We start from the raw sequence: 113,752 nt of genomic DNA on the forward strand, positions 1-113,752 counted from the left end.
TGGATCCGACGGCAGACCAGCAGCGCTGGCGAGCTTCGACGGATCGAGTTCGGAGTTGCCCGACAGGAATTGGCGCAGCATGTCGGTGAACTCGTCTTCGGGGTTCTTGTCTGGCTCGTCAGTCACGGTCTTACCCTTCTTCTGCGTCGAGCCGGCTCTGTGCGGCCTTTCAGCGTTGGCTTCTACGCTAGCCGGTGGCCTCTTCGCCAAGCTGGGATTTCTCATAAGCTGGGACGCTGGCCGTGCGCCTGTGGCGAACACCCCCCCTCGAAAGGAATCCGTGAGCATCTTCGACGACCAGGAGGCTGCCGCGCCCGCAAAGCCCCGCTCCCGTCGCCGCACGATCGGCTGGGTCAGCCTGATCGTCGCTCTCGTCCTGGCGCTCGGGATGAGCTTCATCCCGGTGCCGTATGTGATCGAGCAGCCCGGGCCGGTGTTCAACACCCTCGGCACGAGCGACCACGACGGATCGGCCGTGCCGCTCATCTCGATCTCAGGAGTCACCACGTACCCCACAGCGGGTTCACTCGACATGCTCACCGTCTCGGTCGCCGGCACGCCGACGTCGAGGCCGAGCTGGGCCGAGATCGTCGGGGCCTGGTTCGACAGCAGCCGCGCGGTCGTGCCGATCGACGCGATCTATCCGCCGTCGGTCACCGTCGACCAGCAGAACGCCGAGAACGCGGCCCAGATGGTCGACTCCCAGCAGGAGGCCATCGCGGCCGCGCTGACCGACCTCGCCATCCCGTTCACGTCGAGCCAGAAGGTCGGCGTCGCACAGGTCACGGCGGATTCGGCGGCCACGGGCATCCTCGAAGCCGGAGACCTCATCGACTCAGTGAACGGAACCGCCGTGAGCACGATCGACCAGTTGAAGGCCGCTATCACGGCGAACGGGGATGCCGCACCGGCCTCGCTCGTCATCACGCGCTCGGGCGCCGAACAGACCGTCGAGGTCACGCCGAAGAAGGCGGCGGACGGCAGCATCCTCCTCGGTATCGCTGCCGCGTCGGCCGACTCGTTCGAGTTCCCATTCACCGTCGACATCCAGCTCGACAATGTCGGCGGGCCGAGCGCCGGCATGATGTTCGCCCTCGGCATCATCGACCAGCTGACGCCGGGTGAACTGAACGGCGGCGCCCAGGTCGCCGGCACCGGCACCATCACCGCAGACGGAACGGTGGGCCCGATCGGTGGGATCCGCCAGAAGCTCTACGGGGCCGCAGAGAGCGGGGCCACGGTCTTCCTCGCGCCCGCCTCCAACTGCGACGAAGTCGTCGGCCACGTGCCCGACGGCCTGAAAGTCTTCGCGGTGCAGAAGCTCAGCGACTCGCTCACGGTGCTGAATGATCTCGCCTCGGGCGCGAGCACGGACTCGTTGCCCACCTGTGACACGGTTCAGGCCGCCGGCTGATTCGGAGGGGCCGCTTCCCAGCAATGGTTGTCTAGGATGGGCGGACACCCCACAGCAACCACAAGAGGCTATTCGTGACTTCCTCCACAGCCCAGAAGCCCGCCCGACGATCGCGCACCGTGATCGCGGTGGCCATCGCGGTGATCGCCGTTGTCGCGATCCTGTTCTTCGTCTTCACCAACCTCTACACCGAAGTCCTCTGGTACAACCAGCTCGGTTTCCTGAGCGTGCTGACCACGCAGTGGTTCGCCGGCGCGGCCATGTTCGGCATCGGTTTCTTCGCGATGGCGATCCCCGTCTTCATCAGCATCGAGATCGCTTTCCGCTTCCGGCCGGTCTACGCGAAGCTGAATTCGCAGCTCGACCGGTACCAGCAGGTCGTCGAGCCGCTCCGTCGCGTCGCAGCCTTCGGAATCCCCGCGGTGCTCGGCCTCTTCGCCGGGGTCTCGTCCGCTTCGCGCTGGCAGGTCACGCTGCAGTACCTGAACCGCACGCCGTTCGGCACGACCGATCCGCAGTTCAACATGGACATCTCGTTCTATGTCTACGACCTGCCGTTCTGGCAGGGCGTGGTCGGCTTCGCCTCGGCCGTGGTTCTGATCGCCGGCATCGCCGCCATCGCGACGAGCTACCTCTACGGCGCCATCCGGTTCGGCCAGCGCGAAGTGCGCATCTCGAAGACCGCCCGCATCCAGGTCGCGATCACCGCCGGCGTGTACCTGCTCCTGCAGGCCGTCAGCATCTGGCTCGACCAGTTCGCCACGCTCTCGAACACGGGCGGGCTGATCACCGGTGCCTCGTACTCCGACGTGAACGCAACGATCCCCGGCCTCCAGATCCTCGCCGGCATCGCCGTCATCGTCGCCGTGCTGTTCCTCCTCGCCGCCTTCATCGGGCGCTGGCGGCTGCCGGTCATCGGTACCGTTCTGCTCATCGTGAGCGGCCTCATCCTCGGCTCGCTCTACCCGTGGGTCGTGCAGCGCTTCCAGGTCCTGCCCTCCGAGCGGAGCCTCGAACAGCCGTACCTGCAGGACAACATCGATCTCACCCGCGACGCCTACGACGTGAGCGATGTCGACACGATTCCCTACGACGCGACGACGACCGCGGCGCCGGGACAGCTCCGGGCTGACGCGGCCACCACCTCGAGCATCCGGATCCTCGACCCGGCCCTGGTGAGCAGCACCTTCGCCGCGCTGCAGCAGTTCCGCCAGTACTACCAGTTCCCGACCGACCTGAACGTCGACCGGTACACGATCGACGGCAAGACGCAGGACGTCGTGTCGTCAGTCCGCGACCTCAACCTGGCTCAGCTTGGCACGTCTGCCAGCTGGTACAACCAGACGGTGGTCTACACGCACGGCTACGGGATCGTCGCGGCGTATGGCAACCAGCGCGCGGTCGATGGCCAGCCGGTCTTCGCCGAGCAGGGCATCCCGAGCACCGGTGCCCTCGGTGACTACGAACAGCGCATCTACTTCGGCGAGAACTCGCCCGACTACTCCATCGTCGGAGCACCCGAGGGATCGCCGCAGATCGAACTCGACTATCCGTCGGGTACGAACGGCGCCTCGCAGACCTACACGACGTTCACCGGAGACGGTGGACCGAAGCTCGACAATGTCTTCAACAAGCTGGCGTACGCGCTGAAGTTCTCTTCGCAGGAGATCTTCCTCTCGGAGGCCGTCAACAACGATTCGCAGATCCTCTACGACCGCGACCCTGCCACGCGGGTGTCGAAAGTCGCGCCCTACCTGACGATCGACTCGGCGCCGTACGCCTCAGTTGTCGACGGGAAGGTCGTCTGGATCGTCGACGGGTACACGACGACATCCGAGTACCCGTACTCCCGCACCGAGGGGCTGAGCGCGGCGATCGCCGACACCTACACCCCGAAGCCCGGGTACGCCCCCGACAACAACATCAACTACATCCGCAACTCGGTGAAGGCGACAGTCGACGCGTATGACGGCAAGGTCACGCTCTACGCGTGGGACGAGACGGATCCGCTGCTGCAGACCTGGCAGAAGATCTTCCCGTCGACGCTCAAGCCGATGAGCGACATGAGCGCGCAGCTGATGAGCCACGTGCGGTACCCCGCCGACCTCTTCAAGGTGCAGCGGGCCATTCTCGGGCAGTACCACGTCACCGACGCCGGATCGTTCTACTCCCGTGAAGACGCGTGGACGACTCCGAACGACCCGACCTCGCCCGCCTCCAACCCGACGACGCAGCCGCCCTACTATCTGACGCTGCAGGTGCCGACTCAGGACGCCCCCTCGTACTCGATCTACTCCACGTTCATACCGCTCACCGGGCAGGACACGTCGAAGAGCCTCAACGGGTACCTCGCCGTCGACTCGAATGCCGGATCGACAGCCGGGGAGAAGTCCGCCGACTACGGCAAGATGCGCCTGCTGACGCTACCGAAGGACGCGACCGTCCCGGGCCCCGGCCAGGTGCAGAACAAGTTCAACTCGGATCCGACGGTCTCGCAGGCCCTCAACCTGCTGAAACAGGGCTCGACCGAGGTGCTGAGCGGTAACCTGCTCACCCTGCCGGTCGGTGGCGGACTGCTCTACGTGCAACCGGTCTACGTGCGGTCACGCGGTGAGACGAGCTACCCACTGCTGCAGAAGATCCTGGTCGGTTTCGGCGACAAGATCGCCTTCGAAGACACTCTGGATGCTGCACTCGACGACCTCTTCGGGGGCAACTCGGGGGCAACCGCCGGCGATGGAGGCATCACGACGCCCGCCACGGGCTCGGGATCGGGTACGGGCACACCGGCGGGCACGGGAGACAATGCTGCCCTCACAAAGGCCCTGAGCGACGCGGAGGCCGCCCTGACGGCGCGCACGGCCGCGCTCCAGGCAGCGGACTGGACGGCGTACGGCGTCGCCGACCAGCAGCTGAAGGACGCGGTGGCTGCGGCCATCGCCGCCTCCGGCGCCCAGTAGTCGCCTGCGCCGCCGCGGTCTTCGGGCCGCGGCGGCTGGCCGCTGGCCGCTTCCGGCTGGCCGCCCCGTGGTCGTCCCACGGTCACGAGCTGCCGAACGCTGTGGTAGTGTTACATCTTGTGCCGCGGGGTGGAGCAGTTCGGTAGCTCGCTGGGCTCATAACCCAGAGGTCGCAGGTTCAAATCCTGTCCCCGCAACAGAAGTCCTGATCAGTCGCTAGTTTTCCTTCCTTGTTCGAAGGTCTGCGATAGTTGAGGGAACGATCCGGTACAGCCCCTACAGGCTGTACCGGATTTTTTTGTCTCCTGCCATCGTCACCAGAACCACCAATGTCGGTGGCTGGAACGCAGCATCTCCGTCGCCCCGGAACGCCACACTTGTGGCGAGGCCCGACCACGTCGGCCGCCGTGGTCGAAGGGAAGACGGACATGGGTTCCACCGAGGAGACGGTGACCCGTCGCAGACGGCGTGACAATGCCCGCACAGCTCTGCCTGCGCCACGGCGCCAACGGGGCACGAACCGGGACACGACCCCGCAGCCGGCCCTGCACTCAGTGCCGTCGTCGTTCCGGATCGCGCGCGCCAGGCTCGCGCCGGCGCTTTCTCTGGTGCTGTGGCTCCTCTATGTCGTCACTGTGGTCGTGACCGTTGTGAGGGGCGATGCTTTCGGCGACGCGGTGCAGCTGCTCACCACGATGATCTTCCTGCTGTCGGTGACGCTTCTGACCCTGTCGGCCTGCCTGTACCTGGTCGCTCGTGCAGGGGCTCTGCCCCGTTTCGCCGAGCATCGGCGCGCGCGGCGAATCGTGATCGACGAACAGTTCGCGAGCCAGAAACCGGGTCTCGTGGCTCTGCTGCCCTCGCACGCCGAAGACCCGGCACTCGTCAGGATGTCGCTGTGGTCGGTCGCCCTGCAGGAGTATCCGGGACTGCGCGTCGTACTTCTCCTCGACGATGACCCACATACCGTGGACCCCGTGAAACGGGCCTCTCTCAACGAGTGCCGCGCGCTTGCCGACGAGGTGATGGAGCAGCTGCGACCGTTACGCACGCGCGTCGAGGCCGCGTCTGCCGCCGTGGACAGTGGGGAACTCAGTGCCACCGCGAGCGCCGGAATCGTGATGCGGGAGCATGCGGCCGCAGCGCAGTGGCTGCGCGCGCAGGCCGACGCGGCTCCCAGAAGCACCCACATCGAGGTCTTCTTCCGGGACCAGGTGCTGCGGCGGCTGGCAGCCGACCTCGACGGCACGGCCCTCGCTCTGCACGACGCGCTCGAGAACGGTGAGGAGCCGCTGACGGATCTGAGAGCACGGCAGATCATGGCCCGCCTGGTGAACATCGTGAGTGTCGACGCGAGCGTCTTCGAGCGGAAGCGTTACGAGACGCTCTCGCACGCACCCAACAAGGCGATGAACCTCAACAGCTACCTCGGCCTCCTGGGGGGTCGCTTCAGAGAGCAGGGGGCTGGTGACCGCCTCAGCCTGGTGCACATCGGGGAGGCCTCCGAGGCTGCTCCCGCAGGCGAATCCGCGGGGGCTGGAGAGAACGGCGCCAGGGCATCGTCGCCGGGCATCCTCGAGGTACCGGACACTGACTATGTGCTCACTCTCGACGCAGACTCGATGCTGCTGCCGGAATACTGCCTGCGACTCGTGCATGTGCTGGAACAACCGGAGAACAGCCGGATCGCGGTCGCGCAGACCCCGTACTCGTCATATCGAGGCGCTCCCACGCGACTCGAGCGTCTGGCAGGTGCCACCACGGACCTGCAGCACATCGTGCACCAGGGTCTGACCGCCTACGACGCGACGTTCTGGGTGGGAGCGAACGCGATCCTCCGCCGTTCCGCGCTCGAGGACATCCGCACTGAGACGATCGAAGACGGCCACCGCATCGTGCGCTTCATCTCCGACCGTACGGTCATCGAGGACACCGAGTCGAGCATCGACATCGCCCTGCACGGATGGTCGTTGCTGAACTACCCCGAACGCCTCAGTTACAGCGCGACGCCGTCCGACTTCGGTTCGCTGGTCATCCAACGTCGCCGGTGGGCCGATGGCGGCCTTCTGATCCTGCCTCGCCTGCACGAGCTGATCGGCCTCCGCCGTCTGCAGGGAACGCCCATGCGATGGGGGCAGCGCCTTCTCCGACTGAACTATCTGGGCTCGATCACCTGGGTCACTCTGGGTCTCATCGCGGTGCTGACCCTCTACCCGCTGAACGGACAGCTCGTCACAGTGCTTCTCCTCTTGATCGTGGTGCCCTACTTCGTCGAGATGGCCTCCGATCTGCGGTACCTCGGCTACCGCCGCCTTGACATGGTGGGCATCTACGGGCTGAATCTCCTGCTGCTGTCCGTCAACCTCGTCGGCTCGATCGCCTCTGTCGCCCAAGCGCTCACCGGCAGGAAGGCCCGCTTCGTGACCACGCCCAAGGTGAGCACCCGCGTACCGGCGCCGGCACTCTACATCGTCGCCCCACTCGTGGTCATGGGGGGTGCAACGGCGGTTGCGGTGCGGGCAGGCTTCGACGGGGCGTGGGGGACAACGGGGTTCGCCTCGTTCACCGCTCTCGCCACGGCCTGGGGGATCATCCGGCTCGTCGGTGTTCGTCATGCGATCACCGACCTGGTACTCGGCTGGCTGAACTGGATCTGGGTGGAGGTGCCGACCGTGGCTGAGACAGCTCCGTCGACTTCGCCGCGGTGGGCACGTGTGCTTGACGACGGTCACCTCGACAGGGTGGGTGTGGCGCTGTGAGTCCCGTCATGGCGCGCCCCGGTTCCCGGTTCGCCGGCCGCAGACTGTCGCCGGCGCGACTCGCGCTGAGCGTCGTCGGGGTGCTGGCGGTCGGCGGTGCGCTCGTGGGGGCATCCATGCTGCCCGCGATGCAGGCGGGCGTCCCGGGTGATGCCTCTGCAGGCCAATGGTTCGCCAGCTACTACGACGTGACCCTCGAGACGGGTGGGCAACTGGCTCGCAGTCCGCTCGGCACCTCGACCGGCGGGGCGGTCCTGGCCTTCGTGGTCGCCCAGGCCGACGATGTCTGCACCCCCACGTGGGGCAAGGCCTACAGCCTCGACGACGCGGCAAAGACGTTCGAGCTCGACAGGAGGGTCGAACGGATGCGGCGCGAGGGAGAGCCCTTGGCCGCTTCGTTCGGCGGCTCAGCCAACACGGAGCTGGCCGGAGCGTGCACGACCGTTCCGGAGCTGACCGCCGCCTACCGCACGGTCATGGACCGGTACACCCTCGACGTGATGGATGTCGACATCGAGGGTGACATGCTGGCGAATGTCGCCGCCACGGAGCGCCGCGCGCAGGCCGTCGCCTCGTTGCAGAACGAGCGTCGGATGAACGGCGGGTCCCTCGACGTCTGGCTGACCCTTCCCGTCGCACCCTCCGGCCTCACTCCGGCGGGGCTCGCACAGGTCGAGAGCATGCTCTCAGCGGGAGTCACCCTCGCGGGAGTGAACCTCATGACGATGGACTACGGCACCGACGGGACCATCGCGATGTCGTCTCTCAGCATCGATGCCCTCCAGTCGACGGCCGTCCAGATCCAGGATCTCTGGCGCGCACACGGGCTCGCCCTGCCCGACGGCGGGGTCTGGTCGCTGATCGGCGCCACTCCGATGATCGGCGTCAACGATGTCAAGGGCGAAGTCTTCACGCTGGACGACGCTGCAGCCCTGAACGCCTTCGCGGTCGAGAAGGGCGTCGCCCGCCTGTCGATGTGGTCACTTACCCGCGACCAGACCTGTGGCAGCAACTATCCGACCCTGCACATCGTCTCCACCGCGTGCAGTGGAATCGAGCAGGCCGGAGTGAGCTTCGCGACGGTGCTCGCCGAGGGCTTCACCGGCACACCCTCAGCGAGGCCGGTGACGGTCAGTGATGGAGACGTCATCGAGGATGACCCGGCGACGAGCCCGTATCCTGTCTGGTCGTCGCAGACCTACTACTCGGAAGGGGTCACCGTCGTCTGGCACGGATCGGTGTACGTCTCCAAGTGGTGGAACGAAGACGGTTCGGTGCCGGATGACCCCCGGATCGACACGGCCGGGTCGGCCTGGACCTACATCGGGCCGGTGCTCCCCGGTGACGTGCCGTTCGCCCTGCCCCAGCTGGCGCCGGGCACGTACCCGGAGTGGTCGTCGACGGCCCTGTACGACCAGGGGGACCGGGTGATGCTCGACGGAAGTGGTTACGAGGCGCGGTGGTGGTCCCAGGGCAAGAGTCCCGCACGCTCCGTGCTCGACCACGACTACTCGCCGTGGAAGTTGATCACCGGCCCCTGACCGGGAGCGACCTGCTCACCACGGTTATCCGACTGCACAGCGGCTGCAGCGGCTCCGTATTCGGAGTGGTTGCTGTCGACGGTGACGGTGGCGCTGCCGCCGCGCTGCGGAGGCAGCAGCCGGCCGACCGCCCGTGTGCGCGCGGCGCTGATGGCCGAGGCCATCCACACCAGCACCGGGTCGACGAGTTCGTCGGGGATGCTCCCGCCGCTGTCGTCGAGGAGCACGACGTCGACTCCTCGATCCCGGGCGGCGGCCACGACAGAGACGAGTGGCTCGCGGGCGAGCGACCCGGCGCGGAGACTGTCGCGGAGTTCCCCTTCGAGCGTTGCGTACTCGCGTCGTTCGGCCGCCGTGGCCGTACCGCTCCGGGCGATCCGTTCGAGGAGGGGAATCACGGTCCGGCCGAGCTCGGCAACCCGTGTGGTGAGCTCGGACCGTGCTGCCACCGTCCAGCTCTCCCGTTCTGCCGAGGCCACCGTGTCGTGGTGGAGCGCCGCGATCCGTCTCTGCATGCGGGCCACGACCAGCAGGATCGCCGCCGTGAGGATGATGAGCACGACCAGGCGCACCGTGACCGGAACGATCTGGCTGGCGGGCGAGTGCGTCACGACACCCGTGGCCACGAGGAGGGCGACGGTGAAGACGCCACCGTAGAGCGCAACCCTCAGCCTGCCGCGGAGTGCCAGCGCCACGAACACGAAGACGTACGCGACAGCGAACCACGAGGTGCCGTAGCTGAACGGGAGCGTCGTTGTGCCGGCGACCAGTCCGCCGCAGGCGATCGCCACGACGAGAGCCATCCGACGCCGGGAAGGAACCAGCGTCGGAGTGCGTCGCAGAATCTCGGACGCGAGCAACGCCGCCAGGAGAAGTCCGAGATTGATCGGCCAGGTTCCCGGAAATGCTGCCGAAGCGACGATCGCGCAGACCGTCTGGGTGAGGAGGTAGATGACAGCGACGGCGGCCAGTCCCGCCCGGAGCGCTCCCCGGTCGCCGGAGGCATCCAGCCTCCGGGACGGGGTTGTGGAGCAGGTGAGGCGAACGACCGTACCCGTGCCGGGGAGTGAGATGACGTGGGCAGTGCCCCCGGCGACCCGATCCATCCGTCCGATGATGCTCTGCCTGATGCCGAGACGGTCGTCGGCGACCTCCGATGTGGCAAAGCCCGGGCCGTCGTCCGTGATCGTCACCGTGACGGTGCCTCCGTCGATGCTCAGCTCGACGCGACAGGAACTGCCGGGTGCGTGCTCGAGCGAATTCCGGAGGGCCTGTCGGGTGGCACCCACCAACGCTTCCTGGGTCGCGGCGGGCACCGTCGCCGTGGACTCACCGCGCGCCGAGAAGCCGACTCTGTGCCGGCGAGCCTCATCGGCAAGCGCCATCCGCAGCACGAGGGGCTCCTCGGCCTGCTCGTCGACGAGCCGGGAGACCATCGATGCGGCCTGCGCTGCCTGTGCGGCCAGCAGAGCAGGCGGAATGGGCAGATCCGACGCGGCGAGATTCAGCGTGGCGAGCACCTCGTCGTGCACGAGAGTGGATGCGCGGGTGCGAGCCGCGAGTCGCCCGTGTTCTGCCGATTCGCGTGCCACCGCTGCGGTGCTGGTCGCGGCCGCCGCATCCAGACCCCGGCCCACAGAGAGGATGTGGCCACCGATGACACAGATCACAGCCCCTGTGAGCAGCGCCTGCATGTCGTTGACGATCCCCGCGACGTCCAGACCCCCGTAGAGCGTTCGGTACGCGATGCCTGCCGTCGTGCCGGCCAGCACCGTGATCCACGCCAGGCTCCGCCCGCCCGCCACCAGGGCTGTGGCGGCCGCAGCGCCCGACGCCGAGAGGGTCCACGGGATACGGTCGATACCCTCGGCAGGCACCGCGGCGGGAAACGTGACGAGTGTGACTCCATAGGCGATGACCGCAACCAGTGCGACGACCCGAAGGGTCGCATCCGGCAGCCACCGTGCGCTCGCCCCCGCGACCAGGGTGAAGACGGCGGCGAACCAGCTGAGCGCCACCGCCCACAGGGGGTACGCCGGCGACCCGTCCTGGAAGACCAGGGCCAGATGCACTGCGAGGACGATCACCATCAACAGGGCCGAGTCGATCACCAGCAGCCGTCGCGCCGACCGCTCGCCTGCCCCGATCTGCTCGCCTGCTCCGGTCCGCCCAGCTGCCCCGATCTGCTCGCCTGCTCCGGGCCGCCCAGCTGCCCCGATCTCAGGCACGACGGGGGGCGGGTACGTAGCCGTCTTCCACGCCGCGCTGGTACAGCTCCACCTTCGTCGCGGCGGGCCGGCCGAGGCTCTGATAGAGCGAACGGATGCGACGCAAGTGGTCGTTGACCGTATTCTCCGAGATGAACAGGCGGGTCGCCACCTCCCGGGCTCCCAGCCCGGACGCATAGAGCCCTAAAACCTCGCGTTCGCGTCTGCTGAGCGGTGCTCCGTCGAGAAGAGGGTCGGTGTCGAGGGCTGACGCCCACTCCGTGGTTGGCACGTGCTGGCCTCGGGCAGCCGCTTGGATCGCGGCGACGAGACTGTCACGAGGGGCCGACTTGCGCATGATGCCCAGAACCTCGGCCCGTGATGCAGAGCGCACCAGAAACGGATCCTCACCCGAGGTGAGAACGAGTACGTCGGCACCCCAGTCCCGGATCCGCCGCACGTTCGTGCCCGGATCGGTGAAGTCGCGGAGGCTCAGATCCAGGAGGACGAGATCCGCATCGAGCATAGGTCTCACGAGGTCGTCCACAGTGGGGGCGTGACGCGCGAAGACCAGATCGTCGGCCGAATCCACCAGACTCTGCACCGCAATCGCGACCAGCTGGTGGTCGTCCACCACGGCGACCCTCGTGCTCATCAGCGTCCACCCTCCCACGACGACCGTGACCGACCCATTCCCGACCCTCACGCTAGCGGAATGCGGCGTCCGGTACATGCGCTCAGGATCTCGGTGGGGCGGACGGAACTCCAGGTGTGAGGTAGACTGGGGGAACCAACTCAGGTAGCGGCGCGGGGTGGAGCAGTTCGGTAGCTCGCTGGGCTCATAACCCAGAGGTCGCAGGTTCAAATCCTGTCCCCGCAACAGAACGTATCAACACAGAAGGTCCGGAACCGTCAAGGTTCCGGACCTTCTGTGTTGTGTGTGCGCTGATTCGTGCGAGTATTCCGGACCCCGTCCATCCCGATTCCACACGCTGTTCACAAGGGCCCTCTAGGTTTCGTCCACCGGTGAAAAGGGGGAGCCATGTTCAGCGTTCGTCGACAGTACCTTCGTCGCCTCTCGGGCGTCATGGCGGGTGCGCTCGTCGCCGTTTCGGCCGCTGGCTTTGTCGCGGCCCCCGCCCACGCAGAGATGCTGCTGCCGATATCAGGGAGCGGTTCCACCTGGGCACAGAACGCTCTCGACGGGTGGAGAAAAGACCTCGCGATGGACACGGGGCAGACCGTCAACTATTTCGGAAATGGTTCTGCGGCGGGTCGGCAGGACTTCCTCAACGAGAGCGTCGACTTCGCGATCAGTGAGATGCCATTCCAGGCCCATCCGGAGGACGGTTCCGCACCCGAACTGCCGAGAACTCCGTACACGACCGTCCCTATCGCGGCCGGTGCGACCACTTTCATGTACAACCTGAAGATCAACGGGACCAGGGTCACCAGCCTGCGGCTGAGCGGAGAGACGGTCACCCGCATCTTCACGGGGACAATCACCAACTGGAACGACCCCCGCATAGCATCCGACAACCCGACGCTGCCGCTGCCGGACAAAGCCATTGTACCGGTGCTCCGTTCCGACGCCTCCGGTTCCACAGCGCAGTTCACCGGCTGGATGTCCGGTCAATACCCGCGACTGTGGAACGCTTTCTGCGCCGGCGTCGGGCGATCCAGCCCCTGTGGTTCAACGGCCCAGTTCCCCGCTTTCGGCAATGCCAAGTCGCAGTCGGGCTCTCTGGGTGTCGCCGGCTTTGTCAGCCAGGACTATGGCGAAGGTGCCATCACGTACGTGGAGAACAGCTACGCGGTGAAGAGCGGCTTCCCCACAGCAGAGGTGCGGAACGTGGCAGGTGCATACGCTGCTCCAACGGCGACAGCGGTGGCCGTCGCTCTCATGAGTTCGCGGACGACCGCCGCAGACCCGAACTCGGCCAGCGACCTCGCTGGCGCCTACAACAGCACCGACGTGCGGGCGTACCCGCTCTCGTATTACACCAACATGATCATCCCTGCGGCAGAGAACAAAATGTTCACCACCGCAAAGGGCGCCTCCCTGACGGCCTTTGCGCGTTACGCGCTCTGTGCGGGCCAGCAGAGGGCGGAAAGTCTCGGCTACGCGCCCCTGCCGAAGAACCTGGTGCGAGCGGCGTTCAGTCGGCTTCTCTACGTTCCTGGATCCGAGTCTTTGAACAAGGATCTCAGCACGTGTGCCAACCCGGCCTTCTCCATCCCGTCGACACCCACCGGCCCCCTCGCGCCCACATTCACGTCCCAGACCCCACCGGCAGGCACGGTTGGCGGCGCGTACGGTTACAGGTTCACTGCAAGCGGCAACCCTGCGCCGACTTTCTCACTCGCCACGGGCAAGCTGCCAACCGGCCTCACCCTCTCCTCAACAGGCACACTCTTGGGCACACCCACCAGCGTCGGAAGTTCGACCTTCACCGTCACCGCGAGCAGCGGGATCGGTCCTGACGCGACCACCGGCCCGATCACCCTGACAATTGGTCCCGCTTGGTCAGCACCGAAGATCACCATCGGCGCCGTACCCCAGGGCACGGTCCAGACCGCCTACACCTATACCGTGTCTGCGACAGGGAACCCCCGGCCCACTTTCGCGGTGACATCCGGCACGCTTCCCCCCGGGCTGGCCCTCAGCAGCAGTGGAAAGCTGTCGGGTGTACCCACCCGTGCGGGCACAACGACATTCCGTGTCACAGCCAGCAACGGAATCCTTCCCGACGCCACCACAGCGTCGCTCACCCTCACCGTGAATCCGCAGACCGTCGCACCGATCCTCACAGCGAAGTCCCCACCGCCCGGGGTCCTCCGATCGACGTACTCATACACCTTCATCGCGAGCGGCTATCCCAAGCCCACCTTTACCGTCACGTCGGGCGCACTTCCCGCCGGACTCACCCTCACCAGCTCGGGAACACTCAGCGGCACACCCACCAAGGCGGGGACCTCCACCTTCACCGTCGAAGCGCGAAACGGCACCAAGCCCGATTCGAACAGTGGCGTTCTCGTTCTCACAGTGAAGCTGAAGTAGCGAGCCCACTCGAAACCGGCCAAAGAGGCATTGTTGAGGCAATGTCAGTGGTTGGTGTTTGACTGTGGGTATGAACCAGCCAGCCGCTCCCGTCCCCGACATCGCTTCGGTGATGCAGTGGGTTCTGGATGCCCGGCGGCAGTTTGACGCATTGTTGGCCGGTGCCGGTGGGGCTGCCGCGCCCTGCGGGCTTGCCGACGACGCCCTGGTGGCGGGGGTGGTGCAGGTGGAGTCGTTGGGCCGGATCATCGACGGGTTACGTATCAGGGTGGTTGGGGAGGTGGCGGCTCGTTCTGCTGCCGAGTACGGCGCGGACGGGCTTGCCCGGTCGCATAACTTCCGTACCGTGCCGAAGTTCGTGGCTGCGGTGACGGGGGTGCGGGAGCAGACGGTCAAGGAAAGGGTAAGGCTGGCCTCGCAGGTGCATACGACTATGTCGCTGGCGGGGTTGCCGAACCTGCCGCGGTTCCCGCTCGTCGCGGGGGCGCTCGCGCGGGGTGATCTGGGGGTGGATGCGGCGACCGCGATCACGCGCCGTCTCTCCGAGGCCGCGGCGAAGGTGGGTTTCACTGAGGAGATCTCGGAGGCGGAAGCTGATCTGGTGGGGTTGGCGCAGCAGACGTCGGGCGGTTTCGGGTATTCGGCGAATGAGGTGGATGCCCTGGCGATCCGGTGCCGGGAGCACCTCGACCCCGACGGTGCTGAGCCTCGTGGGGCTGACTTGCACGAGAAGCGGTATCTGGAGTTGAAGGCGCACCGTTCGGGGATGACGTCGATCCGGGGTCTGTTGTCCCCGTCGATGGCCGCGATCGTCGCGTCAGCGTTGGAACCAAGCACGTCCCCGCGGATCGTCGCGTTCGAACCCGACCCGGCCGACCCGCCGGCACCCGACGATGTGCCGGTCGATGGTCTGATCGCGGATACCCGCACCGTGGGTCAGAAACGTGCAGATGCGCTTGTGAATTTGGTGCAGGTCGCGGCGGGCAGGCCGGAGATGCCGCGCCTGAATGGTGCCGCACCCACCGTGAACCTGCACGCCACCCTCGAAGACGTGGTGTCCGGGCGCGGTGTGGGTTGGATCGACGGCCTGACCGCCCCTGTTCCGTACTCGACGGTCGAGGCGCTTCTGTGTCATGGGGATGTGATCACGACCCTGTTCGGGGAGCACGGGCAGGTGCTCCAGCACGGGAAGACTCGGCGCCTGTTCACGGCCGCGCAGAACCGTGCCCTCGCGGCGCGGGATGGTGGGTGTGTGTGGCCGGGCTGCGACGCACCCCCGTCCTGGTGCGAGTCGCATCACGTCGACGGGTGGCAATCCGACACCCACCCTGGCGGGTTCACGGATATCGACAACGGGGCGCTGCTATGCCACTTTCACCACACGAACGTGCACAAAACACACTGGACACTCACCATCCGGAACGGCACCCCGCACCTCATCCCACCGGAATGGCTCGACTGGACCCAAACCCCCAGACCCTGCCAACAAAACCGGGCCAGACAACGAATCGGCTCCCACCCGCCGGGCCCGCACAACCCCGCCCGGCACCGCCCACCCCCAACCCCACAGCCCAACCGAGATTCGAGCGACCCCCCAGCCTGCGCCCCTCCCCACCACGACCCCCGACCCGGCGAGTCTCAATCGAGCATTCCGCCACCGACCGATTGGTGGCTCGAACACCGTCAGAGCGACACCGGGTAGAACGACGCCCTGATCCCGGCCACCCAGCCGACCATCCCAGGGTCGTGCGCCGCATGCCCGGCTACTCCACCGCTCCAGCCACGCGCATCCAGAACCACACCCACCGAAGGCAAGCCCGCAGGGCGCGGCAGCAGACGGCGTGCGACAGCGCACGTCGGGCAGCGCGCGGTCAGCGAAGAGCCGCAGGAACACGCCGGCATCGCCGCGCACCCACCGCGGGGCGGGAGGGGAGCCTAGGCGCAGGAGCCTAGGAGCGGGCGGCGAGCAGCTCGGTCATGTAGCCGATCTCGCTGGACTGCGCCTTGATGATCGAGTTGGCGAGGGCGAGCACGTCCGCGTTGGTCGACCGCTCGACAAGCGCCTGCGCCATCTCCACGCCGCCCCTGTGGTGCGCGATCATCAGGGTGAGGAAGAGTTTCTCTGCATCGACGCCGGTGAGCGTCCGGAGGTTCGCAAGGTCCGCGGCGGAGGCCATCCCGGGCATGAGTGTGCCGGGCACGAAGGCGTCCCCGGCGCCGGGAGTCGACTCCGTGGAGCTCATGTTCATGCCGTGGTCGGAGGCGCTCTGGTCGAGCGTCGGCAGCGTCATCCACGTCATCTGCGGCGACGGGGAGACCTGGGGGAGGCCCCAGAGGTTCAGCCACGCGAACATCTGGCCGGCCTGCTGCCCCTGGGAGGTCGCGATGTCGTAGGCGAGCTGACTGACCTCGGGGTCGGTGGTCTGCTCCCGTACCGTCATCGCCATGTCGATGGCCTGTTGGTGGTGAACCTGCATGTCGCGGGCGAAACCGGCTTCGGCACTGAGTGTCGACGGGTAGGTGATCGTGGGTGTGGTCACCCGTCCGACAACCAGGCCGATCGCGACGAGGAGCACCGCGCCGATGGCGATCGCGATGCGCATCCGAACCGTGCGACTCGACCGCGAAGCAGCTGTGGATCCGGCGCCGTCGTCACTATCGGCCATCAGGTCGGCATCATCGTCCAATCCGGTCACGACACCAGGCCGGGAGCGGTCACACCACCGGTGCAGGCGGCGCCCGGCTCGGGCGCGTCCGGCGACTGCCAGTACGTCTTCAGGAAGTCGGCGAGCCGCGTGTCGTCGACTCCGGTCAGCTGGATCTGGGCGCCCCACGCCGAGGCGACCACGGGGGAGGGCAGGCCCACGTAGGGGGAGAGCACGATGTAGGTGGTGGGGAGCGCCGCGCGCAGTGCGGTGAGCTGGTCTCCGCTGACCTGGGAGGCGTCGTAGGTGACCCAGACGGCGCCGTGCTCGAGGTCGTGCACCGCGTTCTCGTTGGGGACCGGCTGGTCGTAGACGCCGCAGTTCAGCCAGACGGCCGCGTGGTTGCCGCCGACCGGGGGAACCTGCGGGTAGTCCACGGTGCCGGTGACGTGGTTCTGGGTGAGTCCGGTGAAGGTCTGCACGCCCTCGGCCTTCGTCGCGACGGGGGCGGGGGTGGAACCCGATCCGGTGACCACGAAGACGATGACCAGCACGATGATCAGGGCGGCCGCGCCGATACCGCCACCGATGCCGATCCGGCGGTTGCGCGTCTGCCTCGCCTGTTCGCGCTTCATGGCCGCGACCTTCTCGGCCCGGCGAGCGTCGCGCTCCTGCTTGACGGTCAGGGCGTTGTTGTTGTTACCGGATGCCACGGGGGGAGCCTCTTCTTCTCAGGGGGGTGTTCTCGCAGGTGTGCCTGAGTCAGAATAGCGATCCCGATTGGGAGGAATCTGTTAAAGGGACAACTAACTCGCGCTCTTCTTCGAACGGGCCGGAGTCTTGGCCGCTGTCTCGCGCGATCCGCGGCTCTTCTCGACGCTCTGGCGGAGCGCCTCCATCAGGTCGAGCACCTCGCCGCCCGAACTGTCCTCGTCCTCGTCGTCGGATGTCTCGCCGAACGTCTCCTCGGTGTCCACCGAGTCGCCCTTGGCCAGCTTGGCGTCGATGAGTTCGCGCAACTGCAGCTGGTAGTCGTCGCTGAACTTGCCGGGTTCGAAGTCGGTCGAGTACGAGTCGACGAGCTTGGCCGACATGTCGAGTTCCTTGCGGGTGACGGTGGGATGGTCATCCAGACTCGGGAACTTCGCCTCCCGTACCTCGTCGTCCCAGAGGAGGGTCTGCAGCAACAGAACGTCGCCGGTCACCCGGAGGGCGGCGAGACGGCTCTTCTGGCGGAGGGCGAAGTGGACGATGGCGACGCGCTCCGTCTCTTCGAGCGTACGGCGGAGCAGGGCGTAGGCCTTCGACGACTTCGAATCGGGTTCGAGGTAGTAGCTCTTGTCGAACCGGATCGGATCGATCTGGTCGCTCGGCACGAACTCGACGACGTCGATCTCGCGGCTCTTCTCGGCGGGCAGGGAGGCGAGATCGTCCGCGGTGATGATCACCGTGCGTTCCCCGTCGTCGTAGGCCTTGTCGATGTGCGCGTATTCGACCACTTTTCCGTCGATCTCGCAGACACGCTGGTACCGGATGCGCCCGCCGTCCTTGTCGTGCACCTGGTGCAGCGAGATGTCATGATCTTCGGTCGCGCTGTAGACCTTCACGGGCACGTTCACCAGCCCGAACGTGATGGCACCCTTCCAAATGGATCTCATGCCCTCCAGTGTGGCGCGGCGACCCGTCAAGAGCTAGTGCCTTGACGCCGGCGCGGGCAGGATGGGGCCATGAGCGCCGCACAGCGAAGGTCAGGCTCCCGGGCATCCCGTTCCCGGGCATCCGCCAACACGTCCGATGTGATCGTCGACATCGACGGGCACCGGCTGAAGCTCACCAATCTCGAGAAGGTGCTCTACCCGGAGACCGGCACCACGAAGGCGGATGTGCTGCAGTACTACTCCGAGATCGCCGACCACCTGATACCGCACACCCGCGACCGGGCCGCCACGCGAAAGCGCTGGGTGCACGGTGTGGGCACGGCGGAGCATCCGGGTGAGATGTTCTTTCAGAAGAACCTCGACGATTCGACGCCGTCGTGGGTGCGCAGGCATGCGATCGAGCACTCCGACCATGCAAACGAATATCCGCTGGTCAACGACCGCGCGACTCTCACCTGGTTGGCGCAGATCGCCGCCCTCGAACTGCACGTCCCGCAGTGGCGGTTCGGGCCGCGGGGCGCCAGGCGGAACCCCGATCGGCTCGTGCTCGACCTCGACCCGGGCGACGGGGTCGGCCTCGCCGAGTGCGTCGAGGTCGCCAAGCTCGCCCGCACGATCCTGCAGGGCATGGGGCTCGAACCGGTGCCGGTCACGAGCGGGAGCAAGGGCATCCACCTCTACGCCGCGCTCGACGGCAGCCAGAGCTCCGACCAGGTCTCCGCAGTCGCGCACGAGCTCGCGCGGATCCTCGAGGTCGACAACCCCGACCTCATTGTGAGCGACATGAAGAAGACGCTGCGGGTCGGCCGCGTGCTCGTGGACTGGAGCCAGAACAACGGGTCCAAGACCACGGTGGCGCCCTATTCGCTCCGGGGGCGTTCGCAGCCGACGGTCGCGGCACCGCGCACGTGGCGTGAGCTCGCGTCTCCCACGCTGGCGCAGCTCGACTACACCGAGGTGCTTGCTCGGGTGAAGCGGCGCGGAGACCCTCTCGCCGTGCTGCTGGGCGGCGGGGAGGACGGCGGCAGCGGGGGTGAGCTGACGGTGCCGGAAGCCGCTCAGGAAGGCGCCGACCGCGACCGGCTGCACACCTACCGCAGCATGCGTGATGGGGCGAAGACTCCCGAGCCGGTTCCGGATGCGGAGCCCTCGCCGGGCGCCGGCAACACGTTCGTCATCCAGAAGCACGACGCGACGCGGCTGCACTACGACTTCCGGCTGGAGCACGACGGGGTGCTCGTCTCGTGGGCGATCCCCAAGGGACCGCCGACCGATGTGAAGGTCAACCACCTCGCCGTGCAGACCGAGGCCCACCCTCTGGAGTACGCGACGTTCGCGGGCACGATTCCGAAGGGCGAGTACGGCGGAGGAACGGTCGAGATCTGGGACGAGGGCACGTACGACCTCGAGAAGTGGCGGGACGGCAAGGAGGTCATCGCGACGCTCCACGGTACCAAGGCAGGGGGCCTCGGCGGCGACCGGAAGTTCGCGCTGATCCACACCGGGTCGCGCGGTGGCGGTAGCGGTGGCGGTCGTGGGAGCAGCGCCGACGACGAAAAGGGTGCCAGGAACTGGCTGATCCACCGCATGGAGCTGGAGTACACGAAGGCCCAGGAGGAGAAGCACCGCGGGCTGCCGCCTCAGCCCGACGATGAGGCACCGGCGATCAACGCGGCCCGATCGGCGGGGCGCGCCATTCCTGGAAAGCTGGTCGCGCCGATGCTCGCGACGCTCGGCGCCGAACGCGACCTCGGCGAGCAGGGCGACTGGGCGTTCGAGATGAAGTGGGACGGGATCCGGGCTGTCGCCTACGTCGATCCGCCGTCGGCCACGGCTCCGGCCACTGCTCCGGCCACCGTGCGGCTCCTGACGCGGAACGGCAACGACGTCACGAGCCAGTATCCCGACCTGCTCGACCCGATCCGGGCATCCGTCGGAGCGCACTCCGCCGTGCTCGACGGCGAGATCGTGGCGCTCGACGAGAAGGGTCGACCGAACTTCAGCCGGCTGCAACAGCGGATGAACCTGCAGGGCGAGGCAGAGGTGGCCCGGGCCGCCCGGAGCGTTGCCGTGCACTACCTCGTCTTCGACCTGCTGCACCTCGATGGCCGCTCGATGCAGCGCGAGTCGTACGACGACCGACGCGAGCTGCTCGAGAGCGCAGTGGTTCCGGATGCCCGTTCCCGTGTGCAGGTGCCGCAGGCCTTCGACGGGGACTTCGCCGCGGCGTTCGCGAGCAGTAGAGCGCTCGGTCTCGAAGGGATCATGGCGAAGAAGCACGAGAGCACGTACGGGGCGGGTAGGCGTTCGCGGGCCTGGATCAAGATCAAGCACCACTTCTCGCAGGAGGTGGTGGTGGGAGGCTGGCGTCCCGGCAAGGGGCGCCGCGCCGACACGATCGGTTCGCTGCTGCTCGGCATCCCCGACGGTGACACGCTCCGCTACGTGGGGCGGGTCGGCACCGGCTTCAGTGACACGGATCTGGCGAGGCTCGCCGGGCAGGTCGCAGACCTCACCCGCGACACGACTCCCTTCGCGGATGCCCCGCGGGACGTCGCCGCGGACGCGCACTGGATCGAGCCGACCCTGGTCGGCGAGGTGGAGTTCGCGGAGTGGACGGCATCCGGGCACCTTCGGCAGCCGAGCTGGCGGGGCTGGCGCACAGACAAGGCCCCGTCCGACGTGGTGCGGGAAGGATGATCTCCCGAGGCACCACGTTCGGTGGCCCCCCGTCAAGGCTTCTGCGAGCCCTGCGCGGCGAGGGGCCGGTCTGATCTAGGATGGGCTCATGACTGAGATCGGTAAAGGCCCCGTTGAAACCCGGCAGACCTCGGGTGGAGTGACCACCGTCGTCGCCCTCGTGCTGTCGCTGGCACTGTTCATCGGCGGTATGTTCCTGTTCGGCATCGCCTTCGAGTTCCCCGACTTCGGTGCGCTGATCTTCTCCTCCGGACTGGTTGCTGTCTGCCTCGGCGTGTTCATTCCGCTGCAGGTGCTGCGTCACGTCGACGGTGCGTAGGCGAGAACACCAGCTTTCGAAGAAGCCCCGGGCCCATGCGGCCCGGGGCTTCTTCGTTGCAGCGGAGGGGGGGGCGTCGCTACTTGTAGTCGCGGATGAAGGCGATCATCCCGTTCTCGGCGTCGCCCGGCGTAGCGACATCGCTCAGTCGCAGCACCGTGAGCCCGTAGAAGCGCCTCACCGGGTCGCGGTCGAAGGCCTGGCGGATGTGCGACCAGCCAGCGTGGGAGGCGTCGCCGTCGCTGTAGAGCCCGCCGTTCAGGGCATTCTCGCCCTTCAGCAGCACGCCGGCGTTCCACGCCGCGTCGGCGATCCAGCCGACCTGGTCCGCTGCTGCCGAGTAGGCGCCCCTGTACTTGTCGTCGTCGACGAGGTTCGGTTTCTCGAGCTCGGTGTAGTGCAGCACGATCCGGTGGGTCACCGGGAGGGTGCCGTCGCCGTGCACGTTCACGTCGCCGATCATCGACAGGATCGTGTTGTAGCCGTGCCCGGTCGCGGCGCTGTTCATGTCGGTGTCGGTCGAGATGAGCCCTGCAGTGACTTCGGGGACACGCTGGATGCTCGACGCCGTCATCGTCTGCCAGTGCACCCCGGGGATCTTCTCACTCAGGTCGACGTTCTTGAACGCCCCGTCGAACGCCTGGATCGCCGCATTCAGGATCTTCCGGCCGTGGCCGACGAGACTCTGGGTGTTCCACGATGTGAAGTCCTTGCCGTACTGCAGGTTCTTGAACGAACCGGAGGTGAAGAAGTTCTCATGGTCGTTCGGAGCCGAGATGGTGTCGAGCGTGAGCCCGGGGATGCTCCAGGCCGTGGCCGCTCCGGCGACGGATCCGTATTTCGCGAGCACCCACTCCGCGAACGACTGCTTCGCGGCCGGGCTGTAGGTCTGCAGCACACCGCGGTTCGGGTAGTTCGCCGGCGAACCGGCGACGCTCGCGTCGTGGGCGTTGTAGGACGGTTCCCGGAGCTCGCCCGAGGCGCCCGCGCTCAGGGCGATCTCGCTGATCGAGCCCCGGAGGTCGGCCCCGCTGCCCGCGCCCGTGCCGCTGAAGTGGTCTTCGAACGCGTTCATGAAGTTCTTCATCTGCTGGTACGTGCGCCCGGCGGCGGTGCCCCACGGCGAGACCGTCTCGCGGGAGATGTTGCCGTACTCGCTCTGGTAGTAGTTGTCGGCCGGCCGGGTGCCGACGATTCCGCCGACGGCGAGGGGGGCCCAGACGAAGGACGGGATCGTGATCGGCGTCTTGCAGTCGCCGTCGTCGCCGACGTTGCCACCGCACTGGTGGAACGACATGACGGGCACGATGCCGAGACCTGCGGCCTTGATCGCCCCGAAGGTCTTGTCGTAGTAGGCCCAGTTGTAGCTGGTCGGGCTGGTGGCCGCCTTGCCCCACCACACGTCGACGGAGATGCCGGTGCCGCCGATGCGCTTGAATTCGGTGAGCTGCCGGGTGAAGGCCTGCCACTGGGGGCCGTCGCTCGACCAGTCGGCCATCCAGAGCGGGGCCATGGCGTTGACGGTGGGGGAGTCGCCCGCATCGGCGAGGGCGGCGGTCGGCATCGCCACGACGCCGCCCGCCAGGGCTGTGGTGACGGCTGCCACGGCGAGCAGGTTGCGGAGGGGGCTTCGGCTCAGGGGGCGTCGGCGCAGGGGATTGTGTCTGATCTTCATCGATCTCTCTCGGTACGGAAATGGTGAGCTCACGGTCCCCTCGGGCGTGAGCTCACCATCGTAGCTGAGAAAGATTCAGTTATGCCTCAGGCGTCGCCGAACTCTCAGCTTCGCGCTTGGCGAGGGCCTCGTCGTATTCCTTCCGCACCTCGGTCATGTCGAGGGCGCGCACCTGGTCGATGAGCCCTTCGAGCGCCGGCTGCGGCAGGGCACCGGGCTGGCCGAAGATCGGGATGCCGTCACGGTAGACGACCAGGGTCGGGATCGACGTGATTCCGTAGCTCGCCGCCAGCGCCTGCTGGTCTTCGGTGTCGACCTTCGCGAAGGTGATGTCGCTGTTCTTCTCGCTGGTCGCCTCGAAGACCGGGGCGAACTGCCGGCACGGGCCACACCAGGCTGCCCAGAAGTCGATCAGTACGATGCCGTCTGCGACCGTCTGGTCGTGGTTCTCTTGTGTCAGTGTCTGCGTGCTCATACAGGAGCAAACGTTCAGGAGGGCGGGGTATTCCCTGCGGTATCCAGCCCGGCGCGCGCGGACGGTTTCACGAAGGCCTGGCGCATGTGGTCGGTGGAGAGGTATTCGCTGATGCCGAACAGCACCAGGCTGAAGAGGATCTGTTCGACGATCATCCAGAGCGGGTAGAGCCCCGGGATCGCTGCGATCACCAGCGTGACGATCGGGAAGATCCTGCTGAACAGGCGGAGCCTCGAGTAGGCCCAGTAGTAGCCGGCGCGGGCACGCCAGGCGAAGTAGAACAGGGTCGTCGTGATGCCGAGCACGACCAGCCCGCGGAACCAGACCGGCCACGGCACCTGCTGTCCGTCGAGGGTGAGGACCAGGGCGATCGCCAGCGCGGTGATGCCGAGCAGGAACTCCACTGCGAGCAGCCAGGTGATCACGGTGAACGAGCGTTCGGTGCGCGGGTGGCTGCGCTGCTCCTCGGGAATGCGGATGCTCGCGTTGCGCCCGGCTGCGAGGCGATCCAGCGACTCCACGATCATGACGGGAAGTCTACGCGGTGGGCCCCGCGTGCGAGCCACCGACAGCAGCAGCACGCTTAGGCTTGCACCATGAGAGCAGCCGTGTACAACGCCCCGTTCGACATCTCGGTCGAGTCGAGGCCCGATCCGGTCATCCAGAACCCGCGTGAAGCGATCGTGCGGGTGACGTCGACCTGCGTCTGCGGTTCGGACCTCTGGTACTACCGCGGCGAGAGCAAGCGGAAGGGTGGCGGTCCGATCGGGCACGAGTTCCTCGGTGTCGTCGAAGAACTCGGCAGCGAGGTCACGGGGCTGAAGGTCGGCGACTTCGTCATCGCACCGTTCATGTGGAGCGACGGCACCTGCCCGCACTGCCTGCACGGCGTGACCTCCTCGTGTGTGCACGGCGGATTCTGGGCGATCGGCACCGACGGCGGCCAGGGCGAGTACGTGCGGGTGCCCGAGGCCGACGGAACGCTGGTCGTGGTTCCCGGTGGGGTTCCGGATGCCGCACTGCTGCCCTCGCTCCTGACGCTGTCCGACGTGATGGGCACGGGCCACCACGCGGCCGTCAGTGCCGGCGTCGTGGCGGGATCGACGGTCGCGGTCGTCGGCGACGGTGCTGTCGGGCTCTGCGGGGTGCTCGCCGCCCGCCGCCTCGGTGCGGGACGGATCATCGCGCTCAGCCGCAACCCCCAGCGACAGGCCATCGCCACGGCGTTCGGTGCGACCGACATCGTCTCGTCGCGGGGCGACGACGCTCTGGCCGAGGTGCGCGACCTCACCGACGGGATCGGGGTCGATGCCACCCTCGAGTGCGTCGGGACCGCCCAGGCGTTCACCACGGCGTTCGCGATCGCCCGCCCGGGTTCGCGCGTCGGCTTCGTCGGCGTGCCGCACGGGGTCGAATTCCCGCTGCAGGCGGCCTTCAGCAACAACGTCGGGCTCGGTGGCGGGCTCGCCCCGGTGCGGACCTACCTGCCGGCGCTCCTCGACGATGTGCTGAACGGGTCGATCAACCCGGGGTTGGTCTTCGACTACGAATTCGACTTCGAGAACATTGCGGACGCCTACGCCGCGATGGACAGCCGCCGCGCCATCAAGGCGATCGCGCACCTCGCATGAGCGCGCCGGCAGACGAAACCGCCGGTCCTCTCGGCGTGGCCGTCGCGCAGTTCGCGCCGCGCGGCGACAAGGCGGCGAATCTCGAGACGATCCGCGGCCTGGTCGAAACAGCCGTGGGCAGGGGCGCGACGCTCGTCGTGCTCCCGGAATACTCCATGCACTTCGTGACACCCCTCGGCAGCGAGACCATCGGTGCCGCGGAAGAGGTCGACGGGGAGTTCGTCACGGCACTCGGCGCGCTCGCGGTGCAGTACGGCATCCACCTCGTCGCCGGCATCATCGAGAAGGCCGACGGTCCGCGCGTGCACAACACGCTGGTCGCGCTGTCGCCCGCGGGCGAGGTCGTCGCCCGGTACCGGAAGCTCCACCTGTACGACGCCTACGGCGTGCAGGAGAGCCAGTGGATGCAGCACGGCACCATCGCGCACCCCCAGACCTTCACCGTGGCAGGCTTCACGGTCGGGCTGCAGACCTGCTACGACATCCGCTTCCCGGAGGTCACGCGGTGGCTGGTGGACGCCGGGGTCGACCTGGTGCTGGTTCCGGCCGAATGGGTGCCGGGGCCGACCAAGGAGCGGCACTGGAGCGCGCTGCTGGAGGTTCGCGCGATCGAGAACACGGTGTTCGTGGCGGCTGCCGACCACACCGCTCCCGGCGGGGTGGGGCTGAGCAGGATCCTCGACCCGACGGGCGTCACGGTGGCCGGCCTCGGCGCCGAGGCCGGCGTGGCGGTCGCGTTCCTCACGCCGTCGCGGCTCGCCGACGTGCGGCGGGTGAACCCCGCGCTCGCGCTCCGGCGCTTCGGCGTCGTCCCGCGCTGACGCCCCCCCGCCCTCTCCTGCCCCCGAGCGCTCCCGCCCCCGGCTACTTCATCGAGTGGGCGGTTTGGGCCCCAAAACCCTTGCTTTGGGGCCCAAATCGCCCACTCGATTGTGGGTGGGTGGGTGGCGGGGCGGTGGCGGGGCGGGGACGGTCAGCGGCCGAGGCGGGAGAGCTGCTTGGCGGCGAGTTCGAGTACGTCGGTGCGCTTGCAGAACGCGAAACGGACGAGGGACGAGTACTCGGCCCCGAGGTCGTCGTGGCAGAAGGCCGAGATCGGCACCGCGACCACCCCGGCGAGTTCGGGGAGTTGGCGGCAGAGCTCGGTGCCGTCCGTGAATCCGAGGGGTGCCGCGTCGGCGACGACGAAATAGCTCGCCTGCGACTCGAAGACCCCGAACCCGGCCTTCGACAGCCCCGCCGACAGCACGTCGCGCTTCCGGCGGAGGTCGTCCGCGATCCCGGTGAAGTAGCCGTCGGGCAGGCCGAGACCGACCGCGATCGCGGGCTGGAACGGCGCGGCGTTCACGTAGGTGAGGAACTGCTTCACGGCAACGATGGCGGTGATCAACCGGTGGCGCGCGGTGATCCAACCGACCTTCCAGCCGGTCGTGTTGAACGTCTTGCCGCCCGAGGAGATGGTGATCGTGCGCTGCCAGGCCCCGGGGAGCGTGGCGACCGGGATGTGCTGCTGCCCGAACGTGAGGTGCTCGTACACCTCGTCGGTCACGATGAGGGCGTCGTGCTCGTGGGCCAGCTCGACGATGAGCTCGAGGGTGTCGCGGGGCAGCACGGTGCCGGTCGGGTTGTGCGGGTTGTTGATGAGGATCAGTTTGGTGCGATCCGTGACGGCGGCCCGCAGGTCGTCGTGGTCGGGGAGGAAGTCGGGGAGGCGAAGCGGCACGGTGCGGTGCTCACCCCGGCTGAGCGCGATCAGCCCGCCGTAGGCGTCGTAGAACGGCTCGAGGGTCACGACCTCGTCGCCGTCGTCGACGAAGGCGAGGATGACCGCGGCGAGCGCCTCCGTCGCGCCGGCGGTGACGAGCACCTGCCGGTCGGGGTCGATCTCGAGGCCGTAGAACCGTTGCTGGTGTTCGGCGATCGCCTCGCGGAGAACGGGCATCCCGAGGCCCGGCGGGTACTGGTTCTGTCCCTCGGTGATCGCGTGGCGGGCGGCATCCAGAACCTCGGCGGGACCGTCTTCGTCGGGGAAGCCCTGGCCGAGGTTGATGGCTCCCGTCGCCTGGGCCAGAGCACTCATCTCGGCGAAGATCGTGGGCCGGATGACCCCATCCGCCTTGAGGAGGCCGGCTCCCACTGCGGTTCGCTGCCAGGGTCCACTGATCGACATTCCCCCAACCTACCGTCAAGCCCTGTGCCGTCGACACCGGGGATGCCGTTCGCGCGGTGCACAATTGAAACAACAGTCTGCTCGCAGCCCACGCATAGAAAATGCACAGGTGGCACGGGAAAACTGGGAACGCTTGGAAGGAGCACCAATTGACCGACAGCACCGAAAACCCCGCAGACATTCCGGATCGTCGACCGAACGAGCACGCACACCAGCCGAGCGCACACCAGCCGAGCGCGGACCAGCCCAGCAGCGAGAACCCGACCGAGAACCTCAGCACCGCCGCTGGGACGCCCGTCGCGCCGACCGCCCCGACTGAAGCGGTCGCCCCCGTCGCGCCGACCGCCCCGACCGCTCCGACAGAAGCCGTCGCGCCCGTCGCCCCGGTCGCGCCCGTGTATCCCGCTGTTCCGAGCTACAACCAGCCCGCCACATCCGCTGCGCAGCCGCAGCAGCAGCCCCAGCAGGCAGCAGCCCCCGCACAGCCCCAGCACCCGGGCTACGCCCAGCCCGCCGGCTACGCCCAGCCCGGATACGCGCAGGCCACCCAGCCGACCACACCCCTTCCCAACGCTGTGCCACTCCCCAACTACGGTAACGGCGCCTTCGGCCAGCCACAGGTCCAGCCCGATGTGGCCGGTGCCGAGGCGCGTTCCGACGCGCCGGCGAAGCGCCGCGGAGGTGTTGCGTTGGTCGCTGCACTGGCTATCGGCGCCCTGATCGGTGGAGCATCCGGAGCCGGCATCAGCGTCTGGGCGATGTCGAACAACAGCTCGAATTCGACCAGCCAGGCTTCCAGCCCGCAGACGATCACGGTGAACAACCCCGACTCGGCGAACCTGATCACGGCCGTTGCGGCCAAGGCGTCCCCCTCCGTCGTCACCCTGTCGGTCTCCGACGGAACGACGAGTTCCGGCACCGGATCGGGCGTCATCCTGAGCGCCGACGGCTACGTGCTGACCAACACCCACGTCGTGACCCTCGACGGTGCGACCGCGAGCCCGACGATCTCGGTCACCGCCGCCGACGGCAAGATCTACGTGGGCAAGGTCGTCGGAACCGACCCCGTCGCCGACCTCGCCGTCGTCAAGCTGCAGGATGCCTCGGGCCTCACCGCGATCGAGTTCGGCGACTCCCTTAAGCTGAACGTCGGCGACACCGCCATCGCGATCGGTGCGCCCCTCGGCCTCTCCGGCACCGTCACCAACGGAATCGTCAGCTCGCTGAACCGCAGCATCACGGTCGCGTCGTCGGCTGCACCCGACACCAGCGGGGAGCAGGCGACGCCCGACCCGAACAGCACCGACAGCCCCTACGACTTCTGGAACTTCGACATCCCCGGCCAGGGCCAGTCGCAGACTCCGTCGACGGCGTCGAGCACGATCTCGCTGGCTGTCATCCAGACCGACGCCGCCATCAACCCGGGCAACTCGGGCGGCGCGCTGCTCGACTCGGAGGGCAAGCTGATCGGCATCAACGTGGCGATCGCGAGTGCGAGCAGCAGCAGCTCGTCGGGCGGTCAGTCGGGCAGCATCGGTGTCGGTTTCTCGATTCCGGCCAACTTCGCCAAGCGCATCTCAGACGAGATCATCAAGAACGGGTCGGCCACGCACGGCCTGCTCGGTGCCTCGATCGGGGCGGCCAGCTCCAGCACGCAGACCGTCGTCGGGGCGAACGTCGTCGCCGTCACCGACGGGGGCGCGGCCGCCGCTGCCGGCATTCAGAAGGGTGACATCATCACGGCCTTCAACGGCATCGCGGTCACCGACGCCACCGACCTCACCGCCCAGGTGCGGGTGCTTCCGGCCGGCGGAACCGCAACGGTGACCTACCTCCGCGGCAGCACATCGAAGTCCGTCGACGTCACGCTCGGGCAGCTGGCGAACTAGCCGCAGTTCGAGGCGTCGGGGCGCCTGCCCTTCCCCAGGACACCCGCGCCGGGCATCCGGACCCCACCTGATAGGCTCATCGCTTGCTGTGACTGCAAGCGGCGGGCCTATCGGCGTGTGAGGCGGCCTGCGCAGATGCGCTCGGTTGGGCGCCTCCCTCTGCCAGACGTCCCCCCTGCTGATGTCGCCCTGCTGATGCCCCCTCTGAACGGCCTTCCCAGAAATATCGAGCGGACCGAATGAACGACTCCCTTCCTGCCTCCCCGGCCGCGCCCTCCTCACCGGTGCTGCCTCCTGTGACGGCGATCCTGATCGCGCGGAACGACCGCACCACCATCGAGGCGGCGCTCCAGAGCATTGCGGCGCAGAGCTACCCGCTCGGCCTCGACATCATCGTGTCGGTCGGCCCGAACATCGACGGGACCAGCCAGTTCATCGAGTACGCGGCGAGCCTCAACCCCCGCCTGACGGTCATCGAGACGAGGTCGACCTCCGTGGTGATCGGGCTGAACGAGGCCATTGCCGCGGCGCGGAGTTCCCTGATCATCCGGGTGGATCCCCGCGGCGAACTGCCGGTCGACTACACCCGGCGTGCCGTCGAAGCGATGGTGCGAACGGATGCCGCGGCTCTCGTCGGGCGCACGACGCCTGTCGGCGAGACCGCGTTCGAACGGGCGGTCGCGCGGGTGTTCACCCACCGCTACGGGCTCGCGGCGGATCCGCTGAAGCAGGCTGACGGTGCGGGGCCCACGAACATCCCCGAGGACCAGGTCATCCGGCGGCGGATGTTCATCGAGGCCGGGCTCTTCGACGAGGAGATCCGGCACGGGCAGACCTGGGAGCTGAACGCCCGGTTACGGGAGGCCGGGCACCAGATCGCGTTCGTGCCTGAGCTCGAGGTTACGTACCGCCCGCCGTCGCGCGTGGTGGACCTGACCCGCTCGTCGTTCGCCGAGGGGCTCTGGCGCGGCGAGTTCGCGCGGGCCTTCCCCGAGCAGAAGCAGCTGCGCTTCGTTCTTCCGCCCGCGGTCGTCATCGGCACGATCCTGGGGTTCGTTCTCGGTGCCGGCGGGCTGTTCGGCCTGGTCGCCGGTGCGATCGGCGTGGCGGCCGTGATCTCGTGGATACTCTTCGCGTTGCTGCTGGTGCCGATCGTCTACCTGGTGGGGGTCGTGGTGCTCGGCGTGGTCGCAGCCTCCCGCCTCGACCTCAGAACGGGTGCCTGGTTCGCGCTGGCGCTGCCCCTGCTGCACTACAGCTGGGGTTTCGGCTACCTTGCGGGGTTCTTCAACCTCGAGGGCGCCGCCGACACGGTGATCGTCAACCTCGACCAGGCCTGACGCAACCTCGACCAGGCCTGACGCGCGCGGATGCTGCGTACCGTTCGCTCCTGGCTCAGAAACTGACCCGCCAGAGGTACTCCTCGCCCGTGGGCCTGAACCAGCGCACCACGAGGACGCTCCGACGCGCGAGGTCTTCGCCGCGGATCGTCACCTCGAGGGTGGCGCCCACGTCGAGCCGCCGGGGCGTGCCGGTGTTCATCACCCCGGAGCCGAGGAGCGAGAACGTCAGGCCCTCGAGGGGTTCGTGGCCGACGTTGGCGAGTCGGTACAGCGGGGCTCGAGAGCGGTCGACCCGCAGCGGCACCGCATAGGCCGCCTCGGCCCAGGGGTTCGAGGTGGTGGCGGACGTTCGGCTGGCGAGCATGCAGGAATGATACGTCGACCCTCCGACGCTCCGGCCGCGAGCTGCGACCGGCCCGCGGAGGGTGTGGATATCCCCGTCAGATCGGCGGCTGTGGGGGAGTGGAGTCGGGCTGCTGCCCCTCCGCCCAGCCGGTGGCGGGTGGCCTGGCATCCGGAGCGTTAGTGTACGGGGGAGCTGTGCGCGAGGGTCCCTTCGGGGGCTTCGGCGCCTTGCCGGCCTTCGGCGACTTCGGTGCCCTGCCCTGCTTCGGAGCCTTCTCTGCTTTCGGAGTTTTTTCCGCCTTCACTGCCCTGCCCGGCTTGACGGCGCGCGGCGTCTTCTCGCGCAGCACGACCGTCGGCTCGAGCCCGGCCGGGAAGACCGTCGGCGGCGGACCGAACGCGGTGCGGGCGCTCTTCACGGCCCGACGGCCGAGCACGTGGTTGCCGGCACCGCCGATGACGGCGCCGACACCGAAGGGCAGCAGGCGGCCGACGGCCGTCGAACCGGTCCACGCGAGGAAGTGCTTCAGGAAGGTCTTCTTGACCTGGTCGGCGACCGGTCCCACCGCAGCCTGGGGGAGGCTCTTCGTCACCATGCTGCCCCAGAACTCCGACCGGGGTGCGCCTGCGCCGCCGGCCTGCCTCGCGAGCTGCTGCACGAGATCCGCGCCGCCGCTGCCCATCAGGAGGGCCATCACGAGGGCCCGGGCGCGATCCGGATCCTCGACGGAGATACCGTGGATCTCGGTGATCGACTGGGAGAACAGTGCCGTCGCCTCGAGGAAGCCGAGGGTCTCGACCCCCGTGAGGGCGAGCGACGCGACTGTTCCGACGGCTGGGATCGCGGCCGAGGCGCCCACCGCGGCCCCGCCGGTGGTCACCGCGCCGAGGTAGTGGCGTTCGAGCACAGTTATGAGCTGCGCTGGTGTGAGGCCGGGGTGCCGCTTCCGCAGGCTCCTGATGTGCGCCAGCACAACGGGGCGATGGATGCTCAGCACCCTGTCGATGCCCTGGAGCACTCTCGGGTTCACCCCCGGCGGGAGGGCCTGCTCGCTGGATGCCATGGTGCGTGTGCCTCTCGGATGTCGGAGCGTGACGGGTCTTCGGATCGCGCTGAGCGGCAATTCTATGGGGCTCTGCTCGATGGTTCGAGGCTCAGCATGTGCCGCAGTCTCTGTGATATACATGCTGGGTCGGAGCTTGCGCGAGCGCTGCCGGGGGGACCGGAGCGGCCTGTGAGCAGGCCCGGCCAGACCCTTCGCACGGCACCAACGGGGATTGATAGGTTTAAGCAGTGAGTCCAGAATCAGACCCCGCCGCAGACGGGAGCGAGAAGTCGGTCTCCGGCGCGCCATCCGCCTCCGCTGCAGCATCGTCCTCGGCCGCGGCGTCCGGTGCGCCTGCCCGCACCCCGGTGCGTCGCGCACCCGCTCGACCGAAGTCGCCCGCCGCGCGCACCTCGCCTGCTCCGCGCACCTCGCCCGCTCCGGGTGCGGCGTCGGGCAGGCTCCAGCAGGAACTTTCGGCTGACGGTTCGGGGAGCGCACCCGGTGCAGGCAGCCCTGCAGGTGCAGGCGGCACGACGGCGAAGAAGCCGGCGGCCCCGCGGAAGCCCGCTGCAGCCCGTACGCCGAGGGCGACGACGCCGCGCACGACGACGCCGCGCACCACGACGCCTCGCACGACAACCCCGCGCACCACGACCCCGCGCACCACGTCGCCTCGCACCGCTCAGGCCCGAAGCGCGGCGCCGAGCGCAGAGGCTCCCGTCGATACGACCGCGGCGACCATTCTGCCGAGCGAGCCGATCACTCCGGCGGTGGCTGATGAGGCGATCGTGGCTGAAGAGGCGGTGGTGGCCGATGCGGTGGTGGCCGAGGCGGTGGTGGCCGATCAGGCGCCCGTCGTCGAAGAGACGCCAGCCACAGACCAGACACCGGTTGCCGACGAACCCGTCGTCGCCGATGAACCCGTCGTTCTCGATGAACCCGTGATTGCCGACGAACCTGTGGCAGTCGACGAGCCGGCGGGGGTCGAAGAGACCGGAGTACCGGCGGATGCTGCGGCTCCGGTCGCCGCCCTGTCGCTGGTCGGGCTGGTCAAGCGGTTCGGCTCGACTGTCGCGGTCGACGGCGTCGACCTCCAGGTGCAGCGCGGCGGCTTCTACGGCATCGTGGGTCCGAACGGCGCGGGCAAGACCACCACCCTGTCGATGATCACGGGACTGCTCCGGCCCGACTCGGGCGAGATCCGGGTGAACGGGCTGGATGTCTGGGCCGACCCGGTGGCCGCCAAACGCTCCATCGGTGTGCTGCCCGACAAGCTGCGGCTCTTCGATCGCCTGACCGGCCGCCAGTTGCTGCACTACTCCGGCTCCCTCCGCGGCCTCGACGGTCGTGCCGTGCGCGAGCGCGCCGACGAACTCGCTGAGGCGTTCGGACTGCAGGACGCACTCGGCCGCCTCGTCTCCGACTACTCGGCGGGTATGACCAAGAAGGTGGCGCTCGCCGCCTCGATGATCCACTCGCCCCGGTTGCTGGTGCTCGACGAGCCGTTCGAGGCCGTCGATCCCGTCTCGGCCGACACCGTCACGGGCATCCTGCAGCGGTACGTCGGGGCCGGCGGCACCGTTGTGCTCTCCAGCCACAGCATGGACATGATCGAACGCGTCTGCGACGGCGTGGCGATCATCGTGCACGGCAAGGTTCTGGCGAGCGGCACCGTCGACGAAGTGCGCGAGGGATCCACTCTCGAAGACCGGTTCATCGAGCTCGCCGGTGGGCACAAAGCAGTCAAAGGCATGGAATGGTTGCTCAGCTCGTTGGACTGAGGCTTTCGCTCCTCAGGAACATCTTCACCGGCTCTCGTTCGAGGCGTGTCGTGGTCGGCCTCGGCCTGCTCGCCGGACTCGTCGCCGTGATCGCTGTCTTTCTCCGCATCGCGCGGCTGGCCGGCACCGATGCGGTCCTGGCACGCAATGAGACGGTGATCGGCGGCTCTGCCGTGGTGCTGGCCTTCGTGCTGGTGCCGCTGCTGCTGCAACGGGACGATCCGATGGATCCGCGCCGGTTCGCCTTCTTCGGCATCCCTGCGCCCCGGCTCGCACTGGCCGAGGCTGTGAGCGCCGTCGTCGCGCTCCCCGTCATCGCCGCGATCGTCTTCGCGGTGGCCACGGTCCTCGCCTGGTCGCCGACCCCCCTCGGTGTGCCGCTCGCTCTGGTCGGCGCAGTGCTCGGTGTGGCCACCTGCGTGCTCTGCGGCCGGATCTTCTCGTCGCTCTCAGCCCTATTGCTCGTCACCCGGCGCTCCCGCGAGGTGGCCGGCGTCGTCGGCGTCTTCGTGCTCGTGCTGCTGGCACCCGGGGTTGCGCTGGCTCTGACCGTCAACTGGGGGCTCGCGGTCTCGAGTCTCAGCCTCAGCGTCGCCCTGATGCTGAGCTTCACGCCGCTCGGCGCGGCCTGGGCCATCCCGGCGGCGGCGGCCAACGGCGACAGCGGCGGAGCGCTCCTCTGCTTCCTCATCGCGATTGTCTCCGTGGCTGTGCTCTGGTTCGCCTGGCGTACGCTCGTCGCCCTGATGCTCACCTCTGCCCGCCCCGAGAGCGACGAGCAGGTGCAGCCGCGGGGACTCGGCTGGTTCGGCAGTCTCCCGTCGACACCCGCGGCGGCTGTGGCCGCCCGGAGTCTGACCTACTGGTCTCGCGATCCCCGCTACTACGTGCCGCTCGTCATCATCCCGATCGTTCCGATCCTGCTCGCGGTACCACTGGTGGTCGTGGGTTTCCCGCTCGAGTACTACGCACTCGTGCCGCTGCCGATCATGTGCCTCTTCCTCGGGTTCGCGATCCACGACGACGTCGCGCTCGACAACACCGCCGTCTGGCTGCACATCGTGTCCGGCCGGCGTGGGCTGGCCGACCGGCTGGGACGTCTGGCGCCGGTGCTGCTGATCGGGCTCCCCCTGATCGGGATCGGCTCGGTCATCACCGTCTTCGTCTCCGGCAATGCCGCGGCCCTTCCCGCCCTCCTCGGGGTGAGCTCGTGCCTCCTGTTCGCTTCGGTCGGGTTCGGCAACCTCATTTCGGCGCGCTTCCCGTACGCGGCGACCCGCCCGGGGGAGAGCCCCTTCACGCAGCCCCAGCTCACCGGCTCCACGTCGGTGTTCGTGCAGGTGGCCACGGTCGCCGGAACTCTCGCCGTCGCGTCGCCGGCGATCGTCTTCGGAGTGCAGGCCATCCTGTTCGGCCAGCCCGACCTCTACTGGGCGTCGCTCTGGTGGGGCGTTCTGACCGGGGTGGGGGTGCTCGCCCTCGGCACGATCGTCGGCGGCGCCGTCTTCAATCGGAGAGGCCCGGAGATCCTCGCGGCGTCTGTTCGCGGTTAGACTTTTGCCATGAGTATTTCAGAGCCCGGCGGGCTGCCCGACGGTGGTGGTACCGCGACGCTCGACCGTGAACTGGAGGAGCTGCTCGAAGCGGAGCAGTTCGATCCGGGCGACCATGACCGCTTCTCGCACTATGTGCAGAAGGAGAAGATCCTCGAGTCGGCACTCAGCGGAGCACCGGTGAAGGCGCTCTGCGGCAAGACGTGGGTTCCCGGCCGCGACCCCGACAAGTTCCCGGTCTGCCCGACCTGCAAAGACATCTACGAGGGCCTGATCGCCGACGAGTAGCCAGCAGCTGGAGCAGTCAGTCGCTGGAGTAGCCAGCAGCTGGAGTAGTCAGCGGCCGCGCTCGGCGGCGTACTCGGTCGGGATGATCGCCTCACCGCCGCGCGAGAGACGGAACGCGCTCAGCGGCAGCTCGCGAAGCGCCTCGACGTGGTGCTCCCGTGCTCGTTTCACGCCGGCCGCCCCGAGGTGCTCGTCGAGCGGTACTCCGTCGACCACGAGGTCGACCAGGAGAGGACGCTCGGCCCCAGCGGCAGCAGAGCCACCCGCCTCCTCCAGCCCCTCGACGTAGAGCACCTCGGCGGTGGCCGTGCCCCTGTCGTCGAGCCGCCGCACGGCGTTCTTCCGGCCACCGATCGTGCTCTTCTTCGCGGAGCGCTTGGCCACCGACATCCACTCGCCGTCGTCGCCTCGATGGGCGACGAGCTTGTAGACCATTCCGGCAGCGACCGACCCCGAGCCGGTGACGACCGAGGTTCCGACGCCGTACGAGTCGACCGGTGTGGCCGCGAGGGCGGCGATCGTGTACTCGTCGAGGTCGTTGGTCACCGTGATCTTCGTGTTGTGGTTGCCGAGGGCATCGAGGCGTGCCCGAACGGAGGCCACCAGCGCGGGCAGGTCACCCGAGTCGAGGCGCACGGCCCCGAGGGCGGGCCCCGCGACCTCGACCGCGAGATCTGTAGCCCGTTCGACATCGTAGGTGTCGATGAGCAGTGTCGTCCCGGGCCCCATGGCCTCGATCTGGGACCGGAACGCCTCTTCCTCCGAGTCGTGCAGCAGCGTGAACGCGTGGGCGGCGGTGCCCATGGTCGGCACTCCCCAGGAGCGCCCCGCCTCCAGGTTCGAGGTGGCCGCGAAGCCCGCGATGTAGGCGGCCCGCGCAGCCGCGACGGCGGAGCGCTCACCCGTGCGGCGGGATCCCATCTCGGCGAGCGGGCGCCCTGCTGCCGCAGACACCATCCGGGCGGCCGCGCCGGCGACGGAGGAGTCGTAGTTCAACACGCTGAGCACGAGCGTCTCGAGGATGACACCCTCGGCGAACGACGCTTCGACCGTGAGGATCGGCGAGCCCGGAAAGTACAGCTCGCCTTCGCGGTAGCCGCGGATCGTTCCGCTGAAACGGTAGTCCGCGAGCCAGTCGAGCGTCGCCGGCCGCACCACCTCGTTCTCGCGGAGCCAGTCGAGTTCGGGTTCACCGAACCGGAAATCGCGGATGAGGTCGAGCACCCGACCGGTGCCGGCGACCACCCCGTAGCGCCGGCCGTGCGGAAGGGTTCGCGCGAACACCTCGAACAGGCAGGCGCGGCTTGCCGTGTCATCGGCCAACGCGGCGTCGAGCATGGTCAGCTCGTACCGGTCCGTGAGGAGCGCCGTCGATGTGAGAGGTGCAGTGGCTGGGGGAACCGCGGGGGAGGAGCTCACAGGATCGAGCCTAGCCTGCGGGTAGGCTCGTCAGTTGTGAGCGACGCACCGATTGGCATCTTCGATTCCGGAGTGGGTGGCCTGACCGTCGCCCGGGCCATCCGTGACCAGTTGCCGAACGAATCGCTCCTCTACGTCGGCGACACCGCGCACTCGCCCTACGGCCCGAAACCGCTCGCCGACGTGCGCCGCTTCGCCCTCGCCGTGCTCGACGACCTGGTCGACCAGGGCGTGAAGATGCTGGTCATCGCCTGCAACACAGCGTCGGCGGCGATGCTGCGGGATGCCCGGGAGCGCTATTCGGTTCCTGTCGTCGAGGTGATCCAGCCCGCCGTGCGCGCCGCTGTGACCGCGACGCGCAACCACCGGGTGGGCGTCATCGGCACCACCGCCACCATCACCTCGCGCGCCTACAACGACGCCTTCGCCGCGGCACCGCACCTGGACCTGTCGAGCGTCGCGTGCCCGCGGTTCGTCGACTTCGTCGAGAGCGGCGACACGTCGAGCCCCGAACTGCTCACGGTGGCTGCCGGGTACCTGGCGCCGTTGCAGCAGGCCGGCGTCGACACTCTGGTGCTCGGATGCACGCACTATCCGTTCCTGAAGGGGGCGATCAGCGTGGTGATGGGCGAGAGTGTCACGCTGGTGTCGAGCGACACCGAGACCGCGAATGATGTCTATCGCGAACTGGTCGGTCTCGGCATCCAGCGCACCTCGCGCGACGCGCCGAGCTACCGGTACGAGGCGACGGGCGAGAGTGCCGAAGAGTTCCTGAGGCTCGCGAACCGCTTCCTCGGCCCCGCCGTCTCGTCGGTCGACCTCGTCGAGACCGGCGCTATTGCGCTTCCCGACATCGCCCGCGTGCGCGCCGCCCTCGCTGGGCAGAGCACCGAGCGCCCCGGCATCAAACCTCACCCCCGTTTCAAGGAGAACCGATGACAGACAACACTTCCGCAGCCCTCGTGCGCGCCGACGGCCGGGCGGTCGGCGACCTCCGCCCGGTGACCATCGAGCGCGGCTGGAGCGCGCAGGCCGAAGGCTCGGCGCTGATCTCGTTCGGCAACACGAAGGTGCTCTGCACGGCCTCGTTCACGAACGGCGTTCCGCGTTGGATGTCGGGGAAGGGCAAGGGGTGGGTCACCGCCGAGTACGCGATGCTGCCCCGGTCGACGAACAGCCGGATGGACCGCGAATCGGTCAAGGGCAAGATCGGGGGCCGGACCCATGAGATCTCGCGTCTGATCGGACGGTCGCTCCGCGCGGTCGTCGACATGAAGGCGCTCGGCGAGAACACGATCGTCATCGACTGTGACGTTCTGCAGGCCGACGGCGGTACCCGGACGGCCGCCATCACCGGCGCCTACGTGGCCATGGTCGACGCGATCGAATGGGCCAGGGGCCGCAAGTTCATCGGCCAGAAGGCCCAGCCGCTCATCGACAGCGTCTCGGCGATCTCCGTCGGGATCATCGACGGCGTACCCATGCTCGATCTGGCATATGTCGAAGACGTCCGTGCCGAAACCGACATGAACGTGGTCGTCACCGGCCGCGGACTTTTCGTGGAGGTTCAGGGAACAGCTGAGGGCGCACCGTTCGACCGCGCGGAACTGAATTCGCTGCTGGACCTGGCACTGGTCGGAACCACCGAACTCGCGGCCGCCCAGACCGGTGCCCTCACGAGCAGGGACGACGCGTGACCCGCATGCGCGTGGTGCTCGCCACGCACAACCAGCACAAGGTCGACGAGTTCCAGAAGATCCTCGGCGCGCGGCTGCCGGAGCTCGAGATCGTGAAGTACGAAGGCCCGGAGCCGATCGAAGACGGGGTGACCTTCGCCGAGAACTCTCTGATCAAGGCGCGTGCTGCGGCCCGGCACACCGGGCTCCCGGCCCTCGCAGACGACTCGGGGATCGCTGTCGACATCCTCGGCGGCTCGCCGGGGATCTTCTCGGCGCGCTGGGCCGGGCACGGCCGGGGCGACCAGGCCAACCGTGAGCTGCTGCTCGACCAGCTCGCCGACATTCACGACGACCAGCGCGGGGCGGCGTTCGTCTGCCACATCGCGGTGGTCGTGCCGGCAGGTGCCCCGGGTGACGCGACCGCAGGAGACGCAGCCGCGGCTGACATCGCCTGGGAGGACGTGGCGTCGGGCTTCTGGCGGGGTTCCCTCACCCGGGAGCCTCGCGGAGCGAACGGCTTCGGCTACGACCCGGTGTTCGTGCCGTCAGGGCTCGATGTCACCGCTGCCGAGCTCAGTCCGGAAGAGAAGAACGCGATCAGCCATCGGGCGCTCGCCTTCGAGAACGTTATTCCGCTGCTGAGAATGAACGTCATTCCCAAGTAGTCGCCGGGGGGCCGTGCGGCGCGGTTCCTCTCCTATCCTGTAGGTGATGAGCACACAGAGCACAGGACACAGCGAGGGTCACAGCCACGCGTCCCGGTCGACGAACCGTACGCGGCTCCTCATCGCGATCGGAATCGTCTCGCTGGTGCTGGTCGTCGAGGTGGTCGGCGCACTCGTCAGCGGTTCCCTGGCGCTGCTGGCCGATGCCGGGCACATGCTCTCCGACCTCTTCGGGCTGATCATCGCGCTGGTGGCGTCGATCATCGCCCTCCGCCCGGCCTCCGACCGGCACACCTTCGGGTTCCAGCGCGCGGAGGTGCTTGCGGCTCTCGCCAACGGGCTGATTCTGGTCGTGGTTGCCGTCTTCGTGGGCATCGAAGGCATCTCACGGCTGCTCTCACCCGAAACCGACCACGTGCAGGGCACCCCGATGCTCATCATCGCGTCGATCGGGCTCGTCGCGAACGTCGCGGCGCTGCTGGTGCTCCGCGGGGGCGACCGGCAGTCGTTCAACATGCGTGGTGCCTACCTCGAGGTGCTCGGCGACACCCTCGGCTCGATCGCCGTCATCATCGCAGGCATCGTGATCATCACCACGGGCTTCGTCGCGGCGGACGCCATCGCGTCCCTCGCGATCGCCGTCATGATCGTGCCGCGGGCGTTCGTGCTCATCCGCGATGTGGTGGCGGTGCTCATCCAGTCGGCGCCGAAGGAGACGGATGTGCAGCAGATCCGTCGGCACATCCTGGAGACAGAGGGCGTACTCGAAGTGCACGATGTGCACGTCTGGGCGATCACCTCAGGAGAGCCGGTGTTCTCGGCGCACGTGGTCGTCGACCCACAGATCTTCGCCGCCGGCGAGACGGGGGCGCTGCTCGACCGCCTGTCGGGCTGCCTCACGTCGCACTTCGACGTGGAGCACTCCACGTTCCAGCTCGAGCCGGCGGAGCACGCCGGCCATGAACACGAGCAGCACCGCTAGCGGCCCCTCTGCGAAACGCTCAGCTGGCGTCGCGCTTGCCGGCGACACCGCGGTTGAACACGGTCGGGTCGAGCAGCAACTCCTCGGCCGCACCGGTCGCCTCGACGGACTCGGCGTCGCTGGCGGCGGCCGCCTTCTTGGCCTTCCGCGACGACTGGACGGTGTGGAACACGGTGGGCACCAGTGTCAGCACGACGACGGCCAGCAGCACCACGTCGATGTACTTCTCGCTGAAATCTTTGACCATGGGGATCTGGCCGAGGAAGTAGCCGAGCATGACGATGCCGCCGCCCCAGATGATCGCGCCGATCGCGTTGTAGAGGCTGTACTTGCGGGGATCCATCTTGCCGACGCCCGCCGCGATCGGTGCGAAGGTGCGGACGACCGGCACGAAACGGGCCAGGATCACGGCGAAGCCGCCGTAGCGCTCGAAGAAGGCGTTCGTGCGCTCGACGTTCTTGATGCTGAAGAAGCCCGACTCCTTGCGTTCGAAGATGCGGGGGCCGGCCTTCCGCCCGATGAGGTAGCCGACTTCACCGCCGATGAAGGCGGCGAGGCCGATGGCAGGAGCGACGAAGTAGATGGGCACGCCGATGGTGCCGATGAAGGTCAGGATGCCCGTGAAGAACAGCAGCGTGTCGCCCGGCAGCACGAAACCCACGAGCAGCCCGGTCTCGGCGAAGATGATGAAGCAGATGCCCAGCAGCGCGAACGGCCCGAAACCGTCGATCAGCGTGTTCGGGTCGAGCCAGGGGATCAAGGCAGCGTGCATGGTCAAGCTCCAGTCGTCGGGATCTCAGCGGCCGGCCGCAAGGAATCGGCTTTCTCGCGTACGGGAGAAGGGACTTGAACCCTCACGCTCGAAAGCACAGGTACCTAAAACCTGCGTGTATACCAATTTCACCACTCCCGCGTAGAACACCCCCAGTGTAATGGTTGGCTCTCAGACGCCCGCGCGGAATCCCAGCGATTTGTGAGCAAGGCTCCGCGGCAGGAATCGCGGGATGTAACGGAGCATGACACCGGCCCCGAGAAAGCCCACCACCCCGACCGTTCCCACGGCGAGGGGGAGGCCGGCGACCGCCACGAGGCCGGCGATGAGCACGGGTGCGGCAGCGGATCCGAGGTCCCCGGTGAAGCGGAAGGCCCCGAGGAACGGCGCCGGCGACGTCTTCGGTGCCAGGTCGGCGCCGAGTGTCATCACGATGCCGCTCGAGATGCCGTTCGAGAGCCCGAGAAGGATGGTCAGCACGATGAACCAGCCGACAGCGTGGCCCGTGTCATGGGTGAACGACAGGATCAGCAGGCACGTGCCCATCCCGATCATCGAGGGCAGCGCGCTCCAGAGACGGCCAAACCGGTCCATGATCTGGCCACTGGTGTAGAAGAGGGCGAAGTCGATGGCGGCACCGAGACCCACGATGAGCGCGGTGTTGCTCTCGCCGAGCCCGAGGCTCAGGGCCCAGAGCGGCAGAACGACAGTGCGGCTGGCCCGCAGCGCGCTGACGATGGCGACGCCCGACCCGATCCGCGTCAGCACCCGGCGGTGGGTCCAGATTGTGGTGAAGAGGCCCTCGGCTTCGGCGGCGACGAGGGTCTCGCCGGCATCCGGTTTCACCAGCTTCTCGGTGGGGTCGTCGACGACCAGCAGGAGCACGATGATGGCGACACCGCAGAGCCCCATCACGAAGAACACCGAGAGAGAGGAACCGGTGAGCGCAATGAGGCCCGCCCCGAGGAACGGGCCGATGAACCAGCCCGCCCGGAACGTGCCGCCGAGAGTGGAGAGCGCGCGCGCCCGGTAGGCGACGGGCACGTAACTCGTCATGAAGGCGTGCCGCGCGAGGGCGAAGATCGCGGCGGAGAGCCCGAGCAGGAAGATCCCGATGCCGAACAGCAGAGGCTCGCGGGCGACCAGGCACAGGATGATCGCGACGATCGAGAGCACGGCGGCGTAGATCATCGACCGGCGCTCACCGATCCGGGACACCACCCAGCCGCTCGGGATGTCGCCGACCAACTCGCCGATCATCGTCATGCCCGCAATGAAACCGGCCAGCGCGAGCCCCGCGCCGAGGTTGCCGGCGACCGCGGGGATTATCGGGATGATCGCGCCTTCGCCGATCGCGAAGAGCAGGGCGGGGATGAGAGCGGATGCCGCGACCGACCTGATGCGGAAGGCGGGTGCAGGCACGGCGGGTGCCGCCGCAGCGGGTGCCGGCTCAGAAGTACTCATCAGGCAACCAGTTTAGGCGGGACGTGCATGCACACCCGCACCCGGCCAGCGGAGAGGCGGAGCGGGTAGGCTGGGGGATCGTGTTAGAACTCGACCTCTCTGAGCAGATCAGTGCCCTCCGTTCGACCTTCAGCGACATCACGTCGGTGGTAGATGTCGAGGGCCTCAAGGCTCAGATCGCCGAGCTCAGCGAGCAGGCCGGGGTGCCCGATCTCTGGAACGACACAGAGAAGGCGCAGAAGGTCACCAGCGAACTCTCGCACCGCCAGGCCGAGCTCGCGAAAATCGTCAGCATCGACTCGCGGCTCGACGACCTCGAGATCATGGTCGAGCTCGCGAACGACGAATCCGACGAAGACGCCGTGGCCGAGGCGCAGGCCGAGCTCGCGAGCCTCACCAAACTGCTCGGTGAGCTCGAGGTGCAGACGCTGCTGAACGGGGAGTACGACCCGCGGCCCGCCGTCGTCACGATCCGCGCCGGTGCGGGCGGCGTCGACGCCTCCGACTTCGCCGAGATGCTGCTCCGCATGTACCTCCGCTGGGCCGAGCAGCACGGCCACAAGTCGACGGTGCTCGACACGAGCTACGCCGAAGAGGCGGGCATCAAGAGCGCCACGATCGAGATCGACTCGCCCTACGCGTTCGGCACGCTCTCGGTGGAGGCCGGCACGCACCGTCTGGTGCGCATGAGCCCCTTCAACTCGGCCGGCAAGCGCCAGACGAGTTTTGCCGCCGTCGAGGTGGTTCCGCTGATCGAGACCACCGACGTGGTGGAGGTACCCGAGAACGACATCCGGGTCGACGTCTTCCGCTCGAGCGGGCCGGGTGGCCAGTCGGTCAACACCACGGACTCCGCCGTGCGCATCACGCACCTCCCGACCGGCATCGTGGTCAGCTGCCAGAACGAGAAGAGCCAGATCCAGAACCGCGCCGCGGCCCTCCGGGTGCTGCAGTCGCGGCTGCTGCTGCTGCAGCGCGAGCAGGAGAATGCGACCAAAAAGGAACTCGCGGGCAACATCACGGCGAGCTGGGGCGACCAGATGCGGAGCTACGTTCTCGCTCCCTACCAGATGGTGAAGGATCTGCGCACGGACTACGAGGTCAACAACCCCAGCAACGTCTTCGACGGCGACCTCGACGGGTTCATCTCTGCGGGCATCCGCTGGCGTAAGCGCAAACAGGACTAAGCGTTCACCGAGCCACTTCCCAGCTTCGGAGTCCGGCCTCGCCATTGGGCGAGTCGCTGGGCTGAATGCCCGGTACCGCTGCTTAGGCTGACGTCGCCATGATTCGATTTGACCAGGTAAGCAAGATGTACAAGGGCACGGCCAAGCCGGCGCTCAACACGATCGACCTCGAGATCCTGCGGGGTGAGTTCGTCTTCCTCGTCGGTGCCTCCGGTTCCGGCAAGTCGAGTTTCCTCCGCCTCGTGCTGAAGGAGGATCGCCCCTCGACGGGCAACATCCACGTGCTGGGGCAGGACCTCGGGTCGATCTCCTCGCGCAAGGTGCCGTACTTCCGGCGGAACCTCGGCGTCGTCTTCCAGGACTTCCGGCTCCTGCCGAACAAGAACGTCTTCGACAATGTCGCGTTCACGCTCCAGGTGATCGGCAAGTCCCGTGGCTTCATCCAGGAGGCCGTTCCCGACGTGCTCGCCATGGTGGGCCTCGCCGAGAAGGCCGGGCGACTCCCGCACGAACTCTCCGGTGGTGAGCAGCAGCGCGTGGCCATCGCCCGTGCGGTGGTCAACAAGCCCGCCATCCTGCTGGCCGACGAGCCCACCGGAAACCTCGACCCGGTCACCAGTGCCGGCATCATGAACGTGCTCGACCGCATCAACGCCGGCGGCACGACCATCATCATGGCCACCCACGACAACGCGATCGTCGACCAGATGCAGCGCCGCGTCGTCGAGCTCGTCAGCGGCCAGGTCGTGCGCGACGACCGCCAGGGCGGCTACGGCACCACCACCGAGATCAGCCTGCAGGACAGCGGTATGACCGCCGAGATCACGCGGCCCGATCCACTCTCCCTCCGCATGCAGGCGACGGGGGCCATCGAGCGCCCCGTCTTCGCGACGACCGAGACCGGCCAGCAGGTTCTCGTGCAGCCGGTCGGCAGTTCGCTGCCGGCGGCCGGAACCACCGCGGTCATCGAGGATGTCTCCGACGACACACCGTTCTTCTTCCCGCCCGAGGGCACCGGCGAGGTCGAGGCTCAGGATGCCCGGGCCGAGGTGAGCGCGGACGCCGCGCCCGCGCAGGCCGCAGAACCCGATCCAGAACCGAAACAGGAACCGGAACCTTCAGACGACAGGGATCCGCTGATGACAGGCCAGATCAGCCTGGCCGAGACGCTCGGGCTCCGTGCGCGTGGTGAGAGCCACGACAGGGCCGCCGACCAGAATGTGGGGCCCACGCAGTGAGACTCGCACTCATCCTCGGCGAGGTCGGCACCGGCCTCCGCCGCAACATGTCCATGGTCATCTCCGTCGTGCTCGTGACCTTCATCTCGCTGACGTTCGTCGGCGCCGCCATCCTCCTGCAGATGCAGATCGGGCAGATGAAGAGCTACTGGTACGACAAGGCGCAGGTCGCGGTGTACATGTGCACGACGACCTCGGGCGGAGCGAACTGCACGAACGGCGAGGCCACCGACGACCAGATCGCCGCGGTGGATGCCCAGCTGAAGTCGCCGACCCTGTCGCCGTTCATCCAGCAGTACTACTTCGAGACCCACGAACAGGCCTACGAGAAGTTCAAGCAGCAGTTCGCGGGCAACGACGTCGCCCAGTACGTGACGCCCGACCTCCTGAACCAGACGTTCTGGATCAACATGGTCGACCCGCAGCAGTCCGCGGTGCTCGTCGAGAGCCTGTCCGGGCTCCCGGGTGTGGACAGTGTCGTCGACCAGCGCAGTTACCTCGAACAGATCTTCTCGATCCTGAACGCGGCGAGTTACACCGCCATCGGCATCGCGGTGCTGATGCTCGTGGCGGCGGTTCTGCTGATCGCCACCACGATCAGGCTCTCGGCGTTCTCCCGAAGACGGGAGATCGGCATCATGAGGCTGGTGGGGGCATCCAACCGGTTCATCCAGACGCCGTTCATCCTCGAGGGCGTGATCGCCGCGCTCATCGGATCGGTGCTGGCCGGTGCGGCTGTCTGGGGGGTGGTGCACTTCTTCGTGCAGGGCTACCTGCAGCAGGCGCTGCCGTTCACCGCCTTCGTGACCGACAATGACGCGTTGCTGTTCGTGGTGCCCGTCCTCATCGGTCTGTCGATCGTGCTGGCCGCCTTCTCGGCCAAGTTCGCCATCACCCGGTACCTCAAGGTCTGATCAGTTCGAAAGGGACGCAGTTCGAGCGGCAGGCAGTTCGAGAGGCTTGCAGTTCGGAAGGCGTAGACTGGAGGGCTGCTGCGCGAGCTCGCTCGGCGGCTTTCCCACCATCTACCCCCAGGAGTGACCGTGCCACGCGAACGCGGAGAAAAGGTCGTCGCGACCAACCGCAAGGCCCGCCACGACTACACCATCGAAGACACCTATGAGGCGGGCCTCGTGCTGACCGGCACCGAGGTCAAGTCGCTGAGGGCCGGGCGGGCATCCCTCGTCGACGGCTACGGCTACATCGACGGGGGAGAGGCGTGGCTCGACGCCGTGCACATCCCCGAGTTCAACCAGGGCTCGTGGAACAACCACCCGCCCCGCCGCAAGCGCAAGATGCTGCTGCACAAGGCGCAGATCCTGAAGATCCACAACAAGGTGAAAGAGGGCGGCTACACGCTCGTTCCCCTGCGGCTCTACTTCAGCGACGGCAAGGCGAAGGTCGAACTCGCTGTGGCGAAGGGCAAGCGCGAATACGACAAGCGCCAGACGCTCCGGGAACGTCAGGACAAGCGCGAGGCCGACCGGGCGATGGGAACGCAGCGGAACCTCGGGGACTGAGGCGCCCGCTGTTTGCCTCGTGGCCTCGCGGCAGAACTGAGTCGTGATCACATCGTTACGATGTGGACGGTGTCCACCGTTGTGGATGTCGGGGGTGCTGGCTACTCTCGCCGCATGACGTTCATCATCGCCAGCGAACTCCGAAAGACGTACACGCCGCGCGGCGCCGACCCGGTGCACGCGCTCGACGGATTGAACCTCGAGGTGCCACAGGGCACCATCAAGGCGTTGCTGGGCCCGAACGGCGCCGGCAAGACGACCACGGTCAAAGTGCTCACCACTCTGACGAAACCCGACTCGGGTCGTGCCACGATCGGGGGCGTCGACGTTCTGGCGTCGCCGGAGCGCATCCGGCCGATCATCGGCGTCTCCGGGCAGTACGCCGCGGTCGACGAGAACCTGACCGGCTTCGAGAACCTCGACATGGTCGGGCGGCTCTACCACCTCGGCTCCCGTGCCTCACGGGCGCGGGCGACGGAGCTGATCGAGCTCTTCGACCTCACGGAGGCGCAGAACCGGCCGGTGAAGGGCTTCTCCGGCGGCATGCGGAGACGCATCGACCTCGCCGGCGCGCTCGTCTCGCGGCCGCAGGTGCTCTTCCTCGACGAGCCGACGACGGGCCTCGACCCGCGATCCCGCCTCGGCATGTGGGACATCATCCAGGCGCTGGTGGGGGAGGGCACCACGGTGCTGCTCACGACGCAGTACCTCGAGGAGGCCGACCAGCTGTCCGACAGCATCTCCGTGATCGACGACGGCAAGGTCATCGCGGAGGGTACCTCCGACGAGCTGAAGGCGTCGATCGGCGGCCAGCGGGTCGAGATCAGCCTGGTGAACGCGGGCGACAGCGCCGTTGCGCAGGAGGTGCTCGCGCGGGTGGGGAGCGCCGCGCCGACCGTGTCCGACGATGGGCGGGAGCTGACGGTGAACGCCGCAGCCGCCCCGGCCGCCCTCCGGGAGGTGCTCGGCGAGTTCGAGCGGCTGGGCATCCCGCTCTACGACGCAGGAATGCGCCGGCCGACGCTCGACGATGTGTTCCTGACGCTCACCGGGCATATGGCGACCGACGACGAGGAGGTGGCCGCGTGAGCGCATCGCCCGCAGCATCCGGGCCGATGTCACCCGGGCCGACGACCCTGAAGCCCGTGGCGGCCAAGCCCGCAGCATCCAGCTCCCGGCTCGGCAACCTGCTGAACGACGGCTGGATCACGACACGCCGCAACCTGATCAAGATCAAGCGGGTTCCCGACATTCTCGTCTTCACGCTGCTGCAGCCGATCATGTTCGTGCTGCTGTTCAGCTACGTGTATGCGGGTGTGATCGACATCCCCGGCAGCAGCTACACCGAGTTCATCATGGCGGGCATCTTCGCCCAGACCGTGGTGTTCGGGTCGACGTACTCGGGCTCGGCGATGGCTCAAGACCTGAAAGACGGCATCATCGATCGTTTCCGCACGCTGCCGATGAACCAGGCGTCGGTGCTCATCGGGCGGACGAACGGCGACCTGTTGATCAACACGATCTCCATGGCCGTGATGATGACGACGGGCTTCATCGTGGGCTGGCGGGTGCGGTCGAGTTTCCTCGAGGCCGCGGCGGCGGTCGTGCTGCTGCTGCTGTTCGCCTACGCGCTCTCCTGGGTCATGGCGTTCCTCGGCATGAGCGTGCGGAGCCCCGAGGTGATCAACAATGTCTCGTTCCTCGTGCTGTTCCCGATCACGTTCATCTCGAATGCGTTCGTACCGAGCGACACGCTGCCGACACCGCTCCGCATCTTCGCCGAGTACAACCCCGTGTCGGCTCTCGTTCAGGCGGCGCGAACACTGTTCGGCAATGTGCCGCCGGGCACGCCCGTCGCCGACGTGTGGACGCAGCAGCACCCGGTGATCACCGTGCTCATCGGCATCGTGGTGCTGCTGGCGGTGTTCGTGCCGCTGAGTGTGCGAAAGTTCCGGTCGGTGAGTTCGCGCTAGCGGCCGGGCGCCGGGTGGCCGCCTCGGCCCGGTCAGATCGTGAGGGAGATTCCCGTCAGGTTCTCGGCGCTGGCCCAGAGTGCAGTGGCGGTGCGGATGTCGCGGGCCCGCGTGCGCGCCGTGACGACCGTCGGTTCGCCCTTCAGCTGGCGCCAGCCGTCGGGCCCCCAGTAGTCGCCGCCCTCGGCGAGCGGGTCGGCCACGGCACGGACGACCGGGAGCGCTCCGGCATCCTTGCCCTGGGCGAAGGCGCCGAGCGCCGTGCGCACGAGGGGGTTGGAGCGTTTCGCGCCGATGCCCGGGCGCGCTGCGCTCATCCCGTCCAGTGCGAAACCCGGGTGGGCGGAGAGACTCCGCGTGCTGTGGCCGGCTTTCCGCAGGCGCCGGTCGAGCTCGAAGGCGAAGAGCATCACGGCGAGCTTCGAGCGACCGTAGGTGCGGAAACTGGAGTAGTCACTCTCGTTCTGCAGGTCATCCAGATCAAGATCGAAGAACTCGTGGCTGATGCTGCCGAGCGAGACGACGCGTGAACCCGAGGTCGCGAGGAGTGTCGGGGCGAGCCGGGCAGTGAGCGCGAAATGGCCGAGGAAGTTCGTGCCGAACATGATCTCGAAACCGTCGGCGGTGACGGCCCGTTTCGGCGATTCGGTGAGGCCGGCGTTCAGGATCAGGCCGTCGATCGGACCGTCGGAGAGTTCGGCGGCAGCGGCTTCGACCGAGGCGAGGTTCGCCACGTCGAGGGCGATCGAACGCACGGAGCCGAGCGGGGCGCGCGTGAGAATGGACGCGATCGCTCGGGCCGCGCGCTCCTCGCTGCGGGCCGCGATCACGACGGACGCGCCTCGCCGGGCGAGGAACTCGCTCGCCCAGTAGCCGAGGCCGGCGTTGCCGCCCGTCACCACGAACGTCTTGCCGCTGAGAGACGGGAGGAGGGCCGGAGTCCAGTGGGAAGTCGTCATGGCCCGACAGTAGCTGATACCATGGAGGGCTGCCTGAGAGGGTGGTGACCTTGACAATTCAACAGTGCGCAACAGTGGCCCAGCTCTTCAGCTGCTCGCGGGGATGATCGGTTTCGACATTGCCTGAGTGAGTGTGAGAAGCGGGCCGAGGACGCACGGTTAACTCGTAAACGATCCGTGCAAACAATAAGTGCCAATCAAAACAGCACTGTTCCGGCCAACAAGGCCGCTTTCGCTCTCGCAGCCTAAGCTTCTTGTAGCCGCTTAAGGAACCGTCAGACCGGGAACGCCCTCTACCCGGACCCTGGCGTTATCTAGAGGGATTGCTTGTGCGTCACGCCTGAGGGCGCACAGGGACTTGCACTCGGGCTGGGCTCGTCGGATCAGGTGCCAGCGACAACTTCCGGAGCCGAGTAGAACATCTTGCTGGCTACGCCCGTAGAAGGCATACGACCACAGCAGTGGACCGGGGTTCAATTCCCCGCATCTCCACCGCCGGCCGCTGTTGCGCACCGCTCGTCATGAGGCTCGCGACCCCCAGGGGTCGCGGGCCTTCGTCGTCCCCGGGCCTACTTGAGGGCGGCGGTGCGGTCGGGGTAGGCCTGCCAGAACTCGCCTTCGGTGTAGGTGGTGACCGCCGACTCCGTGCAGGCGTCGCCGTAGCGGGCGAGCAGGTCGACGTGCGAGGCGTCGACGACGACCAGCTTCTCGACGGCGCGGATGCGGAGGTCGGTGGGGTTGATGTTCGTCCAGGTGGCGCCGCCGTCGGTGGTCAGTTCGATGACCGAATCGAGAGATGTGTCGTCGCCCGTGCAGGTTCCGGCAGTGGCGCGGTAACCGACCTGCGAGTCGGCCATGCCCATCAGCGTCGCCGCGGAGGTCGGGGCGGAGGGGCTGGCGCTCGGCGAGGCGGAGGCGGAGGGCGTGGGCGCGGGAGTCGCGGTGGGCGTGTTCGTCGGCGTACCGGCCGTCGCCGACGGGGTGGGCGTGCTGCTTGCCGACGGAACGGGCGTGAGAGTGAAGGTGGGCTCGACCGCACTCACTGAGCCCTGCTCCCGCCCCGAGCCGCTGACAGCGAAGGCGACGAGCGCCAGATCGGCGAGGATGAAGGCCGTGAGGCCCGCGATGATCCACGGAGTTCTTCTGCGTGAGCGTTGAGGCATTGATCCAGCCTAAGCGAGCGTTCCGGTGCTGGCCACTTGGCGGCGGGTCATCAGCCACGATGCACAGGCAACCGCAACCGCCACGAGAGTACCGAGGAGTGTCTCGACGCCGCGGTCCGCGATGAGCTGGCCGGGGTCGCCCGGGTGCACCAGGTCGATCATCAGCAGCGCGAGGGGGGTCACGAACACGAGGGCGAGGCCGTAGTTGCGCATCACCACCAGCTCGGCGGCGATCTGGAGCGCCACGACGAGGAGGATCGCGACCAGACCGGAGGGCTCGAGAAGCAGGAGCAGCCACGCGACGGCCAGGCCGGCCACCGTTCCGAGCACGCGGTGGGTTCCCCGCACGAAGGCGTTCGGCAGGTCGGCCGCGACGAGGGGAACGATGGCGGCGACCATGGCCCAGTACGGATGCCCGATTCCGAGCCCCGTCGAGAGCAGCCCCGCGATCGCCGTGGCGATGCCGTAACGGAGGGTGTGGTGCAGGCGGAGGGCGGGGCGGGGTGCCCGAATGAGCGGACGTGCCGCACGTGTGGACGGGCGGGCCGGGGATTCGGCCGGGCCGACGCCGCCCCGGGCATCCGGAGCCTGCTGAAGCCGCCGACGAACCCGCCCCACCTGCCCGATGAGCAGGGCGAGCAGCGCGGATGCAGCGGCCACGGCGAAGGCGACCGGGATGTTCGCGGCCGATCCCGGCGCCGAGGCGGTGGCGCAGAGGCCGAAGACCGCGAACAGGGGCCCGGGCGGGGTGAAGCGGAACACATCGGAGACGCGCGCCGCCGCGATCGCCCACACGCTGGCCACGATCACCACGGCCCATTCCCGCCCGGGCAGGATCGCGACGACGCTGCCGAGCAGCACCGAACCGACCATCACGGCGGCGGCAGCGGCCTGCATCCGAAGCCGGGCGGAGCGCACCGCATTGCGGCCGTAGACCGAGGTGAAGGCCCCGAAGGCGGCGTAAATCGACCACTCGACGTGTCCGAGTGCAAGGAGCACCAGGAACGGGAGGAGGACGGAGACCCCGGCGCGAAGGGCTGCACGGTGGGCGCCGCCGTGTTCGCCGACCGTCACCACCGAGCGGGCATAGGGGCGGAGGATGGTGGTCATGGATGTAGTTTACTAGTAAAATATCTCCATGAGCACCGCACGAACCGACGCGCTCGACGCCACCCGCGCCGACTGGCACCGCCTCGCCCCTGACCTCGACACCGAACCGATGGGCACGGTCGGCCGAATCCTCCGGATCGCGAGGCTCACCACGCTGATGAGCGACGACCTGCTGGCGGGCCACGGTCTCAGCCGAGGGGAGTTCGACGTGCTGTCGGCGGTCCGGCGGGCGGCTGGGCCGCTCACCCCGTCGCAGCTCGCGCGCCTCCTCGCCGCCTCGAACGCCTCGATCACGAAACGGCTCGTCGCCCTCGAAGCCGCGGGGCTCGCGCGCCGCGAGCGCACGAACACCGACCGGCGGATCGTCACCGTGACCGCGACGGAGGAGGGCGTGGCCCGGGTCGACCGCGCCATCCCCGGTCAGCTCGCCCTGGAGCGGTCACTGGTCGATGTGCTCGACGGGCCGGAGCGCGCCGGACTCGAGGTCGTTCTGCGGCAGGTGCTCCTCGAATGCGAGAGCAGGATTCACGCCGAACCGGCCGTGTAACCTGTTCGACTTCTCGGCTCGGTACTCTTCGGCGCATGCCGGAACTGCCCCTCGAACCCCACACCCTGCTCACCATCACCAACGCGGTGATCATCCCGGTCGCCGACGGAACCGACTGGTTCCGCGGCTGGCTGAGCGTCGACAGCGCGGGGCTCATCAGCGGGCTGGGGGAGGGCGTGCATCCGGAGCCCGCCGGCGAGGTGCTCGACGTCGGCGGTGCGTTCGTCGCGCCCGGGTTCGTCTCGGCGCACAGCCACATCTTCACGTCGGGGATGCGCGGCATGACCCCGGGCGAGAACCTGTACGGCTGGGTGGGTGTGCAGTCCGAGTTCATCTCCCGGGCGGAGGCTGACGACATCTACTGGTTCACGCTGCACGGCTGCCTCGACTTCGTCGACAACGGCGTGACCAGCGCCTACAACTTCACCGACTCGCGGGTCGTCGGGCGTTACGACCCTCGGACCGATCGCCGCGAGATCTACGCGATCCGGTCCGAACGGTACCTGCAGCGGCAGATCGACGCGGCTCGGGATGCGGGGCTCCGCACGATGAGCGCCCTCCGGGTCGACAGCGAGTTCCAGCCGGTCGACCAGGCATTCGGAGTGTTCGCCGACGCCGTCGACTACGCCCGGGGCGAGGTCCCGGCCGCCCTCAGCCTCGGCCAGAGCGTCTTCGGCGCTGTGCAGTGGAGCGCCGCGGAACAGGCAGCACGCGACGAGGTGCACGTGATGGACGCCCACGGCATCGGGAACCAGGCGCACTTCCTCGAGACGAGTGAGGCGCTCGACCAGCAGCGCGAGAAGTTCCGCTGGTACGAAGACGCGGGCGCGTTCCGGGAGGGTTTCCTCTTCGGGCACTTCGTGCATCCGGATGCCCGCCAGGCCGAGATCGCGGCGCAGTCGGGCTCGGGCATGGTGTGGCAGCCCACCTCGAACGGCCGGCTCGGCTCGGGGGTGGCCGACATCCCGCGGTACCGCGACCTCGGCATGCCGATCGGCATCGGTCTCGACGACCAGAGCTGCACCGACATCTCCGACCCGTTCCAGAACATGCGCATCGGCATGTACACGCAGCGCGCCGTGCACCAGGACGCCTCGATCCTGATGCCCCGGGAGATGCTCCGGATGCACACCCTCGGTTCGGCGGAGGCGCTCGGTGTGGCAGACCGCGTGGGCAGCCTCGAAGTCGGGAAGTTCGCGGACTTCCTGGTCGTGGATCCGTCCTCGCCCGACACCGGCCCGGTCTGGGATGTGTTCGCCAGCTATGCGTTCGCCTGCGGCCTCCGCAACCTGAAGAAGGTGTTCATCGGGGGAGTGCTCGCATCCGAGAATGGGGAGAGCAGACATCCGCTCGCCGCCGACGCCACCGCGCATCTGCACGGGAGGGTGCGGGAGACCGCGGCTCGGAGCGGGATGCGGCTGGCCTGGGACGACGCCGAGGGGTGACTCCGGCGGGTCCTCCGACCTACTGGGTCCGGCGGGCTACTCGCTCTGGCAGGCCCCGGAGCTGACCACCGAGGTCGCCTGGCTCGCCGCCTGCACGACAGGCTCGATCTCGGCGAGGGTCATCGCGTACCCGGTGTCGGAGTCCGTGGTGGAGCGGGCGAACACGACGCCGACCACGTCTCCGGCGGTGTCGAAGAGCGGACCGCCGGAGTTGCCGGGCAGCACCGTTCCGCGGAGCGAGTAGATCTCGCGGGTGACGTCTTCGGTGCCGTAGATGTCGAGCCCCGTCGCCTGCACGACCTGGCGGACGCGCGCCGGGGCGGTGACGAACGGGCCGTTCTCGGGGTAGCCGGCGACGACGGCGGAGGCGGAGGCGGCCAGATCCGTGCCGAGGTCGAGAGGTGAGACTCCGAGGTTCGGCACGTCGAGCACGGCCAGGTCGCGCTGGGGGTCGTAGACCATCAGGCGGGCGGGGAGCAACGCGCCCGAGCCCCGGACCTGCACGTAGATCTCGCTGCTGCCGGCCACGACGTGCGCGTTCGTGATGATGCGGCCGTCGGCGACGACCCAGCCGCTGCCCTCGGCATCGGTGTTGCAGTTGGGTGCGGAGGAGAGGATCTTGACGACCCCAGCCGAAGCGTCGTCGACGGCGCCCGGCACGGCGGCGTCGGGGGCCTGGGCTCCGGCGATGATCTCCGCGCCGTCGGCGAAGACCGTGGGGAAGCCGGCGCTGCCGAGAGCCTGGTCGAGTGTGCCGAGCGCGGTGGTCGCAGGCACCGGCGAGATGCTGTTCAGCGTGCTGACGATCTTCGAGGAGTTCACCAGCTGGGTCGCCTGGAGCTGCCCGGTCGAGAGAAGGAAGCCGCCGGCCAGCCAGACGATGACCGCCCAGGCCAGCGCGCCGAGCACAGCCCCGCCGAGCGAGTCGATGCCCCGCACCGCCTTCAGGCGGCCGATGGTGCGGCGGACGACGTGGGCGAGCGAGCCGAGCACGGTGGAGGCGATCACGATGCACAGCACGAAGACGACACCGGCGGCGATCGACCGCTGGAGCGAGCTGGTCCAGCCGTGGTCGGCGAGCAGCGTGACGACCGCCGGAGCCGCGAGGGTGGCGATCCAGGCGCCGAGTGCGATACCGGCGAGCGACGCCGCCATCACGAGCAGGCCGCGGCCCCAGCCGGCGATGATCGCGCAGAGGCCCGCGACGGCGAGCACGAGGTCGACGGCGATTTCCATAGACTCCCAATCTGTCTGATGAAGCTGGATGATCCCTGCGCCGGGAGCTGCTCGCGGCGTCCGACGAAACATGCTGTCAATGTGGGGGCGCTAGCGTTGTGGCGTGAGCACAGCTGAAGACCAGACCAGGCGGGACATCCGCGACGAAGTCGACGCAGACCTCCGGAACGACGTGCGCCTCCTCGGAGCACTGCTCGGCCGGGTGTTGACCGAATCGGGGGGCGACGACCTCCTCCGCGATGTGGAGGAACTGCGTGGCCTGACCATCGCCGCCTACGAGGGGCGGGGCGCGGGCGCTGGCGCGGGTGCGGGTGCTGCCGGGGGCGCGGGTGCCGCCGCGACATCCGGAACCGTGTCGATCGAGGACGCCGAACGGCTCGTCGACTCGTTCACCCCTGAACGCGCCGAGCAGGTGGCACGGGCGTTCACCTGTTACTTCCATCTCTCGAACCTCGCTGAGGAACACCACAGAGTGCGGGTGCTCCGCGCCCGCGATGCGGCCGGTGACGCGGTGGCGGCCGACTCGCTCCCGGGCGCCATCGAGAAGCTCCGGGCCGAGGTCGGCACCGAGGAGACGGCTGAGCGTCTCCGGGGCCTCCGCTTCCACCCCGTGCTCACCGCCCACCCGACCGAGGCCAGGCGCCGCGCTGTCGCATCCGGTATCCGCCGCATCAGCGAGCTCCTCGAGAACCGCGACCAGCTCCGCGCCGGCACGCTCACCGCGGCCGAGAACGACCGCCGCCTGCTCGAGGAGATCGACGTGCTCTGGCGCACGTCTCCGCTCCGCACGACCCGGCCCACCCCGCTCGACGAGGTGCGCACCGCCATGAGCATCTTCGACCAGACGCTGTTCGAGGTGGTTCCGAAGGTGTACCGGATGCTCGACGACTGGTTGCTCGGCAACGCCGCCGGTGCCCGCCCGGCCGAAGCGCCCGCCTTCCTCCGTCTCGGCAGCTGGATCGCGGCCGACCGCGACGGCAACCCGTTCGTGACCGCAGCCGTCACCCGGCAGGCCGCTGCGATCGCGTCGGAGCATGTGCTGCTCGGGCTCGAGCACGTGGCCACCCGGATCGGCCGGACCCTGACGCTCGACGAGGTGGACACGCCGCCGAGCGTCGCCCTGAAGAGCCTGTGGGAGACGCAGCGGAGTTTCGCCGTCGAAGTCACGTCGCAGATCGGCACCCGTGCGCCGAACGAGCCTCACCGGCGGGTGCTGCTGGTGGTGGCCGAACGGATCGCCGCGACGCGTCGCCGCGATGCGGACCTCGGCTACGCGGGCCCCGACGAACTGCTCGGCGACCTGCGGGTCATCCAGGACTCCCTGCGGGAGGCCGGTGCCCCGCGGAGCGCCGACGGCGAGCTGCAGAACCTCATCTGGCAGGTGGAGACGTTCGGCTTCCACCTCGCCGAACTCGAGGTGCGCCAGCACTCGAAAGTGCACCGCCAGGCGCTCGAGGAGGTGCGCGCCGGCGGCAAGCTCGGTGAGATGACCCTGGAAGTGCTCGACGTCTACCGCACGATCGCCTTCCTCCAGCGCCGCTACGGCGTGCGTGCATCGCGCCGCTACATCGTGTCCTTCACCCAGTCCTCCGAAGACCTGGCGACGGTCTACGCTCTGGCAGAGGCCGCGCTGGGTTCGGCCGAGGCGGCACCCGTGCTCGACGCCGTCCCGCTCTTCGAGACCTTCGACGACCTCGCCGCCTCGACGACGATCCTCACCGAGATGATCGAGTTGCCCCAGGTGAAGGCGAGGCTCGCGGCGACCGGCCGGCGGCTCGAGGTCATGCTCGGCTATTCCGACTCCTCGAAGGATGTCGGACCCGTCTCGGCCACGCTCGCCCTCTACTCGGCGCAGCAGCGCATCACCCAGTGGGCCGCCGAGAACGACATCGTGCTGACGCTCTTCCACGGTCGCGGCGGTGCCCTCGGCCGCGGCGGCGGACCGGCGAACGAGGCCGTGCTGGCCCAGCCCCCCGGATCCGTCGACGGCCGCTTCAAACTCACCGAGCAGGGCGAGGTGATCTTCGCGCAGTACGGCGACAAGACGATCGCCGCCCGGCACATCGAGCAGATGGCCGCCGCCACCCTGCTCGCCTCCACGCCGACGAACGAGTCGGCGAACCAGACCGCGACCGAGGACTTCCAGGCCGTGGCCGAGCAGATGGATCTGCGCTCCCGCGAACGCTTCTACGAACTCATCAAGGCCGACGGCTTCGCTCCCTGGTTCGCCCAGGTGACGCCGCTCGAAGAGGTCGGGCTTCTGGCGCTCGGCTCACGCCCGGCCCGCCGCGGCCTCTCGATCGAGTCCCTCGAAGACCTCCGGGCGATCCCGTGGGTGTTCGCCTGGACACAGGCCCGCATCAACCTGACCGGCTGGTTCGGCCTCGGTTCCGCGCTCGCGGCGGTCGGCGACATCGGGGTGCTGCAGGATGCGTACTCCCGCTGGCCCCTCTTCACGGCGATGATCAACAACGTCGAGATGTCTTTGGCGAAGACCGACCTGCGGCTCGCTGAACGCTATCTGGCGCTCGGCGACCGGCCCGATCTCGCCGGCCTGGTGCTGGAGGAGATGGAGCTGACCCGCGACTGGGTGCAGCGCACCACCGGGCACGGCGGATTACTCGAGGCGCGTCCGGTGCTGCACCGGGCCGTCCGCCTCCGGAGCCCCTATGTCGACGCGCTGTCGCTCTTGCAGTTGCGGGCACTCCGGGACATCCGCGCATCCGGGAGCACCGACCCGCTCGACGAGCCGCACCAGCTGCTGCTCCTCGCGGTCAACGGGGTGGCCGCCGGCCTCCAGAACACGGGATAGCCGGCGGCCGCCGCCCCGCGATCCCTCAGTACGCGGGGCGGAACGCGGCTCCCGGATGCTCGGGGCCGAGTCTCGGCGTCGGGGAGCCCGTGAGGCGCTCCCGCAGGGAGCCTCCGCGCGGTTCTGCGGGGAGGAGTCCGCGCTCGCGGAGGCGTGGCATGACCTCGTCGATGAACTCCGCGTAGCTTGCGAGCCCTCCGTAGCTGTGCTCGATCAGGAAGCCGTCGACGTCGGTGTCGGCGGCCAGCTTCCCGATCGCCTCGGCGACGTGGTCGGCCGTGCCGGTGATCTTCGTGCCGCCGAGGGTCTCGGCCAGCGCATCGAGCACGTCGCCGACCGTCAGGCCCTGGCCCTGGTACATCGCGAGGGTGGTCTGGCCGACCTCGGTCGTGAGGGAGTCCACCGGCGCGTCCGGATCGAGGCCCAGCAGGTTGACGCCGCTCCAGCCGAGGAACAGGGCGGCCATCGCTTCACGGCTCGGGGCCGCGGTGAGGGCCCGCCGGGCATCCGCAGCCTCGGCGTCCGTGGCGCCCACGATGACGGAGATGCTGTTGATGATCTTCACCGAGTCCCGGCCCCGGCCCCGCCGTTCGACCCGGTCGCGGATGTCGCGCACCGTTGCCGCGGCCTTGACCGGGTCGCGCTCCTGGATGAAGACGCACTCGGCGATGCGGCTCGCGAACTCCCGCCCGCTCGGCGACGATCCGGCCTGGAAGAGCGTCGGCGTCCGCTGCACCGACGGACTCACCGGGAAGAGGCCGTCGAGCGAGAAGTAGCGGCCCTCATGGGTGACCCGGTGCACTTTCGCCGGGTCGGTGAAGACGCGCGAGGACTTGTCGACGACCAGCGGATCGTCGCTCCAGCCGCCCTCCCAGAGTTTCAGGGTGAGGTCGACGAACTCGTCGGCCCGCGCATAGCGCTGGTCGTGCGGCGTCACGTCGGGGTGCCCGAGCAGGCGCACCAGCGCCGTCTGCATGTCACTCGTCACGACGTTCCAGCCGATGCGCCCACCGGTCAGGTGGTCGAGGCTCGCGAAGCGACGGGCGAGGAGGAACGGATGCTCGGCGGTGGTCGACGCGGTGACCACGAACCCCAGCCGGTCGACCGTCGCGGCGAGCCCGCTCACGATGGTGAGCGGGTCGTGCACGGGGAACTGCACGGCTTCGCGAACGACGACCTCGGGGATCGTGAAGTGCGACGATCCGTCGGGTGCCGTCTCCTCGTGCATCGGGTAGCCGAGGGCGTCGGCGAAGAAGAGGAAGTCGAAGCCCGCAGCATCCAGTTGCCGGGCCAGAGCCTGCCAGTACCCGAGGGTCGCGAAACCGGCCGGATCACTCCGCTGGTGCGGCCAGCCGTTGCTGATGAAACTCGGGGTGAGTTCCTCGAAGGCGCCGAGGATGAGCTGTTTCTGTGTCACCTTCAGGATGCTAGACCATCGCCGGCGCGGGGAGCCGAGGTCAGCCGGCCTTGGTGTTCGGCGCGCTGTCGTCGGTGTAGCGGAAGCGCTGGGAACCGCGGGAGGCCGCCTCGGCCGCCGGGAGGGCGTGCGGCGAAGCGACAGGTTCGACGCCGATGACACCGATCTCGATCAGGGCCTGACGGAGCTCCAGCCTGTTGCGCACGCTGAAACCGGCCGCGGTGAAGTGACTGCGGAGCCGGGCGAGGTGCGAACGGACGGTCTGCGAGCTGATCCGGAGCATGCGCGACACTTCGTCGACACTCCAGTCGTTGTCGGACAGGTAGAGCAGCACGATCTGGCGCTCGCGCGGGCTGATGCGCGGCGCGATGCGTGCCGGCCGGGAGAACAGCGCCTCCGCGTCGGGTGACACGTGTGACTCCCCGTCGAAGGCACGCTCGATCGCGCGCAGCAACTCGTTGATCCCTTCGGAGACACAGACGAAGACGTTCACTCCGGCGGAGCGGAGGGCATAGACATCCGTCTGGGCCAGCTGTCCCACGAGACCGACGACAGTGGCACCGAAACCGATGAGCGCGAGGAGAGGCTTCGACTCGGGAAGGCCGGCCAGGGCCGATCCGCCGAGCACGATGACCACCGACTCGCCGGACTGCCGACCGGGTCGGGCCGTCGACGCGAGGCTGGCCAGGCCTTCCGGACCCGACCAGACCTGCAGGTCGGGGTAGGTGAACTGTGCCACGGTCGTGATGCCGTCGACGAGAACTGCACGGTCGTCCATGATCAACATGGAGCGTCTGATCTTCATTCGGAACCCCCATTCCCCTGGACGCGGGGCCGTGGGCACGGCCTCCACATCCCGTTGCCTCGATTATCACCCGAACAGAGCAACGCTGTGCGGGGACGATTCGACGGAGTCGCACATGGTCATTAATGTGTCGCTGGGGGTAATCTGGGAATCGAGGGGTTCACAGCACGTGTTGATCAGACGCGAAAGACGGAACAGCTATGAGTGAGCCCGCATTCAGAGACCCCAAGCCCGCCCGGTGGACCCTCGACGGGAGGGACGGGCTTCGTGCCCTCGGTCCCCATCTCGTCGCGGAGAACCCCGATGACTTCCATTCCCGGGGCAGACGGTGGTCGCTCTCGGGCGTCGTCATCTCCGATATCGCGCAGACCCCCGTGCAGATCTCGCCGTCGGGCCGGGACCCGGAGCAGCGGGACTATGTGAGCATCGTGTTCGTCAGGCACGGCATCTTCGACCTGTTCGGCAGCGACCGCACCTACCGCTTCGAGGCGGGGCAGGCGGGGTACATGGTCGGCTGGGACGAGGTGGAGGCCGTCAACCCCGTCAAGTCGCGGGTGGCGATGGTGTCGCTGCACCGCGACCTTCTGGCCGCCAACGGGGTGACCGTGACGCAGAAGATCGGTGCCTTCGGCGACAATTCCCGGCTTCGGCGACCGACCCTCGGCTTCCTCCTCGCGCTGATGGAGGATCTCGGCGCCTCCGATGACCAGACGGCGCCCTCCGGGCCCGCGTCGACCATGCTCACCCAGCTGATGGCGGGTCTCTTCCTCGAGGACACCGTCCACCGCACGGAGTCGGAACGGTCGGCCGATGGCCTCCGGGCGCGCGCCGAAGCGATCATCGCCCGCTCGGCCAACGACCCGGACTTCTCTCCCCAGGTGCTCGCCGAGCGCCTGAACGTGTCTCTCCGGCACCTGCAGCGGATCTTCCGATCGCAGGGTCTCGGCCCGGCCGAGTCGATCAGGGCCAAGCGGCTCGAGACGGCGCTCGCGGCGCTCCGCCTCGCGTCGCAGGCACCGCGGTCGGTTGCGGAGATCGCCCAGCAGGCGGGCTTCTCCAGCGTGAAGGAACTGCGCTACGCCCTCCGGTCGAGCTACGGCATCACTCCGCGGGAGCTGCTCGCCGGCCGGCCCCTCGGTGAGGGCAGCGAATCCGCGTCGGGGCTGTCGCTCACCGGCTGAGAATGCTCCCTCGGGGGGAGGCGGGATCACCGGCGTGACCTGAGTGTCCCGTCTCGCTGGGATCCTCCCGTGGTGGCGCGAGGTGTGCGCGGGGCTGTATCATCTGTTCAAGTCATTTGCACCTTTACTCCCCGCCCCTGGAACACGATGATCCCCCCCTCCCCGCAGCTCGCGGTCTCGACCGTGATCTTCGCGCTCCGCGGAACAGGCACCGACAGCCCCGCAACCCTCTGGCTTCCCCTGGTGCGCCGCATCCGCGAGCCCTTCAAGGGCAGGTGGGCTCTTCCGGGAGGGCCGATCCGGGCATCCGAGAGCCTCGCCGATGCGGCAGGGCGCAACCTGCTCGAGACGACAGCTCTCACGCCGAACTACCTCGAGCAGCTCTACGCCTTCGGCACCGTGGACCGTTCCCCGGGCGCGCGCGTCGTGTCGATCGTCTACTGGGCCCTGGTGCAGGCCGAGGAGGCCGAGCGGGCCGCGGAGGGCGAGAACGTGCGCTGGTTCCCCGCCGATGAGCTGCCCGGGCTCGCCTTCGACCACAACGCCATCGTCGACTACGCGCTCTGGCGCCTGCGCAACAAGATGGAGTACAGCCGCATCGCGAACGCCTTCCTCGGGGAGCGGTTCACGCTCGCCCAGCTGCGTGAGGTGTACGAGGCGGTTCTCCTGCGGTCTCTGGATCCGGCCAACTTCCGGCGCCAGATCGACGCCACCAAAGCCATCGTCCCCACTGAGGAACGCCAGTCGGGAGGGCGTCACCGGCCGCCCCGGCTGTACCGCTACAACGAGTCGTTCGACCTCGCCGACAACGGCCCGCTGCCGCCGTCGTCTTCACCATCGCCAACGTCATCGTCTTCGTCATCGTCATCGTCATCGTCGTCGTCAGCGTCACCGTCACCAAGGAGCACCCCATGACATCCGTCGCCACCACGCTCACCCTGATCCGCCCCGGCGGACCGGTGACGAGCTGCAGCCCGGCCCTGAAAGAGGCGCCGTGGAACTTCGATGCGGTTCCGATGCCCTCCTACGGTCCCGGGTCGTCGATGGCCGATGTGGCACCCGCAGGCACCCCGCGCCAGGGCGAGATCCCGGCCGAGTACCGGGAGGCGTCCGACGAGGAACTCGACCGGCGCATCCTGGCCGCGAAGGCCACGCTCGGCGACCGCGTCGTGGTGCTCGGCCACTTCTACCAGCGCGACGAGGTGGTGAAGTACGCCGACTTCGTCGGTGACTCCTTCCAGCTCGCGAACGCGGCGCGCAGCCGGCCTGAGGCCGAGGCCATCGTCTTCTGCGGCGTGCACTTCATGGCCGAGACCGCCGACATCGTCTCGAACGCCGACCAGCAGGTGATCCTGCCGAACCTCGCCGCGGGCTGCTCGATGGCGGACATGGCCGACATCGACTCGGTGACCGAGTGCTGGGAGCAGCTCGAAGAGCTCTACGGCACCGAACCCGATGCGAGCGGGCGGGTGCCGGTCATCCCGGTGACCTACATGAACTCCTCCGCCGCGTTGAAGGGCTTCTGCGGCGAGCACGGCGGAATCGTGTGCACCTCCTCGAACGCGGCGACGGTTCTCGAGTGGGCGTTCGAGCGCGGCCAGCGGGTGCTGTTCTTCCCCGACCAGCACCTCGGGCGGAACACCGCCAAGGCGATGGGGGTGCCGCTCGAGCAGATGCCGATGTGGAACCCGCGGAAGACCCTCGGCGGCAATGACGAGCAGGGGCTCCTGGATGCCCGGGTCATCCTCTGGCACGGGTTCTGCTCGGTGCACAAGCGGTTCACTGTCGCGCAGATCGACCAGGCCCGCCTCGACTTCCCAGGAGTTCGGGTGATCGTGCACCCGGAGTGCCCCATGCCCGTCGTCGACGCGGCGGATGAAGCGGGGTCGACCGACTACATCCAGAAGGCGATCCTCAGCGCCGAGCCCGGCCAGGTGTTCGCGATCGGCACCGAGATCAACATGGTGCAGAGGCTCGCGGCCGAGCATCCGGAGCACACGATCTTCTGCCTCGATCCGGTGGTCTGCCCGTGCTCGACGATGTACCGCATCCACCCCGGCTACCTCGCCTGGGTGCTCGAGGCGCTCGTGCGCGGTGAGGTGCTGAACCGCATCGCCGTCGACGAGAGCATCGCGGCGCCCGCGCGGGTGGCGCTCGAACGGATGCTGGCGGCGCGGCCGTGAGCGGGCTGCCCCGGCTCATCGTCGTCGGCAGCGGGATCGCCGGGCTGATCGTCGCGATCGAGGCGAGCCGAACGCACAGCGTGACGCTGGTGACGAAGGCGGAGCTCGGCGAGAGCAACACGCGGTACGCCCAGGGCGGCATCGCGGCGGCGGTGTTCCCCGACGACACGGTGGCATCGCACATCGCCGACACGCTCGCCGCGGGGGCGGGGCTCTGCCGTCCGGAGGCGGTCGAGGTGCTGTGTGCGGAGGGGCCGGCCCGCATCCGTGACCTGATCCGGCTGGGGGTTGAGTTCGACCGGGCCGGCGCCGGCGCGGGTGAGGCGCCGGGTGCGGGTGTGGGTGCGGGTGCGGGCGACGGCTCGCCCGTAGAAGCGGACGCACACCGCGATCCGACCGACGGCCTGGCCCGCGGGCTCGAGGCGGCGCACGGCTTCCCGCGCATCCTGCACGCCGGGGGTGACGCGACCGGTGCGGTCGTCGAGCGGGCTCTCGTGCGCGCCGTTCGGCTGACGGCATCCACCGTTCTGGAAGACACCTTCGTGGCCGACCTGTTGGTCGAGAACGGGAGGGTCGCGGGCGTGCACACGGTCTCGACAACCGGGGAACGGCAGGTGCTCCGCGCCGAAGCCGTGGTGCTCGCGAGCGGCGGAGCGGGGCAGCTCTACAGCCACACGACGAACCCGCGGGTGACGACCGGCGACGGTGTCGCGGCCGCGTACCGTGCCGGGGCCCGGCTGGCCGACCTCGAGTTCTTGCAGTTCCACCCGACGTCAATGGATGCTCCCGGCAACTTCCTCGTCTCCGAAGCGGTACGGGGCGAAGGCGCCGTGCTCGTCGACGAGCAGGGGGTGCGGTTCATGCCCCAGGTGCATCCCGACGCCGAGCTCGCCCCGCGCGACGTCGTCGCCCGCGCGATCGCCGAGCGGATGTCGCGGCAGGGCGGTCGCCCCGTGTTTCTCGACGCAACCGGGCTTGCTGCGGGAGAGCTCGGCGCGGGGTTCTTCGCCGCACGCTTCCCGAGCATCTTCGAGGAGTGCCGGCGGAACGGGATCGACCCGGCGACCCAGCCGATCCCGGTGACGCCGGCGGCGCACTACTGGATGGGCGGCGTCGAGACCGACGTCTGGGGTCGCACCTCGCTCCCCGGGCTCTTCGCGGTCGGCGAGGTGGCCTGTACGGGGGTGCACGGAGCGAACCGTCTGGCGTCGAACTCCCTGCTCGAATCGGTGGTGTTCGCGTGGCGCGCAGTGCAGGCTCTCGCGAAGGGTCCCACATCGCTCCAAGCGGGGCCGGCCGAAGCGATATGGGTCCCTTCGGTGGGGCTCGCGGACGGATCTGCGGGGCTGGGGTTCAGCCGCGACGCCCTCCAGCAGCTGATGTGGGATGCGGTGGGGGTGCACCGCGACGGAGCGCGGCTCACCGCCGCCCTGGCACAGCTCGACGCCTGGGCGGCGGAGCAGGCATCCGGAGCCGCCTGGGCGGCGGAGCGGGCATCCGGAGCCGATCGCCGGGAGCAGGCTGCCCCCTTCGGCGCCCTCGAAGACGACAACCTGCTGCTGCTCGCGCAGCTCATCACCCGCTCGGCCCTCGCCCGGCGGGAGTCGCGTGGGGCGCACTTCCGCTCCGACGTGCCCGGCACCGACGAGGCCCAGCGCCACCACCTCGTGACCCGTTCCGAACCGAAAGTGCTCGTCTCGCCATGACCTCGACCCCTGAACCTGTGACCGCCGCCGCCGCTCCGCTCCCGACCCTGTCGCGCCGGCAGATCGACCCCGTCGTGCTCCGGGCACTCGACGAAGACGCGCCGTGGGGCGACCTCACCTCGCAGACCCTCCTTCCGGCGGACGCCCGCGCCACCGCGGCCCTCGCGGCCCGGGAGCCCGGAGTCTTCAGCGGCGGAGACATCTTCGCTGCCGCCTTCCGGCTCATCGACGAAGCTGTCGTCGTGCAGCTGCTGGTCGCCGACGGGGCCGCCTTCGAAGCGGGGGAGACCCTGGCGACGGTGTCGGGTTCCGCGCGGTCGGTTCTGCAGTCCGAGCGGATCGCGCTGAACTTCGTGCAGCGGCTCTCGGGCGTCGCCACGCTGACCGCCCAGTACGTGGCGCTCGCGGCCGGCACCCGGGCCCGGATCGTCGACACCCGGAAGACCACTCCGGGCCTCCGGGTCTTCGAACGGCATGCTGTGCGGTGCGGCGGAGGCCACAATCACCGTTTCTCCCTCAGCGACGCCGTGATGGCGAAGGACAATCACCTCGCGGTGCTCACCCAGGGTGGCCGATCGGTGACGGATGCTCTTCTCGCCGTTCGCGCCCAGCTCTCCCACACCACCCACCTCGAGGCCGAGGTCGACAGGCTCGACCAGATCGAACCGGTGCTGGCCGGCGGGGTGGACACCATCATGCTCGACAACTTCTCGCTGGACGAGCTCCGGGCGGGCGTGCGCCAGGTGGCGGGCCGGGCCCTCGTCGAGGCGAGCGGCTCGGTGAACCTGCAGACGGTGGCGGAGATCGCCGCCACCGGTGTCGACATCATCTCGGTCGGGGCGCTGACGCACAGCGTGCGGTCGCTCGACCTCGGGCTCGATGTCACTCTGACGGCGCAGCCGTGATCTACCTCGACGCCGCGGCCACCACCCCGGTGCGCCGTGAGGTTCTCGAAGCGATGTGGCCCTACCTCACCGGCGACTTCGGCAACCCGTCGAGCACCCACTCCCTGGGCGAACGTGCGGCCACAACGCTGGCAGAGGCCCGGGCATCCGTCGCCCGCGTGCTCGGCGTGCGGTCCAGCGAGATCGTCTTCACCTCGGGCGGCACGGAGGCCGACAACCTCGCGGTGAAGGGCATCGCTCTCGGCGCACCCCGGGGCCGCCAGCTGGTGATCACACCCATCGAACACGAGGCGGTGCTCGAGTCGGCCGACTACCTCCGGCGCCACCACGGCTTCCGCGTCGACGTGCTGGGGGTCGACAGCACAGGGCTGGTCGACCCGCTCGAGTTCCAGGCGCTCGTCACGACCGAGACGACTCTCGCCTCCGTGATGTTCGCGAACAACGAGGTCGGCACCGTGCAGCCCCTTGCCGAGCTGGGCCGGATCGCCCGGGCGGCCGCCGTGCCACTCCACACCGATGCGGTGCAGGCGGCCGGCTGGCTGCCGCTCGACGTGCGGGCGCTCGGTGTCGACGCTCTCAGCTTCTCCGGCCACAAGCTCGGTGCGCCGAAGGGCGTCGGGGTGCTCTTCGCACGGGGCCGCCTGCCGCTCGAACCGGTGCTGCACGGCGGAGGCCAGGAGCGCGGCCACCGCTCCGGCACCGAGAACGTGGCCGGGGCGGTCGGGCTCGCCACCGCCCTCACGCTCGCCGAGCAGACCCGCGAAGGCGATGCAGCCCGCATCACCGTGCTGCGCGACGCGCTCATCGCCGGGGTGCAGAACGGTGTTCCGGATGCCCGGCTCACCGGTCATCCGACGGCCCGGTTGCCCGGCAATGCGTCATTCTGCTTCCCCGGAACCAGTGGGGAGGCGATCCTGCTCGAACTCGAACGGGACGGCATCGTCTGCTCGAGCGGTTCGGCGTGCGCAGCCGGCAGCGACGAGCCGTCGCACGTGCTGCTGGCGCTCGGTGTCGATCCAGCCGTCGCCCAGACCGCCGTGCGGTTCACGCTCAGTGCGGCAACCACAGCGGCCGAGATCGAGGAGACGATCGGGGCGGTGGCCCGGGCGTTCCGGACCGTGCGCGCCCTGGCCCGCTAGCGCAGAATCGCCGAAGGCCGCAAGTCCCCGACGGGAGGGCAGGAGGTGGCTATCCTCGAAGAGTGGCCACTGTCACACACATCGCAGGAGGGGTTTCCACACATGAACATTCTCGTAGCAATCATCGCGATCGTCGCGATCGTTCTGCTCATCACCGGCGGCGTCACGCAGTCGCTCAGCTTCCTGATCTGGGTCGGTGTCGTGCTGCTCGTCATCGCACTCATCGTCTTCCTGCTCCGCTTCATCACCGGCCGCAAGGTCTGATCGAAGCAGCACGAGAGAAGCCCCCGTCCGCGTTCTGCGGGCGGGGGCTTTCCCGTGGTCGCTGGGCCTGCGGCTCAGCGCTCCCGGGCGACCCGCGGCCGATGGGTCGCCGGCACACCGGTGACGAGCGAGTGAGGCGGAGCATCCTGCAGCACGACGGCGTTCGCGCCCACCGCGCTGCCCCGCCCGATGACGATGGGGCCGAGCAGCTTCGCCCCGGCCCCGAGCAGCACGTCGCTCTCCACGATCGGATGCCGGTTGCCGGCCACCGGGCCGACACCACCCAGCGTGACACCGTGGTAGATCAACACGTCGTCGCCGACGCGCGCCGTCTCACCGATCACGACGCCCATCCCGTGGTCGATGAACACGCGGCGGCCGATCACGGCACCCGGATGGATCTCGACCCCTGTCAGGAACCGCGCGAACTGCGAGAGCAGCCGTGCCGGGAGCCTCAGCCCGGGGCGGAGCCAGAGCGCGTGAGTGAGGCGGTGCATCCAGAGCGCGTGCATACCGGAGTAGCCGAGCAGCACCTCGACCTTCGAGCGTGCTGCCGGGTCACGTCTCTTCGCCGTCGCGAGGTCTTCGCGCAGCCGGGCGAAGAAGCCCACCGGGAGTGTCAGCCCCGAAGGTCGTCGTACAGCACTGACGACACGTAGCGCTCACCGAAGTCGCAGACGATCGCCACAATGGTCTTGCCGGCGTTCTCGGGCCGCTTCGCGACCTCGAGGGCGGCCCAGAGGATCGCGCCCGACGAGATGCCGGACAGGATGCCCTCGTCGGTCGCCAGCTGGCGGGACAGGCGGATGGAGTCGTCGAGCGTCACATCGATGACCTCGTTGTAGATGCTGGTGTCGAGGATCGCAGGCACGAAGTTGGCGCCGATGCCCTGGATCTTGTGCGGGCCGGGAGCCCCGCCGTTCAGGATCGGACTGTCGAGCGGCTCCACACCGATGACCTGGATGTCGGGGTTCTTGCCCTTCAGGAACTGGCCGACGCCCGTGATGGTGCCGCCGGTGCCGATGCCCGCGATGAAGATGTCGACCTCGCCGTCGGTGTCCTCCCAGATCTCGGGACCCGTCGTCGCGCGGTGCACCGCAGGGTTCGCCTCGTTCTCGAACTGGCGGGCGAGGATGGCGCCCTCCGTCTCGGCCGCGATCCGCTCCGCCGTCTCGACCGCGCCGCGCATGCCGTCGGGGCCGGGGGTGAGCACGAGTTCGGCGCCGTAGGCGCGGAGCAGCACGCGGCGCTCCATGCTCATGGTCTCGGGCATCGCGAGGATCACCTTGTAGCCGCGGGCGGCCCCGACCATCGCCAGGGCGATGCCGGTGTTGCCGCTGGTGCCCTCGACGATGGTTCCGCCGGGCTTCAGCGCGCCGGCCTTCTCGGCGGCCTCGATGATGGCCACACCGATGCGGTCCTTCACGCTGTTGGCCGGGTTGTAGAACTCCAGCTTTGCGAGGATCGTCGCGCCTGAGCCCTCGGTGACCCGGTTGAGGCGGACGAGCGGAGTGCGGCCGACGAGGTCGGTGATGTTGTCGTAGATGCGTGACATGCACCCAGCCTAGCTTTCAGCCAGCACCGTGAGCGTTTCGGTGTGCAACACTCCGTTTGTTGCCAGCGCGCTGCCAGACCAGAGGGCGTCCTCGCCCGCGAGCCCGGTGAACCGGCCGCCGGCCTCCTCGACGATCGGGATGAGCGCAGCGACGTCGTGGGGCTGCAGATCGTACTCACCCGAGACGTCGACGAGGCCCTCGGCCACCATCATGTACGCCCACATCTCGCCGTAGGCACGCGTTCGCCAGACGGCGCGCGAGAGGCGCAGTAGGGCATCGAGCCGGCCGGCTTCGTCCCAGCCCTTCAGGGAGTTGTAGCTGATCGAGGCGTTGGCGAGCGTGGCCACCTTCGAGACCGCGAGGCGGCGCGGTTCGCCGCCGGCGTCGCTCAGCCAGGCGCCCCGGCCGGTGGAGGCCCACCAGCGCTTCGCGAAGGCGGGGGAGCTCACGACGCCGAGCACCGGGGTGCCGTCGATGACGAGGGCGATCAGCGTGGCCCATACCGGCACGCCGCGGAGGAAGTTCGCGGTGCCGTCGATCGGGTCGATGATCCACTGCCGGTGCGGGGTGTTGCGGGTAGCGCTGCCGGGTGGGGCGGTGGTGGCGCCGTCGCCGGTGCCGGGTGGGGCGGTGGTGGCGCCGTCGCCGGTGCCGGGTGGGGCGGTGGTGGCGCCGTCGCCGGTGCCGGGTGGGGCGGTGGTGGCGCCGTCGCCGGTGCCGGGATCTTCGCCGAACTCCTCGCCGAGGATCGCGTCGCCGGGACGCTCCCGGGCGAGCCCGTCGCGGATGGCCCGCTCCACGGCCCGGTCGGCATCCGTGACCGGCGTGCGGTCGGGCTTCTGCTCGACCACGAGGTCGAGGGCGCGGAACCGGTCGGCCGAGATGGCGTCAGCCGCATCGGCCAGTTCGAGGGCGAGCCGCAGGTCGTCGGCCAGGCTGTGTTCGTTCGCTCGGTTCACCCGACCACCCTACCGACGTCCCCCCGCCCCCGCCCCCGCCCCACAGACGTTCCGCTGCGGTTTGTCGCTTCCGCGCCTGCGCGCGCACCCGCGGAAGAGACAAATGGGCGCGCCTGCGAGGAACGAGTGGCCGCGGGGACGGGTAGCCGCGGAACGAGTGGCCGCGGGGACGGGTAGCCGCGGGGACGGGTAGCCGCGGGGACGGGTAGCCGCCGGGCAGGCAGCCGCCGGGGCGGGCGGCCGCGGGAGGGGAGGGCGGGGGCTACTTCTCGAGGGTGGCGATGATCTTCTGCAGCGACTCGAGGCGCGCCTTGCCGCTCTCGCCGAGCTCCCCGGCCGAGACACGGTCGACGATCTCCCAGTCGTGGGCCTGGCTGAGCTCGATGCCGCCCGCCGACTTCGGGAGCGTCGCAGCCGGGATCGCGTAGTTGGCGAACGACTTCAGGATGTTCGCGGGCTCGACGTGCCCCAGGCCGAAGGAGCGCACGCCGGGCGTGTCGATGATCCAGCCCGGGTTGCCGCTCGAGTCGCGCACGCGGAGGCACACGGTCGACGACGAGGTGTGCCGGCCGCGCCCCGTGACGTCGTTCACCCGGCCCACGGCCCGATCCGTTCCGGGTACGAGAGCGTTCACGAGCGTCGACTTGCCGACGCCGGAGTGCCCGACGGTCACCGTGGTGTGCCCGACGAGCAGCTCCTTCAGGGCATCCAGCGGGAAGTCGTCCTTCGCGCCCATGATGATCTCGAGGTCGAAGCAGTCGAACTGCTCCAGGAACGAGGTCGGGTCGGCGACATCGGTCTTCGTGATGCAGAGGATCGGGGCGAGACCCGCGTCGAAGGCCGCGATCAGGTACCGGTCGATGAGGTTCGCACGGGGTTCCGGGTTGGCGGCGGCGACCACGATCAGCATCTGGTCGGCGTTCGCCACGATCACGCGTTCGACGGCGTCGGAGTCGTCGGCGCTCCGGCGCAGCAGGGTCTTCCGGTCATCCACCCGCACGATGCGGGCGAGCGAACCCTCCGCCCCGCTCGTGTCGCCCACGAGGTGCACCGTGTCGCCGGTCACGATGCCGAGCCGCCCGAGCTCGCGCGCACGGGAGGCCGTGATCACAGCCTCCTCGGCGGAGTTCTCGCGCACCAGCACCCCGAACCGGCCGCGGTCGACGCTCAGCACCCGGCCATGCTCGGCCCCCTTGTGCTCGGGGCGCTGCTTGGTACGGGGCCGGTTGCCCTTGGGGTTCGGCCTGCTCCGGATGCTCGACTCATCGAATTCGTCGAACTCGTCGGGCTCGTCGTCGGCCCCGTCGCTCCACCAGGTCACCGAGGCGGCTCCGTGCTCGGGTCGGCGTCGGCCGGGGCGGGAGCGCCCGGGGCGGGAGCGCCCGCGACATCCACGCCCGCGACGTCCGCACCCGCGACATCCACACTCGTGACCGCCCGCTGGCCGGGCTCGCCGAACACCAGCGCCTCCCAGAGCGCGGCGAACTCGGGCAGGGTCTTCGCTGTCGTCGCGATGTCCTCGACGACCACGCCGTCGACCGCGAGGCCGATGATCGCCCCGGCGTGCGCCATGCGGTGGTCGTGGTAGGTGTGCCAGAGGCCGCCGCTGAGCGGGCGCGGCTCGATCCGCAGGCCGTCGTCGAGCTCGGTGACGTTGCCGCCCAGCCCGTTGATCTCGGCCGCGAGGGCCGCCAGACGGTCGGTTTCGTGGTGCCGGATGTGACCGATCCCGGTGATGGTGCTGGGGGAGTCGGCGAGGGCCGCGATGGCGACGATCGCCGGGGCCAGTTCGCCGCCCGCCGAGAGGTCGAGGTCGACGCCGTGGATTCCCGAACCCCCCGTCACGGTCAGCCGGTCGCCCTCACGGGAGACGGCCGCGCCGAACAGCGGCAGCAGCGCGGCGAGGTGGGCACCCACCTGCGTGGTGTGGGCGGGCCAGCCGACGAAGGTGACGGATCCGCCGGTCACCAGGGCCGCGGCGAGGAACGGTGCCGCATTGGAGAGGTCGGGTTCGATGGCGACGTCGAGCGCGGCGAGGGGGCCGGGCTCCACGGCCCACACGCCGGGCTCGGGGGAGGTGACCGTGACACCCCGGGCAGAAAGCGCGGCGATCGTCATCTCTATGTGCGGCAAGCTCGGCAGCCGCTCGCCCTCGTGACGGAGAGTCAGCCCCCTGTCGAACCGGGAGGCGGCGAGCAGCAAGCCGGAGACGAACTGCGACGACGAGGAGGCGTCGATCGTGATCTCGCCGCCCTCGACGCTGCCCGAACCGTAGACGGTGAACGGCAGGTTCTGGCGGCCGTCGGCGTTGATGTCGACGCCGAGGGCGCGGAGCGAGGAGATCGTGGTGGCCATCGGGCGGCGGCGCGCCCCCTCGTCACCGTCGAACACCACGGGGCCGAGGGCGAGGGCGGCGACCGGAGGCAGGAAGCGCATGACCGTCCCGGCGAGCCCGCAGTCGACGGTGGTGCTGCCGATCAGCTCGTCGGCGGGCGTGACGAGCCAGTCCGGGCCGAACCGGCCGGCCGCAGGGCCGGGTGCGGGAGGAACGTCCTCGATCGTCACACCGAGCGAGCGGAGGGCGTCGGCCATCAGGGTGGTGTCGCGCGAGCGGAGCGGCGCAGCCAGGCGCGAGGGCCCGTCGGCGAGGGCGGCGAGCACGAGTTCGCGGTTGGTGAGGCTCTTCGACCCCGGCAGGGCGACGGTCGCGACGAGGGGGCCGCGGGCGCGGGGTGCGGCCCAGTCGGGATCCGGTCCGACGGGAGCGGAGTCGCCGTACGGGTTGAAGTCGGGGGCGGAATATCTCGAGATCAGCATCAGTTGTCCAGAGTATCGGCGTTCCGCACAATCGAGAAGGAGGGTGGCACCGTGGCAGTCGCAGCCAGCACCCTCGAACGCCCCGGGCGTCGGTCCGTGCGCGCGCCCCGCATCGTAGACTTGCCGGTGATGACAACTGTGAACACTGACCCCCGTGCGCTCTTCGAGGAGCAGGCGATTCCCTTCCTCGACCAGCTCTACGGTGCTGCGCTCCGCATGACCCGGAACCCCGCCGACGCCCAGGACCTCGTGCAGGAGACCTTCGTCAAGGCCTACGCCGCGTTCGCCCAGTTCGAGCAGGGCACGAACCTGAAGGCCTGGCTCTACCGCATCCTCACGAACACGTTCATCAACGTGTACCGCAAGAAGCAGCGCGACCCCTACCAGGGCACGACGAGCGACCTCGAGGACTGGCAGCTCGGCAACGCCGAATCCGCCACCGCGACCGGCACCTCGTCGCGGTCGGCCGAGGCGGAGGCCATCGACCACCTGCCGGACAGTGCGGTGAAGGATGCCCTGCAGTCCATCCCCGAAGACTTTCGTCTGGCCGTGTACCTGGCCGACGTTGAGGGCTTCTCCTACCAGGAGATCGCCGACATCATGAAGACTCCGGTCGGAACCGTGATGAGTCGCCTGCACCGTGGCCGGCGACTGCTCCGCGGGTTGCTGACCGAGTATGCGGAGGGCCGGGGCATCCCGGTCGCTGCCGCGGAGACAAAGACGGCTTCGTCAGCGAAGACGGCCGCCAAGGCTCCAGCCCGAGCACGAACGAAGAAGACCACTCCGGCGGCCTCGCCCGCTGCCGGTTCGAAGGGAAGCACGACATGACCGACTGCGGCTGCACCAAAGCCAAGGCTGAACTCGAAGAGTTCCTCCACAACGAACTCGAGAGCCACGACGCTGCCGACATCCGGGAGCACATCGCCGGATGCTCGGACTGCTCCTCGGAGCTGCACATCGGGGTCGTGCTGACCGAAGCCGTCCAGCGCGCCTGCAAGGAGGTCGCTCCCGAGGAGCTCCGCGACCAGGTGTTGTTCAGCATCCGCCAGATCCAGAGCACCCACTAGCAGGTATACGAAAGGCCCCGCACACCGAAAGGTGGGCGGGGCCTTTTCGCGGCCTGCGTGACCCTGCTACAGGGTCAGCGCGCGCTGGAGCAGGTCGGCCTGTTCGCGGGCGTGACGCTTGGCGGAACCTGCGGCCGGCGATGCCGCCGCTGCGCGGGAGGTGACGCGCACCGTGCGGCCGGCGGGCAGGCGCGAGGCCAGCTCGAGGCACACGAACGGCCAGGCACCCTGGTTCTGCGGCTCATCCTGCACCCACACCAGTTCGGCGTTCGGGTACGACGCGATGATCTCGTTGAGCTCGGCGGCGGGCAGCGGGTAGTACTGCTCGAGCCGAACCAGCGCGACTTCGTCGTTCGGCGTCTTCTGCAGCTCGTTGAGCAGGTCGTAGTAGACCTTGCCCGCCATCAGCAGAACGCGCTTCACGCCCGACCTGTCGATACCGGCCGAGGTGCGGGGATCATCCAGAACCGGCTCGAACTTGCCCTGCGTGAGGTCTTCGACAGAACTCGTGGCGCCACGCAGTCGCAGCATCGCCTTCGGGGTGAAGACGATCAGCGGGCGGCGGGGCCGGGCGTAGGCCTGGCGGCGCAGCAGGTGGAAGTACGACGCGGGCGTCGACGGGCGAGCCACGGTCATGTTGTTCTCCGCGCACAGCTGCAGGTAGCGCTCGATGCGGGCCGACGAGTGGTCGGGGCCCTGGCCTTCGTAGCCGTGCGGCAGCAGCAGCACGAGCGATGAACGCTGGCCCCACTTCTGCTCGGCCGACGAGATGAACTCGTCGATGATGATCTGGGCGCCGTTGGCGAAGTCGCCGAACTGGGCCTCCCAGAGCACGAGGGCGTCGGGGCGCTCGACCGAGTAGCCGTATTCGAAGCCCATGGCCGCGTATTCGCTGAGCAGCGAGTCGTAGATCCAGAACCGGGCCTGGTTGTCGCTGAGGTTCACGAGCGGCAGCCACTCCTGGCCGTTGTCACGGTCGTGGAGCACAGCGTGGCGCTGCACGAACGTGCCGCGCCTGGTGTCCTGGCCCGAGAAGCGCACCGGGGTGCCTTCCAGCAGCAGGGAGCCGAGCGCGAGCAGCTCGCCGAACGCCCAGTCGATGCCGCCGTTGCGGCTCATGTCGACGCGCTTCTGCAGCAGCTGCTGCAGCTTCGGGTGCACGGTGAAACCGGCGGGCGGGTTGTTGAACGCATCACCGATCAGGGCGACGGTGGATGCCGCGACCCCGGTCGTCTCCGGTTCGCCGGCTCCGCTGTCGTCGGCCTGCTGCGCTTCTGGGCGCTCGAGGTCGCTGACGGCGTTCATGTCGTCGGTGATGATCGGGATGGAGGAGGTCTGCGCGGCGTGCGTCTCGGCGAAGGCCCGCTCGAGGCGGTCCTGGAAGTCGCGGTGAGCGGCCTCGTACTCCTCCTGGCTGATGTCGCCGCGGCCGATGAGCGACTCGGTGTAGAGCTTTCGCACCGACCGCTTGGCCTCGATCAGGTTGTACATCAGCGGCTGGGTCATCGAGGGGTCGTCTCCCTCGTTGTGCCCGCGGCGGCGGTAGCAGATCAGGTCGATCACGACGTCGGCGTGGAAGCGCTGGCGGTATTCGAAGGCGAGCTGCGCCACGCGCACGACCGACTCGGGGTCGTCGCCGTTCACGTGGAAGATCGGTGCCTGGATCGACTTCGCCACGTCGGTTGAGTACACGGAGGAGCGTGAATCGCTCGGGCGCGTCGTGAACCCGACCTGGTTGTTGATGTTGACGTGGATCGTGCCGCCGATCTTGTACCCGCGGAGCTTCTCCATCTGCAGGGTCTCGTAGACGATGCCCTGCCCGGCCATCGCCGCGTCGCCGTGCACGAGGATCGGGAGCGTCGAGAAGGTGCCTTTCGGCTTCCGGTCCTGCTTGGCACGCACGATGCCTTCGAGCACACCGTCGACAGCCTCGAGGTGCGAGGGGTTCGCCGCGATGTACACCGGGATCTCCTTGCCCTCGGTGCCCGTGAAGGTGCCCTCAGTGCCGAGGTGGTACTTCACGTCTCCCGAGCCCTGCACAGTGCGGGGATCCTGCGTTCCCTCGAACTCGCGGAAGATCTGGCCGTAGGTCTTTCCGGCGATGTTCGTGAGCACGTTCAGGCGGCCACGGTGGGCCATGCCGATCGCGACCTCGTCGAGACCTTCGTCTGCCGCGGCCTGCAGCACGGCATCCAGCAGGGCGATCGTCGACTCGCCGCCCTCGAGGCTGAAACGCTTCTGGCCGACGTACTTCGTCTGGAGGAAGGTCTCGAAGGCTTCGGACTCGTTGAGCTTCGACAGGATGCGCATCTGCTCGTCATGGCCGGGCTTCGCGTAGGGGCGCTCGATCTTGCCCTGGATCCACTTGCGCTGCTCCGGATCCTGGATGTGCATGTACTCGATGCCGGTCTTCCGGCAGTAGGCGTCACGGAGGATGCCGAGGATGTCGCGGAGCAGCAGCGACGGCTTGCCGAGGCCGCCCGTGACGAACTCGCGGTCGAGGTCCCACAGGGTGAGCCCGTGGCTCTCGATGTCGAGGTCGGGGTGGGTGCGCTGCTTGTACTCCAGCGGATCGATGTCGGCCATCAGGTGGCCGCGCACGCGGAACGAGTTGATCAGTTCCTGCACGCGCGCCGTCTTGTTGACGGTGTCGCTGACGTCGACCGAGATGTCGGAGTTCCAGTGGATCGGCACGTAGGGGATCCGGAGCTCGGCGAAGATGTTCTCGTAGAAGCCGCGCTCGCCGATCAGCAGCTCGTGCACCTTCTTCAGGAACTCACCCGATCCGGCGCCCTGGATGACCCGGTGGTCATAGGTGCTCGTGAGGGTGATGACCTTGCCGATGCCGAGGTCGGTGAGCGTCTTCGTCGAGGCGCCCTGGAACTCGGCCGGGTACTCGAGGGCGCCGGCGCCGATGATGGCGCCCGAGCCCTTCATGAGCCGGGGGATCGAGTGGACCGTGCCGATCCCACCCGGGTTGGTGAGCGAGATCGTCGCCCCCTGGAAGTCGCCGGCCGTCAGCTTGCTGCCGCGGGCCTTCGCGACGAGTTCGTCGTAGGCGGCGAGGAACTCGCCGAAGTGCATGGTGTCCGCACGCTTGATCGCGGGCACGACGAGCGAGCGGGTGCCGTCGGGCTTCGGCATGTCGATCGCGATCCCGAGGCCGACGTGGGCGGGGGAGACGACGACGGGCTTCTCGTTCTGCACGTCGTAGTAGACGTTCTGGCTCGGGAAGTCCTTCAGCACCTGCACGAGCGCCCAGCCGATGAGGTGGGTGAAGCTGACCTTGCCGCCTCGAGCCCGCTTCAGGTTGGAGTTGATGACGATGCGGTTGTCGATGAGGAGCTTCGCGGGGATGCTCCGGACACTCGTCGCCGTCGGGACGGTGAGGCTCGCGTCCATGTTGGTCGCGAGGGACTTGGCGGGGCCGCGGAGCGGAGTCACCTTGTCCTGCTCGGCCGCCTCGTCGGACTGCGCCCGGACGGTCGCCTCGGCCGGGATCGGCTGGGGGCTCGGCTCGCGGGAGGTGGTGCGGGCCACGGGCTGCGTGGCGGGTGCCGCGTCAGCGGCAGGGGCGGCCGGTGCTGCCGTGGGCTGTGCAGCGGGAGCCGGTGCGGCGGGGGTCGCGACATCCTGCGTCGGGATCTCGTCGGGGATCTGCGCCTCGCCGGTGGACGCGTCCCCGGCACTCGGGGCTTCGGCAGCGGCCGCAGTATCGGCTCCAGCGCCGCCCGCCTCACCGCCGCTCGGCCTGTAGTTCTCGAGGATCGCCCACCAGGACTGGTCCACCGAGTTCTTGTCGACGAGGTACTGCTCGTACAGCTCGTCGACCAACCACTCGTTGGCTCCGAATTCGCCCGACGAACCGTCGTCAGTTCCCGTTCCGGTCAACTGGCTTGACACAGCCGATCGCCCACTCTCCGTTTGTCACGTATGCGTTGTCACGTATGAATGCCGTGCCTGAGCGCCGCAGAGCGAAATCCACGCGCCGACACGTGCTTGTCCAGCTTAAACCCTTCCGCCGAGTGTTCGGTCACCCAACGGGTCTAGCGTGAGCCGCATGGAGTTCCTCACCGCACACTCGCAGACAGATCTGACCTATTCCGATGTGTTCCTGGTGCCCTCGCGCTCGAACGTCGGCAGCCGGCTCGACGTGTCGCTGGCACCCGACGACGGCACCGGTGCGACGATTCCGCTGGTGGCGGCGAACATGAACTCGGTCACCGGTCCGCGTCTCGCGGCGACCCTCGCCCGGCGCGGCGGCCTCGGTGTGCTGCCGCAGGACATGCACCTCCAGGACCTCGACGCGGCCATCCGTTGGGTGAAGGAGCAGTCGCCCCTGTTCGACACTCCCTTCGACTTCGCTCCGTCGGCGACCGTCGAGGAGGCCCTCACCGTGCTGCCGGCCGTCGCCGGGCAGGGCATCGTGGTGCACGACACCGACGGCACGTTCCTCGGCTGCATCCCCGCCCTCCGGCTCTCCTCCGCGCTCCCCGACGCCCGGCTCGGCGATCTGCTGCACGGCCCGCTCACCTCGCTGGCGGCCGACGACTTCGACACCCCGCGCCAGGCATTCGACGCCATGGTCGCCGCCGACCTCGACTTCGCCCCGGTGATGCGCCACGGCAGGGTGATCGGCACGCTCAGCCGCATCGGTGCACTCCGTTCGACGATCTACGAGCCGGCGGTGGATGCCCAGGGGCGCCTCCGCGTGGCAGCAGCTGTCGGCATCACCGGTGATGTCGCAGCGAAGGCCCGCGCCTTGGCGGCTGCCGGCGTCGACGTTCTCGTGCTCGACACGGCCCACGGCCACCAGGACGGGATGATCTCCGCCATCAGGGCCGTGCGCGCTGCCGGACTCGCGCTGCCCATCGTTGCCGGGAACGTGGTGACGGTCGAGGGGGTGCGGGACCTCGCGCAGGCGGGCGCCGACATCCTGAAGGTGGGCGTCGGACCCGGGGCGATGTGCACGACGCGCATGATGACGGCCGTCGGGCGGCCCCAGTTCTCCGCGGTGCTAGAGACCGCCGCCGCGGCGACCCTCTACGGCGCGCACGTCTGGGCGGACGGGGGAGTACGCTACCCGCGCGACGTGGCGCTCGCGCTGGCGGCCGGCGCGGCATCCGTGATGATCGGCTCGTGGTTCGCGGGCACCATCGAGGCGCCCGGGGTCCTCCGGCAGGATGCTTCGGGCCGGCTCTACAAGGAGAACTACGGGATGGCCTCGGCGAAGGCCGTCACCGACCGGTTCGGGCGCCTCGGCGCGTACGAGCTGGCCCGCAAGCAGCTCTTCGCCGAGGGGATCTCGTCGAGCATGATCTACCTCGACCCTCTTCGGCCGTCGGTCGAGGACCTGCTCGACATGATCACGTCGGGGGTGCGCAGTTCGTTCACCTACGCGGGGGCGCGCTCGGTGGAGGAGTTCCACGACCGGGCCCGGGTCGGAGTGCAGTCGGCGGCGGGGTACGAGGAGGGCAAGGCGCTGCCGGTCTCCTGGTAGACGGGCGGGCGCGGCAGCCGCCTTGAACAGGCGCCTGCTCCGAGCGCAGCGCACCGCGGGTTTTCTCAGCTTGGCGACCCGGGGGCCCGTATGATTGTGGGTACTCATGGATGACCCTCCCTCACCCGATCCACTTTCCTCCGCCACGACACCGGCACTGACCTCGCGGGGTGATGCCCGTGGGCTCTGACCTCATCCTGCTGCTCGTCGGCCTCGCGCTGACCGTCGGAACCGGCCTCTTCGTCGCCAGCGAGTTCTCGCTCGTGAACCTCGACCGGAGTGACCTCGAAGGTCGCCAGGAACGAGGCGAGAAGGGCCTCGGCCAGACGATCTCCGCGCTGAAGATCACGTCGACCCATCTCTCCAGCGCTCAGCTCGGCATCACGCTCACCACGCTGCTCACCGGGTACACGATGGAGCCGGCCTTCGCGGGTCTCCTCCGGCCACTGTTCGACGCCGTGGGAATCGATGACACCATCGCGACCGTCATCTCCTCGATCGTCGCCGTCGTCATCGCCACCCTCCTGTCGATGATCGTCGGCGAGCTGGTTCCCAAGAACTTCGCGCTCGCCCTGCCGATCCAGACGGCGAAGCTCGTCATCCCGTTCCAGCGGGTCTTCACCGCGGTGTTCCGCCCCGCGGTGCTGCTGCTGAACAACAGCGCCAATGCGATCATCCGGAGCTTCGGGATCGAGCCGAAAGAGGAGCTCTCCGGCGCGCGAACGGCCGAGGAGCTCTCGTCGCTGGTGCGCCGCTCGGCGCTCGAGGGCAGTCTCGACGTCGACACCGCCACCCTGCTGAACCGCACGCTGCTCTTCTCCGGCCACGACGCCTCCGACGTCATGACGCCCCGGCCCCGGATCGCCGCCCTGAAGCGCACCGAGACGGCGAGCGACGTCATCCGGCTCGCCAACTCGACCGGCTACAGCCGCTTCCCGATCGTCGACGAGTCGATCGACGACGTGGTCGGCGTCGCCCACGTCAAGCAGGCCGTCTCCGTGCCGCGGAGCAAACGCGCCGAGGTCCCGGTCGTCGCGCTGCTGAGCGAGCCGCTCCGGGTGCCCGAGACGATGAAGCTCGACGTTCTGCTCGGTGAGCTCCGCGGCAAGGGGTACCAGATGGCGATCGTGATGGACGAATACGGCGGAACGGCCGGCGTCGTCACGCTCGAAGACCTGGTCGAGGAGCTCGTCGGCGAACTCGACGACGAGCACGACCGCACTCGTGCGGGCGTCATCCGGAGCCGGAACACGATCTCGTTCCCCGGGCAGCTCCGACCGGACGAACTGCAGGAACGGGCGGGCGTGCACGTGCCCGAAGACGGACCCTACGAGACCGTCGCCGGCTTCGTGATGAGCGAACTCGGCCGGCTGCCCGTGATCGACGACACCGTGGCGCTGCCCGACGGGGAGCTCCGCGTGGAACGAATGGATGGCCGCCGCATCGACCGCATCAGGTTCACCCCCACTCCCACCGAACCGCTCGCGGGCTCGGCAGGCGGCGCGGAGACGCTGACCGCCGAGCTGCTCCGCACGGAATCGGTCGACCGGCTCGCCGGAACCGGCCGCGGGTCGGTCGCCGACGAGGCCGCGGAAGCGCTCGACGCGCCGTCGTCCTCCCGCGAGAGGCCGTCGTCCTCCCGCGAGAGGGGGGAGCGCTGATGGCCGACTGGATCGGGATCGTCTGGCTCTTCGTGCTCCTGCTCGTCAACGCGTTCTTCGTCGCGGCCGAGTTCGCCGTCATCTCCGCACGCCGCTCGCAGATCGAACCCCTCGCCGAGGCGGGGATGCAGCGAGCGAAGACCGCGCTCTGGGCGATGGAGCACGCGACGCTCATGCTGGCGACGAGCCAGCTCGGCATCACCGTCGCATCACTTCTCATCCTGAATGTGTCGGAGCCGGCCATCCATCACCTGCTCGAGGTGCCGCTCGGGCTCACCGGCTGGTCGGAAGACCTGATCACGGGCGTGGCGTTCGTCATCACGCTGGTGCTGGTGTCGTTCCTGCACGTCGTGATCGGCGAGATGGTGCCGAAGAACCTGTCGTTCTCGGTGCCCGACCGTGCCGTGCTGCTGCTCGCGCCGCCGCTTGTCATGGTGGCGCGCATCTTCCGTTTCGTGATCGTCTCGCTGAACGCCACGGCGAATGGCGTGGTCCGACTGTTCGGGGTGGAGCCCAAGAATGAGGCGGCCAGCTCGTTCACGCTCGAAGAGGTGTCGAACATCGTGGCGCAGTCGACCCGCGAGGGTGTGCTCGACGACAACTCGGGTGCCCTGCACGCGGCGTTCGAGTTCACCGAGAAGACGGTCGCGTCGGTGGCGCTGCCGGTCTCGCGCCTGATCACGCTCGACCGCACGGCGACCCCCGCCGACATCGAACGCGCTGTCGCGAAGTACGGTTTCTCGCGCTACGTGATGGTGGATGCCACGGGCAACCCGATCGGTTACCTGCACCTCAAAGACGTGATCGACCTCGACGATGACGAGTTCGAGCAGCCCGTTCCCGCGAAGCGGATCCGCTTGCTCGCGTCGATCTGGGACGGCACCGAGCTCGAGGACGCCCTCGCGACCATGCGCCGCACAGGCGCGCACGTCGCCCGCGCGTTCAGCGCGACAGGCGACACCACCGGCGTGCTCTTCCTCGAAGACGTCATCGAGGAGCTCGTCGGCGAGGTCCAGGACGCCACCCGCCGCATCTGACCCGCGTCCCCCGCCTGCCCCGGCCCCGCGCGTCCACTCCCGCCCCCCGCTCCGCTCGTCGATCCAGACCCCGAAAGTTGCCGGTAAGCGGCAACCACTCCGGCAACTTTCGAGGTTTCGATCAACTCTGTCGAGGGACTGAGTGGCTGGGCTGTGGATAACTGCCAAGGGCGGTGGCGCTGACGCGAGTATGGGGGCGTGAGACATCCCGTTCCCCTCCCTGGCACGCTGGGCGATGCTGCGTTCAGCCGGTCGGCGGCGCGCCGGGCGGGGGTCGGCGATGGCCGGCTGCGAAGGACGGACCTCCGTGCGCCGTTCCATGGCGTGCGGGTCAGCGACGGAATCGCTCCGCCGGGCATCCTGGGTCGATGCCTCGAATACGCCCCGCGGTTGCGGCCCGGCCAGTACTTCAGCCACGAGACTGCTGCGCTGCTCTGGAACCTCCCGCTGCCGGGAGCCGGGCGTTCGCAGGCGACTCTGGACGTCTCAGCCGACGCCGACCGCACCAAGCCGCCGACCGCCCGAGGTGTGCGCGGGCACGCCATCCGCGACGATCGGGTGCGCGTGCTCGCGCTGGGCGGGCTCCCCGTCGAGGACCCCGTCTCGGCTTGGCTGCACCTCGCCCGGATGCTTTCGCGCAACGACCTCGTTGTCGTCGGAGACGCGCTCGTGTTCAGGCCGCGTTTCCCTCGCTCGTCTGACGCTCGGCCATACTCCGATCTCGGAGATCTTGCTGCACGCGTGGGGAGTTACCGGGGCAGGGGCAAGCTCACTCTGGCGTCTGCGCTCCGTCTCGTTCGTGAGGGGGTGGAGTCTCCCATGGAGACACGGCTCCGACTGTTGCTGCTCATGCACGGCCTGCCGGAGCCGCAGGTCAACGTGGATCTTTTCGACGAGACGGGCCGGTTTGCAGGCCGGGCCGACCTCTACTACCCGCGCCAGCGCGTGGTGGTCGAATATGACGGTGAGCAGCACCGCCTGAGCAGGGCCACCTACCTGGCCGACCAGAAGCGTCTTGCGCGTCTCCGCAGAATCTGCAGCGACGTCATCCGGGTGACCGTCGACGGCCTCCGATCCGAAGCGCACCTCACTGTCGCCGACGTACGCGCCGCGCTCGCGGTCGGCCCGTGATGCGATCGAAACCCCGGAAGTTGCCGGTCTGGGCCGCGGATACCGGCAACTTTCGGGGTGTCGATTCGGCGGGCAGGGCGGGGCGGGGCGGAAGGGGTGGGCGGGGAGGAAGGGGTCAGGGGCGGAAGGCGGCGCGGGTGTACTGCGGTGGCCAGTAGTCGAGGGTGACGCCGAGTTCGTGGGCGGCGCGGAGCGCGAAGTGCGGGTCCCGCAGGAACTGACGCGCCATCATGACGGCGTCGGCGCGGCCGGATGCCACCACCTCAGCAGCTTCGGCCGCCGTCGTGATCAGGCCGACCGCGCTGACGGGCACGTGCGCTTCCGAACGCAGCGTCGACGCGAGCTCGACCTGGTAGAGCGGTGCGACCGGGATCGTCACACCGGTCACGTTGCCGCCGCTCGAGACGTCGAAGAAGTCCGCGCCGGCATCCTTCGCCCAGCCGGCGACGGTGATGGTCTGCTGGATGTCCCAGCCACCGCTCGCCGCCCAGTCCGTGCCCGAGAAACGCACGAACAGCGGAATCAGGTCGCCGATCTCGGCGCGCACAGCGGTCACGACCTCGAGCACGAAGCGCGCCCGGTTCTCGAGGCTGCCGCCGTAGGCATCGGTCCGCTCGTTGCTGAGCGGGGACAGGAACTGGTGCATGAGGTAGCCGTGGGCGGCGTGCAGTTCGATGACGTCGAAACCGGCGTCGACGGCGCGGCGGGCGGAGGCGCGGAAGTCCTCGACGATCTGCGCGATGCCCTCGACGCTGAGGTCGGCGGGAACGTCGTAGCCCGGGAACGCGATCGCCGACGGACCGACTGTGGTCCAGCCACCGGACTCGGCCGGCACCGTGCCCTTCTCGTCGGCCCAGGGCCGGTAGACCGAGGCCTTGCGGCCGGCATGCGCGAGTTGGATGCCCGTGGCCGTGCCCTGCGCGTGGAGCAGAGCGTTGATGCGCACGAACGCCTGCTGCTGTTCATCGGTGTAGAGGCCGAGATCCTGGGGGGAGATGCGGCCCTCGGGGTTCACGGCCGTCGCCTCGGTGATGATCAGGCCGACCCCGCCGCTCGCGAAGGAACCGAGGTGCGCGAGGTGCCAGTCGGTGGGCACGCCATCCTGCTTCTCGACCGAATACTGGCACATCGGTGCCACCCACAGTCTGTTGCGGAACTCTGTCGCACGGATGGTCAGCGGGCTGAAGAGGGTCGCGGTACTCATGTGAGAGTGCAAGCGGGCTGGCGGGCGAGATATTCCGTGGGCGGCATGTGCCGTGCATCCGCCGACGACCTATCGTGGACGCATGAGCGCATCGACCTTCACCGACTTCACCGCAGCGGATGCCCGGGCCTTCGTCGAACCTCCCGGCGAGAACGACGACAAGTACTCCCGCGGCGTGCTCGGCGTGATGACCGGTTCGGCGGGCTTTCCCGGTGCGGCGGTGCTCGGCGTGGAGGGCGCGGCCCGCACGGGGGTCGGCATGGTGCGCTATCTCGGACCGGGGCGTGCGACGCGGCTCGTGCTCCAGCGTCGCCCCGAGGTTGTCACCGCCGGCGGCAGGGTGCAGGGCTGGCTGATCGGCTCGGGAATGGATGCCGCGTTGCGCGGCGACGACGTGACCGCGGCGATCGTCGAGGCGCTCGGCGGCGGCGACCCCGCGGTGCTCGACGCCGGCGCCCTCGACATAGTCGGCCGTGCGACGGGGCCCGTCGTCATCACCCCGCATGCCGGGGAGCTCGTGACCCTGCTGGCCGCCCACGGCACCGAAGTGAGCCGCGGGCAGGTGACGGGCGACCCTGAGCGGTGGGCCGTCGAGGCCGCGCGGCTCCTCGGCGTGACGGTGCTGCTGAAGGGACACGTCACGCACGTGGTGGGCGCGAGCCGCGCGCCGGGCGGCGACGTCGTGCTCGGCGCCTGCCTCCGGGTCACTGCGCCGACCACCGAGCTCGCCACGGCGGGATCCGGGGATGTGCTGGCGGGCATCCTCGGCGCCCTCGTGGCGACGCACCGCGAGCGACTGGATGCCGCACCCAGCGCCCTCGCCGAGTTGGCAGCCGCGGCGGCGGTGCTGCACGGTCTCGCAGGGGAGCGCGCCTCGGCCGGAGGCCCGATCGTCGCCCTCGACATCGCGGAAGCCGTGCCGGCGGCCATCGCGGCCCTCCGCCGCGGCTGACGTGCGTCACGGCTGGCGCCCAGCCCGCCGGAGCCCCCGCCGCGGCTGACGCCCTGCCCGCCGGAGCTCCGCGCCGCGGACGCATAAGATGGCTGGGTGCGTCGACTGGTTACGAACCCCCTGCTGATCTGGCTTGCGTTCGCCGCCATCCACCTGTGGCTGGGCTACGTCGGGCTGACCGCGCCGACCCTTCCCTGGGGTGACGTCACGGTGGTCTACAACACGTGGATCCACAACGGCCTCGCCGGCTACTGGGTCGGCATCGACGGCCCGTGGGTCTATCCGCTCCTCGCCCTGGCCCCGATGATCGCGGCGATGGCGCTCGGCGGGTCGCTCTACGGCACAACCTGGTTTCTGCTCGTCGTCATCGCGAACGGGGCCGTGCTGGCGTTCATCCTGAACTCGCGGGCGACGAAGGTCGCCCCAGAAGCCGAGCCCGCACAGACGGCACTCCCGAACGGCACTCCGGCACCGGATGCACGCCCCACCGGCTTCTCCCCGAACATCCGCTTCGTGGCGGCCTGGTGGTGGCTCGCGGCGCTCCTCCTCCTCGGCCCCGTCGCCCTCGGCCGCATCGACACCTTCGAGGTCGCGCTTGTGATCGTCGGGCTGCTGCTGGCCATCCGTCGCCCAGCCGTCGCCGGGGTGCTGCTCGCCGCCGCGACCTGGGTGAAGGTCTGGCCGATCGCCATGGTCGTCGCGGTGATGATCGCCACGAAGAGGCGATGGACCGTCGCCATCGCCGCCGCAGCGACCGCCGCCGTCATCGCCGGAGTCGGCCTCGCCCTCGGTGCCGGCGCGAACCTGTTCAGCTTCGTCACGCAGCAGACCGGTCGCGGCCTCCAGATCGAAGCACCGATCAGCACGCCGTTCATGTGGGGTGCGTACCTCCGGCTTCCCGGCTCGGTCGTCTACTACGACCAGGACATCCTCACCTTCCAGGTGAAGGGTGCGGGCGGGCCGATCGCCGACGTACTGACCACGCCGCTACTCGCGCTCGCTGTGCTGGCGATCCTGTTGATCGGCGTCTGGGTGGTTCGATCCGGCGCCTCGGTGACCGAGGTGCTGCCGCCCCTCGCCCTCGCCCTGGTGTCCGCGCTGATCGTGTTCAACAAGGTCGGTTCGCCCCAGTTCATGCTCTGGCTCACCGCCCCGGTCATCCTGGGCATCATCTGGCAGGGAAAGCGGTTCCGCACCTTTGCGATCATCGCCGCCGTGCTCGCCCTGCTCACGCAGATCATCTACCCGTACTACTACGACTGGCTGATCTCCCTGAACACGTTCATGCTCGTGACGCTGAGCCTCCGCAACCTGCTGGTCTGCGTGCTGTTCGTGCTGGCCCTCCGTGCCCTCGTCAAGACCCGGGTGAAGCCCGCCCGGGTCTCCGTTCCCCGTGCTGTGAAGGTGGTCACCTGATGCTCGTCGCATTCTCCGTAGCGCCCTCGGGCGGTGAGGGGGCCGACGCCTCCGTCCACGATGCCGTCGCCGCCGCCGTGCGCGTGGTGCGGGAATCGGGCCTGCCGAACCACACCGACTCGATGTTCACCACCATCGAGGGCGAGTGGGACGAGGTCTTCGACGTCGTGAAGCGCGCGACCGAAGCGGTCGGCGCATTCGGCTCCCGGGTGTCGCTGGTGCTGAAGGCCGACATCCGGCCCGGGTACTCCGGCGAGCTCACGGCGAAAGTCGACCGGCTCGAGCAGGCGCTCGGCGAATAGCGTGGCCCGCGGGGTTCCCCTGCGATCCGAGGACGGAAGCGCGGGGTCCGGGCACCCGCCGCCGACCTGTTACACAGTGTTAATCGAATCGATTCGATAGACCGAACGGCGCGGCATTACAGTGGAAGCGTGACCCTCACTTCGCCAGGGCCGACGCAGCTGTCGCCGGCCCGTATTCGTCTTGCCCTGCTGGCCCTGACCCTCGGCGGCTTCGGCATCGGCTGTACCGAGTTCGTGGCGATGGGCCTGCTGCCGAACCTGGCGAGCGACCTGCTGCCCGACCTGTTCCGGGTCTCGTCCGAGCAGGCCAACGGCCAGGCCGGCCTGCTGATCACCGCGTATGCCGCGGGCGTGGTCGTGGGCGCCCCGACCATCGCCGCCGTGGCCGCGCGTTGGCCGCGGAAGGTGGTGCTGATGGTGCTGCTCGTGACGATCATCGTCGGCACCGTCGCCTCGGCACTCCTCCCCACCTTCGGGCTCGTTCTGGTGGCCCGGTTCGTCTCGGCTCTTCCGCACGGAGCCTATTTCGGCATCGCCTCGCTGGTCGCCGCGTCGCTCCTCGGGCCGAACAAGCGCGGGCAGGGCGTCGCGCTCGTGCTGGGCGGTCTCACCGTGGCGAACGTGGTCGGCGTGCCGTTCGTCACGTGGATCGGCCAGTCGTCGAGTTGGCGCGTGTCGTACCTGGTGGTCGCCGCGATCTTCCTGCTGGCGTTCGTCGCCGTGACGCTCACGGTGCCGAACCTGCCGGGCGACCACACCGCGACGATGCGCAAGGAGCTGAAGGCGTTCGGCCGGCCACAGGTCTGGTTCGCCATCGCGATCGGCGCGATCGGTTTCGGCGGCTTCTTCTGCGTCTACACCTACGTCTCGCCGATCCTCACGACCATCACCGGGCTGCCCGAGGGCGTCGTGCCGTGGGCGCTCGTTGTGGTGGGGCTCGGGATGACCGTGGGCAACCTCACCGGCGGCTGGGCCGCAGACCACAACCTGAAACGCTCCCTGCTGCTCTTCTTCGGGCTGCTGCTGGTGGCGCTGGTCGAACTCGTGCTCTTCGTCTCGAACCCGGTGGGGCTCTTCGTCGGCCTGTTCTTCGTCGGAGCGGCCGCGGCGACGATCTCCCCGCTCATCCAGACCCGGCTGATGGATGTCGCGGGTGACAGCCAGTCGATCGCCGCCGCCCTCAACCACTCGTCGCTGAACTTCGGCAACGCGCTGGGGCCGATCGTCGGGGGTGTGGCGCTGTCGCTCGGGCTCGGCTATGTGGCACCGATCGGCGCGGGCATCCTGCTCACGGTGCTCGGCATCCTCATCGCGCTCACGTCGTTCGCGGTCGAGCGTCGCACCCGCCGGCGCATCGCCGTGGCGGCGGCCGACGCCGCGTTCCGTACCGAACTCGACGGAACACAGCCGATCGCCCTGCCCAGCCGGCGCTGACTCCGGCTGCGACCTCCGGCCCTGGCGCGCCAGCTGCCAGTTGCCAGCTAGCAGCTGCAAGCAGCCAGCTGCTAGCTGTGCGGCTCCGCCGACACGTCGGAGTTCGTGAGGTAGTCGTCCTGGATGAGCAGCCCGTCCTGGATGGCGCGCTTCCGGAGGGCGACCTTCGTGCCGACATCGATGCCGAGCACGCGGTACTTCTCCCTGATGCGCTTCAGGTAGCTCTTCGCGGTCTCCTCGGAGATGCTGAGCTGCTCGGCGACCTGCTTGACCGGCTCGCCCCCACCGTAGAGAGCCATCACGCGCCGCTCCTGGGCGCTCAGCTTGGGGGAGCCGTTGACCTCCTGTGCGCTGAGCGCCAGGTCGAGTTCGCTCGAGATGAACGGTTCGCCCTTCGCGGCCGAGCGGATCGCCTCGACGATCATGTCGGCCTCCTCGCTCTTCACGAGGTAGCCGAGGGCTCCGGCCGCGAGGGCCTCACGCACTACGACGGGCTCCGAGTAGGTGCTCATCAGCACCGTCTTCACTCCGGCGGACTTGAGGGCCCGCAGCTTGACCGAGATCGGCAGGTTGTCCTTCAGGTCGAGGTCGAGCAGCACGACGTCGACGGGGAACTCGGGGTTCGTCAGCAGGTCGGGCCACGTGGTGACGGCGGCGACCATGTTGATGTCGCTCGCGGCACCGCGGATCCACTCTGTGAGAGCTCCGAGGAGCATGCGGTGGTCATCGACAATCGCCAATCGGATGTTCTCATGCGTCGTCGTCATGGTCGGGCCTTCCCACTGCATCGCTCGGAGGGTTCTACGATTCGGGGGAATGCACCTCGGCGGTGATCCGGATGTCGGTCACGCCGTTCCTGCTGCTCTCCGAGTGCTGCCCCACCCGATCCAGCGCCCCCCAGATCGTCACATCGAAGCGTCGGCGGGGAATGCCGGCGATCGAAATGTTCATCGGAATCCCCATCATATCGCTAGGGACCCCCCGGTCGGGGTCCAGTACAGGGCCGATCGTCACGGTGATGGCGGGTTGCTGGCGGGTGGGCGCTGCGGCGATGAGCCAGACGGCCGAGAGGAAGCCCTCGCGCTGGTCGGCTTCGAGGTAGCCGGCCAGTCCGTCGGGGTCGACCAGGGTCACGGTGGGGCGGAGCACATCCGAACCGTCGACGGCGTGCTGCAGCCACGTCTGCAGGCGGTCCTCGATGAGCCGGCGGCGCAGCTCGTTCGCCAGTGACGATGCGGCGGAGGCCTGTCCGGCATCCAGCGGCAGCGGGATGCGCCCCGACGCGACATCCGAGAGCAACTCTTCAGCACTCCTGTCGAGGCGCACCAGCTCGTCGGAGCCGAGGATGCCCACAGCGTACCGCGGCGAGGACAGGGTGCTCTCGACCAGCGTCCGGTCGAGCTCCCTGTCGATGAAGCGGGTGAACGACTTGACGATGAGGATCGCGATCAGCGTGGGTGCGATGGCCGCGACGATCACTTCGATCTGGGGCCGGCTGGCCACGGGGTCTTCACCCACACCGACGATGGTCACGGAGAGCAGGAAGACGACCAGTACCACGGTGGCCAGGATGAGTTGGTTCAGCGGCCGGTAGGCCACCAGCGCGAGCAGGGTCGCGCCCGCGCCCACGATGACCGTCACCTCCGGAGTGGACTCCGTGAAGCCGTGCGTCGACACCAGATCGAGAACCACCGCCGCGGCCACGAGCAGCAGCACTCCGATGAAGGCCGGTGTCGGCAGCCGGCCGCCCTTGCTGTTGGCGATGATGCAGCCCAGGGCCATCGCGGCGGCGACCAGGGCCCAGGCCCCCGCCGTCAGCCACGGATTCGTGTAGGAGCCCCAGTTCAGGGCGAAGACGGCGATTCCCCGGATGCTCAGCAGGATGCCTGCGACGATGGCGCCGATCCCGAGGTACCCGATGCCGATGCGGGAGTCGGTCGCCATGTCGCGCCGCAGCGATTCGATCGCTTCGGGGCCGAGCGTGCGGGCGCGCACCAGCCGGGTGAGCAGGCCCATCCCCTGGTCGTCGGCCTCGAGCCCCGGGCCTGCGCCCTGTGCCGGGCGGGTGGGATCGCTCATCGGGGAACCTCGAGCACGACGGTCGTCCCGGCACCGGGCGCAGAGAAGATGCGGGTGGTGCCCCCGACGTCCCTGATGCGCGCGACGACCGACTCGGCCAGGCCGAGCCGAGCCGGGTCGACCCCGTCCGTCTCGAATCCGACGCCCGAGTCCGTGACCATTGCGCGCACTCCACCCGCGTCCTGGGTGATCGTCACGTCTGCTTCGTCCACCTGGGCGTGCCTCCTGACGTTCTCGAGGCACTCGCCGAGGGAGAGCAGGAAGGCGCTCCGCACGTGCGGGGGCAGTGTGACATCGCCATCGCCGTGCCAGTGCACCTGGAGTCCGCGCCGTTTGAAGCGCTGCTGCAGCGCCTTGATGCTCTGCGTGACCGGTGGGGCCTGGTCGGTGCGGAGGTTGTAGGTTCCGGATGACCGGGGTATCGGTGTCTCGCCGTGGCGGAGCTGGCGCAGCAGAACGGCGTCGTCGCTGGCCTGCACGCGGAGGGCGTCGGGATCCACTCCCCGGCCGGAGTGCGCGAGCAGGGTCAGGGTCGCGAGCACGGTGTCGTGCAGGAGCCGGGCGCTCCGCCGGCGTTGCGCTTCGAGTTCGCTCGCCCACCGCTCAGCACGGTGCACGGCGCCGAGCCGGGCGATCCGGTCACGGGCGCGTCGCACACTGTCGGTGATCCAGATTCCGACGATGACGTTCACCGTCCAGCTGACGAGGAAGATCGCGAGGGCCTGCACGGCCTCATCGGAGGTCATCGACGACAGCGCGATCGTCAGGTTGACGAGGAACGCGGCGGCCAGGTAGAACCGTCCGGAGAGCGACCCCTGCAGAACGATCGCCAGCGCCCCGATCCCGCCACCGGAGACGAGCAGGAGCGCGCTCAGAACGGCGGCATGATCGACCACAACACTGCCGAGGAGAGCGCCGACCGCCAGGCCGGCCACCGTGACCACCACGATCCAGAGGGTGGCCGACGAGCGCCCGATCATCACGTACCCGGCGAGCATCACCGCATAGAGCGGGAGTCCGAGAGCGAGGACGTGTCCAGGGATCCCCCCGGCGATCAGCAGGCAGACCAGCGAGGAGAGGGTGAAGACCCAGCCCTCCACCCACGCAGCGGTTCGCAACAGTGGTTCCTGGCGCCTGATCACACTCGTGATCCTATCTTCGCCGGCAGCGTCAGAGCGCGAGGAGCCGGCGCAGTTCCCGGCTCACCAGCTCGTCTTCGATGAGGAACCCGTCGTGTCCGAACCGTGAGGAGATCACCGTCGCGTCGTCCCCGTCGATGTTGCCGGGGATGTGCCGGGCGATGACCTGCTGGTCCTCCACCGGGAAGAGTCGGTCGCTGTCGATGCCTATCACGAGCGAGACGGCGCTGACCGTCCGGAGCGCCTCGACGACTCCGCCCCGTCCGCGCCCGACGTCGTGCGAACTCATCGCCTCGACCAGCGTGATGTAGGCATTCGCGTCGAACCGGCGGGTGAACTTGTTGCCGTGGAAGTCGAGGTACGACTCCACCGCGAACCGTCCGCCCCGCCCGAGCGGGCTGATGCCGCTCTGCCAGCTGCGTTCGAACCGGTCGTTCAGCTCGGTGGGGCTCCGGTAGTTCAGCAGGGCCATCCGCCGGGCGAGGGCCAGGCCGGAGTGCGGTCCCTCCCCGTCTGTGGCGTTGTAGTAGCTGCCGTCGTGGAAGAGCGGATCCGCCCGGATCGCTTCGATCTGCACCGAGTTGAGCGCGATCTGGTCAGCGCTCGAGATCGGCGGGGCAGCGATCATGGCGAGCTTCTCGGAGAGAGCCGGGAACATGGCGCCCCACTCCAGCACCTGCATTCCGCCCATCGATCCGCCGACGATCGCGGCCCAGCGCCGGATGCCGAGCTGGCGCATCACCCGCTCCTGCGCCGTGACCTGGTCGCGGATGCTGGTGAACGGGAACCGGCTGCCCCATTCCTCCCCGTCAGGCGCGATCGAGGCGGGACCTGTCGAGCCCTGGCAGCTGCCCAGCATGTTGGGTGCGACCACGAAGAACCGGTCGGTGTCGATCGCGAGTCCGGGCCCCACGATCCCGCCCCACCAGCCGGCTGTCGGATGCCCGGGCTCGGCCGGTCCCGCCAGGTGGCTGTCTCCCGTGAGGGCGTGCGCCACGAGCACCGCATTGTCGGCGGCCCCGTTCAGCGTTCCGAACGTCTCGAAGGCGATCCGGGCATCCGGAACCGTGCCGCCGGCCTCGAACGTGATGTCGCCGATGTGCGCGAACTGCCGGCGCCCCACCGGGTCGCCGTCCCGCCAGGCCCCGGTCGCCGGCGGCTTGCCGAGGATCGACCGGATCTGCGCGTCGGTGATGAAATCGCTCGGAACGGTGTCTTCGGGTATCTGCCAGTCCATGGTGATTCCATTCTGGCCAACGAAAGGAGGGCCCCGGCGTTTGTTACGCCGAGGCCCTCCTTGTACAGGGAACTTACAGCGCGTTTGCGCGCGCGACCTCGCGGGCCGCAGCGAGGCCCGCGGCCAGGTCGGCCTTGATGTCCTCGATGTTCTCGAGCCCGACCGAGAGGCGCACGAGTCCCGGGGTTACGCCCGAGGTCAGCTGCTGCTCAGGCGTGAGCTGCGAGTGCGTCGTCGACGCCGGGTGGATGACCAGCGAACGCACATCGCCGATGTTGGCCAGGTGCGAGAAGAGCGTCAGCGAGTTGACCAGCGCACGGCCCGCGTCCACACCGCCCTTCAGCTCGAACGAGAGAACGGCGCCGACACCCTTGGGGGCGTACCGGTTGGCGGCCTCGTACCAGGGGCTGGACGGCAGCCCCGCGTAGTACACCGTGGCGACGTCGTCGTGGTTGTCGAGCCACTCGGCGACCTCCTGGGCGTTCTGCACGTGGCGCTCGATGCGGAGCGACAGCGTCTCGATGCCCTGGATGAGCTGCCATGCGCTCGCCGGGGCGATCGAGGACCCGAGGTCGCGGAGCAGCTGCACGCGCGCCTTGATGATGTAGGCGATGCCGTCGCCGAGCGCCTCGGTGTACGTGACGCCGTGGTATGACTCGTCGGGCGTGGTGAGCCCGGGGAACTTCGCCGCGTTCTCCGACCATTTGAACGTCCCGCCGTCGACGAGCACGCCGCCGATGACGGTGCCGTGGCCGCCGAGGAACTTCGTCGCCGAGTGCACGATGATGTCGGCTCCGTGCTCGAACGGGCGGATCAGGTACGGCGTCGCGATCGTGTTGTCGACGATCAGCGGCACCCCGTTGTCGTGCGCCACGTCGGCCACGAGCCGGATGTCGAGGATGTTGATCTTCGGGTTGCCGATGGTCTCGGCGAAGAACAGCTTCGTGTTCGGGCGCACCGCGCGCTGCCACTCCTCGGAGTCGTCCTGGTTCTCGACGAAGGTCACGTCGATGCCGAGCTTCTTGAGGGTGTACTTGAAGAGGTTGTAGGTGCCGCCGTAGATCGAAGCGCTCGACACGATGTGGTCGCCGGCCTGGGCGATGTTCAGCACAGCGAAGGTCTCGGCGGCCTGGCCGGAGGCGACCAGCAGCGCTGCTGTTCCGCCCTCCAGAGCCGCGACGCGCTCCTCGACGACGTTCTGGGTCGGGTTCTGGATGCGCGTGTAGATGTTGCCGAACTCGGCCAGCGCGAAGAGGTTCTTGGCGTGGTCGGCGTTGTTGAACACGTACGACGTCGTCTGGTAGATCGGCGTGGCGCGGGCATTGGTCACGGGGTCGGGCGCGGCGCCCGAATGGATCTGCTTGGTCTCGAACTGCCAGTCGGCGTTGTCTGTCATCGGAATCGTCCTTTGGGTCGGTACGGCAAGACTAGGGAGGGGTGCCCGGCCGGTCAACGCCCGGGGAAACACGGGGTAACGTGATGCGCAAACCTCTCTCGAAAGGCTCCGCAATGGGCATCCAGAATCGTCGCGCCGTCGTCACCGGAGCAAGCTCGGGGATCGGGGCCGCGACCGTGCGGCTGCTCCGCGCCCACGGCTGGGACGTGGTGGGGGTCGCCCGCCGCGAAGACCGGCTGAAGGCGCTCGCCGAGGAGACGGGCGCGACCTACTTCGTGGCCGACCTGCTGAAGCAGGACGACGTGGATGCCCTGGCCGCCCACCTCGCCGAAACCGGCGGAGTGAGCACCCTCATCAACAACGCCGGCGGCGCGGTCGGCATGGATTCTGTCGAAGCGAGCCCGATCGCCGACTGGGAGTGGATGTTCGAGGTCAACGTCATCGCGGTCAAACGGGTGATCACGGCACTGCTGCCTCTTCTCCGTGCCTCGGTCGCGGGTGCCCCGACGGGCACGGCGGTGGCCGACATCCTCACCGTCTCCTCGACCGCGGGACACTTCGCCTACGCGGGCGGAGGCGGGTACAACGCCGCGAAGTTCGCTGTCACCTCCCTCTCCGAAGTGCTGCGGCTGGAGCTCAGCGGTGAGCCGATCCGGGTGCTCGAGATCGCGCCCGGGATGGTGAAGACCGAGGAGTTCTCGCTCAACCGGTTCGGCGGCGACACGGCCAAGGCGGAGGCCGTGTACGCGAATGTGCCCGACCCGCTGACCGCAGGCGACGTGGCGACCACGATCGTCACCATGGTCGAGATGGCCCCGCACATCAGCCTGGACCTGGTCATCATCAAGCCGGTGGCGCAGTCGGCCGTCTACAAGGTGCACCGGGGCCCCCTCGAAGTGAAGCAGTAGCGGGCGATTGCCGGTACCGTTGTCGGATGGCCGAGAGCGAACACACGACAGTGACCGGGACCCCCGTCGACGGGGCAGAGACGACACCGGAACGAGAGGTGCTCGGCTGGCTCGAGTTCGGTGAGGCCTCCCGGGTGCTGGCGACGAGCGTGCTCGAGAGCGGGTTCGTTCCCGACTTCGTCGTGGCGATCGCGCGCGGCGGCCTGCTGCCGGCCGGCGCGCTGGCCTACGCCACCGGCACCAAGAGCTGCGGCAGCCTGAACGTGGAGTTCTACACCGACGTCGAGACGACGCTGCCCGAGCCGATCATCCTGCCGCCGATGATGGACAACACCGCCCTGATCGGCAAGAACATCCTGCTGGTCGACGACGTCGCCGACTCCGGCCGTACCCTCGCTCTCGTGGTCGGCCTGCTGGAGCGCGTCGGTGTCATCGTGAAGACGGCCACGCTCTACTCGAAGCCGCGCTCGGTGATCGAGCCCGACTTCTACTGGAAGAAGACCGACCGGTGGATCGTCTTCCCGTGGTCGGCGCACCCGCCGGTGACTGTATGATCGGCGGCGCACTGTGAGTATCCATCTCGTCGGCGGTGGCTGGCCGATGGTCGACGACGGTGCCGTGTACCGGGAGTTCCTCTCCGAAGCCGCGGAGCGGGCGCTGCAGGCGGGCCGACTCGACGGGCCCCGGATCGCCTTCATCCTGGTGCGGGACGGTGACGGCCTCGAGAAGTATGCGGAACTGATCGCGGCCCTCGCCACCGTCACCGAACTCCAGCCCGTTCCGATTCTCGCGCCGGAGGGTGTCGCCATCGACGCAGCCGGCCTGGCCGACGTCGACGGAATCCTGGTCTGGGGCGGTCTCACCCCCGCCTACCGTGACAGCATCGCGCCGGCCTTCGGCGAGATCCGGCGCCAGGTCGCGGCAGGCGTTCCCTACCTCGGCTTCTCGGCCGGAGCTGCGATCGCCGCCGACCGCGCGATCCTCGGCGGCTGGACGATCGGTGACGTGCCGGTCTGCCCAGAAGAAGCGTCCGAGGAGCTCGACGAGGTGACGGTCGGGGAGGGCCTCGGCCTGATCGACCTCGCCGTCGACGTGCACGCTGCGCAGTGGGGAACGCTCGCCCGGCTCATCGCGGCGACCGAGGCCGGGCTCACCGACGGCGGTATCGCCATCGACGAGCACACCGTGCTGATCGTCGGCGACGGCCCGCTCCGCGTGGTCGGCCGGGGGAGCATCTGGACGGTCACAGACGACGACGGCAGCGTGCGGGTCGCGACGATGGGGGAGAGCTGACCGGGGTGCCTCCGGCATCGGCCGGCGCAGGCCCTGACGCCGCTTTGGACTTCTCCCTCGATGCGCTCGTCGCCTCGGGCCGGATGGATGCGGGCTGGGCCGAGGCGCTCGCACCGGCGGCCGACACCCTCGCCGAACTGGCCGAGTTCCTCGACGAGGAGGTCGTTGCAGGCCGGGGGTTCCTCCCCGCCGGCGCCCTCGTGCTGCGCGCGTTCGGCCAGCCGCTCAGAGACGTGCGGGTGCTGATCGTCGGCCAGGACCCGTACCCCACCCCCGGGCATCCGATCGGCCTCTCGTTCGCGACCTCGCGAGCCGTGCGGCCGCTGCCCCGGAGCCTGTCGAACATCTACCGCGAGCTGACCGACGACCTCGGAGTGGCCGCTCCTGAGCACGGCGACCTGACCGGCTGGAGCGAGAGCGGCGTCATGCTGCTGAACAGGGTGCTCACGGTGCAGCCCGGCTTGGCGGGATCGCACCGCGGCCGTGGCTGGGAGGCCGTCACCGAGCTCGCGATCCGGGCGCTGGTCGCCCGCGGCACCCCGTTGGTCGCGATTCTCTGGGGGAAGGATGCCGCCAGGCTCCGCCCGCTTCTCGGTTCGGCGACGGTCATCGAATCTGCGCATCCGAGTCCGCTCTCGGCCCGGCGGGGCTTCTTCGGGTCGCGCCCGTTCAGCCGGGCGAATGCGGCCCTGGTCGAGCGTGGCGTCAAGCCGGTCGACTGGGCCCTGACCGGGCACGCGCCCACCCTCTAGGCTTCAGGCATGCTCGAAGAGGAATACCAGCCGCGGAGGAAGCTCCCGGCGAATCTGCGCCCGCCGGTCCCGCCGGAGCCGGTCTTCGAATACACGATCCGCCCTGCGGTCGCAGCGGACATGCCCTACGTGCGGGAGATCTACAACCACTACGTCGCCAACACCGTCGTCACGCTCGATGAAGACGCGATGACGCTGAAGGAGTGGAAGACGAAGTTCGCCTGGCTCTCGAAGCTCGACATGCCGTTCCTGGTGGCGATCTCGGGCAGCGACCAGGTCATCGGCTTCGCCTACGTGTCGCCGTGGAAGCAGAAGGCCGCCTACCGCCGTACCGTCGAGGACAGCATCTACCTCGGGCCCGCAGCAACCGGCAAGGGGCTCGGAAAGGCGCTGCTCAAACAGCTCCTGGCCGACTCGAAGGCAGCGAAGATCAAGGAAGTGCTCGCCGTCGTGGTGGACAAGGGCGCCGAGGGGTCGATCCGCCTGCACGAGAGCTTCGGTTTCAAGGAGGTCGGCCGGCTCGGCAAGGTGGGGTTCAAGTTCAACCGCTGGCTCGGAACGGTGCTGCTGCAGAAGCACCTCAAGTGACGTGCGCGCGCTATTCGCCGACAGCCCCGTCGAGCAGTTCGCGCAGCACATCGATGTGACCGAGGTGCCGCGCCGTCTCCTCGATGAGGTGGATCAGGATCCAGCGCAGGCTGAACCTGTGGTCGCGACCGGCCGAGAGGTCGTCGAGCGCGAACCGCGCCGCCACCGCGCGGGACTCGGCGCAGGCGAGCTCGTAGTCGGCGATGATCTCCGCGAGCGAATCGGCGGCTGTCACCCGGAACTCGCCGTCGGGATCGTCGTCGGTCCACCGCGCCGGCACGTCCTTCTCGCCGGCCAGAACGTCACGGAACCAGCTGCGTTCGACATCGGCGAGGTGTCGGATCAGCCCCGAGACCGTCGTGATCGACGGCAGGAGCTGCCTCGCGGCATCGGCATCGCTCAGCCCCGTCGCCTTCCAGACGACGGAGGCCCGCTGCCAGTCGAGGAAACCGTCGAGGCTCTCGCGTTCGGGGCCGTGCTCCGGCGCTTCGGGGCGCACGATCTCGGGGAGGGTGCCGGTGCGGGGCGCGCTGGTGCCCGTGCTGTGAACCGCGCCGGGGTGGGGCTCGTCGCTCTGCACCTCTCCGTTCGGCACCTCCCCGTTCGGTACCTCGCTGTTCGGCAACTCCGTGTTCGTCATCCCCCCAGCGTAGGGTCGCTAGGCTCGGAACATGGCAGAGCTGCATGATCTCAGCGCCCTCGAACAGTGGCGTCTGCTCCAGCGGGGCGACATCGGGGTGGTCGAGCTCACCGACCACTATCTCGCCCGCATCGAGCGGCTGAATCCGATTATCGGAGCCTTCCATGAGGTGACAGCAGAGCGGGCCAGGGAGCGCGCCCGCCACGTGGAGGAGCACGTCCCGCGCACGACCACGCTCTGGGGGCTGCCTTTCGGCGACAAGGACCTGGTGCGGCGGGCGGGCGTGCGCACCACCTTCGGCAGCCTACTGTTCGAGAACTTCGAGCCCGACGTCTCCGACGAGGCCGCTCTCGACCTCGACGCTGCCGGGGGAGTGAGCCTCGGCAAGACCGCGACGCCCGAATACGGCCTGTCGGGCTACACCGAGAACCGGGTCTTCCCGCCCGCCCGCAATCCCTATGACCTGGCGCTCGGCCCCGGGGGGTCCAGCGGCGGTGCCGCCGTGGCGGTGGCAGCGGGCCTGCTGCCGTTCGCGCCCGGCTCCGACGGGGGTGGCTCGATCCGCATCCCCGCTGGGGCGACCGGGCTCGTCGGGCTGAAGCCGTCGCGCGGTCGGGTTCCGTCCGGCTCCGGGATCGGCTCTCTCGCGGGTCTTCCGGTCGGCGGTCCGCTGGCGCGGTCGGTGGCGGATGCCGCACTGCTCTTCGATGGACTGATCAGCCCGAACGGCGCTCCCCAGCGCCAGCCCTACGCGCTCCGGGCGCCGGAGAACACCGACGGTCCGTTCCTCGGGGCGGCGATCCGTGGAGAGGGACGTTTCCAGCTCGGGGTGATGCTCGACTCGCCCTGGGACGAGGCCTACGAGATCCGCCTCGACCCAGAGGTCCGGGAGACGTTCGACCAGACCGTCGACCTGCTGCAGACGCTCGGCCACGGCACCGAGACGCTGCGATTCGAGCCGTCCCCCGAGTACCCTCCGGCGTTCCGCACGATCTGGCAGGCGGGAGCTGCGTCGATCCCGGCCGACGCGTCGACCGAGCACCTCCTCGAGCCTCTCACGCGCTGGCTGATGCACCGCGGTCGGTCGCTCGGCGCAGGAGACCTCGCCTCCGCGCTGGCCACTCTGTCGGCGTTCGAGAAGTCGGTCATCCGACAGTTCGCCGGGTTCGACGCCATCGTGACCCCCACCCTCGCGCTACCACCGCGGCCGGTGGGCTGGTTCGACCCCGATGATGCCGAACGGAACTTCGAACAGCAGGTGCAGTACGCCCCGTTCAGTTCGTTCGTGAATGTCAGCGGTCTGCCGGCGATCACCCTGCCGGTGGGGGAGACGGCGTCGCATCTCCCGCTCGGCGTGCAGCTCATCGGGCGCCCGGGCGGGGAGGCGACGCTCCTCTCGATCGCCAGGCAACTCGAACGGAGACTTCGCTGGGAACTCGTCCACCCACCTGTCTGGTAGCTTGCAGACGGGGTTAGGTAAGCCTATGCTTATGACAAATGAGCGTACTGACGAATGGCCCCGAAGCACTGGCTGCCGTGGCGGCACTGTCCGCCCCGAAGACCGTCTCGGTGCGGAGCGGTCGCCCGGCGGCCGGCGGGCGCATCCTGCTGGCGGCCGACGAGACATCCCTCGACGCCCTGGTCGTCATGATCGGCACACTCTCCGACTCGGCTCGCGGCCAGGTGTTCGTCGAGGTCGCCTCGGCAGACGAGATAACCCTGCTGCAGACGCCCGACCTGGTCACCGTCGCCTGGCTCACCCGCGAGAGCCGCAGCGGCAACCCGGGTACGTCGAGGCGCTGCGCCCACGGCCAGGCCCTCGAGCGTGCAGTCACGGCGTGGGTCAGCGAGATGTGCACCGGCGACGCCGAGCGTGACGGCGGCGAACTGACGGCATGGGTCGAAGGCTCCGGAACCCGCATCTACGAACTCCGCCAGACCCTCATCGAGACGCTCGGCGCGAGCGCTCCGTCTGAGTCTTCTCACGCAGCCTGAGTTGTCTCACGCAGCCTGAGTCTTCTGACGCAGCCTGAGTTGTCTCACGCCGTCGCAGCCTCCGACACGCTCCACAGCCGCGCCGCCAGTGCCGTGTCCCTGGCGCCTGCCGAAGTGCGGCCGTTGGGCCTGAACCCGTCGAAGTAGGTTCCACTCGGGGAGCCGGTCTGCTCGACCGACGCGAGGTGGATGAGTCCTGCAGCACCCTCCTCGGGACTCGACCCCAGGTTGCCGTTGCCCGCGAGGTGCGCCACCTTCATCAGCCCGGTGTCGGCCGCGAACGAGCTCGCGACGAAACCGGGATGGAAGGCGTACGACTCGATCCCGGTGCCCGCCGTTCGCCGGGCGAGCTCGACCGTGAACAGGATGTTCGCGAGTTTCGCCGCGCAGTAGGCCGGCCAGCCACCGAGCCACAGGCGGTTCCGGAAATCGAGGTCGCCCGGTCGTACCCGCCCGAAAACGTTGGCCGCCGAGGCCGTCTGGATGATGCGCACCGGCGACGACGCCGCATTCTCGACGAGTCGCGGCAGGAGCAGGCCCGTCAGGAGGAACGGTGACAGGTGGTTCGACTGGATCGTGCGTTCGTGACCGTCCGCGGTCAGGGCTCGTCTCTTCACCAGGCCGCCGGCGTTGTTAGCCAGCACGTCGATCCGTTCGTAGCGGCTGAGCAGGGCATCCGCCAGCTCCCGGATGTCGGCGAACCGGTCGAAGTCGGCGAGGAACGCGGTGCCGCCGATCTGGTCGGCGACCTTCCGGGTGCGCTCGGGGTTCCGCCCGACGACGGCGACCTCGGCCCCCCGCGCGGCCAACGCGGTGGCGGCCGCTCGACCGATGCCCGAGCTTCCACCTGTGACCACGACGGTCTTGCCGGTCAGGTCACGCGCCGAGGATGTCTCCTCCGGACCATCGCCGATCGCTGGCCCGGCCATCAGCGGTACCCGCCCGCTTCGAGCCCGGCTTCGACCTCGAAGCGGTTCTTCAGAGGATCGGTTCCCGCCAGGAAGTAGACGAGCGGAAAGGTGAGTCCGTACTTCTTCCACTGCTGGCGGTGCAACTGCTCGTGTTCGAGCACCCGTGCCCCCGCATTCTCGTCGGTGAGGTAGACCCCGCCGATGCAGCTGCCACCGCGGGAGAACGCCCAGGTGGGTACCCCGGTGAACACGAAGAGCCCCTCGATGCGGCGGATCCGGCCGGTGCTGAGCACCGCCCCCCAGACGACACCGACGAGGGTCGCATAGAGGTAGCCGGCCCGCGCCAGCGGAGGGGAGAGCAGAACCGGCCGGAGCACGGCCGCCAGGATACGGAGCAGCACGGGTCAGTGGCTCGACGCGTCGCGGCCGTAGGTCTCGAGCAGTCGCAGCCAGACCTCGCTGAGGGTGGGGTACGAGGGGACCGCGTGCCAGAGCCGGTTCAGTGGCACCTCACCGACAACCGCCACGGTCGCGGAGTGCAGGAGGTCCGCGACATCCTGACCGACGAACGTGACGCCCAGCACGACCTGGCGCTTCTCGTCGACCACCATCTTCGCCCGGCCGGAATAACCGTCTGCCGTCACGCTGGCGCCGGCAACCCAGCTGATGTCGTACTCGACGCACTTCACCGTGTAGCCGGCCTTCTTCGCTGCGGCCTCGGTCAGGCCCACGGAGGCGACCTCCGGGTCGGTGAACGTGACCTGCGGAACCGCCTCGTGGTCGGCCGTGGCGACGTGCGCACCCCACGGGCCGGTCGAGAGCGGCTTGCCGAGCGCACGGGCCACGATGACGTCGCCGGCCGCGCGGGCCTGGTACTTGCCCTGGTGCGTGAGGAGCGCCCGGTGGTTGACGTCGCCGGTCGCGTACAGCCAGTCGCCGTCGAGTGCACCGTTGTCACCGGGGGTGACGAGCAGGGTGTCGTCGACCTCGAGCCAGCTGTGCGCCTCGAGGCCGATCGTCTCGAGCCCGAGGTCGCCGGTGTTGGGCACGCGCCCGGTGGCGACCAGCAGTTCGTCGACCACGAGCTCGCTGCCGTCGTCGAGGGTCAGGGTGACCGCCCCGCCGCTGCCGTCGCGGCTCACCGTGGTCGCGGAGACGCCGATCTTCACGTCGGCACCGAGCTCGACGAGCGCATCCCTCACCATCTCACCGGCGAACGGCTCCTGGTTGCTGAGCAGTCCGCTCCGCGAGAGCACCGTGACCTTCGAACCGAGGGTCGCGTAGGCGGTCGCCATCTCGGCCCCCACGACACCGCCGCCCATGATGGCGAGCCGGGCCGGGATCGACTGCGAGGAGGTGGCCTCGCGGCTGGTCCACGGAGCGGAGTCCGCGAGCCCCGGGATGTCGGGCAGCAGTGCGGCGGAGCCCGTCGAGACCACGATGGCGTGGCGGGCGGTGAGCTGCGAGACGTTCCCCTGGGCATCCGTCACAGACAGGGTCTTCACGCCGGTGAACCGGGCATGCCCGCGCACCAGGGTGATGCCGGCACCCGCGACCCACTCGGCCTGGCTGTCATCCTGGTAGTCGTTGACCGTCTTGTTGCGGCGGGCCAGCACAGCCTGCACGTCGATCTCGCCGGTGATGGCCTCGCGGGCCCCGGGAACCTTCTTCGCCGCCCTCAGCACCGCACCGCTCCGGAGCAGCGCCTTCGAGGGCATGCAGGCCCAGTAGGAGCACTCGCCGCCCACGAGTTCGGCCTCGACCAGAGCGGTGCTGAGCCCGCCCTGCGCTGCGCGATCCGCCACGTTCTCGCCGACGGCACCGGCACCGATCACAATCACGTCGAAAGTGGTCCCGGGCGACGTGGTCTCGGGCGACGTGGACTCGGAGGAGGTGCTTTCCGAGGAGGAGGCCGATGATGACATGGGGGGATCCTTTCAGCGTGCCGACACAGTGCCAGGGCGTCGTGCGGGTTGTTGCTTCAGACTAGCCGCGCCGTCTGGTCAACGTCCCACGAACACCGGGGGCTTGCGTGTGAGGAAGGCCTCCATGCCGATCCGGGAGTCCTCGCTGCCCGCCAGCGCGACCAGGGCAGGCTGGAGCGCGGCCTCGGCGGCCGCGTCACCGTCGCGCACCGCCGTGCGCGCGTTCCCGAGGGTCGCCTGCACCGCGAGCGGGGCTTGCGCGGCCACCCGCTCGGCGAGGGCGAGGGCGCGGTCGAACTGCTGCCCGTCGGGTACGACCTCCTGCACCAACCCGATCCGGTGCGCCTCCCGGGCATCGAACACGTCGCCGGTGAGCATCCAGCGCATCGCGTTCCCCCAGCCGGCCGCCCGCGGGAAGCGCAGGGTCGCCCCGCCGAACGGCAGGATGCCCCGGGTGACCTCGAGCTGCCCGAACTGCGTCGACTCGGCCGCCACCGAGATGTCGGCTGCGAGCATGAGTTCGATCCCGAGGGTGAAACAGGTGCCCTGCACGGCGACCACGACCGGTTTCGTGAGCTGCTGGCCGTCCACCTGCCAGGGGTGGATGCCGCCCTCGGACACGAAGTCGAGGCCGCCGCCTGCGGTGTCGCCGCCAGTGTCGGTGGCGCTGCCCGCTGTGTCGGTGCCCGTGCCGCTGCCCGCGCCGCGCGGTGCGCCGCCGCCGATCCGCGGGCCGATGTCGGCCAGGTCGAGCCCCGCCGTGAAGTGGTCGCCGACCGCATACACCAGCCCGACCCGCAGCTCCGCATCACGCTCCAGCTCGCCGTAGGCGGCCGCCAGCTCCTGCAGCATCAGAAAATCGGCGGCATTCCGCTTCTCGGGGCGGTTCAGGCCCATCAGCAGCACGTGGCCCCGGCGTTCGACGATGATGCGCGTATCCATCCTGCGATGCTAGCCGCCCTCCCGGCCCCCCTCCCTGCGATCCCGTCCCCACCTACATCGAGTGGGCAGTTTGGGCCCCAACCGCGGCATTTTGGGGCCCAAACTGCCCACTCGATGGAGGTCCGGGGGAGCGGCGGGGGCTAGAGGGTGCGGGTTAGGGCGGAGATGACGCGCAGCACGGCAGACAGGTCGTCGGATGCCGCGTCGGGGCTCGAGGGCGCGAATTGGGTGATGCCCGCCCCCGACAGCGGGAAGCGCTGCCGTACCGCCACGATGTTCGCCACGAGGGTCGCCATGCTGGCCCCGAACGGCTCCGGATAACTGAGCGCGGCGATCTCCGCCGGATCGAGCACATCGAGGTCGACATGCAGGTACACCTCGGTCGCGCCGGTGCCTTCGAGGGCGGCCACGAGTGCCGTGCCGTCGCCCAGCTCGTCGACCGGCACCCACGGGATGCCCATCCGGGTGATGAACTCCTCTTCGTCGTCGTCGACCGAGCGCACGCCCGCGAGCACCACCCGCGTGGCATCGAGCGTCTCGTCGATGACCGGCACGAGCAGTTCGGGGCCGTCGCCGAGCAGCGTGCGGAGCACCATCCCCGAGAAGGCGCCGGGCACGGGGGATCCGGGTGTCATCAGGTCGGCGTGGGCATCCAGCCACACCACCGCCAGGGTGCCGCCGTTCCGGGCCGCTCGACCCATCGCCGCTCCGATCGGTGCGAGCTCGACGCCGCAGTCACCACCGATCGTCACGACGATCCCAGGTGCTTCGTCGCCCTGCCGGGCATCCGGAGCCGTGACAGCCGCCAGGGCAATCTCGACGGAGTCCCTAACGCTCATGATCGCGCTCACCCGGGCGACCCCGCTGTCGAGGCTCTCGCCGGCGCCGAGCGGCACCTCCACGCGCCTCGTGACCGCCTGCGGCAGGTCGCCGTGGATGGCGTCGGCACCATCGATCAACTGCATGGCACGGGATGAACCCGAGCCCTGCCATTCGGGAACGATCAGAAACGTTGCGGGCACGAAACCAGTGTGGCACGGCCGTACTGTTTCGCTTCGTTACAGTTCGGTTGCCGCATCCCGGTCGTCTGGGTTTGACTGGTGCCAGACAGCACGGCTGGGGCGCATCGCGCAGCCGCACGACAGCATGGCAGGAGGCGGACGGATGACCGGCAGGAGCCCGCGCACCGACCAGCGTCGTGACAACCGCACCGACAACCGCCCCGACCAGCGCCCCCACCTCGCCGTCGTCGAGGTGACGCGCTTCCGTCCGCGCGAGGCCGCCTACCACGCCTACGTCGACACCCTCAACTCGCGGGTGGTCGCCGAAGCGGAGGCGCTCGGCTTCCGGGTCACCCGCACCGGGGCCGCGGATGTCGGCACCGCCCAGCTGCTCGCGATCACCGACTCGGCCGATGCCGTCGTCATTATGGGTGGCGAGGACATCGCCCCCCGCTTCTACGCCGGCGCGGAGCGGTACCCCGGCCAGGGCCAGCACTTCGAGACGGCCGATGAAGGCCAGCTCGCGCTCGTGCGCCGGGCCTACACCCGTGGCACGCCCCTCCTCGGGATCTGCCGCGGCCACCAGATCATCAACGTCGCCTTCGGCGGCACCCTGCAGCAGGACATCGGCGACTATACGATCCACAAGAACCTCGGTGCGCCGATCCCGCAGCTGATGGCCGGGCATCCGGTGCACCTCGACGCCGACAGTGTGCTGGCGCGCACTCTAGGATCTCAGCAGATCGTCGTGCAGAGCGCCCACCACCAGGCGATCGACAGAGTGGGCGGTGGACTTGCAGCCGTCGGCACGGCGCCCGATGGTTCTGTCGAGGCGGTCGAGCACGTGTCTGCGCCGATCACCGGCGTGCAGTTCCACCCTGAGGATCCGGGTGCGCCCGAGGGCCAGCTCGCTGCGTTGGTCGCCGGTCTCGCCGAGGTCGTGCGCGAGCGAACGGGATCCGTGCGCCTCAGCGCGTGACTCTCGCGGCGTCGAACCCGCGGCTGCGCCTCAGCGCGTGATCGAGCCGATCTGTCCGGTACCGGCCAGGAAGGCCGAGACGGGCGTACGGTTCGCCTTGTCGTGGTCGGCCTCGCGGGAGATGCGCCCGACCATGAGGGCGACGGGCAGCGAGACGACCAGCCAGGCGATGAGCACGACGGCTGTGACGATGATGACGGAAACCATTTCGTACTCCTTACAGGTCGATCTATGGATGAGATCCCTGCGGCGAACGAACAGTCTGACCCGACGCTGGGACATGTGGTACGTCTCTCAATCTAGGGCCTCGGATCCGCGTGTTGCCGCGACCTCCACCATTTCGCCCGGCGTGTCGCGGAATCGTCGGGCAGGATTGTCAGATCGCGTTCCGATGACCCCAAACGGGGGGCAATCAGGCGCAGTCCCCGACCTGAAGCTCCGTCGACGGGCGGTCCGCTTCATCCGGAGACACGGCGCGGTAGTTGCCCAGGACGACGATCTCCCACCGCCCGGGGGCGATGTCGGCTGACGTCGAAACAGGGTAGAAGGCGGTGTTGCCGTGCATCACGATGTGCGCAGTGCCCGATTCGTCGGCTCGTCCGTAGCCGGCGAACCCGTAGCTCTGGACACCGTCCGTCTGCCGGGACTTCACGACGACGTACTCGCCGGAAACAAGTCCCGTCAGCTCCACCGGCAGCCCGACCGCTTCACCGACGAGATCAACCGACGTTATGCACGCCGGGGCGGTGACTGTTACGAGGTTCTCCGGCAGATAGACGATCGGGAGCGGTTCGCTCAGGGCAATGGCCTCCGCGAACCCCGCTGTCGACGAATCAGACTCGGGCCCGCCGGCAGGGTCGACGCGAACATACGTGCCGAGAACGAAGCCGCTCTCGAGGCTGTCGGTGAAGTTCTCGGGAAAGGCGTCCGGAATCCAGCTGACCGTCGCACCGCCCTCGGCGTCAGTCGTGAACGCGATCGGTGAGCTGAAGGCAGAGAAGTAGCCGTCGGGGGTCTTCGACTCCCCCCGGTAGCGCGCATCGGTGCTCACCGAATAGTCGGTGTTCGGTGTGAGCCCCGAGACATCCGCTGTCAGTCCGTCACCCCAGCTCGGCGCCGTGAAGGTCGTGGTCGTCGCCACGGACACGGTCGGGACGGCAGGCTCGGGCGCCACAGGCGGAACAGATGCGGTCGCCGTCGGCATGGCCGTGACGGTGGGCGTCGGTGTCGTTGTAGCGGTGGGAGTCGGAGTGGCGACGGGAAAGACCTGCGGACCGAAACCCAGGGCCAGTGCACCGCCGGCAGCGCCGATTCCGAGGACGAGCAGCCCTGCCACGATCACCGCGCCCAACCGGAAGCGCCTCCGCGGTACCGGTGTCGCCTCGGGCAACACTCCTGGCAGCTCTGCAGACTGTTCGGCGCGGGGCCCTGCTGCCGCAAGCACATTCGCGGTCATCCTGGCGACCAGATCGTCCAGTTCATCACCGCCCGGAGGCTCATTCCTCATTGTCGGTCACCGCCTTCCGAAGTCTGCCCCGAGATCGCGACACTCGCTGTCGAACGGCGCCCACACTCAGACCGAGTTCCTCGGCGGCCTCGGCGTAGCTCCGGCCCTCCAGGAGGCAGAGTTCGGTCACGCGTCGGTCGAGGGGGGTCAGCTGTGCGATCTCCTCCCGCACCCAGCGCAGTCGTTCGCGAGCCGCCCCGTCGTGGTCGGTGACCAAGAGGTCGTCCGGCAGTTCCTCGGTCGAATGGCGGTAGCGGGACCGGTTCAGGTTCATCGAGAGGTACCGGCAGGTCGCAAGAAGCCACGGCAGCAGCGAGTCATCCACCAGGTCGATGGTCTCCGCCTTTCGCCAACAGGTCAGGAACGTGTCCTGAACGACCTCTTCCGCGTCGGCAGCGCTCCCGACCAGCGCCCAGGCATACCGGGTCACCGGTCGTGCGTGGCGCGCGAGAATGGCCGCCAGCGAGCCGCGGTCGCCTGCGACCGAACCCGCGAGCAGCTCGCGGTCCGAAACATCCACCCCGGTCATCCGTGCACCCCCCTCATACCAAGGATGTCCGAGCATCGCAGATAATCACATCTCTGCCGAAATGGATGTCGATTGCCGTCCCGTCCGTACCCGCGTCACGAGCCCTCTACGGGGATGCCGAGCGGATGGCTACGCTCGTCGCCCCGTGACCCTGTTGCTGAGGACTCTCTCGCGCTACGGTGGACACAGCCTCTTCTACGCCGCGTAGAAACAGTCTGGTGAGGCCGACGGAAGAGAAGTCGACATGCGCTACGGACGCAGACAGGCGCTCGTCCTCGGAGCGGGCATCCTCCTCGCCGCGGGCGCGCTGAGTGTGGTCGGCTCGGCTGCACAGCCGGGCGCTGGCGCGCGCGCCGTGGATGATTCGACCCCCGCGTCTCTGGCCTCGACCTCCACGGCCGCCGTCACGGCCGCCGTCTCAACCGGTGCCGCCTCAACAGCCGCCGCCTCCGATCCCGCCGACTGCGCCATCGTGCCGCCCTACGACGGGCCCGACGCGGCCACACGGACCTCTGGCCCGCTGATCCCGGAATGCCAGGTGCTCGGCGACGCGCCGGCTGCCGAGACCACCGCACCGTCGCGAGCCCGGCTGATGACGCTCGGTGAGGCCGACGAACTCCTCAGCACGGGCGTGATCGGCATCGTGCCCAGCTCCACGCCCGTCTGGGTGCTCACCGTCCACGCGCCGATGGCGACCTTCGGCTCTCCACTGACTGCCCCGGTCACCTTCCCGGTCTACAGCTACGTCTTCAACGCCCACACCGGCTGGACCTACACGTTCGGCATCGGCTCGAACGCCCTCGGTTAGCACCCGCGACCGCCGCTCTCAGCATCCCTGCTGTTCGGTGTCGACAGGCCACCGGATGTCGAGCACATCGCCGGGCTGCACGTTCAGCGGATCCGAGCAGGGAAAGTTCACCCGCACGACGTCCGCGACCTGCAGGTTGAATCGGGAAGCGATCGCAAGCACCTGGTCTTCCTTCACGACGGTGTACCGGTACTCGTAGTCGTTGAGCTTCTGCACCTTCCCCACCGCGTAGGACTGCGGGCCCGTGTCCTCGACCTCCGGTGTGCTCGGGGTGTTCCCGCCGTCTGTCTGGCCTCCCATCGCGTTGGGCGGGGTCGGAGGCGGCGGCGGAGGAGGGGGTTCCGGGGCGAGGGTCGCCGTCGGTCTCGGGGTCGGCGTGGGCGTGGGAGTCGGAGTCGGAGTCACCGTGACGGTGATGGTCTGCGTCGGAGCCGGACTCAACTTCATCTCTGTCGTGCATCCCGACAGCATCACCGCGACGGCGACGGCCGGAACGACGAGACGCCAAGGGGATCGGAGCACCCCTCCATACTCTCCCGGTCGCAGGTGTCACGCAGTCCTCATTTGCAAGGACAACAGCAGAAACGCTGCAGCGCGAGGGTCGCGACCCGGAAACAGCGGAAGCCCAGAACCCGCGCGATGCGCGTCGTTCCGGGCTTCCAGCAGTGGTGGCCCCAGGCAGATTCGAACTGCCGCCCCTGCCTCCGGAGGGCAGTGCTCTATCCCCTGAGCTATGGGGCCAGGAGTGCGGAGAACAGACTATCACCGGCCGGAGGGCGCTCGTGCAGGGCACCCTTCCGAACATGGCAGGATCGACGGTATGAAGCGAACGGTCAGCGCCCACATCGTCTGCGATCTCGACGCCCCCGCGAACCTCGTGTTCTCGATTGCCACGGCAGCGAACGTGAAGCTGGGATCGGAGACGGTCGAGTATGTCTGGAACGGGCATCCGATCACCCCCGTCGACATCCTCGACGTGCACGGAACCCGGTTGCACGAGTTCGACGCCGAGGCCGGTCGGTTGACGCTCAACTACTGGGCCGTGGTCGAGGGCAGTTCGGCCCAGGCGCCGGTGACGAAGAACGACCTGATCACCTACCTCCGGCCGAGCCGGTACTGCGAGTCCGACACGCTGCTGCCGACGGCGCGAAGCGAGTTCGCAGGGCTCCAGGGGCGGATGCTGCTCGACAGTGTGAGCTCGTGGGTGGGGGAGAAGCTCAGCTACGTTCCGGGTTCGAGCCTCCCGACCGACGGCGCGATTCAGACCCTGCTCAGCCGGCGTGGCGTCTGCCGCGACTACGCGCACCTCGTGATCACGCTGCTGCGCGGCCTCGACATCCCCGCCCGGCTGGTGTCGGTGTACGCGCCGGGGCTCAGCCCGATGGACTTCCATGCCGTGGCCGAGGCGTTCGTCGACGGCGAGTGGTTCATCGTCGACGCGACGGCTCTGGCCCCGCGGCAGAGCCTGGTGCGCATCGCGACGGGCCGGGATGCCGCCGACACGGCCTTCCTCACCAACCACGGCGGCTGGCTGAGGCTGAACGAGCTCGAAGTGACGGCGACGGCGGATGCCCTGCCCACCGATGACACCCGGGAGCTCGTGCAGCTGCACTAGCAGAGCCGCGATCCGGGTGTATGCACACCCGGATAGACTTGGTGCCCGTGACTCCCGAAGACCTCTCCAGCGTTCTGTTCGACATCGTGACCGCCCGGCTCGCCGAGCGCGGCTCCGACGTGACGATCACGATGGGCGACGTTCTGCTGGAGCGCCCGCGCAACCGCGACCACGGCGACTGGACGTCGAACATCGCCATGAAGCTCGCCAAGCGCGTCGGCAGCAACCCCCGCGCCTTCGCCGAGGAACTCCGCCCTGCAATCGAGAGCATCGAAGGCATCAGAGCGGTGGATGTCGCGGGGCCGGGCTTCATCAACATCACGTTCGACACCGCCGCGGCCGGTGAGGTGGTGCGCAGCATCCTGAACCAGGGTGACGCCTACGGTCACACGAAGGTGCTCGAGGGGCTGAGAGTCAACATGGAGTTCGTCTCGGCGAACCCGACCGGGCCGCTGCACCTCGGCCACACGCGCTGGGCGGCGCTCGGCGACGCGATCGCACGGGTGCTCACCGCCTCAGGCGCGAAGGTCACGACCGAGTACTACATCAACGATGCCGGCAACCAGATGGACAACTTCGGTGCCTCGATCCTCGCGGCCGCCAAGGGCGAGCCGACACCGGAGAACGGCTACCCGGGGGCGTACATCCAGTCGCTCGCGGCGCACGTGCTCGAGAAGGCCCCCGACCTGCTGTCCCTGCCGCACGATGATGCGGTCGCCGTCGCCCGCGACCTCGGCTACCTGCAGCAGCTCGAGGAGATCAAGACGTCGCTCGAGAACTTCAATGTGCACTTCGACGTCTACTTCTCCGAGCGCAGCCTGCACGCGCCTGATCCCCAGACCGGCAGGAGCCTGATCGACGACGCTGCCGTGCGCCTGGCCGAGCAGGGCCACGTCTACGAGAAGGACGACGCCGTCTGGGTGCGCACGACCGACTTCGGCGACGACAAAGACCGCGTGCTCACCCGCGGCAACGGCATCACGACCTACTTCGCGGCCGACGCGGCTTACTACCTCAACAAGAAGGATCGCGGTTTCACCGAGAAGATCTACCTTCTGGGCGCCGACCACCACGGCTACGTGGGGCGCCTGAAGGCGCTCGCGGCTGCCGCGGGAGACGACCCCGACGTCAACATCACGGTGCTGATCGGCCAGCTCGTGAACCTGAACGGCGCGAAACTGTCGAAGCGCGCGGGCAACATCGTCGAGCTCGACGACCTGCTCAACTGGGTGGGTGCGGATGCCCTGCGGTACTCGCTCGCCCGGTATCCGGCCGACTCACCGCTCTCCCTCGACGGTGAGAAGCTCCGTGAGCGCACGAACGACAACCCGGTGTTTTACGTGCAGTACGCGCACTCGCGCACCCGCTCGGTGGCGAAGAACGCGGAAGCGGCGGGTGTCGACCGCAGCGCGTTCGAACCGGGCCTGCTCACCCACGAGACCGAGACCGAGCTGCTCGGGTCGTTGCAGGAGCTGCCGCGCATCGTCGCGCAGTCGGCCGAACTCCGTGAGCCGCACCGTGTCGCCCGGTACCTCGAAGAGGTCGCGGGCCACTATCACCGCTGGTACGCGAGCTGTCGCGTGCTGCCGCTCGGCGACGAGCCGGTCACCGACCTGCACCGCACCCGGCTGTGGCTGAACGACGCCACCGGCCAGGTGATCCGCAACGGGCTCGCCCTGCTCGGCGTCTCGGCGCCCGACCGGATGTAGCGGCCCGCCGTGAGCGAGACACCCGTGAGTGGACCTTCTGTGAGTGGCTCGTCTGCGAGCGGGGCGCCTGCCGGAACGTCCCGGGCGCGCCCGTCCCTGGGGCGTCGTACGAAGGTCATCATCGGTGTCGCGGCAGCTGTCGTGCTGCTGGTGATCGCCGTGGTGGTGGCGGATGTCGCGCTGCGGTCGTACGCCGAGGGAAAGGTGCGGGACACCATCCTGCAGAACCTGCCCGGAGACGTCACGGGCGATGTCTCGGTCACGATCGGCGGCACATCCTTCCTGCAGCAGTACCTCGCGGGACGTTTCGACGACGTCACCCTGTCCTCGACGAACCTGTCGGTGGGCGGAGTGCCGGTGGCTGCGGCAACGGTCGAGGCGCACGGCGTGCCGACGGACCAGACCAAGCCGGTCTCCCGGGCATCCGCCAGCCTGACGCTGTCGCAGGATGCCGTGAACTCGTTCCTCACGGTGCCCGGGTCGGACCAGATCGTGCTGGGTGACGGCACGGTCGGCTACGCGGGTTCGTTCGAGGTGCTCGGACTGACCTTCGGCTACGACGCGACGGCGACGGCCGCTCCGAGCGGGCCGGATGTTCTGCTCACCCCGACCGGGGCGACCCTGTCTGCGGGGTCGGCGTCCATCGATGTCGGGGGTGCCCTCAAGTCGATCGTCTCGAAGCCCGTGCCGATCTGTGTGGCGAAGTACCTTCCCGAGCGGGTGCAGCTCACGTCGATCACCCCGGCGTCCGGCGCGGTGACGGTGACCGCCGAGGCAACCGGCCTGCTGCTCTCGGCCGACGCCCTGAGGACCACCGGCGCCTGCGCCTAGCTTGTGGGCGGGGCGGGGCGGGGCGAGCCGGGGCGGGCCGGGCCCGCGGGTCAGCCGGCCTTGGGGGCGTCGTCGATCTTGGTGTCGATGTGGAAGTCGGTGCCGTGCACGTCGCTGATGGTGGTCTGCGAGTCATAGATGGCGGAGGGGTCGTCTTCGGCGCTGAAATCGCAGTGCACGACCTTGCCCTCGACGACGTCGATGGGATCGTCGCCGCAGTCGACGATCGGGCGGGGCACCTTCAACTGCTCGACGACGGCGTCGCCCACCTGTTTCGCGAAGTCGTCGGCGCTGATCGTGGGCGTGGAGTTCACCGCGAAGGAACACCCGGTGAGCGTCGCGGGGACGACGAACGCCCCGATGACCAGGCCGAGCAGGAGGCGGGGGGCAGAGCGGGGTGCAGGACGTGATGCAGGGCGGGATGTTCGCAGGATCGACATATCCTCAGTATAGAGGAATGCTCGGTTCGAGGGAAGTGTCGCCCGAAGCCTGGGAGCCGACGTCGTCCCGCCGCGTCCGATAGAATTTCGGCTGACCCTCCGCCTGTCCCGAGCATCCAGCGACGACGTGCGCTGCCCGAATCGCTGAAAGTGCCCCGATGACTGCCAACCCGCTCGCGCCGTCGTGGCTGACGCAGCCGGAAGACGCCAACGATCTCCCCGCCTCGGTCTGGCCCGTGAACGCCGGCCGCGCCGAGG

General features: G+C 68.7%; 103 protein-coding genes, 4 tRNA genes and 1 other RNA gene (2 of these 108 running past the window's edge). 61 read left to right on the forward strand and 47 right to left on the reverse strand.

Going from position 1 to position 113,752, the window contains the following annotated elements:
* Positions 1-126, reverse strand: the 5' end (the start) of a protein-coding gene (locus tag FB464_RS03495; RefSeq protein WP_116415084.1) for a zinc-dependent metalloprotease. The gene continues 1,269 nt to the left of window position 1, outside the view; 126 of the gene's 1,395 nt are visible here — the first part of the coding sequence; its start codon is at positions 124-126; its stop codon lies beyond the left edge, outside the window.
* Positions 127-280: 154 nt separating this feature from the next.
* Between FB464_RS03495 and FB464_RS03500 the strand changes: the two genes are divergently transcribed.
* From FB464_RS03500 to FB464_RS03520, 5 genes are all read left to right on the forward strand, one after another.
* On the forward strand, positions 281-1,414 hold the full coding sequence (locus FB464_RS03500) for a YlbL family protein (RefSeq protein WP_116415082.1): 1,134 nt from the start codon (positions 281-283) through the stop codon (positions 1,412-1,414).
* Between the two features lie 74 nt (positions 1,415-1,488).
* A complete protein-coding gene (locus tag FB464_RS03505) occupies positions 1,489-4,374 on the forward strand; it encodes a UPF0182 family membrane protein (protein WP_246092910.1) in 2,886 nt (961 codons plus the stop codon).
* Between the two features lie 123 nt (positions 4,375-4,497).
* Positions 4,498-4,571 (forward strand) — tRNA-Met (locus tag FB464_RS03510).
* A gap of 231 nt (positions 4,572-4,802) precedes the next feature.
* A complete protein-coding gene (locus FB464_RS03515) occupies positions 4,803-7,133 on the forward strand; it encodes a glycosyltransferase family 2 protein (RefSeq protein ID WP_170151922.1) in 2,331 nt (776 codons plus the stop codon).
* 8 nt (positions 7,134-7,141) lie between these two features.
* Positions 7,142-8,674: a chitinase gene (locus tag FB464_RS03520; RefSeq protein WP_116415078.1), complete on the forward strand. Its 1,533-nt coding sequence runs from the start codon at positions 7,142-7,144 to the stop codon at positions 8,672-8,674.
* Here the strand turns inward: FB464_RS03520 and FB464_RS03525 are convergent.
* Complete coding sequence (locus tag FB464_RS03525) at positions 8,641-10,902, reverse strand: sensor histidine kinase (RefSeq protein ID WP_116415077.1); 2,262 nt, start codon at positions 10,900-10,902, stop codon at positions 8,641-8,643. The two genes, FB464_RS03520 and FB464_RS03525, sit on opposite strands and share 34 nt — an antisense overlap.
* Positions 10,895-11,536 (reverse strand): response regulator transcription factor, encoded by a 642-nt coding sequence (locus tag FB464_RS03530; RefSeq protein ID WP_116416619.1) that lies wholly within the window; start codon positions 11,534-11,536, stop codon positions 10,895-10,897. The genes FB464_RS03525 and FB464_RS03530 overlap by 8 nt, the downstream gene beginning before the upstream one ends.
* A 151-nt stretch (positions 11,537-11,687) precedes the next feature.
* Between FB464_RS03530 and FB464_RS03535 the strand changes: the two genes are divergently transcribed.
* From FB464_RS03535 to FB464_RS03545, 3 genes are all read left to right on the forward strand, one after another.
* Positions 11,688-11,761, forward strand: a tRNA-Met gene (locus FB464_RS03535).
* 162 nt (positions 11,762-11,923) lie between these two features.
* Positions 11,924-13,942 (forward strand): substrate-binding domain-containing protein, encoded by a 2,019-nt coding sequence (locus tag FB464_RS03540; protein ID WP_116415076.1) that lies wholly within the window; start codon positions 11,924-11,926, stop codon positions 13,940-13,942.
* A 70-nt stretch (positions 13,943-14,012) separates the two neighbouring features.
* The gene (locus FB464_RS03545; RefSeq protein ID WP_116415075.1) at positions 14,013-15,644 is read left to right on the forward strand and encodes an HNH endonuclease signature motif containing protein; all 1,632 of its coding nucleotides are present in this window, start codon (positions 14,013-14,015) and stop codon (positions 15,642-15,644) included.
* A gap of 247 nt (positions 15,645-15,891) precedes the next feature.
* Here the strand turns inward: FB464_RS03545 and FB464_RS03550 are convergent, their stop codons facing one another.
* From FB464_RS03550 to ku, 3 genes are all read right to left on the reverse strand, one after another.
* Complete coding sequence (locus tag FB464_RS03550; RefSeq protein ID WP_246092911.1) at positions 15,892-16,638, reverse strand: DUF305 domain-containing protein; 747 nt, start codon at positions 16,636-16,638, stop codon at positions 15,892-15,894.
* Positions 16,635-17,300: a thioredoxin-like domain-containing protein gene (locus FB464_RS03555; protein ID WP_246092912.1), complete on the reverse strand. Its 666-nt coding sequence runs from the start codon at positions 17,298-17,300 to the stop codon at positions 16,635-16,637. Before FB464_RS03555 ends, FB464_RS03550 begins: the two co-directional genes overlap by 4 nt.
* Before the next feature lie 93 nt (positions 17,301-17,393).
* Positions 17,394-18,245, reverse strand: a complete 852-nt coding sequence (gene ku, locus FB464_RS03560; RefSeq protein WP_116415074.1) for a non-homologous end joining protein Ku — start codon at positions 18,243-18,245, stop codon at positions 17,394-17,396.
* Between the two features lie 69 nt (positions 18,246-18,314).
* On the opposite strand from ku, the gene FB464_RS03565 reads away from it, so the two are divergent.
* Both FB464_RS03565 and FB464_RS03570 read left to right on the forward strand, forming a co-directional pair.
* Positions 18,315-20,945: an ATP-dependent DNA ligase gene (locus FB464_RS03565; protein WP_116415073.1), complete on the forward strand. Its 2,631-nt coding sequence runs from the start codon at positions 18,315-18,317 to the stop codon at positions 20,943-20,945.
* An 88-nt stretch (positions 20,946-21,033) separates the two neighbouring features.
* Entirely contained in the window at positions 21,034-21,264 is a 231-nt protein-coding gene (locus FB464_RS03570) for a hypothetical protein (protein WP_142206597.1), read from the forward strand.
* A 79-nt stretch (positions 21,265-21,343) separates the two neighbouring features.
* Here the strand turns inward: FB464_RS03570 and FB464_RS03575 are convergent, their stop codons facing one another.
* From FB464_RS03575 to FB464_RS03585, 3 genes are all read right to left on the reverse strand, one after another.
* Positions 21,344-22,939, reverse strand: a complete 1,596-nt coding sequence (locus FB464_RS03575; RefSeq protein WP_116415071.1) for a family 14 glycosylhydrolase — start codon at positions 22,937-22,939, stop codon at positions 21,344-21,346.
* 79 nt (positions 22,940-23,018) lie between these two features.
* Complete coding sequence (gene trxA, locus FB464_RS03580) at positions 23,019-23,414, reverse strand: thioredoxin (protein ID WP_116415070.1); 396 nt, start codon at positions 23,412-23,414, stop codon at positions 23,019-23,021.
* A 14-nt stretch (positions 23,415-23,428) separates the two neighbouring features.
* Positions 23,429-23,941, reverse strand: a complete 513-nt coding sequence (locus FB464_RS03585; protein WP_116415069.1) for a hypothetical protein — start codon at positions 23,939-23,941, stop codon at positions 23,429-23,431.
* A gap of 69 nt (positions 23,942-24,010) precedes the next feature.
* Here FB464_RS03585 and FB464_RS03590 point away from each other — a divergent pair, with 69 nt between their 5' ends.
* Both FB464_RS03590 and FB464_RS03595 read left to right on the forward strand, forming a co-directional pair.
* On the forward strand, positions 24,011-25,045 hold the full coding sequence (locus FB464_RS03590) for a zinc-dependent alcohol dehydrogenase family protein (protein WP_116415068.1): 1,035 nt from the start codon (positions 24,011-24,013) through the stop codon (positions 25,043-25,045).
* Complete coding sequence (locus tag FB464_RS03595) at positions 25,042-25,866, forward strand: carbon-nitrogen hydrolase family protein (RefSeq protein WP_116415067.1); 825 nt, start codon at positions 25,042-25,044, stop codon at positions 25,864-25,866. Before FB464_RS03590 ends, FB464_RS03595 begins: the two co-directional genes overlap by 4 nt.
* Positions 25,867-26,018: 152 nt before the next feature.
* Here FB464_RS03595 and FB464_RS03600 read toward each other — a convergent pair whose 3' ends face one another.
* A complete protein-coding gene (locus FB464_RS03600; protein WP_116415066.1) occupies positions 26,019-27,215 on the reverse strand; it encodes an aminotransferase class I/II-fold pyridoxal phosphate-dependent enzyme in 1,197 nt (398 codons plus the stop codon).
* A gap of 149 nt (positions 27,216-27,364) precedes the next feature.
* Between FB464_RS03600 and FB464_RS03605 the strand changes: the two genes are divergently transcribed.
* A complete protein-coding gene (locus tag FB464_RS03605; protein WP_246092913.1) occupies positions 27,365-29,104 on the forward strand; it encodes a trypsin-like peptidase domain-containing protein in 1,740 nt (579 codons plus the stop codon).
* 239 nt (positions 29,105-29,343) lie between these two features.
* Complete coding sequence (locus tag FB464_RS03610) at positions 29,344-30,444, forward strand: glycosyltransferase (protein ID WP_116415064.1); 1,101 nt, start codon at positions 29,344-29,346, stop codon at positions 30,442-30,444.
* Positions 30,445-30,499: 55 nt separating this feature from the next.
* Here FB464_RS03610 and FB464_RS03615 read toward each other — a convergent pair whose 3' ends face one another.
* From FB464_RS03615 to FB464_RS03625, 3 genes are all read right to left on the reverse strand, one after another.
* On the reverse strand, positions 30,500-30,811 hold the full coding sequence (locus tag FB464_RS03615; RefSeq protein ID WP_116415063.1) for a hypothetical protein: 312 nt from the start codon (positions 30,809-30,811) through the stop codon (positions 30,500-30,502).
* Positions 30,812-30,887: 76 nt separating this feature from the next.
* Entirely contained in the window at positions 30,888-31,856 is a 969-nt protein-coding gene (locus FB464_RS03620) for a hypothetical protein (protein ID WP_116415062.1), read from the reverse strand.
* A gap of 223 nt (positions 31,857-32,079) precedes the next feature.
* Positions 32,080-32,505 carry a hypothetical protein gene (locus FB464_RS03625; RefSeq protein ID WP_142206599.1) on the reverse strand — a complete coding sequence of 142 codons (426 nt, stop codon included), beginning with the start codon at positions 32,503-32,505 and terminating at the stop codon, positions 32,080-32,082.
* Between the two features lie 106 nt (positions 32,506-32,611).
* On the opposite strand from FB464_RS03625, the gene FB464_RS03630 reads away from it, so the two are divergent.
* The 3 genes from FB464_RS03630 to FB464_RS03640 are packed head-to-tail and all read left to right on the forward strand — an operon-like array spanning position 32,612 to position 35,463.
* The gene (locus tag FB464_RS03630; protein ID WP_246092914.1) at positions 32,612-33,622 is read left to right on the forward strand and encodes an ABC transporter ATP-binding protein; all 1,011 of its coding nucleotides are present in this window, start codon (positions 32,612-32,614) and stop codon (positions 33,620-33,622) included.
* Positions 33,598-35,175: an ABC transporter permease gene (locus tag FB464_RS03635; protein ID WP_142206600.1), complete on the forward strand. Its 1,578-nt coding sequence runs from the start codon at positions 33,598-33,600 to the stop codon at positions 35,173-35,175. Before FB464_RS03630 ends, FB464_RS03635 begins: the two co-directional genes overlap by 25 nt.
* Positions 35,176-35,184: 9 nt before the next feature.
* On the forward strand, positions 35,185-35,463 hold the full coding sequence (locus FB464_RS03640; RefSeq protein WP_116415059.1) for a DUF3039 domain-containing protein: 279 nt from the start codon (positions 35,185-35,187) through the stop codon (positions 35,461-35,463).
* A 48-nt stretch (positions 35,464-35,511) separates the two neighbouring features.
* Here FB464_RS03640 and FB464_RS03645 read toward each other — a convergent pair whose 3' ends face one another.
* Entirely contained in the window at positions 35,512-36,882 is a 1,371-nt protein-coding gene (locus tag FB464_RS03645; protein ID WP_281279732.1) for a nicotinate phosphoribosyltransferase, read from the reverse strand.
* Between the two features lie 36 nt (positions 36,883-36,918).
* Between FB464_RS03645 and murI the strand changes: the two genes are divergently transcribed.
* From murI to FB464_RS03665, 4 genes are read left to right on the forward strand one after another with little or no spacing between them, the layout of a single operon-like run.
* Positions 36,919-37,821, forward strand: a complete 903-nt coding sequence (gene murI / locus FB464_RS03650; RefSeq protein WP_116415058.1) for a glutamate racemase — start codon at positions 36,919-36,921, stop codon at positions 37,819-37,821.
* Positions 37,818-38,579, forward strand: coding sequence for a ribonuclease PH (gene rph, locus FB464_RS03655; protein ID WP_116415057.1), 762 nt, complete (start codon positions 37,818-37,820; stop codon positions 38,577-38,579). The genes murI and rph overlap by 4 nt, the downstream gene beginning before the upstream one ends.
* 5 nt (positions 38,580-38,584) lie before the next feature.
* Positions 38,585-39,226, forward strand: coding sequence for an RdgB/HAM1 family non-canonical purine NTP pyrophosphatase (gene rdgB / locus FB464_RS03660; RefSeq protein ID WP_116416614.1), 642 nt, complete (start codon positions 38,585-38,587; stop codon positions 39,224-39,226).
* A 46-nt stretch (positions 39,227-39,272) separates the two neighbouring features.
* Complete coding sequence (locus FB464_RS03665) at positions 39,273-40,208, forward strand: cation diffusion facilitator family transporter (RefSeq protein WP_116415056.1); 936 nt, start codon at positions 39,273-39,275, stop codon at positions 40,206-40,208.
* Between the two features lie 19 nt (positions 40,209-40,227).
* On the opposite strand, the gene FB464_RS03670 is transcribed toward FB464_RS03665, so the two are convergent.
* The 3 genes from FB464_RS03670 to FB464_RS03680 all read right to left on the reverse strand — a co-directional run bounded on the left by FB464_RS03670 (position 40,228) and on the right by FB464_RS03680 (position 42,444).
* Entirely contained in the window at positions 40,228-40,980 is a 753-nt protein-coding gene (locus FB464_RS03670; protein WP_116415055.1) for a DedA family protein, read from the reverse strand.
* A gap of 59 nt (positions 40,981-41,039) precedes the next feature.
* Positions 41,040-41,121, reverse strand: a tRNA-Leu gene (locus FB464_RS03675).
* Between the two features lie 30 nt (positions 41,122-41,151).
* Complete coding sequence (locus FB464_RS03680) at positions 41,152-42,444, reverse strand: MFS transporter (RefSeq protein WP_116415054.1); 1,293 nt, start codon at positions 42,442-42,444, stop codon at positions 41,152-41,154.
* A gap of 80 nt (positions 42,445-42,524) precedes the next feature.
* Here FB464_RS03680 and prfB point away from each other — a divergent pair, with 80 nt between their 5' ends.
* The 6 genes from prfB (at position 42,525) to FB464_RS03710 (ending at position 48,362) form a co-directional block, all read left to right on the forward strand.
* Positions 42,525-43,631, forward strand: a complete 1,107-nt coding sequence (gene prfB / locus FB464_RS03685) for a peptide chain release factor 2 (RefSeq protein WP_116415053.1) — start codon at positions 42,525-42,527, stop codon at positions 43,629-43,631.
* A 98-nt stretch (positions 43,632-43,729) separates the two neighbouring features.
* Positions 43,730-44,869: a cell division ATP-binding protein FtsE gene (ftsE, locus tag FB464_RS20120; RefSeq protein WP_246092915.1), complete on the forward strand. Its 1,140-nt coding sequence runs from the start codon at positions 43,730-43,732 to the stop codon at positions 44,867-44,869.
* Positions 44,866-45,783: a permease-like cell division protein FtsX gene (gene ftsX, locus FB464_RS03695; protein ID WP_116415052.1), complete on the forward strand. Its 918-nt coding sequence runs from the start codon at positions 44,866-44,868 to the stop codon at positions 45,781-45,783. The genes ftsE and ftsX overlap by 4 nt, the downstream gene beginning before the upstream one ends.
* 129 nt (positions 45,784-45,912) lie before the next feature.
* Entirely contained in the window at positions 45,913-46,389 is a 477-nt protein-coding gene (smpB, locus tag FB464_RS03700) for an SsrA-binding protein SmpB (protein WP_116415051.1), read from the forward strand.
* Between the two features lie 114 nt (positions 46,390-46,503).
* On the forward strand, positions 46,504-47,478 hold the full coding sequence (locus FB464_RS03705; RefSeq protein ID WP_116415050.1) for an ATP-binding cassette domain-containing protein: 975 nt from the start codon (positions 46,504-46,506) through the stop codon (positions 47,476-47,478).
* Positions 47,479-47,504: 26 nt separating this feature from the next.
* On the forward strand, positions 47,505-48,362 hold the full coding sequence (locus FB464_RS03710; protein WP_116416613.1) for an ABC transporter permease: 858 nt from the start codon (positions 47,505-47,507) through the stop codon (positions 48,360-48,362).
* Between the two features lie 32 nt (positions 48,363-48,394).
* Here the strand turns inward: FB464_RS03710 and FB464_RS03715 are convergent, their stop codons facing one another.
* The gene (locus tag FB464_RS03715) at positions 48,395-49,321 is read right to left on the reverse strand and encodes an oxidoreductase (protein WP_116415049.1); all 927 of its coding nucleotides are present in this window, start codon (positions 49,319-49,321) and stop codon (positions 48,395-48,397) included.
* Positions 49,322-49,420: 99 nt separating this feature from the next.
* On the opposite strand from FB464_RS03715, the gene ssrA reads away from it, so the two are divergent.
* Positions 49,421-49,816: a transfer-messenger RNA gene (gene ssrA, locus FB464_RS03720) on the forward strand.
* A 74-nt stretch (positions 49,817-49,890) separates the two neighbouring features.
* On the opposite strand, the gene FB464_RS03725 is transcribed toward ssrA, so the two are convergent.
* Positions 49,891-50,484 (reverse strand): hypothetical protein, encoded by a 594-nt coding sequence (locus tag FB464_RS03725; protein WP_142206601.1) that lies wholly within the window; start codon positions 50,482-50,484, stop codon positions 49,891-49,893.
* A 9-nt stretch (positions 50,485-50,493) separates the two neighbouring features.
* Positions 50,494-51,594, reverse strand: a complete 1,101-nt coding sequence (locus tag FB464_RS03730; protein ID WP_116415046.1) for an FUSC family protein — start codon at positions 51,592-51,594, stop codon at positions 50,494-50,496.
* A 28-nt stretch (positions 51,595-51,622) separates the two neighbouring features.
* On the opposite strand from FB464_RS03730, the gene FB464_RS03735 reads away from it, so the two are divergent.
* Both FB464_RS03735 and FB464_RS03740 read left to right on the forward strand, forming a co-directional pair.
* On the forward strand, positions 51,623-52,141 hold the full coding sequence (locus tag FB464_RS03735) for a MarR family winged helix-turn-helix transcriptional regulator (RefSeq protein ID WP_116415045.1): 519 nt from the start codon (positions 51,623-51,625) through the stop codon (positions 52,139-52,141).
* A 35-nt stretch (positions 52,142-52,176) separates the two neighbouring features.
* Positions 52,177-53,586: an amidohydrolase family protein gene (locus FB464_RS03740; RefSeq protein WP_116415044.1), complete on the forward strand. Its 1,410-nt coding sequence runs from the start codon at positions 52,177-52,179 to the stop codon at positions 53,584-53,586.
* Positions 53,587-53,622: 36 nt separating this feature from the next.
* Here FB464_RS03740 and FB464_RS03745 read toward each other — a convergent pair whose 3' ends face one another.
* Positions 53,623-54,822: a MarP family serine protease gene (locus FB464_RS03745; RefSeq protein ID WP_116415043.1), complete on the reverse strand. Its 1,200-nt coding sequence runs from the start codon at positions 54,820-54,822 to the stop codon at positions 53,623-53,625.
* A gap of 103 nt (positions 54,823-54,925) precedes the next feature.
* Here FB464_RS03745 and FB464_RS03750 point away from each other — a divergent pair, with 103 nt between their 5' ends.
* Positions 54,926-57,634, forward strand: coding sequence for a phosphoenolpyruvate carboxylase (locus FB464_RS03750; RefSeq protein ID WP_116415042.1), 2,709 nt, complete (start codon positions 54,926-54,928; stop codon positions 57,632-57,634).
* A 25-nt stretch (positions 57,635-57,659) separates the two neighbouring features.
* Here FB464_RS03750 and FB464_RS03755 read toward each other — a convergent pair whose 3' ends face one another.
* Entirely contained in the window at positions 57,660-59,051 is a 1,392-nt protein-coding gene (locus tag FB464_RS03755) for an NtaA/DmoA family FMN-dependent monooxygenase (protein ID WP_170151921.1), read from the reverse strand.
* Positions 59,052-59,091: 40 nt separating this feature from the next.
* Positions 59,092-59,856 (reverse strand): helix-turn-helix transcriptional regulator, encoded by a 765-nt coding sequence (locus tag FB464_RS03760; protein ID WP_116415040.1) that lies wholly within the window; start codon positions 59,854-59,856, stop codon positions 59,092-59,094.
* Positions 59,857-60,056: 200 nt separating this feature from the next.
* On the opposite strand from FB464_RS03760, the gene FB464_RS03765 reads away from it, so the two are divergent.
* The 7 genes from FB464_RS03765 (at position 60,057) to FB464_RS19690 (ending at position 67,234) form a co-directional block, all read left to right on the forward strand.
* Positions 60,057-61,037, forward strand: a complete 981-nt coding sequence (locus FB464_RS03765) for a helix-turn-helix domain-containing protein (protein WP_116415039.1) — start codon at positions 60,057-60,059, stop codon at positions 61,035-61,037.
* 147 nt (positions 61,038-61,184) lie between these two features.
* A complete protein-coding gene (locus FB464_RS03770; protein WP_116415038.1) occupies positions 61,185-61,952 on the forward strand; it encodes an NUDIX hydrolase in 768 nt (255 codons plus the stop codon).
* Positions 61,949-63,220: a quinolinate synthase NadA gene (gene nadA / locus FB464_RS03775; RefSeq protein ID WP_116415037.1), complete on the forward strand. Its 1,272-nt coding sequence runs from the start codon at positions 61,949-61,951 to the stop codon at positions 63,218-63,220. Before FB464_RS03770 ends, nadA begins: the two co-directional genes overlap by 4 nt.
* Before the next feature lie 5 nt (positions 63,221-63,225).
* Positions 63,226-64,926 carry an L-aspartate oxidase gene (nadB, locus tag FB464_RS03780; protein WP_116416612.1) on the forward strand — a complete coding sequence of 567 codons (1,701 nt, stop codon included), beginning with the start codon at positions 63,226-63,228 and terminating at the stop codon, positions 64,924-64,926.
* Positions 64,923-65,831 (forward strand): carboxylating nicotinate-nucleotide diphosphorylase, encoded by a 909-nt coding sequence (gene nadC, locus FB464_RS03785; protein ID WP_116415036.1) that lies wholly within the window; start codon positions 64,923-64,925, stop codon positions 65,829-65,831. Before nadB ends, nadC begins: the two co-directional genes overlap by 4 nt.
* On the forward strand, positions 65,828-66,970 hold the full coding sequence (locus FB464_RS03790; protein ID WP_116415035.1) for a cysteine desulfurase family protein: 1,143 nt from the start codon (positions 65,828-65,830) through the stop codon (positions 66,968-66,970). The genes nadC and FB464_RS03790 overlap by 4 nt, the downstream gene beginning before the upstream one ends.
* 102 nt (positions 66,971-67,072) lie before the next feature.
* The gene (locus tag FB464_RS19690) at positions 67,073-67,234 is read left to right on the forward strand and encodes a hypothetical protein (RefSeq protein ID WP_170151920.1); all 162 of its coding nucleotides are present in this window, start codon (positions 67,073-67,075) and stop codon (positions 67,232-67,234) included.
* A gap of 74 nt (positions 67,235-67,308) precedes the next feature.
* Here FB464_RS19690 and epsC read toward each other — a convergent pair whose 3' ends face one another.
* The 5 genes from epsC to aroA form a co-directional block, all read right to left on the reverse strand.
* The gene (epsC, locus tag FB464_RS03795) at positions 67,309-67,845 is read right to left on the reverse strand and encodes a serine O-acetyltransferase EpsC (RefSeq protein WP_116415034.1); all 537 of its coding nucleotides are present in this window, start codon (positions 67,843-67,845) and stop codon (positions 67,309-67,311) included.
* An 8-nt stretch (positions 67,846-67,853) separates the two neighbouring features.
* Positions 67,854-68,789, reverse strand: a complete 936-nt coding sequence (cysK, locus tag FB464_RS03800) for a cysteine synthase A (RefSeq protein WP_116415033.1) — start codon at positions 68,787-68,789, stop codon at positions 67,854-67,856.
* Between the two features lie 9 nt (positions 68,790-68,798).
* Positions 68,799-69,749: an inositol monophosphatase family protein gene (locus FB464_RS03805; RefSeq protein ID WP_116415032.1), complete on the reverse strand. Its 951-nt coding sequence runs from the start codon at positions 69,747-69,749 to the stop codon at positions 68,799-68,801.
* 262 nt (positions 69,750-70,011) lie between these two features.
* Positions 70,012-71,070: a ribosome small subunit-dependent GTPase A gene (rsgA, locus tag FB464_RS03810; RefSeq protein WP_116415031.1), complete on the reverse strand. Its 1,059-nt coding sequence runs from the start codon at positions 71,068-71,070 to the stop codon at positions 70,012-70,014.
* Complete coding sequence (gene aroA, locus FB464_RS03815; protein ID WP_116415030.1) at positions 71,067-72,566, reverse strand: 3-phosphoshikimate 1-carboxyvinyltransferase; 1,500 nt, start codon at positions 72,564-72,566, stop codon at positions 71,067-71,069. The genes rsgA and aroA overlap by 4 nt, the downstream gene beginning before the upstream one ends.
* A 129-nt stretch (positions 72,567-72,695) precedes the next feature.
* Here aroA and FB464_RS03820 point away from each other — a divergent pair, with 129 nt between their 5' ends.
* Positions 72,696-73,394, forward strand: a complete 699-nt coding sequence (locus FB464_RS03820) for a sigma-70 family RNA polymerase sigma factor (RefSeq protein ID WP_116416611.1) — start codon at positions 72,696-72,698, stop codon at positions 73,392-73,394.
* Positions 73,391-73,633: a zf-HC2 domain-containing protein gene (locus tag FB464_RS03825; protein ID WP_116415029.1), complete on the forward strand. Its 243-nt coding sequence runs from the start codon at positions 73,391-73,393 to the stop codon at positions 73,631-73,633. The genes FB464_RS03820 and FB464_RS03825 overlap by 4 nt, the downstream gene beginning before the upstream one ends.
* Before the next feature lie 66 nt (positions 73,634-73,699).
* On the opposite strand, the gene FB464_RS03830 is transcribed toward FB464_RS03825, so the two are convergent.
* Positions 73,700-77,536, reverse strand: a complete 3,837-nt coding sequence (locus FB464_RS03830) for a multifunctional oxoglutarate decarboxylase/oxoglutarate dehydrogenase thiamine pyrophosphate-binding subunit/dihydrolipoyllysine-residue succinyltransferase subunit (protein WP_116415028.1) — start codon at positions 77,534-77,536, stop codon at positions 73,700-73,702.
* 157 nt (positions 77,537-77,693) lie between these two features.
* Here FB464_RS03830 and guaB1 point away from each other — a divergent pair, with 157 nt between their 5' ends.
* The 4 genes from guaB1 to FB464_RS03850 all read left to right on the forward strand — a co-directional run bounded on the left by guaB1 (position 77,694) and on the right by FB464_RS03850 (position 82,962).
* Positions 77,694-79,133, forward strand: coding sequence for a GMP reductase (gene guaB1 / locus FB464_RS03835; RefSeq protein ID WP_116415027.1), 1,440 nt, complete (start codon positions 77,694-77,696; stop codon positions 79,131-79,133).
* Positions 79,134-79,306: 173 nt separating this feature from the next.
* Complete coding sequence (locus tag FB464_RS03840; protein WP_116415026.1) at positions 79,307-80,794, forward strand: hemolysin family protein; 1,488 nt, start codon at positions 79,307-79,309, stop codon at positions 80,792-80,794.
* On the forward strand, positions 80,794-81,831 hold the full coding sequence (locus FB464_RS03845; protein ID WP_116415025.1) for a hemolysin family protein: 1,038 nt from the start codon (positions 80,794-80,796) through the stop codon (positions 81,829-81,831). The genes FB464_RS03840 and FB464_RS03845 overlap by 1 nt, the downstream gene beginning before the upstream one ends.
* 198 nt (positions 81,832-82,029) lie before the next feature.
* Positions 82,030-82,962, forward strand: coding sequence for a hypothetical protein (locus FB464_RS03850; protein ID WP_142206602.1), 933 nt, complete (start codon positions 82,030-82,032; stop codon positions 82,960-82,962).
* A gap of 115 nt (positions 82,963-83,077) precedes the next feature.
* Here FB464_RS03850 and FB464_RS03855 read toward each other — a convergent pair whose 3' ends face one another.
* The gene (locus FB464_RS03855; protein WP_116415023.1) at positions 83,078-84,166 is read right to left on the reverse strand and encodes an NADH:flavin oxidoreductase/NADH oxidase; all 1,089 of its coding nucleotides are present in this window, start codon (positions 84,164-84,166) and stop codon (positions 83,078-83,080) included.
* Positions 84,167-84,248: 82 nt separating this feature from the next.
* On the opposite strand from FB464_RS03855, the gene FB464_RS03860 reads away from it, so the two are divergent.
* The 4 genes from FB464_RS03860 (at position 84,249) to FB464_RS03875 (ending at position 88,270) form a co-directional block, all read left to right on the forward strand.
* Positions 84,249-85,118, forward strand: a complete 870-nt coding sequence (locus FB464_RS03860; RefSeq protein ID WP_116415022.1) for an ADP-dependent NAD(P)H-hydrate dehydratase — start codon at positions 84,249-84,251, stop codon at positions 85,116-85,118.
* A gap of 96 nt (positions 85,119-85,214) precedes the next feature.
* Positions 85,215-86,534 carry a glycosyltransferase 87 family protein gene (locus tag FB464_RS03865; protein WP_116415021.1) on the forward strand — a complete coding sequence of 440 codons (1,320 nt, stop codon included), beginning with the start codon at positions 85,215-85,217 and terminating at the stop codon, positions 86,532-86,534.
* The gene (locus FB464_RS03870) at positions 86,534-86,836 is read left to right on the forward strand and encodes a thiamine-binding protein (protein ID WP_116415020.1); all 303 of its coding nucleotides are present in this window, start codon (positions 86,534-86,536) and stop codon (positions 86,834-86,836) included. Before FB464_RS03865 ends, FB464_RS03870 begins: the two co-directional genes overlap by 1 nt.
* A 129-nt stretch (positions 86,837-86,965) precedes the next feature.
* Positions 86,966-88,270 (forward strand): MFS transporter, encoded by a 1,305-nt coding sequence (locus tag FB464_RS03875; RefSeq protein WP_246092917.1) that lies wholly within the window; start codon positions 86,966-86,968, stop codon positions 88,268-88,270.
* 71 nt (positions 88,271-88,341) lie between these two features.
* Here the strand turns inward: FB464_RS03875 and FB464_RS03880 are convergent, their stop codons facing one another.
* The 5 genes from FB464_RS03880 to FB464_RS03900 all read right to left on the reverse strand — a co-directional run bounded on the left by FB464_RS03880 (position 88,342) and on the right by FB464_RS03900 (position 94,121).
* Positions 88,342-89,037 carry a response regulator transcription factor gene (locus tag FB464_RS03880; protein WP_116416609.1) on the reverse strand — a complete coding sequence of 232 codons (696 nt, stop codon included), beginning with the start codon at positions 89,035-89,037 and terminating at the stop codon, positions 88,342-88,344.
* Between the two features lie 34 nt (positions 89,038-89,071).
* Positions 89,072-90,349 (reverse strand): hypothetical protein, encoded by a 1,278-nt coding sequence (locus FB464_RS03885; RefSeq protein ID WP_116415019.1) that lies wholly within the window; start codon positions 90,347-90,349, stop codon positions 89,072-89,074.
* Positions 90,346-91,467 (reverse strand): sensor histidine kinase, encoded by a 1,122-nt coding sequence (locus FB464_RS03890; RefSeq protein WP_246092918.1) that lies wholly within the window; start codon positions 91,465-91,467, stop codon positions 90,346-90,348. The genes FB464_RS03885 and FB464_RS03890 overlap by 4 nt, the downstream gene beginning before the upstream one ends.
* 52 nt (positions 91,468-91,519) lie before the next feature.
* Positions 91,520-92,725, reverse strand: coding sequence for a homoserine O-acetyltransferase MetX (gene metX, locus FB464_RS03895; protein WP_116415017.1), 1,206 nt, complete (start codon positions 92,723-92,725; stop codon positions 91,520-91,522).
* 73 nt (positions 92,726-92,798) lie between these two features.
* Positions 92,799-94,121, reverse strand: coding sequence for a bifunctional o-acetylhomoserine/o-acetylserine sulfhydrylase (locus FB464_RS03900; protein WP_116415016.1), 1,323 nt, complete (start codon positions 94,119-94,121; stop codon positions 92,799-92,801).
* A 113-nt stretch (positions 94,122-94,234) separates the two neighbouring features.
* On the opposite strand from FB464_RS03900, the gene FB464_RS03905 reads away from it, so the two are divergent.
* The 5 genes from FB464_RS03905 to FB464_RS03925 all read left to right on the forward strand — a co-directional run bounded on the left by FB464_RS03905 (position 94,235) and on the right by FB464_RS03925 (position 97,662).
* Complete coding sequence (locus FB464_RS03905; protein ID WP_116415015.1) at positions 94,235-95,029, forward strand: SDR family oxidoreductase; 795 nt, start codon at positions 94,235-94,237, stop codon at positions 95,027-95,029.
* Between the two features lie 26 nt (positions 95,030-95,055).
* The gene (locus FB464_RS03910) at positions 95,056-95,583 is read left to right on the forward strand and encodes a phosphoribosyltransferase (RefSeq protein ID WP_116415014.1); all 528 of its coding nucleotides are present in this window, start codon (positions 95,056-95,058) and stop codon (positions 95,581-95,583) included.
* Positions 95,584-95,596: 13 nt separating this feature from the next.
* A complete protein-coding gene (locus tag FB464_RS03915; protein ID WP_116415013.1) occupies positions 95,597-96,322 on the forward strand; it encodes a type 1 glutamine amidotransferase family protein in 726 nt (241 codons plus the stop codon).
* 83 nt (positions 96,323-96,405) lie between these two features.
* Positions 96,406-97,074, forward strand: coding sequence for a uracil-DNA glycosylase (locus FB464_RS03920; protein WP_116416608.1), 669 nt, complete (start codon positions 96,406-96,408; stop codon positions 97,072-97,074).
* A 9-nt stretch (positions 97,075-97,083) separates the two neighbouring features.
* On the forward strand, positions 97,084-97,662 hold the full coding sequence (locus FB464_RS03925; protein WP_116415012.1) for a GNAT family N-acetyltransferase: 579 nt from the start codon (positions 97,084-97,086) through the stop codon (positions 97,660-97,662).
* Positions 97,663-97,672: 10 nt separating this feature from the next.
* Here FB464_RS03925 and FB464_RS03930 read toward each other — a convergent pair whose 3' ends face one another.
* On the reverse strand, positions 97,673-98,302 hold the full coding sequence (locus tag FB464_RS03930) for a DinB family protein (protein ID WP_116415011.1): 630 nt from the start codon (positions 98,300-98,302) through the stop codon (positions 97,673-97,675).
* A 31-nt stretch (positions 98,303-98,333) separates the two neighbouring features.
* Between FB464_RS03930 and FB464_RS03935 the strand changes: the two genes are divergently transcribed.
* Positions 98,334-99,761 carry an amidase gene (locus tag FB464_RS03935; RefSeq protein WP_116415010.1) on the forward strand — a complete coding sequence of 476 codons (1,428 nt, stop codon included), beginning with the start codon at positions 98,334-98,336 and terminating at the stop codon, positions 99,759-99,761.
* 38 nt (positions 99,762-99,799) lie between these two features.
* Positions 99,800-100,297: an SIP domain-containing protein gene (locus tag FB464_RS03940; RefSeq protein WP_116415009.1), complete on the forward strand. Its 498-nt coding sequence runs from the start codon at positions 99,800-99,802 to the stop codon at positions 100,295-100,297.
* Positions 100,298-100,341: 44 nt separating this feature from the next.
* Here FB464_RS03940 and FB464_RS03945 read toward each other — a convergent pair whose 3' ends face one another.
* From FB464_RS03945 to FB464_RS03965, 5 genes are all read right to left on the reverse strand, one after another.
* Positions 100,342-101,226 (reverse strand): SDR family NAD(P)-dependent oxidoreductase, encoded by an 885-nt coding sequence (locus FB464_RS03945; protein WP_116415008.1) that lies wholly within the window; start codon positions 101,224-101,226, stop codon positions 100,342-100,344.
* Positions 101,226-101,609, reverse strand: coding sequence for a Fe-S oxidoreductase (locus tag FB464_RS03950; protein WP_246092919.1), 384 nt, complete (start codon positions 101,607-101,609; stop codon positions 101,226-101,228). Before FB464_RS03950 ends, FB464_RS03945 begins: the two co-directional genes overlap by 1 nt.
* A 3-nt stretch (positions 101,610-101,612) precedes the next feature.
* Entirely contained in the window at positions 101,613-103,133 is a 1,521-nt protein-coding gene (locus FB464_RS03955) for a dihydrolipoyl dehydrogenase family protein (protein WP_116415007.1), read from the reverse strand.
* Between the two features lie 78 nt (positions 103,134-103,211).
* A complete protein-coding gene (locus FB464_RS03960) occupies positions 103,212-104,075 on the reverse strand; it encodes a crotonase/enoyl-CoA hydratase family protein (protein ID WP_116415006.1) in 864 nt (287 codons plus the stop codon).
* A gap of 140 nt (positions 104,076-104,215) precedes the next feature.
* Complete coding sequence (locus FB464_RS03965) at positions 104,216-105,097, reverse strand: arginase family protein (RefSeq protein WP_246092920.1); 882 nt, start codon at positions 105,095-105,097, stop codon at positions 104,216-104,218.
* A gap of 142 nt (positions 105,098-105,239) precedes the next feature.
* On the opposite strand from FB464_RS03965, the gene FB464_RS03970 reads away from it, so the two are divergent.
* Complete coding sequence (locus tag FB464_RS03970) at positions 105,240-106,055, forward strand: gamma-glutamyl-gamma-aminobutyrate hydrolase family protein (protein ID WP_116415004.1); 816 nt, start codon at positions 105,240-105,242, stop codon at positions 106,053-106,055.
* Positions 106,056-106,085: 30 nt separating this feature from the next.
* On the opposite strand, the gene FB464_RS19695 is transcribed toward FB464_RS03970, so the two are convergent.
* The 3 genes from FB464_RS19695 to FB464_RS03985 form a co-directional block, all read right to left on the reverse strand.
* Positions 106,086-106,262 (reverse strand): hypothetical protein, encoded by a 177-nt coding sequence (locus FB464_RS19695; RefSeq protein ID WP_170151919.1) that lies wholly within the window; start codon positions 106,260-106,262, stop codon positions 106,086-106,088.
* Between the two features lie 205 nt (positions 106,263-106,467).
* The gene (locus tag FB464_RS03975) at positions 106,468-107,562 is read right to left on the reverse strand and encodes a hypothetical protein (RefSeq protein ID WP_170151918.1); all 1,095 of its coding nucleotides are present in this window, start codon (positions 107,560-107,562) and stop codon (positions 106,468-106,470) included.
* Entirely contained in the window at positions 107,552-108,091 is a 540-nt protein-coding gene (locus tag FB464_RS03985; protein ID WP_116415001.1) for an RNA polymerase sigma factor, read from the reverse strand. Before FB464_RS03985 ends, FB464_RS03975 begins: the two co-directional genes overlap by 11 nt.
* Before the next feature lie 244 nt (positions 108,092-108,335).
* On the opposite strand from FB464_RS03985, the gene FB464_RS19700 reads away from it, so the two are divergent.
* Positions 108,336-108,899 carry a hypothetical protein gene (locus FB464_RS19700; RefSeq protein ID WP_170151917.1) on the forward strand — a complete coding sequence of 188 codons (564 nt, stop codon included), beginning with the start codon at positions 108,336-108,338 and terminating at the stop codon, positions 108,897-108,899.
* 18 nt (positions 108,900-108,917) lie between these two features.
* On the opposite strand, the gene FB464_RS03995 is transcribed toward FB464_RS19700, so the two are convergent.
* Both FB464_RS03995 and FB464_RS04000 read right to left on the reverse strand, forming a co-directional pair.
* Positions 108,918-109,421, reverse strand: coding sequence for a LysM peptidoglycan-binding domain-containing protein (locus FB464_RS03995; RefSeq protein ID WP_116414999.1), 504 nt, complete (start codon positions 109,419-109,421; stop codon positions 108,918-108,920).
* 144 nt (positions 109,422-109,565) lie between these two features.
* Positions 109,566-109,640, reverse strand: a tRNA-Arg gene (locus FB464_RS04000).
* A 79-nt stretch (positions 109,641-109,719) separates the two neighbouring features.
* Here FB464_RS04000 and FB464_RS04005 point away from each other — a divergent pair.
* From FB464_RS04005 to FB464_RS04015, 3 genes are read left to right on the forward strand one after another with little or no spacing between them, the layout of a single operon-like run.
* Complete coding sequence (locus tag FB464_RS04005; RefSeq protein WP_116414998.1) at positions 109,720-110,514, forward strand: transglutaminase-like domain-containing protein; 795 nt, start codon at positions 109,720-109,722, stop codon at positions 110,512-110,514.
* A 47-nt stretch (positions 110,515-110,561) separates the two neighbouring features.
* On the forward strand, positions 110,562-112,223 hold the full coding sequence (gene argS, locus FB464_RS04010) for an arginine--tRNA ligase (protein WP_116416606.1): 1,662 nt from the start codon (positions 110,562-110,564) through the stop codon (positions 112,221-112,223).
* A gap of 9 nt (positions 112,224-112,232) precedes the next feature.
* Positions 112,233-113,054, forward strand: a complete 822-nt coding sequence (locus FB464_RS04015; protein ID WP_116414997.1) for an LmeA family phospholipid-binding protein — start codon at positions 112,233-112,235, stop codon at positions 113,052-113,054.
* Between the two features lie 50 nt (positions 113,055-113,104).
* Here FB464_RS04015 and FB464_RS04020 read toward each other — a convergent pair whose 3' ends face one another.
* Complete coding sequence (locus tag FB464_RS04020; RefSeq protein WP_116414996.1) at positions 113,105-113,494, reverse strand: hypothetical protein; 390 nt, start codon at positions 113,492-113,494, stop codon at positions 113,105-113,107.
* A 158-nt stretch (positions 113,495-113,652) separates the two neighbouring features.
* Between FB464_RS04020 and FB464_RS04025 the strand changes: the two genes are divergently transcribed.
* Positions 113,653-113,752 carry the 5' end (the start) of a diaminopimelate decarboxylase family protein gene (locus FB464_RS04025; protein WP_116414995.1) on the forward strand. The gene runs 1,481 nt beyond the window's last position, so 100 of the gene's 1,581 nt are visible here — the first part of the coding sequence; its start codon is at positions 113,653-113,655; its stop codon lies beyond the right edge, outside the window.

It is taken from the genome of Subtercola boreus, from assembly GCF_006716115.1.
Classification (GTDB): Bacteria; Actinomycetota; Actinomycetes; order Actinomycetales; family Microbacteriaceae; genus Subtercola; species Subtercola boreus.

Excerpts from the sequence above, each read along its gene's own strand:
- FB464_RS03515 (WP_170151922.1), top strand. The coding sequence starts at position 4,803 with ATGGGTTCCACCGAGGAGACGGTGACCCGTCGCAGACGGCGTGACAAT.
- FB464_RS03520 (WP_116415078.1), top strand. The coding sequence starts at position 7,142 with ATGGCGCGCCCCGGTTCCCGGTTCGCCGGCCGCAGACTGTCGCCGGCG.
- FB464_RS03530 (WP_116416619.1), bottom strand. The coding sequence starts at position 11,536 with ATGAGCACGAGGGTCGCCGTGGTGGACGACCACCAGCTGGTCGCGATT.
- FB464_RS03540 (WP_116415076.1), top strand. The coding sequence starts at position 11,924 with ATGTTCAGCGTTCGTCGACAGTACCTTCGTCGCCTCTCGGGCGTCATG.
- FB464_RS03545 (WP_116415075.1), top strand. The coding sequence starts at position 14,013 with ATGAACCAGCCAGCCGCTCCCGTCCCCGACATCGCTTCGGTGATGCAG.
- ku (WP_116415074.1), bottom strand. The coding sequence starts at position 18,245 with ATGAGATCCATTTGGAAGGGTGCCATCACGTTCGGGCTGGTGAACGTG.
- FB464_RS03565 (WP_116415073.1), top strand. The coding sequence starts at position 18,315 with ATGAGCGCCGCACAGCGAAGGTCAGGCTCCCGGGCATCCCGTTCCCGG.
- FB464_RS03570 (WP_142206597.1), top strand. The coding sequence starts at position 21,034 with ATGACTGAGATCGGTAAAGGCCCCGTTGAAACCCGGCAGACCTCGGGT.
- FB464_RS03575 (WP_116415071.1), bottom strand. The coding sequence starts at position 22,939 with ATGAAGATCAGACACAATCCCCTGCGCCGACGCCCCCTGAGCCGAAGC.
- trxA (WP_116415070.1), bottom strand. The coding sequence starts at position 23,414 with ATGAGCACGCAGACACTGACACAAGAGAACCACGACCAGACGGTCGCA.
- FB464_RS03585 (WP_116415069.1), bottom strand. The coding sequence starts at position 23,941 with ATGATCGTGGAGTCGCTGGATCGCCTCGCAGCCGGGCGCAACGCGAGC.
- FB464_RS03590 (WP_116415068.1), top strand. The coding sequence starts at position 24,011 with ATGAGAGCAGCCGTGTACAACGCCCCGTTCGACATCTCGGTCGAGTCG.
- FB464_RS03595 (WP_116415067.1), top strand. The coding sequence starts at position 25,042 with ATGAGCGCGCCGGCAGACGAAACCGCCGGTCCTCTCGGCGTGGCCGTC.
- FB464_RS03600 (WP_116415066.1), bottom strand. The coding sequence starts at position 27,215 with ATGTCGATCAGTGGACCCTGGCAGCGAACCGCAGTGGGAGCCGGCCTC.
- FB464_RS03610 (WP_116415064.1), top strand. The coding sequence starts at position 29,344 with ATGAACGACTCCCTTCCTGCCTCCCCGGCCGCGCCCTCCTCACCGGTG.
- FB464_RS03615 (WP_116415063.1), bottom strand. The coding sequence starts at position 30,811 with ATGCTCGCCAGCCGAACGTCCGCCACCACCTCGAACCCCTGGGCCGAG.
- FB464_RS03620 (WP_116415062.1), bottom strand. The coding sequence starts at position 31,856 with ATGGCATCCAGCGAGCAGGCCCTCCCGCCGGGGGTGAACCCGAGAGTG.
- FB464_RS03635 (WP_142206600.1), top strand. The coding sequence starts at position 33,598 with ATGGTTGCTCAGCTCGTTGGACTGAGGCTTTCGCTCCTCAGGAACATC.
- FB464_RS03640 (WP_116415059.1), top strand. The coding sequence starts at position 35,185 with ATGAGTATTTCAGAGCCCGGCGGGCTGCCCGACGGTGGTGGTACCGCG.
- rph (WP_116415057.1), top strand. The coding sequence starts at position 37,818 with ATGACAGACAACACTTCCGCAGCCCTCGTGCGCGCCGACGGCCGGGCG.
- rdgB (WP_116416614.1), top strand. The coding sequence starts at position 38,585 with ATGCGCGTGGTGCTCGCCACGCACAACCAGCACAAGGTCGACGAGTTC.
- FB464_RS03665 (WP_116415056.1), top strand. The coding sequence starts at position 39,273 with ATGAGCACACAGAGCACAGGACACAGCGAGGGTCACAGCCACGCGTCC.
- FB464_RS03670 (WP_116415055.1), bottom strand. The coding sequence starts at position 40,980 with ATGCACGCTGCCTTGATCCCCTGGCTCGACCCGAACACGCTGATCGAC.
- FB464_RS03680 (WP_116415054.1), bottom strand. The coding sequence starts at position 42,444 with ATGAGTACTTCTGAGCCGGCACCCGCTGCGGCGGCACCCGCCGTGCCT.
- ftsE (WP_246092915.1), top strand. The coding sequence starts at position 43,730 with ATGATTCGATTTGACCAGGTAAGCAAGATGTACAAGGGCACGGCCAAG.
- FB464_RS03705 (WP_116415050.1), top strand. The coding sequence starts at position 46,504 with ATGACGTTCATCATCGCCAGCGAACTCCGAAAGACGTACACGCCGCGC.
- FB464_RS03710 (WP_116416613.1), top strand. The coding sequence starts at position 47,505 with ATGTCACCCGGGCCGACGACCCTGAAGCCCGTGGCGGCCAAGCCCGCA.
- FB464_RS03715 (WP_116415049.1), bottom strand. The coding sequence starts at position 49,321 with ATGACGACTTCCCACTGGACTCCGGCCCTCCTCCCGTCTCTCAGCGGC.
- FB464_RS03725 (WP_142206601.1), bottom strand. The coding sequence starts at position 50,484 with ATGCCTCAACGCTCACGCAGAAGAACTCCGTGGATCATCGCGGGCCTC.
- FB464_RS03730 (WP_116415046.1), bottom strand. The coding sequence starts at position 51,594 with ATGACCACCATCCTCCGCCCCTATGCCCGCTCGGTGGTGACGGTCGGC.
- FB464_RS03735 (WP_116415045.1), top strand. The coding sequence starts at position 51,623 with ATGAGCACCGCACGAACCGACGCGCTCGACGCCACCCGCGCCGACTGG.
- FB464_RS03740 (WP_116415044.1), top strand. The coding sequence starts at position 52,177 with ATGCCGGAACTGCCCCTCGAACCCCACACCCTGCTCACCATCACCAAC.
- FB464_RS03745 (WP_116415043.1), bottom strand. The coding sequence starts at position 54,822 with ATGGAAATCGCCGTCGACCTCGTGCTCGCCGTCGCGGGCCTCTGCGCG.
- FB464_RS03760 (WP_116415040.1), bottom strand. The coding sequence starts at position 59,856 with ATGAAGATCAGACGCTCCATGTTGATCATGGACGACCGTGCAGTTCTC.
- FB464_RS03765 (WP_116415039.1), top strand. The coding sequence starts at position 60,057 with ATGAGTGAGCCCGCATTCAGAGACCCCAAGCCCGCCCGGTGGACCCTC.
- FB464_RS03770 (WP_116415038.1), top strand. The coding sequence starts at position 61,185 with ATGATCCCCCCCTCCCCGCAGCTCGCGGTCTCGACCGTGATCTTCGCG.
- nadA (WP_116415037.1), top strand. The coding sequence starts at position 61,949 with ATGACATCCGTCGCCACCACGCTCACCCTGATCCGCCCCGGCGGACCG.
- nadC (WP_116415036.1), top strand. The coding sequence starts at position 64,923 with ATGACCTCGACCCCTGAACCTGTGACCGCCGCCGCCGCTCCGCTCCCG.
- FB464_RS19690 (WP_170151920.1), top strand. The coding sequence starts at position 67,073 with ATGAACATTCTCGTAGCAATCATCGCGATCGTCGCGATCGTTCTGCTC.
- cysK (WP_116415033.1), bottom strand. The coding sequence starts at position 68,789 with ATGTCACGCATCTACGACAACATCACCGACCTCGTCGGCCGCACTCCG.
- aroA (WP_116415030.1), bottom strand. The coding sequence starts at position 72,566 with ATGCTGATCTCGAGATATTCCGCCCCCGACTTCAACCCGTACGGCGAC.
- FB464_RS03820 (WP_116416611.1), top strand. The coding sequence starts at position 72,696 with ATGACAACTGTGAACACTGACCCCCGTGCGCTCTTCGAGGAGCAGGCG.
- FB464_RS03825 (WP_116415029.1), top strand. The coding sequence starts at position 73,391 with ATGACCGACTGCGGCTGCACCAAAGCCAAGGCTGAACTCGAAGAGTTC.
- guaB1 (WP_116415027.1), top strand. The coding sequence starts at position 77,694 with ATGGAGTTCCTCACCGCACACTCGCAGACAGATCTGACCTATTCCGAT.
- FB464_RS03840 (WP_116415026.1), top strand. The coding sequence starts at position 79,307 with ATGCCCGTGGGCTCTGACCTCATCCTGCTGCTCGTCGGCCTCGCGCTG.
- FB464_RS03845 (WP_116415025.1), top strand. The coding sequence starts at position 80,794 with ATGGCCGACTGGATCGGGATCGTCTGGCTCTTCGTGCTCCTGCTCGTC.
- FB464_RS03855 (WP_116415023.1), bottom strand. The coding sequence starts at position 84,166 with ATGAGTACCGCGACCCTCTTCAGCCCGCTGACCATCCGTGCGACAGAG.
- FB464_RS03860 (WP_116415022.1), top strand. The coding sequence starts at position 84,249 with ATGAGCGCATCGACCTTCACCGACTTCACCGCAGCGGATGCCCGGGCC.
- FB464_RS03870 (WP_116415020.1), top strand. The coding sequence starts at position 86,534 with ATGCTCGTCGCATTCTCCGTAGCGCCCTCGGGCGGTGAGGGGGCCGAC.
- FB464_RS03880 (WP_116416609.1), bottom strand. The coding sequence starts at position 89,037 with ATGACGACGACGCATGAGAACATCCGATTGGCGATTGTCGATGACCAC.
- FB464_RS03885 (WP_116415019.1), bottom strand. The coding sequence starts at position 90,349 with ATGAGCGATCCCACCCGCCCGGCACAGGGCGCAGGCCCGGGGCTCGAG.
- metX (WP_116415017.1), bottom strand. The coding sequence starts at position 92,725 with ATGGACTGGCAGATACCCGAAGACACCGTTCCGAGCGATTTCATCACC.
- FB464_RS03900 (WP_116415016.1), bottom strand. The coding sequence starts at position 94,121 with ATGACAGACAACGCCGACTGGCAGTTCGAGACCAAGCAGATCCATTCG.
- FB464_RS03905 (WP_116415015.1), top strand. The coding sequence starts at position 94,235 with ATGGGCATCCAGAATCGTCGCGCCGTCGTCACCGGAGCAAGCTCGGGG.
- FB464_RS03910 (WP_116415014.1), top strand. The coding sequence starts at position 95,056 with ATGGCCGAGAGCGAACACACGACAGTGACCGGGACCCCCGTCGACGGG.
- FB464_RS03920 (WP_116416608.1), top strand. The coding sequence starts at position 96,406 with ATGGATGCGGGCTGGGCCGAGGCGCTCGCACCGGCGGCCGACACCCTC.
- FB464_RS03925 (WP_116415012.1), top strand. The coding sequence starts at position 97,084 with ATGCTCGAAGAGGAATACCAGCCGCGGAGGAAGCTCCCGGCGAATCTG.
- FB464_RS03930 (WP_116415011.1), bottom strand. The coding sequence starts at position 98,302 with ATGACGAACACGGAGTTGCCGAACAGCGAGGTACCGAACGGGGAGGTG.
- FB464_RS03935 (WP_116415010.1), top strand. The coding sequence starts at position 98,334 with ATGGCAGAGCTGCATGATCTCAGCGCCCTCGAACAGTGGCGTCTGCTC.
- FB464_RS03940 (WP_116415009.1), top strand. The coding sequence starts at position 99,800 with ATGAGCGTACTGACGAATGGCCCCGAAGCACTGGCTGCCGTGGCGGCA.
- FB464_RS03945 (WP_116415008.1), bottom strand. The coding sequence starts at position 101,226 with ATGGCCGGGCCAGCGATCGGCGATGGTCCGGAGGAGACATCCTCGGCG.
- FB464_RS03955 (WP_116415007.1), bottom strand. The coding sequence starts at position 103,133 with ATGTCATCATCGGCCTCCTCCTCGGAAAGCACCTCCTCCGAGTCCACG.
- FB464_RS03960 (WP_116415006.1), bottom strand. The coding sequence starts at position 104,075 with ATGGATACGCGCATCATCGTCGAACGCCGGGGCCACGTGCTGCTGATG.
- FB464_RS03970 (WP_116415004.1), top strand. The coding sequence starts at position 105,240 with ATGACCGGCAGGAGCCCGCGCACCGACCAGCGTCGTGACAACCGCACC.
- FB464_RS19695 (WP_170151919.1), bottom strand. The coding sequence starts at position 106,262 with ATGGTTTCCGTCATCATCGTCACAGCCGTCGTGCTCATCGCCTGGCTG.
- FB464_RS03975 (WP_170151918.1), bottom strand. The coding sequence starts at position 107,562 with ATGAGGAATGAGCCTCCGGGCGGTGATGAACTGGACGATCTGGTCGCC.
- FB464_RS03985 (WP_116415001.1), bottom strand. The coding sequence starts at position 108,091 with ATGACCGGGGTGGATGTTTCGGACCGCGAGCTGCTCGCGGGTTCGGTC.
- FB464_RS19700 (WP_170151917.1), top strand. The coding sequence starts at position 108,336 with ATGCGCTACGGACGCAGACAGGCGCTCGTCCTCGGAGCGGGCATCCTC.
- FB464_RS04005 (WP_116414998.1), top strand. The coding sequence starts at position 109,720 with ATGAAGCGAACGGTCAGCGCCCACATCGTCTGCGATCTCGACGCCCCC.
- FB464_RS04020 (WP_116414996.1), bottom strand. The coding sequence starts at position 113,494 with ATGTCGATCCTGCGAACATCCCGCCCTGCATCACGTCCTGCACCCCGC.